At 38.6% G+C, this 115,343-nt stretch carries 101 protein-coding genes (1 of these 101 running past the window's edge); 48 read left to right on the forward strand and 53 right to left on the reverse strand.

The window, feature by feature from the left end; translation table 11 throughout:
- The coding region (locus H5160_RS11190; protein WP_182737466.1) for a transposase at positions 1 to 252 on the forward strand (252 nt) is incomplete at its 5' end.
- Positions 253 to 549: 297 nt separating this feature from the next.
- Here the strand turns inward: H5160_RS11190 and H5160_RS11195 are convergent.
- Together H5160_RS11195 and H5160_RS11200 are read right to left on the reverse strand one after the other, a co-directional pair.
- Positions 550 to 2,130 (reverse strand): sulfotransferase, encoded by a 1,581-nt coding sequence (locus H5160_RS11195; protein WP_182737468.1) that lies wholly within the window; start codon positions 2,128 to 2,130, stop codon positions 550 to 552.
- 85 nt (positions 2,131 to 2,215) lie between these two features.
- Complete coding sequence (locus H5160_RS11200) at positions 2,216 to 4,633, reverse strand: TonB-dependent receptor (RefSeq protein ID WP_182737469.1); 2,418 nt, start codon at positions 4,631 to 4,633, stop codon at positions 2,216 to 2,218.
- A 478-nt stretch (positions 4,634 to 5,111) separates the two neighbouring features.
- Here H5160_RS11200 and H5160_RS11205 point away from each other — a divergent pair, with 478 nt between their 5' ends.
- Both H5160_RS11205 and H5160_RS11210 read left to right on the forward strand, forming a co-directional pair.
- Positions 5,112 to 6,206, forward strand: coding sequence for an NADH:flavin oxidoreductase/NADH oxidase (locus H5160_RS11205; RefSeq protein WP_182716290.1), 1,095 nt, complete (start codon positions 5,112 to 5,114; stop codon positions 6,204 to 6,206).
- A gap of 74 nt (positions 6,207 to 6,280) precedes the next feature.
- Positions 6,281 to 7,477, forward strand: coding sequence for an MFS transporter (locus tag H5160_RS11210; protein ID WP_182716291.1), 1,197 nt, complete (start codon positions 6,281 to 6,283; stop codon positions 7,475 to 7,477).
- A gap of 81 nt (positions 7,478 to 7,558) precedes the next feature.
- On the opposite strand, the gene H5160_RS11215 is transcribed toward H5160_RS11210, so the two are convergent.
- The 4 genes from H5160_RS11215 to H5160_RS11230 form a co-directional block, all read right to left on the reverse strand.
- Positions 7,559 to 8,422, reverse strand: coding sequence for a DMT family transporter (locus H5160_RS11215; RefSeq protein WP_182681551.1), 864 nt, complete (start codon positions 8,420 to 8,422; stop codon positions 7,559 to 7,561).
- A 232-nt stretch (positions 8,423 to 8,654) separates the two neighbouring features.
- Entirely contained in the window at positions 8,655 to 9,398 is a 744-nt protein-coding gene (locus tag H5160_RS11220) for a FadR/GntR family transcriptional regulator (protein ID WP_002960591.1), read from the reverse strand.
- 427 nt (positions 9,399 to 9,825) lie between these two features.
- On the reverse strand, positions 9,826 to 10,812 hold the full coding sequence (locus H5160_RS11225; protein ID WP_182716292.1) for a Gfo/Idh/MocA family protein: 987 nt from the start codon (positions 10,810 to 10,812) through the stop codon (positions 9,826 to 9,828).
- A gap of 37 nt (positions 10,813 to 10,849) precedes the next feature.
- On the reverse strand, positions 10,850 to 11,860 hold the full coding sequence (locus tag H5160_RS11230; RefSeq protein ID WP_182716293.1) for an AraC family transcriptional regulator: 1,011 nt from the start codon (positions 11,858 to 11,860) through the stop codon (positions 10,850 to 10,852).
- A gap of 102 nt (positions 11,861 to 11,962) precedes the next feature.
- Between H5160_RS11230 and H5160_RS11235 the strand changes: the two genes are divergently transcribed.
- Positions 11,963 to 13,567 (forward strand): GMC family oxidoreductase, encoded by a 1,605-nt coding sequence (locus H5160_RS11235; protein WP_182716294.1) that lies wholly within the window; start codon positions 11,963 to 11,965, stop codon positions 13,565 to 13,567.
- A gap of 27 nt (positions 13,568 to 13,594) precedes the next feature.
- Here H5160_RS11235 and H5160_RS11240 read toward each other — a convergent pair whose 3' ends face one another.
- The 3 genes from H5160_RS11240 to H5160_RS11250 form a co-directional block, all read right to left on the reverse strand.
- Entirely contained in the window at positions 13,595 to 14,410 is an 816-nt protein-coding gene (locus tag H5160_RS11240; RefSeq protein ID WP_182671071.1) for a class I SAM-dependent methyltransferase, read from the reverse strand.
- A 3-nt stretch (positions 14,411 to 14,413) separates the two neighbouring features.
- Entirely contained in the window at positions 14,414 to 14,815 is a 402-nt protein-coding gene (locus tag H5160_RS11245; RefSeq protein ID WP_002960599.1) for a hypothetical protein, read from the reverse strand.
- A 67-nt stretch (positions 14,816 to 14,882) separates the two neighbouring features.
- Positions 14,883 to 15,302 carry a DUF3429 domain-containing protein gene (locus H5160_RS11250; RefSeq protein WP_182716295.1) on the reverse strand — a complete coding sequence of 140 codons (420 nt, stop codon included), beginning with the start codon at positions 15,300 to 15,302 and terminating at the stop codon, positions 14,883 to 14,885.
- A 281-nt stretch (positions 15,303 to 15,583) separates the two neighbouring features.
- Here H5160_RS11250 and ahpC point away from each other — a divergent pair, with 281 nt between their 5' ends.
- Entirely contained in the window at positions 15,584 to 16,153 is a 570-nt protein-coding gene (gene ahpC, locus H5160_RS11255) for an alkyl hydroperoxide reductase subunit C (RefSeq protein ID WP_002960601.1), read from the forward strand.
- Between the two features lie 155 nt (positions 16,154 to 16,308).
- A complete protein-coding gene (gene ahpF / locus H5160_RS11260) occupies positions 16,309 to 17,883 on the forward strand; it encodes an alkyl hydroperoxide reductase subunit F (protein ID WP_182692532.1) in 1,575 nt (524 codons plus the stop codon).
- Between the two features lie 117 nt (positions 17,884 to 18,000).
- On the opposite strand, the gene H5160_RS11265 is transcribed toward ahpF, so the two are convergent.
- From H5160_RS11265 to H5160_RS11280, 4 genes are all read right to left on the reverse strand, one after another.
- A complete protein-coding gene (locus H5160_RS11265) occupies positions 18,001 to 18,258 on the reverse strand; it encodes a hypothetical protein (RefSeq protein WP_182692531.1) in 258 nt (85 codons plus the stop codon).
- A gap of 58 nt (positions 18,259 to 18,316) precedes the next feature.
- Positions 18,317 to 20,335, reverse strand: coding sequence for an ATP-binding protein (locus H5160_RS11270; protein WP_182711688.1), 2,019 nt, complete (start codon positions 20,333 to 20,335; stop codon positions 18,317 to 18,319).
- 172 nt (positions 20,336 to 20,507) lie between these two features.
- Positions 20,508 to 20,729 carry a hypothetical protein gene (locus H5160_RS11275; RefSeq protein WP_002960604.1) on the reverse strand — a complete coding sequence of 74 codons (222 nt, stop codon included), beginning with the start codon at positions 20,727 to 20,729 and terminating at the stop codon, positions 20,508 to 20,510.
- Positions 20,730 to 20,934: 205 nt separating this feature from the next.
- Positions 20,935 to 21,708, reverse strand: a complete 774-nt coding sequence (locus H5160_RS11280) for an undecaprenyl-diphosphate phosphatase (RefSeq protein WP_182692529.1) — start codon at positions 21,706 to 21,708, stop codon at positions 20,935 to 20,937.
- A gap of 236 nt (positions 21,709 to 21,944) precedes the next feature.
- Between H5160_RS11280 and H5160_RS11285 the strand changes: the two genes are divergently transcribed.
- Genes H5160_RS11285 through H5160_RS11295 form a run of 3 tightly spaced genes read left to right on the forward strand, consistent with a single transcriptional unit; the run spans position 21,945 to position 24,066 of the window.
- Complete coding sequence (locus H5160_RS11285; RefSeq protein WP_182692528.1) at positions 21,945 to 22,232, forward strand: hypothetical protein; 288 nt, start codon at positions 21,945 to 21,947, stop codon at positions 22,230 to 22,232.
- Positions 22,229 to 23,824 (forward strand): PepSY domain-containing protein, encoded by a 1,596-nt coding sequence (locus H5160_RS11290; protein WP_182737471.1) that lies wholly within the window; start codon positions 22,229 to 22,231, stop codon positions 23,822 to 23,824. The genes H5160_RS11285 and H5160_RS11290 overlap by 4 nt, the downstream gene beginning before the upstream one ends.
- Entirely contained in the window at positions 23,821 to 24,066 is a 246-nt protein-coding gene (locus H5160_RS11295; protein WP_182737473.1) for a hypothetical protein, read from the forward strand. The genes H5160_RS11290 and H5160_RS11295 overlap by 4 nt, the downstream gene beginning before the upstream one ends.
- A 9-nt stretch (positions 24,067 to 24,075) precedes the next feature.
- On the opposite strand, the gene H5160_RS11300 is transcribed toward H5160_RS11295, so the two are convergent.
- Positions 24,076 to 24,912 (reverse strand): patatin family protein, encoded by an 837-nt coding sequence (locus H5160_RS11300; RefSeq protein WP_182737474.1) that lies wholly within the window; start codon positions 24,910 to 24,912, stop codon positions 24,076 to 24,078.
- 167 nt (positions 24,913 to 25,079) lie between these two features.
- Here H5160_RS11300 and H5160_RS11305 point away from each other — a divergent pair, with 167 nt between their 5' ends.
- A complete protein-coding gene (locus H5160_RS11305) occupies positions 25,080 to 25,952 on the forward strand; it encodes an SMP-30/gluconolactonase/LRE family protein (RefSeq protein WP_182693668.1) in 873 nt (290 codons plus the stop codon).
- Between the two features lie 239 nt (positions 25,953 to 26,191).
- Here H5160_RS11305 and H5160_RS11310 read toward each other — a convergent pair whose 3' ends face one another.
- Positions 26,192 to 27,631 (reverse strand): diguanylate cyclase domain-containing protein, encoded by a 1,440-nt coding sequence (locus H5160_RS11310; protein WP_182724046.1) that lies wholly within the window; start codon positions 27,629 to 27,631, stop codon positions 26,192 to 26,194.
- A gap of 198 nt (positions 27,632 to 27,829) precedes the next feature.
- On the opposite strand from H5160_RS11310, the gene H5160_RS11315 reads away from it, so the two are divergent.
- A complete protein-coding gene (locus tag H5160_RS11315) occupies positions 27,830 to 28,723 on the forward strand; it encodes a cation diffusion facilitator family transporter (protein ID WP_002960617.1) in 894 nt (297 codons plus the stop codon).
- Between the two features lie 59 nt (positions 28,724 to 28,782).
- Here the strand turns inward: H5160_RS11315 and H5160_RS11320 are convergent, their stop codons facing one another.
- Positions 28,783 to 33,282, reverse strand: coding sequence for an EAL domain-containing protein (locus tag H5160_RS11320; protein ID WP_182737475.1), 4,500 nt, complete (start codon positions 33,280 to 33,282; stop codon positions 28,783 to 28,785).
- Between the two features lie 166 nt (positions 33,283 to 33,448).
- On the opposite strand from H5160_RS11320, the gene H5160_RS11325 reads away from it, so the two are divergent.
- The 3 genes from H5160_RS11325 to H5160_RS11335 all read left to right on the forward strand — a co-directional run bounded on the left by H5160_RS11325 (position 33,449) and on the right by H5160_RS11335 (position 36,121).
- Entirely contained in the window at positions 33,449 to 34,000 is a 552-nt protein-coding gene (locus H5160_RS11325; protein ID WP_182695210.1) for an isochorismatase family protein, read from the forward strand.
- 146 nt (positions 34,001 to 34,146) lie between these two features.
- Positions 34,147 to 35,613 (forward strand): methyl-accepting chemotaxis protein, encoded by a 1,467-nt coding sequence (locus H5160_RS11330; protein WP_165723367.1) that lies wholly within the window; start codon positions 34,147 to 34,149, stop codon positions 35,611 to 35,613.
- A complete protein-coding gene (locus H5160_RS11335) occupies positions 35,597 to 36,121 on the forward strand; it encodes a DUF6436 domain-containing protein (protein ID WP_024608847.1) in 525 nt (174 codons plus the stop codon). Before H5160_RS11330 ends, H5160_RS11335 begins: the two co-directional genes overlap by 17 nt.
- Positions 36,122 to 36,182: 61 nt before the next feature.
- On the opposite strand, the gene H5160_RS11340 is transcribed toward H5160_RS11335, so the two are convergent.
- Entirely contained in the window at positions 36,183 to 36,740 is a 558-nt protein-coding gene (locus H5160_RS11340) for a TMEM165/GDT1 family protein (protein ID WP_182737476.1), read from the reverse strand.
- 342 nt (positions 36,741 to 37,082) lie between these two features.
- Here H5160_RS11340 and H5160_RS11345 point away from each other — a divergent pair, with 342 nt between their 5' ends.
- Positions 37,083 to 37,277, forward strand: coding sequence for a (2Fe-2S)-binding protein (locus H5160_RS11345; RefSeq protein WP_002960627.1), 195 nt, complete (start codon positions 37,083 to 37,085; stop codon positions 37,275 to 37,277).
- A 65-nt stretch (positions 37,278 to 37,342) separates the two neighbouring features.
- On the opposite strand, the gene bfr (H5160_RS11350) is transcribed toward H5160_RS11345, so the two are convergent.
- From bfr (H5160_RS11350) to H5160_RS11370, 5 genes are all read right to left on the reverse strand, one after another.
- On the reverse strand, positions 37,343 to 37,807 hold the full coding sequence (gene bfr, locus H5160_RS11350) for a bacterioferritin (protein ID WP_002958984.1): 465 nt from the start codon (positions 37,805 to 37,807) through the stop codon (positions 37,343 to 37,345).
- Between the two features lie 12 nt (positions 37,808 to 37,819).
- Positions 37,820 to 38,290 (reverse strand): bacterioferritin, encoded by a 471-nt coding sequence (gene bfr, locus H5160_RS11355; RefSeq protein WP_002958985.1) that lies wholly within the window; start codon positions 38,288 to 38,290, stop codon positions 37,820 to 37,822.
- A gap of 272 nt (positions 38,291 to 38,562) precedes the next feature.
- Positions 38,563 to 40,698: a TonB-dependent receptor gene (locus H5160_RS11360; protein ID WP_182712362.1), complete on the reverse strand. Its 2,136-nt coding sequence runs from the start codon at positions 40,696 to 40,698 to the stop codon at positions 38,563 to 38,565.
- 72 nt (positions 40,699 to 40,770) lie between these two features.
- Positions 40,771 to 41,841 carry a PepSY domain-containing protein gene (locus tag H5160_RS11365; RefSeq protein ID WP_182737477.1) on the reverse strand — a complete coding sequence of 357 codons (1,071 nt, stop codon included), beginning with the start codon at positions 41,839 to 41,841 and terminating at the stop codon, positions 40,771 to 40,773.
- 114 nt (positions 41,842 to 41,955) lie between these two features.
- The gene (locus tag H5160_RS11370; RefSeq protein ID WP_182695204.1) at positions 41,956 to 42,822 is read right to left on the reverse strand and encodes a cation diffusion facilitator family transporter; all 867 of its coding nucleotides are present in this window, start codon (positions 42,820 to 42,822) and stop codon (positions 41,956 to 41,958) included.
- A 251-nt stretch (positions 42,823 to 43,073) separates the two neighbouring features.
- Here H5160_RS11370 and H5160_RS11375 point away from each other — a divergent pair, with 251 nt between their 5' ends.
- The 8 genes from H5160_RS11375 (at position 43,074) to H5160_RS11410 (ending at position 52,994) form a co-directional block, all read left to right on the forward strand.
- A complete protein-coding gene (locus tag H5160_RS11375) occupies positions 43,074 to 47,837 on the forward strand; it encodes a PAS domain-containing protein (protein ID WP_182695203.1) in 4,764 nt (1,587 codons plus the stop codon).
- Positions 47,838 to 47,849: 12 nt separating this feature from the next.
- Positions 47,850 to 48,332: a GNAT family N-acetyltransferase gene (locus tag H5160_RS11380; RefSeq protein WP_002958990.1), complete on the forward strand. Its 483-nt coding sequence runs from the start codon at positions 47,850 to 47,852 to the stop codon at positions 48,330 to 48,332.
- A gap of 79 nt (positions 48,333 to 48,411) precedes the next feature.
- The gene (locus H5160_RS11385; RefSeq protein WP_182737478.1) at positions 48,412 to 48,918 is read left to right on the forward strand and encodes a hypothetical protein; all 507 of its coding nucleotides are present in this window, start codon (positions 48,412 to 48,414) and stop codon (positions 48,916 to 48,918) included.
- Between the two features lie 22 nt (positions 48,919 to 48,940).
- The gene (locus H5160_RS11390; RefSeq protein WP_154902934.1) at positions 48,941 to 49,552 is read left to right on the forward strand and encodes a superoxide dismutase; all 612 of its coding nucleotides are present in this window, start codon (positions 48,941 to 48,943) and stop codon (positions 49,550 to 49,552) included.
- Between the two features lie 74 nt (positions 49,553 to 49,626).
- Positions 49,627 to 50,979 carry a DNA-3-methyladenine glycosylase 2 family protein gene (locus H5160_RS11395; protein ID WP_154902933.1) on the forward strand — a complete coding sequence of 451 codons (1,353 nt, stop codon included), beginning with the start codon at positions 49,627 to 49,629 and terminating at the stop codon, positions 50,977 to 50,979.
- Entirely contained in the window at positions 50,979 to 51,449 is a 471-nt protein-coding gene (locus tag H5160_RS11400) for a methylated-DNA--[protein]-cysteine S-methyltransferase (RefSeq protein WP_182737479.1), read from the forward strand. The genes H5160_RS11395 and H5160_RS11400 overlap by 1 nt, the downstream gene beginning before the upstream one ends.
- A gap of 72 nt (positions 51,450 to 51,521) precedes the next feature.
- On the forward strand, positions 51,522 to 52,316 hold the full coding sequence (locus H5160_RS11405) for an amino acid ABC transporter substrate-binding protein (protein ID WP_182737480.1): 795 nt from the start codon (positions 51,522 to 51,524) through the stop codon (positions 52,314 to 52,316).
- Positions 52,317 to 52,409: 93 nt separating this feature from the next.
- Positions 52,410 to 52,994, forward strand: coding sequence for a thymidine kinase (locus tag H5160_RS11410; protein WP_154902930.1), 585 nt, complete (start codon positions 52,410 to 52,412; stop codon positions 52,992 to 52,994).
- Here H5160_RS11410 and ltaE read toward each other — a convergent pair.
- Both ltaE and rlmF read right to left on the reverse strand, forming a co-directional pair.
- Entirely contained in the window at positions 52,977 to 53,981 is a 1,005-nt protein-coding gene (gene ltaE / locus H5160_RS11415; protein ID WP_182737481.1) for a low-specificity L-threonine aldolase, read from the reverse strand. The two genes, H5160_RS11410 and ltaE, sit on opposite strands and share 18 nt — an antisense overlap.
- 40 nt (positions 53,982 to 54,021) lie before the next feature.
- Complete coding sequence (rlmF, locus tag H5160_RS11420) at positions 54,022 to 54,954, reverse strand: 23S rRNA (adenine(1618)-N(6))-methyltransferase RlmF (protein ID WP_182737482.1); 933 nt, start codon at positions 54,952 to 54,954, stop codon at positions 54,022 to 54,024.
- Between the two features lie 128 nt (positions 54,955 to 55,082).
- On the opposite strand from rlmF, the gene H5160_RS11425 reads away from it, so the two are divergent.
- Positions 55,083 to 55,985: an alpha/beta fold hydrolase gene (locus tag H5160_RS11425; protein ID WP_182737483.1), complete on the forward strand. Its 903-nt coding sequence runs from the start codon at positions 55,083 to 55,085 to the stop codon at positions 55,983 to 55,985.
- 315 nt (positions 55,986 to 56,300) lie between these two features.
- Here H5160_RS11425 and H5160_RS11430 read toward each other — a convergent pair whose 3' ends face one another.
- The 3 genes from H5160_RS11430 to H5160_RS11440 all read right to left on the reverse strand — a co-directional run bounded on the left by H5160_RS11430 (position 56,301) and on the right by H5160_RS11440 (position 61,057).
- Positions 56,301 to 57,734 carry a sulfotransferase gene (locus tag H5160_RS11430; RefSeq protein ID WP_182737485.1) on the reverse strand — a complete coding sequence of 478 codons (1,434 nt, stop codon included), beginning with the start codon at positions 57,732 to 57,734 and terminating at the stop codon, positions 56,301 to 56,303.
- Positions 57,735 to 57,983: 249 nt separating this feature from the next.
- Positions 57,984 to 60,566, reverse strand: coding sequence for a TonB-dependent siderophore receptor (locus H5160_RS11435; RefSeq protein WP_182737486.1), 2,583 nt, complete (start codon positions 60,564 to 60,566; stop codon positions 57,984 to 57,986).
- Between the two features lie 317 nt (positions 60,567 to 60,883).
- The gene (locus H5160_RS11440) at positions 60,884 to 61,057 is read right to left on the reverse strand and encodes an oxidoreductase-like domain-containing protein (protein WP_154902924.1); all 174 of its coding nucleotides are present in this window, start codon (positions 61,055 to 61,057) and stop codon (positions 60,884 to 60,886) included.
- Between the two features lie 103 nt (positions 61,058 to 61,160).
- On the opposite strand from H5160_RS11440, the gene H5160_RS11445 reads away from it, so the two are divergent.
- Together H5160_RS11445 and H5160_RS11450 are read left to right on the forward strand one after the other, a co-directional pair.
- On the forward strand, positions 61,161 to 61,583 hold the full coding sequence (locus tag H5160_RS11445) for a hypothetical protein (RefSeq protein ID WP_002959004.1): 423 nt from the start codon (positions 61,161 to 61,163) through the stop codon (positions 61,581 to 61,583).
- Between the two features lie 87 nt (positions 61,584 to 61,670).
- Positions 61,671 to 63,035, forward strand: coding sequence for a M17 family metallopeptidase (locus H5160_RS11450; protein WP_182737488.1), 1,365 nt, complete (start codon positions 61,671 to 61,673; stop codon positions 63,033 to 63,035).
- A gap of 34 nt (positions 63,036 to 63,069) precedes the next feature.
- Here H5160_RS11450 and H5160_RS11455 read toward each other — a convergent pair whose 3' ends face one another.
- Together H5160_RS11455 and H5160_RS11460 are read right to left on the reverse strand one after the other, a co-directional pair.
- Entirely contained in the window at positions 63,070 to 63,456 is a 387-nt protein-coding gene (locus tag H5160_RS11455) for a VOC family protein (RefSeq protein ID WP_182733309.1), read from the reverse strand.
- Between the two features lie 70 nt (positions 63,457 to 63,526).
- Positions 63,527 to 64,606, reverse strand: coding sequence for a ketoacyl-ACP synthase III (locus tag H5160_RS11460; protein ID WP_154902922.1), 1,080 nt, complete (start codon positions 64,604 to 64,606; stop codon positions 63,527 to 63,529).
- 153 nt (positions 64,607 to 64,759) lie between these two features.
- Between H5160_RS11460 and H5160_RS11465 the strand changes: the two genes are divergently transcribed.
- The 6 genes from H5160_RS11465 (at position 64,760) to H5160_RS11490 (ending at position 69,123) form a co-directional block, all read left to right on the forward strand.
- On the forward strand, positions 64,760 to 66,067 hold the full coding sequence (locus H5160_RS11465) for an amidohydrolase family protein (protein ID WP_182737490.1): 1,308 nt from the start codon (positions 64,760 to 64,762) through the stop codon (positions 66,065 to 66,067).
- A gap of 8 nt (positions 66,068 to 66,075) precedes the next feature.
- Positions 66,076 to 66,480, forward strand: a complete 405-nt coding sequence (locus H5160_RS11470) for a DUF4440 domain-containing protein (protein ID WP_024595765.1) — start codon at positions 66,076 to 66,078, stop codon at positions 66,478 to 66,480.
- A gap of 61 nt (positions 66,481 to 66,541) precedes the next feature.
- Positions 66,542 to 67,783, forward strand: a complete 1,242-nt coding sequence (locus H5160_RS11475; protein WP_182737492.1) for a sensor histidine kinase — start codon at positions 66,542 to 66,544, stop codon at positions 67,781 to 67,783.
- Positions 67,780 to 68,307 carry a response regulator transcription factor gene (locus H5160_RS11480; RefSeq protein WP_182733306.1) on the forward strand — a complete coding sequence of 176 codons (528 nt, stop codon included), beginning with the start codon at positions 67,780 to 67,782 and terminating at the stop codon, positions 68,305 to 68,307. The genes H5160_RS11475 and H5160_RS11480 overlap by 4 nt, the downstream gene beginning before the upstream one ends.
- A gap of 27 nt (positions 68,308 to 68,334) precedes the next feature.
- Positions 68,335 to 68,757: a thiol-disulfide oxidoreductase DCC family protein gene (locus H5160_RS11485; protein WP_182737494.1), complete on the forward strand. Its 423-nt coding sequence runs from the start codon at positions 68,335 to 68,337 to the stop codon at positions 68,755 to 68,757.
- Positions 68,758 to 68,844: 87 nt separating this feature from the next.
- The gene (locus tag H5160_RS11490) at positions 68,845 to 69,123 is read left to right on the forward strand and encodes a peptidylprolyl isomerase (protein ID WP_004588770.1); all 279 of its coding nucleotides are present in this window, start codon (positions 68,845 to 68,847) and stop codon (positions 69,121 to 69,123) included.
- 67 nt (positions 69,124 to 69,190) lie between these two features.
- On the opposite strand, the gene H5160_RS11495 is transcribed toward H5160_RS11490, so the two are convergent.
- From H5160_RS11495 to H5160_RS11525, 7 genes are all read right to left on the reverse strand, one after another.
- A complete protein-coding gene (locus tag H5160_RS11495) occupies positions 69,191 to 69,535 on the reverse strand; it encodes a TonB family protein (RefSeq protein ID WP_165742555.1) in 345 nt (114 codons plus the stop codon).
- Between the two features lie 107 nt (positions 69,536 to 69,642).
- Positions 69,643 to 70,374, reverse strand: a complete 732-nt coding sequence (locus H5160_RS11500) for a MauE/DoxX family redox-associated membrane protein (protein WP_182737496.1) — start codon at positions 70,372 to 70,374, stop codon at positions 69,643 to 69,645.
- 341 nt (positions 70,375 to 70,715) lie between these two features.
- The gene (locus tag H5160_RS11505; RefSeq protein ID WP_182724032.1) at positions 70,716 to 71,375 is read right to left on the reverse strand and encodes a DsbA family oxidoreductase; all 660 of its coding nucleotides are present in this window, start codon (positions 71,373 to 71,375) and stop codon (positions 70,716 to 70,718) included.
- A 114-nt stretch (positions 71,376 to 71,489) separates the two neighbouring features.
- Positions 71,490 to 72,710, reverse strand: coding sequence for a Xaa-Pro peptidase family protein (locus H5160_RS11510; protein WP_182737498.1), 1,221 nt, complete (start codon positions 72,708 to 72,710; stop codon positions 71,490 to 71,492).
- 101 nt (positions 72,711 to 72,811) lie between these two features.
- Entirely contained in the window at positions 72,812 to 73,420 is a 609-nt protein-coding gene (locus tag H5160_RS11515; RefSeq protein WP_182716331.1) for a flavin reductase family protein, read from the reverse strand.
- A 9-nt stretch (positions 73,421 to 73,429) separates the two neighbouring features.
- Complete coding sequence (locus H5160_RS11520) at positions 73,430 to 74,152, reverse strand: SDR family NAD(P)-dependent oxidoreductase (RefSeq protein WP_154902913.1); 723 nt, start codon at positions 74,150 to 74,152, stop codon at positions 73,430 to 73,432.
- On the reverse strand, positions 74,149 to 74,547 hold the full coding sequence (locus H5160_RS11525) for a thiol-disulfide oxidoreductase DCC family protein (RefSeq protein ID WP_154902912.1): 399 nt from the start codon (positions 74,545 to 74,547) through the stop codon (positions 74,149 to 74,151). The genes H5160_RS11520 and H5160_RS11525 overlap by 4 nt, the downstream gene beginning before the upstream one ends.
- Positions 74,548 to 74,667: 120 nt before the next feature.
- On the opposite strand from H5160_RS11525, the gene ppc reads away from it, so the two are divergent.
- Both ppc and cdd read left to right on the forward strand, forming a co-directional pair.
- Positions 74,668 to 77,313, forward strand: coding sequence for a phosphoenolpyruvate carboxylase (ppc, locus tag H5160_RS11530; protein ID WP_002959021.1), 2,646 nt, complete (start codon positions 74,668 to 74,670; stop codon positions 77,311 to 77,313).
- 136 nt (positions 77,314 to 77,449) lie between these two features.
- Positions 77,450 to 78,376 (forward strand): cytidine deaminase, encoded by a 927-nt coding sequence (cdd, locus tag H5160_RS11535; protein ID WP_182737500.1) that lies wholly within the window; start codon positions 77,450 to 77,452, stop codon positions 78,374 to 78,376.
- Between the two features lie 94 nt (positions 78,377 to 78,470).
- Here cdd and udp read toward each other — a convergent pair whose 3' ends face one another.
- Complete coding sequence (gene udp / locus H5160_RS11540; protein ID WP_182737501.1) at positions 78,471 to 79,226, reverse strand: uridine phosphorylase; 756 nt, start codon at positions 79,224 to 79,226, stop codon at positions 78,471 to 78,473.
- A 454-nt stretch (positions 79,227 to 79,680) separates the two neighbouring features.
- Here udp and H5160_RS11545 point away from each other — a divergent pair, with 454 nt between their 5' ends.
- The 7 genes from H5160_RS11545 to H5160_RS11575 all read left to right on the forward strand — a co-directional run bounded on the left by H5160_RS11545 (position 79,681) and on the right by H5160_RS11575 (position 89,798).
- Positions 79,681 to 80,790: an arginase family protein gene (locus H5160_RS11545; RefSeq protein WP_024605708.1), complete on the forward strand. Its 1,110-nt coding sequence runs from the start codon at positions 79,681 to 79,683 to the stop codon at positions 80,788 to 80,790.
- Between the two features lie 129 nt (positions 80,791 to 80,919).
- Positions 80,920 to 81,609, forward strand: coding sequence for a transporter substrate-binding domain-containing protein (locus H5160_RS11550; protein ID WP_002959026.1), 690 nt, complete (start codon positions 80,920 to 80,922; stop codon positions 81,607 to 81,609).
- Between the two features lie 147 nt (positions 81,610 to 81,756).
- Entirely contained in the window at positions 81,757 to 83,058 is a 1,302-nt protein-coding gene (locus tag H5160_RS11555; protein WP_002959027.1) for a hemolysin family protein, read from the forward strand.
- Between the two features lie 285 nt (positions 83,059 to 83,343).
- On the forward strand, positions 83,344 to 84,513 hold the full coding sequence (locus tag H5160_RS11560) for an efflux RND transporter periplasmic adaptor subunit (protein WP_182737503.1): 1,170 nt from the start codon (positions 83,344 to 83,346) through the stop codon (positions 84,511 to 84,513).
- 12 nt (positions 84,514 to 84,525) lie between these two features.
- On the forward strand, positions 84,526 to 87,660 hold the full coding sequence (locus tag H5160_RS11565; RefSeq protein ID WP_182720160.1) for an efflux RND transporter permease subunit: 3,135 nt from the start codon (positions 84,526 to 84,528) through the stop codon (positions 87,658 to 87,660).
- Positions 87,657 to 89,075, forward strand: a complete 1,419-nt coding sequence (locus H5160_RS11570) for an efflux transporter outer membrane subunit (RefSeq protein WP_182720161.1) — start codon at positions 87,657 to 87,659, stop codon at positions 89,073 to 89,075. The genes H5160_RS11565 and H5160_RS11570 overlap by 4 nt, the downstream gene beginning before the upstream one ends.
- 96 nt (positions 89,076 to 89,171) lie before the next feature.
- Positions 89,172 to 89,798 (forward strand): TetR/AcrR family transcriptional regulator, encoded by a 627-nt coding sequence (locus H5160_RS11575; RefSeq protein ID WP_182737504.1) that lies wholly within the window; start codon positions 89,172 to 89,174, stop codon positions 89,796 to 89,798.
- Between the two features lie 66 nt (positions 89,799 to 89,864).
- On the opposite strand, the gene H5160_RS11580 is transcribed toward H5160_RS11575, so the two are convergent.
- From H5160_RS11580 to H5160_RS11605, 6 genes are all read right to left on the reverse strand, one after another.
- A complete protein-coding gene (locus tag H5160_RS11580; protein ID WP_182737505.1) occupies positions 89,865 to 90,977 on the reverse strand; it encodes a HupE/UreJ family protein in 1,113 nt (370 codons plus the stop codon).
- Positions 90,974 to 91,999, reverse strand: a complete 1,026-nt coding sequence (locus tag H5160_RS11585) for a hypothetical protein (RefSeq protein WP_182720163.1) — start codon at positions 91,997 to 91,999, stop codon at positions 90,974 to 90,976. Before H5160_RS11585 ends, H5160_RS11580 begins: the two co-directional genes overlap by 4 nt.
- 54 nt (positions 92,000 to 92,053) lie before the next feature.
- Positions 92,054 to 92,563, reverse strand: a complete 510-nt coding sequence (locus tag H5160_RS11590; RefSeq protein WP_024600513.1) for an Ig-like domain-containing protein — start codon at positions 92,561 to 92,563, stop codon at positions 92,054 to 92,056.
- Between the two features lie 11 nt (positions 92,564 to 92,574).
- A complete protein-coding gene (locus tag H5160_RS11595; protein ID WP_182737506.1) occupies positions 92,575 to 94,167 on the reverse strand; it encodes a DUF4331 domain-containing protein in 1,593 nt (530 codons plus the stop codon).
- Positions 94,168 to 94,325: 158 nt separating this feature from the next.
- Positions 94,326 to 95,009: an anti-sigma factor domain-containing protein gene (locus tag H5160_RS11600; RefSeq protein ID WP_182737507.1), complete on the reverse strand. Its 684-nt coding sequence runs from the start codon at positions 95,007 to 95,009 to the stop codon at positions 94,326 to 94,328.
- Positions 95,006 to 95,542 carry a sigma-70 family RNA polymerase sigma factor gene (locus tag H5160_RS11605; RefSeq protein ID WP_182716341.1) on the reverse strand — a complete coding sequence of 179 codons (537 nt, stop codon included), beginning with the start codon at positions 95,540 to 95,542 and terminating at the stop codon, positions 95,006 to 95,008. Before H5160_RS11605 ends, H5160_RS11600 begins: the two co-directional genes overlap by 4 nt.
- Before the next feature lie 350 nt (positions 95,543 to 95,892).
- Here H5160_RS11605 and H5160_RS11610 point away from each other — a divergent pair, with 350 nt between their 5' ends.
- Positions 95,893 to 97,512, forward strand: a complete 1,620-nt coding sequence (locus tag H5160_RS11610; protein ID WP_024591821.1) for a diacylglycerol kinase family protein — start codon at positions 95,893 to 95,895, stop codon at positions 97,510 to 97,512.
- Positions 97,513 to 97,562: 50 nt separating this feature from the next.
- Here H5160_RS11610 and H5160_RS11615 read toward each other — a convergent pair whose 3' ends face one another.
- Together H5160_RS11615 and H5160_RS11620 are read right to left on the reverse strand one after the other, a co-directional pair.
- Complete coding sequence (locus H5160_RS11615; RefSeq protein ID WP_024591820.1) at positions 97,563 to 97,871, reverse strand: VF530 family DNA-binding protein; 309 nt, start codon at positions 97,869 to 97,871, stop codon at positions 97,563 to 97,565.
- Positions 97,872 to 97,925: 54 nt separating this feature from the next.
- On the reverse strand, positions 97,926 to 98,228 hold the full coding sequence (locus tag H5160_RS11620; protein WP_182737508.1) for a DUF1496 domain-containing protein: 303 nt from the start codon (positions 98,226 to 98,228) through the stop codon (positions 97,926 to 97,928).
- A 126-nt stretch (positions 98,229 to 98,354) separates the two neighbouring features.
- Between H5160_RS11620 and H5160_RS11625 the strand changes: the two genes are divergently transcribed.
- The gene (locus H5160_RS11625; protein WP_007375551.1) at positions 98,355 to 98,588 is read left to right on the forward strand and encodes a TIGR02647 family protein; all 234 of its coding nucleotides are present in this window, start codon (positions 98,355 to 98,357) and stop codon (positions 98,586 to 98,588) included.
- 11 nt (positions 98,589 to 98,599) lie between these two features.
- Here H5160_RS11625 and maiA read toward each other — a convergent pair whose 3' ends face one another.
- Positions 98,600 to 99,229, reverse strand: coding sequence for a maleylacetoacetate isomerase (gene maiA / locus H5160_RS11630; RefSeq protein WP_182724024.1), 630 nt, complete (start codon positions 99,227 to 99,229; stop codon positions 98,600 to 98,602).
- A gap of 2 nt (positions 99,230 to 99,231) precedes the next feature.
- Complete coding sequence (hmgA, locus tag H5160_RS11635) at positions 99,232 to 100,533, reverse strand: homogentisate 1,2-dioxygenase (RefSeq protein ID WP_039488481.1); 1,302 nt, start codon at positions 100,531 to 100,533, stop codon at positions 99,232 to 99,234.
- A 151-nt stretch (positions 100,534 to 100,684) separates the two neighbouring features.
- Here hmgA and H5160_RS11640 point away from each other — a divergent pair, with 151 nt between their 5' ends.
- Positions 100,685 to 101,116, forward strand: coding sequence for a MarR family winged helix-turn-helix transcriptional regulator (locus H5160_RS11640; RefSeq protein ID WP_182737509.1), 432 nt, complete (start codon positions 100,685 to 100,687; stop codon positions 101,114 to 101,116).
- Between the two features lie 52 nt (positions 101,117 to 101,168).
- Here H5160_RS11640 and H5160_RS11645 read toward each other — a convergent pair whose 3' ends face one another.
- From H5160_RS11645 to H5160_RS11655, 3 genes are all read right to left on the reverse strand, one after another.
- The gene (locus H5160_RS11645) at positions 101,169 to 104,288 is read right to left on the reverse strand and encodes a TonB-dependent receptor (protein WP_182737510.1); all 3,120 of its coding nucleotides are present in this window, start codon (positions 104,286 to 104,288) and stop codon (positions 101,169 to 101,171) included.
- 336 nt (positions 104,289 to 104,624) lie between these two features.
- Entirely contained in the window at positions 104,625 to 107,807 is a 3,183-nt protein-coding gene (locus tag H5160_RS11650) for a TonB-dependent receptor (protein WP_182197301.1), read from the reverse strand.
- A 43-nt stretch (positions 107,808 to 107,850) separates the two neighbouring features.
- Positions 107,851 to 108,705 carry a S1/P1 nuclease gene (locus H5160_RS11655; RefSeq protein ID WP_182671135.1) on the reverse strand — a complete coding sequence of 285 codons (855 nt, stop codon included), beginning with the start codon at positions 108,703 to 108,705 and terminating at the stop codon, positions 107,851 to 107,853.
- Positions 108,706 to 108,956: 251 nt separating this feature from the next.
- Here H5160_RS11655 and H5160_RS11660 point away from each other — a divergent pair, with 251 nt between their 5' ends.
- Complete coding sequence (locus tag H5160_RS11660) at positions 108,957 to 109,823, forward strand: hypothetical protein (RefSeq protein ID WP_084324632.1); 867 nt, start codon at positions 108,957 to 108,959, stop codon at positions 109,821 to 109,823.
- Complete coding sequence (locus tag H5160_RS11665) at positions 109,816 to 110,760, forward strand: hypothetical protein (protein WP_182737511.1); 945 nt, start codon at positions 109,816 to 109,818, stop codon at positions 110,758 to 110,760. Before H5160_RS11660 ends, H5160_RS11665 begins: the two co-directional genes overlap by 8 nt.
- 29 nt (positions 110,761 to 110,789) lie before the next feature.
- Here H5160_RS11665 and ushA read toward each other — a convergent pair whose 3' ends face one another.
- Positions 110,790 to 112,421, reverse strand: coding sequence for a bifunctional UDP-sugar hydrolase/5'-nucleotidase UshA (gene ushA / locus H5160_RS11670; protein WP_182737512.1), 1,632 nt, complete (start codon positions 112,419 to 112,421; stop codon positions 110,790 to 110,792).
- Positions 112,422 to 112,508: 87 nt separating this feature from the next.
- Positions 112,509 to 112,694 (reverse strand): hypothetical protein, encoded by a 186-nt coding sequence (locus H5160_RS11675; protein ID WP_024594581.1) that lies wholly within the window; start codon positions 112,692 to 112,694, stop codon positions 112,509 to 112,511.
- 250 nt (positions 112,695 to 112,944) lie between these two features.
- Between H5160_RS11675 and H5160_RS11680 the strand changes: the two genes are divergently transcribed.
- Positions 112,945 to 113,685 carry a peptidylprolyl isomerase gene (locus H5160_RS11680; protein ID WP_182712331.1) on the forward strand — a complete coding sequence of 247 codons (741 nt, stop codon included), beginning with the start codon at positions 112,945 to 112,947 and terminating at the stop codon, positions 113,683 to 113,685.
- A 67-nt stretch (positions 113,686 to 113,752) separates the two neighbouring features.
- Here the strand turns inward: H5160_RS11680 and H5160_RS11685 are convergent, their stop codons facing one another.
- Positions 113,753 to 114,169 carry an MAPEG family protein gene (locus H5160_RS11685; RefSeq protein ID WP_149603619.1) on the reverse strand — a complete coding sequence of 139 codons (417 nt, stop codon included), beginning with the start codon at positions 114,167 to 114,169 and terminating at the stop codon, positions 113,753 to 113,755.
- A 236-nt stretch (positions 114,170 to 114,405) separates the two neighbouring features.
- On the opposite strand from H5160_RS11685, the gene H5160_RS11690 reads away from it, so the two are divergent.
- Positions 114,406 to 115,343, forward strand: partial view of an insulinase family protein gene (locus H5160_RS11690; protein WP_182737513.1) — the 5' portion only. 1,945 nt of this gene lie beyond the right edge of the window; 938 of the gene's 2,883 nt are visible here — the first part of the coding sequence; it begins with the start codon at positions 114,406 to 114,408; its stop codon lies off the right edge, out of view.

Genomic DNA, 115,343 nt, shown 5'->3' on the forward strand with positions numbered 1-115,343 from the left:
TTTAATCGAGAAAGTGGTGCTTATCAGGGTAAACGGATGATACGAGGTGGACGGCCAAAAATTAGAACCGCAATGTATATGGCAATGATGTCAGCTATCCAATGTAACCCTAAATTTAAAGCTATATATCATCGGCTAGTCGCGGCAGGGAAACCTAAAAAAGTTGCTATTATTGCCTGTATAAGAAAGCTTATAGTAATCATAAATTCTATGGTGAGGGATGGTGTCATGTGGGATCCTAAAATGGTTTGAAATTAGGAATTGACACCATAGTCACTTGTTATATTTACTAAGTTTAGTTCTTTAAATATTAACATTTTAATCCTTTAATTTTTATCCTTTAGTAACTATACCACTCACTATGTGGCCCCTTCAAGGGAACATTAGCTGAATTTTATTCCATTTATATTATTCCTTTTCTATCAATATTTGTCAGTAAGCATTGGCAACTGTGTAAGTTTGATCGTCACAGTGCTTATATTTATTTTAAAAAGTAATTACCTGACTATAAATTAATTAAGCGAATTTATATAAAATAGAAGTGATATTTCATCCTATAATATCTTGTTGTTTTAAGTAGGTCTCAGCCTCATTAGTATGGGGCTTAAATGCTTTCCAACGGCCAATTGCTTTATTGTTGAGTGGTTGGCGTACTTGCACCTTGCTTGCGGTAGAAACCGGAGCGGTATTTAAGTGAAAATCTATACATTGTTCTTGCCACTCTAAGTTACAAAAGCTGACTAACTCTTTTATTTGTTGCTCGGGCTGTGCGACTAACTCTTCGTATTTTACTAATTTTATATTGTTGTGTTGCATGCTGAAGTGCTGCATTAGCTTGTAAAAACGGCTGTAAAATTTTGCAGTGTCGAGTAAATCGAGCGAGTACGCGTAGTAGGGGTTATTAATGGTAAATAACTGGCGATAGTTACCAATACACGTGTCCATAGGGTTGCGCAGCATGCAAATAATCTTAGCGTTTGGTAGTGCTTTGGTTATTAAGTCGATATAAAAAAAGTTAAACGGGAGCTTATCAATAAAGTGCTTATGGCTGCCTGTTATTACGCGTGTTGCGTTTAAATAGGTTGACCCAAGCTGATTAAAATCAAGCTCGTAGGCTTTACTGAGTGTTTGAGTGTCGAGTACATGCGGTGTTTGCGTTTGGCTTAGCTTTTTAACACTTAGGCCAAAGTCTTGTAATTCACCGGCTGATTGCACGTCGCTGTGGCTCGATAAAATACGCTCAACCAATGTGGTGCCAGAGCGGGGCATGCCTAATACAAAAATAGGCTCTGCCGTTGGGTTACCTTGTACTCGCGCTTGTGTGTGCTGTTCACTTAAGAGTTTAATATGTTCAAATAACTCAGTTGAGCTTTTATGATCAAACGGCTGTACAGCACGTTTTGCTACTTTACCTTGCTCTAACGCGGTAAAAGCGTCTGAAAACTCACCAATATCTTGATACTCTTTAGCTAAAGCATGGCCAATATGCAGTTTTGCATCGGGGTGTGTTACTTGCTCAAACACGTTTTTTAAGCGTTCAATATGATTGTTTTGTGTACTTACTTTAGTTAAATCACTTAATGCAAAATGACTTTGATGGTGCAGCTGGTTAAGCGCTATGGCATTTTCAAAAGCGTGTTGGGCTTTATCAAATAGCCCTAAAAACTTAGCACTTACACCGTAGTTATAATAAAACGGTGGTTGAGCTTTGTTAGCTGCTGTAGACAGTGTAATAGCGCGCTCAAAGTAGTTAAGTGCTTGCTCGTGAATACCTGCTTGAGTAAGTGCAACGCCGAGTGTGTCGGCATCAAGTGCTTTAGTTATTTGCTTTAATGGCACCGATAGTGCGGTGTTTTTTGCTTTTTGTAATTCGCCAGTAAGTGCGTAACATTTAGCAAGTTGCGCGGTATATTCAATACTTTTGCTAAGGGTGAGGGCTTTTTCGATGAGCTTTATTGCTTTGTGTATTTGCCCAACAGTTAAATTAACCATGGCCAGCAAAAAATACCCATCAGCAAAGTCTGGTTTGAGTGTAACTAACTCCACTAGGGCTTTGTGTGCTTGCTCTATTTTACCTTGGTTTAGGGAGTGTATTGCGCTTTGATGAAGTTGCTTTAAATTTGGCTGCATGGTTTTTGGTAATTATTTTGTGAAAGAAAATAAAAAGGCTCAAATAAATTTGAGCCTTAAAACATTGTTTAAAAATTACTATAAATTATATTTCAAATTTGTAGTTAAATTTAACACCTACCGTAAGCGGGCGATTAATGTAATGGCCGTAGTTACGTTGTATGTCGGCACCATTTGCTGATGTTATATCGGCATCTGAACGACGAACGGATGTAACCGCGTATTTGTTGAATAGGTTATCAACATATAGGGTAGTTGACCATGCATCAGCTGTTAATTTAGCTGATATATTACTTAAGCTGTAACCTGGTAGTGTTTCGCCGTTATCACGAAGCCCTACTCTTGAAAGCACGTCGCTTTGCGCAGTTAAACCGTAGTTAATATCAAGCGTTTTGTCGTTAAACACGTCTGTTTGATAGTTTACACCCATCGAAAATTGATTTTCAGGTGAGCCTGGTAAACGGTCGCCGTCTTCTGCGCCATCGGTACCATCGGCATTAAACAAAAATGGTGCGTCTGATGTTAGCTCTGCTTTTGTGTAGGCATAAGTTGCGTAAACTGAAAACGAGTCAGATAAAATGGCACGGGTCGAAATTTCTACCCCTTTTGCATTAGCGCTGCCTGCGTTTGAAAGGTACGTTAATTGACCTATATCTGTAGCGCCAGTGATTTGCGCATCATCCCAATCTACGTTAAATAACGCGGCGTTAAAGTGTAGCTGGCTTCTAAACCATGTACTTTTAAAGCCTAGCTCGTAGTTTGTTGTGGTGTCGGCTTCATATAATAATTCGTCAGGTTTACCACAACCTGTTTGTTGATCCTCAACAATTGGATCAGGACAAGACACTAAACCGTTTGAACCACCAATTCTAAAGCCTTCACTTACTGTTACATAACCCATTACTGAATCAGTAAATTGATATTTAGCATTAAATTTAAATAAGTTACCGTTATCGCCAGCGTCATCTTTTTCGTATGCAACGGTGATGTCGTCAGGACCCGCACCACCGTACAATGTATTGGCTAGTGGGAAGTCAAAAGCTGCTTGCGACTCTACATCGTATTCGTAAAAACGGGCACCAATGGTAATATCTAATTTGTCGGTTACTTGATAACCAACTTCACCAAATAGTGCAGACTCAGTGACTTTACTTTTTGTAAGCTCTAAGTATTCTAATGAGTCAGGTCTTAGCTGCTCGCCACCAAAGTTATCAATAGCGAATTGGTCAAACCCAGGGGTAAACTCTCGGCTTGACGCTTCGGTTTCTGTTTTGTTGTAAAAGCCACCCACAATCCAGTTAAAGTCGCTGTCGCCTTGCGACACTAAGCGAATTTCTTGAGTGAAGGTATCTTCTTCGTCTATTTCACGGGTAAACGTTGAAAACGAAGGGAATTCTTCATAGCCGTAATCAAGACGAATAAGTAAGTCTGTTTGATCGCGTTGACCGTCGGCATCAAAGCTCGAAATACCGGTTGCCGATACTAGCTCTGCAAAACCTAAATCGGCTTTTAGTTCAAGGCTTAGTAATTGATCTTTTTTCTCGCGCGGCTCTTCAAAGCGATAAGCTGACTCGTATTTACCTATTACGTCGCTTAAACCGTTGTTTGCATTAAGGCTATTGTAATGAACAATCGAGCGGCCTTCACTGTCTTGGTTTTGATAAAAGTAGTTAAGCGTACCTTCAAACGATTCATTTGGTTTAAAGCGAACAGAAATACGACCTGTAGTGGTGGTTTCGCCGTTGGCGTCTTTTACATTTTTAAGGTTGTTATTAACTGCTGAGCTATCGCTCCAATCTGGATCTGGCAGTGATACGCCAGATTCACGCACTACATAACCGTAATCGATAAAACCGGGGTCTTCATATACGTTTAAGCTGGCGCGTACTGCTAATTTATCTTCAATAATAGGAAGGTTAAATATAAAACCGCCTTCGCCACCTAAAGAGTCACTTTCTTTTGTTTGAAACAGGTCGCCGTAAACTTCAAGAGATGTAAAATCAAGCTCAGGCTGTTTAAGCATGTAGCGAATTGCACCGCCTAATGTGCCTGCACCATAAAGGGTGCCTTGTGGCCCAATTAATACTTCAACACGCTCAATATCTACTAGGCGCATATCTACCGAAACAGGAATTTCGTTAATGTAAGTAGATACTGTGCCGCCATCTGATGATGGACCAGACGAGTTTGTATTTAAACCACGAACAATAATAGGCGAGCCTGAGCGCCCACCTTGATCGGTAATTGTTAAACCAGGTACCCAGCGCGCTACATCCGCAAGCTCACTGATATTTTGATCTTTCATTATATCAGCATCAAGGGCTGTAATATTTAGCGGTGCATTTTGCACCGAGCCGCTGCGCCTTGTTGCTGTAACTTCAATTACTTCGAGTGATTTGTTTTTAGCTGCAACTTCTTCTTGAGCAAGTGCGGCATTAGGCAATAAAAATACGCTAGAAACAGCGCTCGAAATAGCCAAGGTTAACAAGCTTGGTTTAAACATAAAAAGTGATCCCCAGTTCAAATGTTTTACATTAGTAAATTAAGTTAAGCAGTTTATCAGGGAGTGAAGTAGCTGGGAATATTTAAATTGAATTTTAATTCACTTTTATAGAATAAATATAGCTTGTTTTCGGGGTTTTTATTTGGTTAATAGGCAATACAAGCAATAGCTTAGTGGAATTAGGTACAGTTAGATTAAAAATTAAACCCTTGTTTAAAGGTAAATAGTCATTCGTATTTTAAAGGTGGTGTTATGACGTGCTCGTTAAACAAATTATTACATTAAAATTAATATTTCATAATGTCATTACTTATACTTTTATTAGCACTATTAAAGTGTATTTTGATCCCCATTAAGGATGTTAAGTCGCCATTATTAGTGACAGTTTAAGTTATTGAGTGAGCGTGTTTGATTGCCGCTTCGTATTCTCTTTTTTATTTTGTCCGCACTTTTTTGTGCGTGTTTTTAAGGATTAACAATGAGCCAACTATTTTCGCCTTTATCACTTGGGCAAGTAACGTTAGATAACCGTATTATTATTGCACCCATGTGCCAGTATTCAGCAAACAATGGCGCTGCTAGCGATTGGCATACTATTCATTTAGGCCAATTGAGTTTAAGCGGTGCTGGGTTACTTATTTTAGAAGCAACAGCAGTAAACCCTGAAGGGCGTATTAGCTACGGCGATTTGGGGCTTTGGAATAACGAAACCCAACAAGCACTAGGCAAAAGCCTAAAAGCAGTAAGGCAATACAGCCCTATGCCTATTGGTATTCAGTTAGCGCATGCTGGACGCAAAGCATCAACTGAAAAACCATGGGACGGTGGCGATGCCATTGCACCTGATGATGTAAATGGCTGGCAAACGCTCGCACCTTCGGCAATTGCGTACGACGCTAACAGCCCAGTGCCAAAAGCAATGAGCCAATCTGACATAGATTCACTAATTAAAGATTTTGTAAGTGCAGCTAAACGCGCTGATGAACTCGGCCTTGATTTAATCGAGCTTCATGGTGCGCACGGTTACCTGTTACACCAGTTTTTGTCGCCACTTTCAAACAAGCGAGATGACAACTACGGTGGCAGCCTAGAAAACAGAATGCGCTTATTACTTGATGTGTTTAAAGCGGTAAGAGCGGTATTCCCCAGTAATAAAGCAGTGGGTGTGCGTATTTCGGCAACCGATTGGGTTGAAGGTGGCTGGGATTTAGATCAATCGATAGTGCTTAGTAAAGCGCTTGATGAACTAGGTTGTGATTTTATTCATGTAAGTACGGCGGGCCTAAGCCCAGAGCAACAAATACCAGTTAAACCTAATTTCCAGGTACCGTTTGCAACAGCCATAAAAGAAGCGGTTAAAATGCCTGTTATAGCGGTGGGTTTAATTACACAGGCGCAACAAGCCGAAGATATTATTAGTGAGCAGCAAGCCGATGGCGTAGCACTTGCGCGTGGCATTTTATATAACCCGCACTGGCCGTGGCATGCAGCTGCAGAGCTTGGCGCTACAGTAACTGCACCTAAACAGTATTTACGCTCAAGCCCACATGGGCAGCCATCACCAATAAAATAAAGTTTAGTTTTTTGTAGAAACCCAACCCGCGTTTGCGGGTTGGGTTTTATTATTTTTATAAAGTAGAGACACACATGACCCAAACAGGCGTTTCAGCGCAACCTCTTAGCAATACACTCGTTACTATTATTGCTTTGTGTTGCGGTCTTATTGTTGCCAATATTTATTACGCTCAACCTATTATTGAGTTACTTGCCCCAGAAGTTGGATTAAGTGCGCACAGTGCTAGCCTTATCGTATCGCTTACACAAATAGGCTACGCTTTGGGGTTGTTTTTTTTAGTACCACTAGCTGATTTAGTTGAAAATAAAAAGCTTATGTTGGTCACTCTTGGTGTGTCGTTTTTGAGTTTAGTGGGTACGGCACTTGCTAATTCACCTAATGTAATGCTTATTTTGTGTTTGATGATAGGTATAAGTTCGGTTTCTGTTCAGGTGCTTATTCCACTTGCTGCGCATTTATCGTCTGACGAAAAACGCGGACAAGTTCTTGGTAATATTATGGCGGGTTTGTTGTTAGGTATTTTGCTAGCAAGACCTATATCGAGCTTAATAGCCGATCACTTTGGTTGGCGCGCTGTATTTTACTTTGCAGCAGGGTGTATGGTGTTTATTGCTGGTGTAATTTATTTTGCTATTCCAAGTAGGCAACCAACCCATAAAACAACGTATTTTAAGTTATTAAAATCGCTGAAACAATTAATGATAAGCCAGCCAGTGCTGCGCCAACGTTCACTTTTTCAAGCGTTAATGTTTGCATCGTTCAGCTTATTTTGGACGAGCGTACCGGTTGTGCTTGCCCGTGAGTATGGTTTATCCCAATCAGAAATAGCATTGTTTGCACTAGTGGGCGCCGCAGGTGCTGTAGCAGCTCCTATTGTTGGGCGTTTGGCTGATAAGGGCTATACGCATCAGTTATCGTTACTGGCCAAACTCATTGCAGCACTGTGCTTTTTACCAAGCTTATTTGAGTTACCTTACGGCATTATAGTATTGGCATTAACCGGTGTGTTTATTGATTTTTCTGTGCAGGCCAATATGGTATTGGGTCAACGTGCAGTGTACGCACTAGAACCACAAAGCCGTGCGCGTTTAAACGCTATTTATATGACTAGCATATTTGTAGGTGGCGCAGTAGGCTCGCTTATTGCCAGCCCATTATATGAAGTGGGTGGTTGGACTGGTATTGCACTGGTGGCTACGGGTATGCCGCTTATTTCGTTGATTGGTTATTTGGTTACAACTAAAAAGCAAAGTAAGGCTGTGAGTTAAAAAATTACCGGATACAACACAATAAAGTCACCATGTTGTATGGTGATTTTATTGTGTTGTTTAGGTTAGTTTGGTAGTTAACTAAGTAGCCTGTTTTTTTGCGTTTGAAAACGAGCTACCAACAGATGCAATAATTACAAGCAAAATAGCGAGCCACTGCCATAAAGTAAGCAATTCACCCAGTATAATAAACCCTGCGAGCGAAGCTATTGCAGGCTCTAAACTCATCATTACGCTAAACCCTTGTGAAGGCATGTTACGCAGTGCAACCATTTCAAGTGTGTAAGGCAGTGCGCTTGATAAAATAGCAATACCAATACCCAGTGGGATAATTTCCCATGTAAACGCGGGGCTTTGCATAATGCCACCGTAAGGCACTAGCACTATAGCGGCAACAGTCATGCCCAATGCGACAGTGGCTCCACCAGAGCTTTGTGTGCCGGTTTTTTTACCAAATAATATATAACCTGCCCAACATGCACCGGCACCAAGCGCAAGCGCTACACCTAATGGATCAAGGCTATCTTGCCCGCTCATATCAGGAAGCAGAAGCAAAATACCAGCAATAGCACAGGCAACCCAAAATAAATCACGTTTGCGGCGTGATGAAAATAAGGCAACAGCAAGCGGGCCTGTAAATTCAAGTGCTACACCAATGCCTAGTGGAATGCGTTCAATAGCGTAATAAAACAAAATGTTCATGCCGCCTAAACTTAAACCATACACAATTATAGGAATACGATTACCCGTAGTGGGTAAGTGTTTCCAAGGTTTAAACACTAAGCAAAGTATAAAGGCAGAAAAACCAAGCCTAAGGGCCGTCGTACCCTCAGGGCCAACAATTGGAAAAAGCTGTTTTGCAAACGACGCGCCCGTTTGAATGGTCATCATGGCAAGCAATACACACACGATAGCCAGTAAATAACTTTTTGAAGATGCTTGCATTTTTATCCTTGAGTTGAGTAACTCTATCAATTAGTTATGTAATGCAGGGAGTATAAAAGCTAAACCCACCCGATATTAATGGCGGCATAGTATCTTTTTTTAAATTTATAGGTAAGTGTTTGCGACCAAAAATAACGTAATAAAAAGTATATTAAATAGGGAAGGTAAATAAAGTAAGAGGTAAAGTTAGCAAACAGGCGTTTGCTAACTTTAATCAGTTGATTAAAAGGCCTTAGTGGGCACTTTTATTAACTAAGCCATCAAGCGAGTAGAGGCCTCGTTTTTCATCATTTTTGCGTTTAATTTCTTCAAGTGCACGCGATTCTACAGCGTCAAATAAAGCATTAATTAAGCGGTTAAAATGTTTGTGCATTGCACTGCGCGCTGCATTTGCATCATGCGACTTTAGGGCTGTATAAATAGCGGTGTGTTCATCCATAACGCACTCGTTATTGTTTTTACACACACTGCCATAGTCAGCAACAATTTGTGGATTTGTTAAACGTAAATCCCACAAGTTAGACACTGCAAATTCAAGTGCTTTATTACGCGTTGCTCTAGCTATAATTTCGTGGAACTCACGATCGGCTTGCTCAACATACAGGCCTTTTTCCATAGCAATTAATGTTTTATTTAGTTGCTCTAGTTCTTCTTCTGTAATGCTTTGAGCAGCTAGAGCGGCAATTTCGCCTTCAATTAATGCGCGAGCTTGAGTAAGTTCAAATGCACTGATCTCTTTTGATTTTATAGATGCATTTTTTTGTTCTACTACGTAAACACCAGAGCCAGTTTTAACTTCAACTCGGCCACGTACTTCTAATGCGATAATAGCTTCTCTAATGGTAGGGCGGCTTACATCAAACATTTCTGCAAGTTCACGTTCAGGTGGTAAACGACTCCCAGCAGAAAATTCGCCTTGATTTATTAAAGACTCAATTTTATCAACTATGCGCCAAAATAAGCGACGATTACCCATACTTTACCTTCATTACCTTAAGGAATAATGGCCTCTGGGGCCTATAAGTCAAAACCAACTGTTAATATCAGAGGTTACCTTAAAATTCACTATTATGTCAAAATTCTAACGCGATGTTAGGGTTAAAAACCACTATACACCAACGGTTGCATTCTTGTATTACCAATTTAGTTTAAAATAATGTAATTGGCCAGCTTGATTGGTAATGTTTTTATGTGTTAGGTTAGATTTAAGGTTATTGAGTAATAAATATTGGTAATAAACCGAGTTGGGTTGTCAGTGTTAAGTTTGTTGTAGAAGTATTTGATTGCCCATGGATGGGGATCGCTATTTTAAAGTGTTTTGTAAAATGTGTCGTTGTACGAGAGCTATTTAAGCTTTCTTCTGGGCGTTAGCTGTCGTTGGTTAACGCCCATATTTTATTTAATTAGTCGTTAGGGTACACAACCCCAAGCTGTTTGCGCGCTTCATCAAGAACGCTCATTACGTTACTGGCTAAAATGTGCGTATTAACAGGTGACTCAAGGATATTTTGCTTCACTAATGACATGAAATGCTCAACTTCGTATTTCATAAAGTGCTCATCAAACGGCTGGGATATAATCTCTACATCACCATTATTAGCAATAAATTCCACTTTTTTAAGTTGCGATACGGCTTCTATACGTATGCGCCCAAGCTCGCCTTGTATTTCGGTTATGTTGTCGCCTTGCGATATTTTGGAGTAACTAATAACGGCTTGTTTATCTGCATAGTTTAGTAATACATCGCCCGCACCATCTACACCAGTATCGAGCAATACGCCACTGGCACTCACGCTTTTTGGTGCCCCCCAAAGTGCAATTAATAAATACAGCGGGTAAATCCCTAAATCAACTAAAGCACCATTTGCAAACTCGGGTAAAAATGTGTTTGGGCGTTCTCCATTTTTATACTTATCGTAACGCGATGAGTATTGACTGTACTGGCCAATATATTTACGTGGTGTGCCAATTTTTACCATTGCCTGTTGTAGCTGTTCATAGTTAGGCAAGTGAGAGGTCATCATGGCTTCCATGTAAAGGCGCTGATGCTTTTTTGCTGTAGCTATAATGCTTGCAAGCTCTTTAGAATTGGCAGCTGATGGTTTTTCGCCAAGGACATGTTTACCCGCTTCTAGACACATAACGGCATATTGTTTGTGTAAGCTATTAGGGGCGGCTATGTAGACAGCATCGACATTTTGATCTTGGCAAACTTGCTCGATTGAGGTGAAAATTTTTGCTTGTGCATTTTGTGGGTGTTTGGCTAAAAATGCTTCGCCGCTAGATACTGCGCGCGAGCACACCCCATATAAATTAAAATCGTTTAACGTATTTGCAGCGGCTAACAATGTGTCGCTAATAAAATTGGTGCCAACAATAACAAAGTTCATGCTCACTCCTTAGCTTAAATAAAAATAATAAGAGTATTTAGTTTAACATTTTTTTAGTTCTATATGCTCGAGGAGAACATCCAAACCAGCGTTTAACATTAACACTTAGTGTTGCTTGTTCCTGATATCCTAAAAGCTCAGATATGGTTGAGATTGTAAATTGGTTTTGCGCTAAATAGTGTGCAGCTAAAGCGCGGCGAGTGGCATCTTTTAGTTTTACAAAACTCGTATTATGTTTGATAAGTTCTCGATGCAGAGTACGCGGGTGCATACCCAGCGCAGCTGAAATAGTTTGGTTACTACATTGATAAATAGGAAGCATAGGCCTAATTAGCGCACTAACTTGGTTGGGCAACGGTTGTGTGTGTTCTTTGTTTTTTGCCAAGAAGTTTAGCGCTGCTTGTACTTTATTTAGTTTAGGGTGATCAAGCTCAAGAGTTAAATCACTTTTTGAGATTACAATGCCAGCGCTGTTGCGATGCTCTATAACGTTACAACCAAAGTAAGTGTTATAGGCACGAGTATTAGTACTTAACTTTTTTGGCAAAAATATATTAATTGGTTTACAGCGGTTATTACTCAGCTTTTTAATAACAGCTAATGCTAAACCAATGGTTAGCTCAATGACTTGGTTTATGTGCGGTAATGGTTTTAAATTAATTTCGAATGATAAAAACAAGCTTTTATCATTCTCTAAAGGGTGCGAGTTTAAGCTAAGTGCAGGGCTGTGTAAGTGAAGGTATTTAATAACCCAATTAAGTGCATCACCTAAATTAGTACTACTTTTGGCAGCTATTGCAATATGTCCTAAAATATCAAAATTTTGTCTACTTGCGAGCTTAAGGCCAAAACTAGAGCAATTGAACTTACAAGCACAGTACTCTAAAAGCTCAGCGTAATCTCGATAAGATAAATATTGGTTATCGAGATTTTTAAAGTCAACGTTATTAATATTACAGCTTTGCATTATTTCATGCGGATCGCCGCCAAATTCGCTAATTAGCGTGTCTATACCTTGTAATGACGTGGCTCTGATTAGGCTGCTCATGGTTAACCCCAAATAAGTGATGTCTAAAAATATCAAGTTTTATTGGGTTTTTCTATGCACTATTACTGTTAAGGCCATTTAAAACTTTTATGAAGGTACACCATGAACAATATAACATTTGATTACATTGTGATTGGCGCAGGCAGTGGCGGCTGCGTTATGGCATCGCGATTGTCTGAGGATAAAAATGTCAGTGTGTGTTTAATTGAAGCTGGCGGCAGCGATAAAAATGCATTTGTGCAAATGCCAGCTGGCATAGCAGCGAGTGTGCCTTATGGCATAAATAGCTGGCATTACAATACGGTGCCACAAAAAGAGCTTAATAACCGCTGTGGTTTTGTGCCGCGCGGCAAAGTATTGGGTGGGTCAAGCTCTACCAATGCAATGGTTTATATTCGCGGTAACAAATACGATTACGATAATTGGGCACAGCTTGGTAATGAAGGCTGGGATTTTAAGAGTTTACTCCCGTACTTTATTAAATCTGAGAACAATAAAGCGTTTATAAATAATGAGCTGCACGGAACAAAAGGTCCGCTACATGTACAAGAGCTAAGTAACCCAAGCAATGTAAACCAATATTTTTTAAATGCCTGTGCTGAGCAGAGCGTTAATTTAAGCGACGATATAAATGGCAAAGAGCAAAGCGGCGCGCGTTTATCGCAGGTAACTCAGCACAATGGCGAGCGTTGTAGTGCAGCAAAAGCATATTTAACACCGTATTTAAACCGCCCGAATTTAACGGTATTAACCCATAGCCACGTTAATAAAATAAATGTAACCAATAAGATAGCGCAAGGTGTGCAAATAGAGCGCAATAAAGAGGCTATTAATTTACGTGCTAAAAAAGAGGTAATACTCAGTGCTGGCGCTATTAATTCGCCGCAAATATTAATGCTTTCGGGTATTGGCCCAAAAGAGCAGTTAAGTGCACATAACATTAAGGTTCAGCACGTACTTGAAGGTGTTGGCGCTAATTTACAAGATCACTTAACGGTAGTGCCACTTTATAAATCAAAAACAAGTAAAGGCACATTTGGTATAAGCCCGCATGGCATTGCCAGCATTTTAAAAGGATGCGTTAACTGGTTTAGTAAACGAGAAGGGCGATTAACCAGTAATTTTGCAGAGTCGCACGCGTTTATTAAATTATTTGAAGGCTCGCCAGCGCCCGATGTGCAGCTAGAATTTGTAATTGGGCTGGTGGACGATCATAGTCGTAAATTACACACTGGGCATGGTTACAGTATACACAGCAGTATTATGCGCCCTAAAAGCCGAGGCACGATTACATTAGCAGATAACAACCCGCGTAGTGCACCACTTATTGACCCTAATTACTTAAGCCACCCAGATGATTTAACTGTAATGCTTGCAGGCCTTAAAAAAACACTCGCTATTATGCAAAGCAACGCTTTTGATAACATACGCGGTAAAATGCTCTACCCGCTTGATATAAATAATGATGAGCAGCTAATTGAGTTTATACGCCAAACTGCAGATACCGAATATCACCCGGTCGGGACATGTAAAATGGGGCAAGACTCAATGGCAGTGGTAGATACTAATTTACGAGTACACGGGGTAAGTAACTTACGCGTAGTTGATGCGTCGATTATGCCTACTATTATTACCGGCAACACAAATGCGCCGGTAATTGCGATTGCTGAAAAAGCGGCTGATTTAATTAAACACGAAAACGTATAATTGAATTAACAATAGCAGGGCTATTAATTAGCGATAAAACTCATTTAGCCATTGTTGCCAATCGCTTTCAAGATGTAGCATTTGCTGATGCTTTTTAGCGTTTAGATGCTTGGCTTCGTCCTCGCTTGCCACATAAGGCCCAACGCGGCATAGGGGGCAATGGTTAGATGTTAAGTATGCAGGCTTTGTAAGGCGTGAGCTTAATTCGCTAGTATGTTTATCGAGACTTTTTGGGCTGAAAACGTAAGTTATGCCGCTTGTGTCTTTAACGTGTTTATCGCGGTCAACATTACGAATTTTATAACCTTCAAAATGGCTAATATCAAATGGGATTTGGCCTAAGTAATCTGCGGTTAAACCGTTATTTAAACTCCCCTCTATATTCCATTCTCGATAAGGTTTTACATCCTTTGAGGTGATGTAACAAAGCATTGGCCCATTTTTATCAAGCGCGTATTCGTTAGCGTATTTAATAAATTGGTGCAGTAAAGCGCGGTTTAATACGTTCATACTGGTTTGGCGCGTGTTGTTTTCAAACGCTTCTCGGCCAACAAATGCAGGTATAAGCGGAAACTGAAAAATAACCACATCAAAGCTGTGCTGGTTTTCACTTAGAGCTTGCCAACATGCATGGTTTGTTACATCAAAACTATTAAGTACCTCAACGTTATGCGCTTTTAAGTTGCTAAGTGCATTGTGCTGGTATTTTTGCTCAATAGTAGTTTGGTCATCGTAAGTGGATGCAACCAAAGCTTTTGGCGATAGATGAGTGTAAATAGCGTTCGAAAACGATAAATCGCCATCGCCTACGGTGAGTATTCGCCATTGAGGATTTAAATACATATTTTATTTAGCGTTTATGTTTGTAGCAGTATTATTTATATCGCTATTTGTTTGTGAGTCTTTTGCTAGTAAACGATGAAACGCAAGTCTGGTTTTTAACCCTTCAATAGCGATTTGTTTAATAATAAGATTAAAGGTAATTAAAATGGCAAAGGCAATATGAATAGGGCCGTGAGTAAATCCTGCATCTGTATCGTACAGTGTTAAACCGAATAGCAAAAATAAGACGACTAAAAATATTTCGAGTAATTGACTTGAATAAAAGCTTAAACGACCTTCGCTTTTATGATCTTTTTTAATGCGAATAGCACAAAAAAATGGGATCACTTTGATTTTAAATGCAGCGTTTTTTTCTACGTAGTTTTCGCCAAGTTCGTCGAGTTGTTGGCGTAGTTGGTCAATCATGGTGTGTCCTCAAATAGCAGTGCGCGGATATTACCTTATTACCACGCAATATTTAAGTTTACAGCTGTTATTTAGGGTAAATACTCATACCAATAGTAAGGATATGACACACAAACACAACAGAGGTAAGTACAAAGCGCATTTTTTGATAATCTTTATGATAGGTTTGCCATTGCGGCGTGGCTTTTTCAAATAAAAGTACTAACCAAAAACTAGCACCTAACCAAGCGAGTGCCCACTCAACAGGTAAAAATGATAAAAATGGTATAGGTATTACAGGCGCAACAGCTTTTATCGCATTGTTATAAGTTTGCTCTCCGGCGCGCCATAAGTTACCCGCCATAAATGCTAAAATGGCGATACTGTAAAAAGTAAAAAACTCCAAGTTAAGACTATTACTGCCAAACATGAGAGGCCAACCTACACACCCTAAAAACGGGATTAAGCCTAGGTAACCTAGCTGTATATGGTTAACAAATTTTTCCATTACGGTGTGCCTTATATTTAATAACTTATTTGAAGCGCGGCTATTGTAGCAGTATTGCGATTAGCGGTCTTAATAATTCGCCAGCGTTTACAATTCACATAATGCATACGATAACAATGATTACATAGTTCAATCCAAAAAACCGATTGTTTTAATCTAAACAATCAATTTTATTTAATTTCCCATTGACCTTATTGTATTAACCAAGCCAACGCAGAAGGTCGTTTAAAACGAAAGCGTTGATTACTTTTAAAATACATAAACACAGATGAGGAAATACCATGAGCACTTCATTAATCAATACAAAATTACAACCATTCAATGCAACCGCTTACCACAACGGTGACTTTGTAGAATTGTCTGAAAAAGATGTTCTAGGTAAATGGTCTATCTTCTTCTTTTACCCAGCAGACTTTACATTTGTATGTCCTACCGAATTAGGTGACCTTGCAGATTACTATGCACAACTTCAAGAAATGGGCGTAGAAGTTTACTCAGTATCTACTGACACTCATTTTACTCACAAAGCATGGCATGACACGTCAGACACTATCGGTAAAATTACTTACCCAATGATTGGCGACCCAACAGGGCGTATTACACGTAGCTTTGGTGTAATGATTGAAGAAGAAGGTTTAGCACTTCGCGGTACATTTGTAATGAACCCAGAAGGCGAAATTAAAGTAATCGAAACTCACGATTTAGGAATTGGCCGAAGCGCTAAAGAACTAGTTCGTAAAGTACAAGCTGCACAATACATTGCAACTCACGATGGTGAAGTTTGCCCTGCATCTTGGCAGCCAGGTGAAGACACACTTGCACCTTCACTAGATTTAGTTGGTAAAATCTAAATATAGGTTTACCCACTTTTATAAGGGCAGGTAACTGCCCTTAAATCAACGAACATTCGTTTGTTGGTGCCTCCTATATCAATATACTTGTTTAAGCACATGCATTATTTGGCATGGGAGGCTTGCTGTTTAAATTTTCCTAAAAGGGTTAAGCCATGTTAGATAACAACATAAAAAATCAATTAAAAAGCCATTTCGAATCGCTTACTCAACCTGTTGAGCTGCTTATTGCCTTGGATGACAGCAAAAAATCAGCAGAAGTAGAAAGCTTAGCAAACGATTTAGCCTCACTAAGCGATAAATTTACTGTAATAAGCAATCCTGATACAAGCGCACGTCGCCCGTCAATGGTTGTACATTCGCCTATTAAAAAAACTCATGTTACGTTTGCAGGCGTACCTATGGGTCATGAATTCACAAGTTTAGTGTTAGCACTTTTGCATACTGGCGGACACGCAAGTAAAGCTAAAAGCGAAGACATTGAGCAAATACAATCGCTTACTCAAGAGCTGAACTTTGAAGTATACATAAGTTTAAGTTGCCAAACGTGCCCGCAAGTAGTGCAAGCACTTAACACTATGGCAGCGACAAACAGTAATATTAAAGCCACCATGATTGACGGTGCATTATTTCAAGATGAAGTAGAAGAACGAAATATTTTAGCTGTTCCGGCTGTATATTTAAATGGCGAACCATTTAGCCAAGGTGCACTAAGCCTTACTGACATACTTAATAAAGTAGATAGCAAAGGGGCTGCTAAACAAGCAGCAGCGCTAAGCGAAAAAGACGAGTTTGATGTACTGGTAGTTGGTGGCGGCCCAGCGGGCGCGTCGGCTGCAATTTACTCAGCACGAAAAGGGTTAAATACAGGCATTGTTGCTGATAGATTTGGTGGACAAGTTGCCGATACACTAGCAATAGAGAACTTTATTTCGATTAAAGCGACTGAAGGGCCTAAATTGGTTGCCCAGCTTGAAGAGCACGTTAAAGAATACGATGTAGATGTAATGCATAATCAGCGTGCAGCGGCACTTGGTTATAACAATGGTTACGAAATTACACTAGAAAATGGCGCAGTACTTAAAGCTAAGTCGCTCGTACTTGCAACTGGTGCACGCTGGCGCGAAATGAACGTACCAGGTGAGCAAGAGTATCGTGGCCACGGTGTGGCATATTGCCCACATTGCGACGGCCCTTTATTTAAAGGCAAACCTGTTGCTGTAATTGGTGGTGGTAATTCAGGTATAGAAGCGGCAATCGATTTAGCTAATATTGTGCAAAGCGTTACGGTACTTGAATTTGCAGACACACTACGAGCCGATGAAGTGCTTATTCGTAAAGCTAAAAGCATGGCTAATATTACTATTATAAAAAGTGCACAAACAACCGAAGTTCTTGGTGATGGTAAAAAAGTAACTGGCTTAATGTACACAGATAGAGTGTCGGGGGAGAGCAAAGAGCTTGAACTTGCCGGTATATTTGTACAAATAGGCTTAATACCAAATACCGAGTGGTTAAAAGACAGCGACCTTGAATTAAGCAAATTTGGTGAAATACTAATTGATGCTAAAGGCGCAACTTCATTACCAGGCATTTATGGCGCGGGGGATGCAACCAATACTCCGTTTAAACAAATTATTATTGCAATGGGCAGCGGTGCAACAGCAAGCTTAGGCGCATTTGATTATTTAATTCGTCACTCTGAAGAAGCTGATCAAAGCGCTGCTTAATGTAATTAGTAAAAACTCTCTTGATATAACAGCAAGGCTACACCCATAGCTGTTTGTTAACCCAAGCCGCCCTTCTCCAAAGGCGGCTTTTTTAATGCTTGAGAATTAGCACACGATTTAATCGCACCCACCACCAGAATCGCCGCCGCAATTTGTATAAGAATGTGATGAGTTACTGCTAGAGGAAGCTGTTGAGTCACTGCCAGTATAAGCAGATGATCCACGTGATGACTTAGCACTGATAAATGTAACTAACAGCAATACGCCTGATACGATAACTATTGTTATTGATGAGCTCCATTGCCCAGTGGAAACGCCTTTAAATACTGCAACAATAAGGACAGTTAGTAATATAGTTCTAATTATGTTTTTCATTGTTAATGCCTTATCTAACTATATTTAGCACGCGGTTAAGTGTGCAAAGCTAATATTTTTAAAGCTTTAGTAATTGCGCCGCTGACGCAATAGCGACTTCTAAAGAATGCATTTTAAACGGTTTTGAAATAAACATATCCATACCAGCTTGTTTGCACGCTAATTTATCTTGCGATGAAGTATTGGCTGTAAGGGCAACAATATAGGTTGAATCGTGCGGACAGATACTTTTTGATCGCAGTTGTTTTGTAGCCTCAAAACCATCGAGTATAGGCATAATACAATCCATAAAAATAAGATCGTAATGCTTTTGCTCGCATTTAAATATGGCATCTTGCCCATCTACTGCAAAGTCTGGCTTTATATTGAGTTTATTAAGCGACGCATCAAGAACTAGCCTGTTTATGTCGTTGTCATCCACCACTAAAACAGAAAGCTTAGAAGCGTTAATGTTTATTTTTGATAGCGGATTTAGCTCTACTTTTTGCTCTTTACCTAGCTCTATAGGGATACTTAGCGAAAAAGTAGTTCCCTGATTAACTTTACTACTGACCTTGATTGTTCCACCCATGTACTCAACAAGTTCTTTAACTATTGCGAGGCCAAGTCCTGTGCCTCCTTTACTGTTTTTAGCATCTACTTCTTGAGTAAAAGGGGAGAATAAAGATTCAAGAAATTGGCTAGTCATGCCTCTTCCCGTATCGGCGACTTTAATGTTTAGCGTTAATTTATTATTGTTATTAATCACAGACGTGTGCAGTTTTACACAACCACGCTCAGTAAATTTTAACGCATTACTTAATAAGTTGGAGGTAATTTGACTTAGGCGTGTGTTATCGCAATATGCCCAGCAGCTATCAGAAATTTCATTTTTTACTTCTAGTTCTACATTGCTGTTTTTAAATAACGGGGTGTACAAAGAAATGAGATCAGTAAATGTTGTATTTAATAAAACATCCGTGGGTTCTAGTTTTAACTCACCGTGGTTAATTTTAGAAAAATCGAGTACTTCGTTTATTATGCTCAAGAGTATATCTGCGCTACGCAGCGCGACTTTTATTTTTTCGGTTCTCTTTTGTTCGTTATGTTCATCTATTAACGTAGTAAGCATGCCCGTAATGCCATTTAGCGGTGTTCTAAGTTCGTGGCTTATTTTTGCAAAAAGCATGCTTCTATCTTCGAGTAATCGCTCGGCTTGTTCTTGTTTATTTTTAAGCTCTTCTCTTAAAGCCACTGCTTCGGTAATATTTTGAAAGGTACCAAACAAACGTACACAGGTATCACCGTCAAATTCGGCTTCACCAAATGTAGATACCCAAATGGTCTGATTTTTGGCTGTAATAATTTCAAGCTCTAGATGCCACTTTTCGCCGTGTTGTATAGCAAGCTCAACTGCTTTACTTATTTCGTCTCTGCTTGTACCTTCTTTATAAAAGTTAACTGCAGATTCAATTTCAGGCTGATAGTTTTCATCAACTTGATGGATTTGTTTAGTTTGCTGACTCCAATAAATTTTATTATTAGTAAGGTCAACTTCCCACGTGCCTATATTTGCTATGCTTTCTAGTTTTAATAAGCTATTGCTGTTTTTTATTAATTTTTCTTTAGTGATGCTGCGAGCTAGTTCTGCCCCTAACCACTGCGCAAATAGCTCAATATAGTCGTAGGCGGCATCTGTAAATACTGGAGATTGATTGGCAGAAGAAAAATTTACAGTTCCAAATATATCGGTACCTATTTTAATAGGTGCCCCAATATATGACTCAAGTTTAAAGTTTGCATAGCAAGGATGGTCAGCAATTGCGCTTTGTGAGACGTTATGAAATGCAAGTGCAGAACCCGCAGTAAGAGTGTGTACACAATAGGTGCCATCTAAATCAAATTGAGTACCTATTTCTAATGCATTATCTGGCGTAATGGCATGTAGCACGGTATAGCAGTTTTTCTCGACCTTACTAATAATAGCTAAATCAAGGTTAAACACTTTAAGTCCAAATGCTAGTAGCTGATGGGTTTTTTCATCAAAGTCTAAGCTTTGGTTAGATACTATGTCGTGAAATTGCCTAAGAAAATTCAATAGTAAATATCCTGTTGGTTTTAGAACTGAGTCTATAGCTTGATAAAGCACTAGTTTAACAAAAAAATTAAATATATTTAGTTAATTATTACTTTATATAAACTTTCTCTAATTAAGCACAACTGATTTAAACACAAACTGCGAGTAAGTTGCTCGCAGCTTATTGTGTATATTAGTAGGTTGAGTTTGGTGTGTACTCAGGGTTGATATCGCCGTCTACTTCCTCTGGGTCAACATCGTTAATAAGCAGTGTTTCACGTACAGCTTCAATGTGATCAAGTACGCTTTGGTAGCGCTCGCCATATTCATACTTTGTCACTTCAATCGCTTTAGGCATGTAAGTAAAAGCTATTTTTAGGGCGTGGAGTGCTTCTTCGTTTATTTTTTCGCTCATAATGTTCTCTTATGTGTAGGCTATAGCTAACCTGAGTTCTGAATAATAAATCTATCTCAAGCAGCTTTTTTAGTGCTAACTGCGTTGAATTTCCTTGCAATAGACCAGCTATTGACGCGTAAATTTGCCTTGTTTTCACCAAAAATTTCTAGCTAGAGAGAGACAGACTTAAATATCGTTATTATTTACAGTGTTTTTAAATCTCTTAACCAGAATTTAGGTTAGTTAGTAAAATAACACCAAATACGATTCGGTAAAGACCAAAACTAACAAAAGTGAAATTTTCTAGAAAGCGTATGAATAGTTTAATAGTAAAATAAGCAACTATAAAAGACGTTAAAAAACCTACAGCAAGGGCAGTTAGGTCATCTAAGCTAAACAGTTGGTAATGTTTAAGTAAGTCGTACCCTGAGGCTGCTGCAAGTACAGGTAAACCAAGTAAAAATGAAAATTCAGCGCTGGTTTTTCGGTTTAAACCACACAACATGGCACCAACAATAGAGCTCCCAGCACGACTAGTCCCCGGAATTAACGCAAATACTTGTGCTACGCCAATCCAAAGTGCTTGTTTATAAGTAACTTGGGTTACATCGGTAGTTGTGCAGTGAGCCTCTTTATAACTGCGCTCTAATAGTAAAAAGATCACACCGCCTACAATAAACATAACACCTACTACTGGTACGCTAAACAGTGTTTTTATTACATCACTAAATATAAAACCAATAATACCCAAAGGAATAAATGCAATGGCAACTTTCACCCATAAATTGAAATATTTAGGGCTAAACTTGTCTTTATAGTTGGCTAGTACCGCCAAAATGGCGGCAAGTTGGATAATGACTTCGAAGGCGAGGTTAGTGTCTGTTGATTCAATGCCTAACCACTTTGACGCTACAATTAAGTGCCCAGTTGATGATATGGGTAAAAATTCTGTTATACCTTCAATAATACCTAAAATAATCGCGTTAATTATATCCACGGTTTACTGCTTCCTGAAAAATTAAAAAGCCCGAACTCGGCTTAACTGAAATGACGCATTACTGCGTACCTAAATTGCGAGGCGTAGCATAAAAGCTCTTAAAGCAAACCAACAGTATTTTTAGACTTAATGTGTTTAATAAATTGCATTAAGTGATAAATGCACAATATAATAACAATTGTTATCATTTGCATATGATGTTTTGTATGTGTTTGGGCAAATTTAATGAGCGAAAAATGAATAATAAAAAAACGTTTACAGCTACACGGCGAAGGCACCTAATTGCATGTGTGCTAGCGCTAATTACTGCGGTAATAATGATTCCGGGTATGACAACTTATTTACCGTTTCAAATGAATGAACAAATATTACTGCCTATTTTACTCTTTCCTGTTATTTGGACTGCGTTGTTTATTTATGCGTATTTGGCGCAAAAGGTATGGCAACCGTTTGTTGTAATGTTTGCACTGTGTGTATTACATGGTTTATTGAGTTTTTGGGCGTTAACGCAGGGGCAGGGATGAAGTCGATTACTTTAAAAAAGCTATTTTTATTACATAGCTGGGTAGGAATTATTACTGCTGTACTGCTATTTATTGTTGCATTTAGTGGGGCGTTAGCAGTGCTGTCGCGACCTGAGTTAAAAATATGGGCAAATCCAGAGCTACAATCTAGCCAACACGTTGCCAGCGCGCAAATTAATCGACTAGTAAACGAATACCATAAACAGGTGCCTAGTGAATTTGGCGAAAACATTCATGTGTTTTTACCAAGTGGACATAACTTTCATTTATTAACGTTGGTATTTGAATCCCACCATGGCGATGAAAACTATGACCAAGAGGTGGCCAGGGTATTTCAATTTCATCCCAATACATTGGCGCTGGAAAATACTTACTATGGGCCTAGTAAAGAATTTTACGCTAATAAAAAAACAGATGCGCCAACCTACATAGGTGAGTTTCATGCAGATTTGCATTTAGGGCGACCAATTGGGTTAATTCTCACTGGTTTTTTAGGTTTAACACTTTTAGTAAGTGCAGTTACAGGCTTGTTTATTCATCGTAAATTGATAAAAAAGCTCTTTACGTTTAGGCGAGATAAAGGATTAGATATTGCAGTCAGCGATGCTCATAAGGTCATAGGTATTTGGGGCAGTGTATTTAATATTGTAATTGGTTTTACAGGATCATTTTTAGGGCTTGCGACCGTTATTTTATTACCAGCAGCTGCGTTTGTGAGCTTTGGTGGCGATCAAGATAAGTTAATAGAAACGTTTACCGCTATTCCTGAGCCGGTAGTTAGCCACATTAAGCAACCTGCAAAAATAGACACTATTTTAGACAATGCTCATAGTCGTTACCCTGAAGCAATAATTAGGGATGTCACAATAATGGCGCATAACGATGCGAATGCGCAGGTGTATTTGCGTTTGTTAGGTGGCGAGGCTGTTGCTTCTCAATTACTGCATTATAAAGGCAATGGTGAGTTTGTGCAGTCGATGAGTAGTTTTGGTGATATTTCAGGTGTTTCGATAAAAGTAATTGAGTTGATGTTTCCGCTGCACTTTGGGAACTTTGCAGGGGTGTTTGTAAAATTACTTTGGGTATTGCTTGGCTTAAGTACTGCGCTTTTACCTATTTCGGGCATGATGATGTGGCTAGCAAAGCGTACACGTGGCAGTAGCCCGTCGCTGAGTGTGCAGGCATATGCACGCTGGAATCGTTTTATTATTGGTAGTTGTGGAGGCTTGGTATTAGCAAGCTTTGTGTTATTTCCTTTGCAAGTTGTACTTAATTATACCGTTATTGGTGTGGCGCAAAATAGCTTTTTTGGACCCGTGTTTTTTTATACGTGGTTGGCATGGTTACTCTTAAGTGTATTGCCTATAGGTTATAAAAACTATTTTAAGCTGACTCTTTTGCTATGCGGCGCTTCGCTTGCTTTGGTGCTGCCGCTCAATATTATATTTGGCGTGAGCAATGTTATTAACCTTAATAGCTCGCTTGTCGCGATAGTAGATATAAGTTTTATGGTGGTGGGTATCGCGTGTATTTTTGGTGCCTTAAAAATAAAAAACACACAAAAATTACAAGCAGAGGTACAACCCGCATGAACGAACTACTAATTATAGTTGCCATGGTAAGTCTATTATTAATGATGCTTAATATACGCAAAAACACACTCACAATACCCACTAAAGCTTTTTTAAGTACACTGCTATTTAGTTTAGCGCTGATATGCTTTATGAGTGTTTATGGTATTTTAGGCGGTGCAATATGCACCGTTGTAGGAGCTATGTTAGCAGGGTTACTAACTGCAGTTATTGCGGGTAAAGCGCCGCAATTATTAGGGTAAATAATGCATTTATTTAGCTAAAAAGGCCTTAGCAGTATCAACTCCCATATTGTAACCACTATTAAGTACTTCAAACTTTTTAGTGGTTCGGCCAACTTTAAAATTAGCTGGTGGAGCAATAATATTGATTTTGCAGTCATTTGGTGGATTCATAATAAAATCGATAGACTTATTATAAAAATCAGCCCTATCTAAGGTCGCTTGAACTAATGCAGGATAGTTTTTATACATTTTTTTAGTAAGCCAAGGTGCCTTACTTGGTTTTTTACGATAGCCTAAACATTGAGACAAAATAACGGTGATTTCGCGTGCACCCATTTCGTAAGCTTTTATAACCGGAATTGAATCAGCAACACCGCCATCGGTCATCGCTATGTCATTAATAATAGGGTAGTCACGATATGCAATGGGTATAGCGCATGATGCTTTTAATTGATGCACCATATCGGCGCTGGTGGCTTTTAAATAGTGTGCTTTGCCTGATTCGATTGCCGTAGATACAATATAAAACTCTTGTGGAGTTTGTTCGAATACCTCTGTATGAAGGCGTATTTCGCGAATTGTTTCTTGCCATAACCAATCTAAATCAAATAAATGACCACCTTTAATAAAGCGCGCTAAATTAATAAATTCAGGACGGCATGAATAGTCGGTAATCACTTTATAATTTCGCATTGGTTGTTTGCATAAAAATGCGGCTATATTAGTTGCTCCGGCTGAAACACCAAAATAGCGTTCAAATGGCTGGTATTGCTGTTTTAAAAACTCATCAAGCACACCAGCGGCAAATATACCGCGCATTGCACCGCCTTCAACGACGAGTGTGTTTTTATTATTGTTGTTCATGGCCAATCCTTTTTATGAAATTTGATGTTATCAACTCAGTCTAAAAAATGCGATAGAGATTACTGAAGATGATAAAAAATTAAAGCAGGGTACACATCGCGGAACTCACTGCTTTCTGGTAAGGTTTAGTATTACAAGGCTTTGTTAATAATAAAGAATAACTACTTATGTTTGATCCTAGCGTAACCATTTTTGAAAGCACACAGAGTCAGCTTGCAGAAAGTCCTCTTTGGCATCCTATGCTGAACACTTTTTTTTGGGTCGATATAAATAAAAAATTACTTTTAAGCAAAAATATACACAGCGAAAGCCAACTAAAAACCGTGAATATGCCCGATACGCTCAGTGCAATAGCGTGGATTGATGAGCAGCACTTATTGCTAGGGACAAGTACTGGTATATACAAATACCATATTAATTCAAGCACTCGCCATCTTATCCTTAGTATTGAAAATACACAGCTAAATCGACGTTCAAACGACGGCCGTGCTGATCCATGGGGTGGCTTTTGGTTAAGTACAATGGATGTAAATGCTAAAAAAGGGGATGGTAAAATATACCGTTATTATAAAAACCAGCTTAAAGCCGTTGTAAGTGGTTTGAGTATCCCAAATGGATTGTGTTTTGATAAGTCCCGTTTACGCGGTTATTACTGCGACTCTTTAACGAGTTGCATTTATGTATTAGATTTGGATGAGAAAACTGGTGAGCCTTGCGCTGAGCCACGTGTTTTTTATCAATTTAATAATACTGATGTTGACCCCGATGGCTGCGTAACCGATAAATTAGGTAATTTGTGGCTAGCTGTTTGGGGAATGGGATGTGTTATGTGTTTATCCCCAAGCGGTGAGCTAATTAAAACAATAGAGCTTTGTGCATTAAAACCGACGTGCACCGCCTTCGGTGGTGAAAATGCTGAGTTACTACTTGTGACATCGGCATTTGATGAAGCGATTAATAATACTGTTGGTGAACAAGGCGCTGTATTTCAGATCTCCGGTATAAAAAACGGGCAGTTTGAGCCGCCCGTTTTACTGTAACTTGTAATTTTCAGTGATGATTAGCTTTTAGGCGTAACCCACATAACACCCACTTCTTTTTTAGTTACTAAAACCTCAGTACCGGCGATAATTGGTTGCTCACTTTCAACGCCTTACTTAACTTACTACGCGTAAATCACTGAGTAGTTGTATTGTTTATAATTTCAGGTGTATGGACTATCACTACAGCAAACTTTAAAGCACTAAAACTCACTGCAGTGCGGCTCCTTAGTCGGTTTTTAAAAACTAGCTATTTTATTTCTACCTGTTTCTTTTGCGTTATAAAGGGCTATGTCGGCGTTAGTTATAACCTCTTTGGGTTTTGTTTTGTGATTGGGTATGAAACTATAAAACCCAATGCTTAAAGTGAGGTATTTACTGACAGTTGAAAAGTTATGTTCAATTGCGAGTTCTGCGATTTTTTCCTGAATAAGAACAGCAAACCTTTGACAGTGTTCTGTGTCGACTGCAGGTAAAACTATCGCAAATTCTTCACCCCCGAAACGAGCTGCTAGATCACCTTCGCGTTTACAAATATAGTGTAGCGCTTTGGCCACTCGCTTTAGCACTTCATCGCCAAGCTGATGCCCATAGTTATCGTTATAACGCTTAAAAAAATCAATATCACACATAATTAAACTGATAGATTCTTTATTACGTGCACAACGCTTAATTTCGCATTTTAAAGTCTGATCAAAACAACGTCTATTAGCAATGTTTGTAAGGCCATCCGTATTGACTTGTTTATTGAGTTTTTGGTTGGCGTTAATGAGTTGCTGCTGAGTTTGTTGAAGTTCTTGCTTATAATTTAAATTTTTGAAAGCATTAGCAAGCATTTCACCTACTAACCTTAGGCGAATAAGGTCTAAATCTGTCCAGTCTTGCTTTTGAATTACACAATCACAGCCAATAAAGCCAACCAGTTCTTTGTCATAGCGTAAACCAATGCAAAGTACCGATTTTATTTCTTGTCGCTGGAAAATCGTTTTTTCGCTCATTGCTTGAATGGGGAGCAAAGATACATCATTCACTCTGAATAAATGGGTACGGGCCATCGAACTAAAAAAATACGGGAGGTCGCTTTTTAAAAGGTTTTGTAAGTCGTCTTTAAAAGCTTTGATACCATCATTGACCCATTCGTGAGTGTTATTAATAGTTTTACCATCTTCGGCAAACTTAAAAAGATAACTCCTATCGGCATTGCAAACCGTACCGACTGCTTTTAATGCATAGTTAATATGCTTATCAACATCGTCATTTTGAATATCAATTAAGTCAGTTGAGATGTTCGATATAATATTATCAAAATCATATTGTTCATCCACGTTGTTATTTAATATATCGATAATAATAATGGAGTTTGAATTAGGTAAATTTGCAAATTTTACGTTGAGTAGCAATTTGGATGATTGTTTCGATAAAATAAACTGGCATTGGTTATTTGCCGTAAAATAATCAAAGAATAGCTCCTCGATCAACAGATTTTTTTTACTGTGATGATTGGTTAAAGTGATGTGTGAAAAATCAGTTTTATAAAAATGTGATTGGTCTTTTAAGTCAAACAAGTCCTGTGCCTGGCTGTTAACTTTAAATATATCTTCATTGGCATCATAAAGTAATACGCAAAACGGCAATAACTCCAAGTTTTGCCATGCTTCTTCTGATAGGTTATTACTCACTCAACTCTCCATGTGTCCAAGCCATAATTAAATTCTTTTTCTTTACTAACTATTAGCACATTTTTTTTTGATTTACTAAGTTTTTAGTGCGTTTGCGGGCAGTACGTATTATAATTGATACTGTATATCATTACCCATTTCTACTCTAAGCCATCTTTGGCTTATTTGCACTTTAAGTATAGGTTATTCAAGCATTTCATGACAGAAATCACTACACACCAAGCTTCTCGTCGTCGGTTACTCATTGCGCTAGCAATTACGTGTTCGTTTATGGTAATTCAGGTTATAGGTGCTTATTATTCTAATTCGCTTGCTGTTCTTGCTGATGCGGGGCATTTGTTTGTTCACAATAGCTCGTTATTCATCGCACTGATAGCATCAAGTCTCGCTATTCATTTTGCCAAAACCTATAACGATGGCCATCAACGAGCAGAGCTTTTTGGTGGCCTAGTGAACGGGTTTTTATACCTAGCAATCAGTTTAATTATTTTGTATGAAGGTGGTGAGCGCTATATACACCAACATGAAGGAAATGAGCTGGCTATCAATAGTTATTTAATGTCGGTTATTGCTGCTATTGGTTTTTTATTTCATGGGGCTGCTGCATGGGTTTTATATAAAGGCCGCAAAGCGAGTATTAATGTGTACGCGGTATTTTTACATTCATTCTTTGATCTGATTTCTACCGTATCGACATTTGTTGCCGGTATTCTTATATATTTTACAGGCTGGGTTGTAATCGATATTTTATCGAGTATGTTAATTGCTTCTTTCGTATTATTCACCGGTATTAAGGTCATAATTAGTTGTATAAAAGGTTTACGCCTAAATAAAGCGAAACTTCCTAAAGTTACTGATATTGAAAGTAAAATTACAGATATGGAACATGTTCATAATGTCCATAATGTCACTGTAACGCGCAAATATAATGGTATTGTAGTAGGCGCACACGTTGTCCTTAAACAACATTGTACGATTGAAAAACATGATGAAGCGTGTCGTATGAAAGTAGAGCAATTATTAGCCGAAAAATTTAATGTACGTAATAGTGTATTACAAATTGAAAGCCATGAATGCCATCATATCCATTAATAGCATCTAATTAATATAAAAGCGTGTAATAATGATTAGCACGCTTTTAATGTTTCAAATCAAATCAAATCAATGATATTGCTAAAACAATCGCTTTTACGTAAGTCTTTAGCATTCATTGGTTTTGCAAAGTAATAACCCTGTAATACATGGCAGCCAACCTCGGCTAAAAAGAGCATCTGTTCGCGCGTTTCTACTCCTTCTGCAATGCAGTATAGATCTAAGTTTTCTGCCAATGAAAAAATAGTTTTAATAATTGATTCATCTCCCTTATCTATACCAATACTATTTACAAAGCTTTGATCTATCTTAATAACATTAATAGGGAATTGGCTTAAGTAGGTGAGTGATGAGTATCCTGTACCAAAATCGTCAAGCAGTAATTTAAACCCAGCAGCTTTTAGGTTTTGCAGCTGTTTGGCTGCTTTAAGCTTATCTTCTAATAAAATACTCTCTGTTATTTCGAGCCTTAATTGTCTTGGATGAACTTGAGAGTCCGCTAATATAGCCATTAACCGCTGTGTTATGTTTGTTTTTAAAATGTGTTTAGGCGATAAGTTTAAAGATATATAAAACAACGGGTTTTCGCTGAGTATAGGCGCAAGTTCAATTAGTGAACGGTGCAAGGCTTGCTCAGTAAGAAGTTCTATTAAACCGGTTTCCTCAGCTACAGGAATAAAAAGAGCTGGAGATATTAACTGGCCTTCATTTTTCCAGCGCATGAGTAACTCCACGCCATTTATTGTTTTTTCTTCTATGTCGATAATAGGCTGGTAGTGATTAAAAAATCGGTTGTCCTTTACTGCATCTTTTAAATCATTTTCAAGCAGTAACTTTTGTTTTATTAGCTCATTCATTTCATCGCTAAAAAACTTAAAGTCGTTTCTCCCGCCTTGCTTAGCGTGCATCATTGCAACATCGGCATTACGGATGAGTATATCTGTGGTTACAGCATCGAATGGGTATAGAGCTACGCCAATACTTGCTGAAATATTAATAGAAAAGTCTTCAATAATTACTTTATTAGCTAATTCATTACTAATTTTTCTTACGGTATCGCGAAGAGATTGGAGTGATTTTATATTTTGAATCAGCACTAAAAATTCATCACCACTTTGGCGGCCAAGTATAGCGTCTTCGCTAAGCATGCCGCTTACTCTTTGGGTAATATTACATAAAAGCTTGTCACCTACTGCATGACCAAAAGAGTCATTAACAGGTTTGAACTTATCTAAATCAATAAATAATAATGCGCATTGGGTATTGTTTTTATCGGCATATTTAATCGCCTTTTCAATGTTTTGATACATTAAACTACGATTAGGTAGATGTGTTAGAGGGTCAAAATTAGCCAAATAGCGCAGTTCGTTTTCAGCACGTTTTTGTTCAGTTAAATCTGTAATAACAATCACATAGTAACTTGCAGTGTCTTTTGTTACAGCTGTGGCACTTATATGTATTGGGTGTTCATTATTTCTTGCTGTTTTTATATAAACATCACTTTGCCAGTTTTCAGTTGGTTTTAATTTTTTTAAAATACTAGCAAACTCTCTGCACTTATCTTTACCAATTGCTTTAATAAACAATTTAGGGCTAATTTTGGTGGCCGTTTGCTCGTTTGAAAATGTTTCAATAAAACTATTGTTCGCAGAAAATGGCATTAAACGCTTATCGAGTATAAGTAACCAATCGTTTATTTGGCTAAACGCTTCACCTAAAATTTTTGCTTGTTGCTCATTAGCTCGTTGCTCGGTGATATTGGTATATATGCCAGAAACATATAGAGGCTCATTTGTTTGAGGATCGTATATAACTTGCCCTGTATCTTGATACCAGAGCCAATGGCCATTTTTATGCTGTAAACGGTAAGTTGCTTGCCAGTTTTGTTGTTTTTTGTACTTGAAGTAGTTTTCCCATTGGTTTTCAAAACGACGTCGATCGTCAGGGTGTATCAACGCTAAAAATTGATCTATATGCACGCGTTCTGGTAAGTCTGTATAGCCCAATTCACTTCCTCTGAGCGTATTTACGGAAGCGTCTTTAAAGTTATAATCCCATACGCCGCTTTTATTATTTTTAAGCGCGAGTTCTGTTTGCTTTTGCGAATGAATAGTCGCTCTATGGGCTTGTTCAATTGCTACTCGGCGGCTGCGATACTGCCAAAAAATAAAAAATAACACCCCAAGAATTAAAATAATGTAGGCGGCTATAGCAATGGGCGATCTCCAAGGAGCATACGCCACGTTGATATTAAGTGTTGTAGGCTCGCTTGTAATAATACCATCACGATTATGTGCTGATATTTTTAGTGAGTAATTACCAGGTTGAAGCTTTGTGAAAAACACTTGATTAGATTGTAAATCTTCATATGTTAGAGACGTAGGCCCTAAAAGGATTACTTTATAATATGCTTTATCAATATTAGGGTAAGAGAAGTTAGAAAAGCTAACCGTCAATCCCATGTCTTCATAATTTAATTCAAGTGGTTTGCTAAGGTATTTATGAGGATTGTAATTGAGTTCCCTAGTAAGGAGGCTAATATCAGTAATGGCTAGATTACTTTTTTGTAGTTGTTCTTTTTCATTAAAGTCTAACGGATTAAAAAGTAAGGCTCCAGCATTACTGCCGAACATAAGCCTGCCATCGCTTAGTGTTGCTGCCGCTATTGGTGTAAATTGGTTTATATTCAAACCGTCTTTTACTGAAAAACTCACTACATTGAGTGTATCTAGGTCTATTTGATACAGACCATTGTCGGTACTTGCCCATAAAAAGCCGTTTTCATCAGGAAGTAGTGAATAGATAGAATCAGTATTAAACGAATTTTTTAATCCTATATAGTGCTTTCTTTCATAAGTAACGGGGTCAACGCCGAGCAAACCTTCGTGAGTGGTTGCTAACCATAAAATGTTTCGTTTTGAGTCTAAGTAAAAGTTTTCTACAGTGTAAAAAATATCTTCTTTAGGATTAAAAGACTGAAATATAGTCGTTAAAGTTTTCGTTTTTTCGTTGTACCTAAGGAAGCTTTTTGATGTGCCAAGTACAAACTCTTCAGGATGTGTGTCGAGGTGTTTATAAAAAGCGTAAGAAAATAAAGGATCGGCTTGCTCTTTGAGCCCCTTAATAATTCTTGTTTTTCCTGTTGTTTCATTAAAAACATAAAAATTATCATCCGACATAAATGCATATGTGTCTGCAGATAACTGGGCAAAGCCAAATAAGTTGGATTGGTTAATTACATCTTTTTCTGTGTCTTTATTTTCAATAATTTTACCCGTTTGTTTATCAAACAGTTTAAAACCATCGAAAGTAACAAGCCAAAGGAATTGATTATCACCAATTGAAGACGCAAAAATATCATAAACGGCAGATGCCCCGTATATTGCTTTTGAGTCGGTTGAGCTCAGATATACATCACTTTTATTTGTTGCTTTGTCGTACCGTGCAATTCCATCTTCTGTTCCTAACCAAATAATATTATTTTTGTCTTGGTAGGTGGCATGAACAGTATTGTTACCGGGTAAAGTAATGTGTTTAAACCGTCGGGTTTTAATTGGCCATGTAAACACGCCCTGGGTCCTAGATGCGAGCCAAAGTACGCCGGACTTATCAACCATTAAATCGTTTATTGAGTTTTCATTAATATTAAACTTACTTTTTTCATAATTTAATACGAATTCTAGTTCTTTGGTTTCGCGGTGATAACTGAACAATCCACTTTCGGTTGCTACAAACTCCCCGTAAACAGTATTGGCATAATCCCATATATTATAATCAGGGATTAAAGTTGTAATATTTGCTGCAGATATATTTTTTTTATTATCAAATGCTAATTGATACATGCCTTCAACAGTACCAACAAGTAATCCTAATTCATTATCAACACTTAAGAATTTGACGTTTACATTATCTATCGTATTTTTTTCAGGGGGATGAAGAGGTATTTTTCCAAGTTCTGAATTATCTATATTTGCAGTGTATAAACCATCATTTGTACCAATATATAAAGTGTTTTTATATATTGTTAATGACCGAATGTAGTCACCTTTATTTGGCAGGATTAGCTTAAATGTGAAGCGTTTACTCGTCTCATCAAATGTATATATTTGGGCATCTATGGCGAAGTAAAAAGTACCTTGTTGCTGAGTCATTGCAGAGATCGGAGAGAACATTTTTTGTTCTTTATCTATTTGACCAGAATAGATTTTTTCGGTTTTTAAAGTGAGGGGATCTATTATATAGGCACCAGAAAGATCTGTTGAGACAATGATTTTTCCGTCTTCGGCTTTAAATAATGCATAAATATAGTGTTTATCCAGGCCAAAGCCGCCACTAAAAGTTTTTACATTATATCCATCAAAACGGTTTAAACCCTGTTGGGTTGCTATCCAAATATAACCAATATCATCCTCTTGAGTCTGCAAAACGTAACTTTGTGATAGGCCTTCGTCAGTAGAAATTCGTTGTAATTGCTGAGCATAGTTTTGTGATGCAAAAGTGCTTTGGATGCATAGTAAAAAAGTAATGGTGATATGAAAAAAAAATTTGCTCAAACGCACTTATAAACACTCTCAGTGGAAGATAGGATGATGCTTAGCTAGATAGTAAATATAGCATAAGTTTTTATTTTTTAATTACAAATAATATACATAACGCTAAAAGTTCTATTTTTAAATAGTGAGCTACTCTATACAGATAATAGTAAATGCTTATAAGGAGAGTATAGTGCTTTTCTCTAATATTGATGCAAAAAACAGCGTGTTATTAGTTATAGACTTACAAGAGTTGCTTGCTCCTGCAATTAAAGATTTTCCGAATATTTTAAAAAGCACATTGCAGTTAGCTCAAGCGGGTATTATTCATGGCGTTCCATGTTTAGTAACGGAGCAATATGTGAAAGGTTTGGGCGAGACTAATCAGCAAATTAAAAATACGTTACCTAATGCCACGTATTTTCATAAAACGTACTTTAGTGCGTGTGCAGAGCCTGGTTTTGTTGATACGTTAAAAAGCCATGGTAAAAAGCAAGTTGTTGTTGTGGGAACTGAAGCACATGTGTGTGTTTTACAAACATGCTTAGATTTAATAGAAAATGACTTTGAAGTTATTATTGTTTACGACGGAGTTGGTTCGAGAAACCCACAACATAAAAATTTGGCGATTGAGCAGCTACGTCAAGCTGGAGCTGTAATTTCATGCGCTGAAATAGTAATTTTTCAATGGACAAAAAAAGCTGCTACGCCTACGTTTAAGAAAATACTGCCTATAATTAAGTAGACCGCATGCATGTAATGTAAATAAAATGTATTGCTTTGATGTGTCGTTAGTTAATTATTGTGTTAAGTAAACTGAAACTCGTTTATATACGTATATTGCAGACTGCTTTATAAAACAACAATGCAAACAACAATTTTAAGGTTCTTATGTCTAGTATTGGCCGGTTATTTACAATTATTTTCAGTCTTTTGTTTGTCGAGTCTATTGCTATAGGCTTGTATTTCGACACATTAGCGCAGGCTTTTATGATAGGTTTGCCATTGTGTTTATTACCTATATGGCTTTTAAAAACACAAGGTGATAGCCCTATTATCCCCCATGTGGTAGCTGCCGCCATAATGATGTTTTCTTTTTTGCACATACAACAAACTTTTGGGCTGATTGAAGTCCATTTTGAAATATTTATTTTAATGCCCATGTTAATTGTTTTTGTACAGTGGCGAGTGTTTATTACCGCTATTATTTTTGTAGCGGTACATCATTTATCTTTTTATTATTTACAAACTCAAAATACGGGTTTTTACGTATTTGACCCTGATAGACTCGCTTTTACTACGGTGCTAATTCATGCTGGATACGCAATAGTTGAAGTATTAGTTGCAGGCTATATTGCAAAAACGCTGCAACGGGAACGTCGTGCGGGCTTATCTTTAAGTTATGCGACAGAACAAATAATGAAAGATCCTGAAAACATTAAACTCTCTCTTCGCGCGGATGACACTAAAAGCGAAGCTGTAGCAGGATTTAACACATTACTAGATTACTTATCTGATGTTATTAAACAGGTACAAACACAATCAGAATCATTGCAAAAAAACTCACAAGAGCTTATTGATGTACACGATCAGTTAGCGAGTGGTGCGGTTCAACGCACACAACAAACCGATGATATTGCTAATTCTGGCGCTCAAGTTGCCAATGGCTTTAAACTTGTAGAAGAAGAAAGTGAGGTGCTTAAGCGCCAAGTTGACCATATTACACAATCTGCAGGTGATGCATTAAAAGAAGTGCTTCAAACAGACGCTAAAAGTAGAGAGTTGTTAACACTGCTTAATCATACCGAAGAAAAAATAAATCACTTAGTGGCAGCTGGCGATGTTATTTCAGGGCTTCTTAATGAAATATCAGGCATTGCTGAGCAAACAAACCTACTTGCTTTAAATGCAGCTATTGAAGCTGCCCGCGCAGGCGAACACGGTCGAGGTTTTGCTGTTGTTGCTGATGAGGTAAGATCTTTGGCTAACCACAGTAAAGCAACAACAGATAAAATTAGTCTTACATTAAAAGATCTTGTTAATAATAGTAAAACGTCAACGCAATCAATGAGTCAGTGTGTGAGTTTTGTAGTTGATTTAACAAGTATTAGTGCTGCAATGAAAGAAAATATTTCAGCAATGAGCGAGCAAATAGCCGCAGTATCTTCAAGCTCTGACTCAGTTGCACAAGTGGTAGCGGAGCAGGCAGGTAATACCGAGTTAATAGCAAGCAGTACTGATACTATGCGCCAAAATCAGTACCAAGATACGCAAATAGTGCAGCAGTTAACCGCTAAGGTGCAGTTAATCGATGTAAGTATTGATGTATTAGAGCAAAGCATTGCCAAGTTTAAATAAATCTAACTCTTTTGTATTTTCGCTTATAGCTATATGGCTTGTTTGTGTTGTTGCAGGGTTAGTTTATTTTCAGTTAGAGCAACTTAAACCGTTTGATAGCTCAAAAGTTTTATTGCAAAAGCACTGGTTTAATAACTTTAAAAAGCAATTGGACTGGGTTGACACTAATGAAGCGTCGTTAGTGCTTATAACTGAAAAAAATTGCGGGTGCACCATACAGGCTAAACCACATATTTCATCGTTAAGCTCTTTTGCTGCCAATAAAGCTATGAAGGTTGTACAAGTTGAATTAACACCAAAGCTTAAACACGTTATTCCGGCAACGCCTGCCGCCGTTATTATTAATAAAAACGGTGAGTTTGTTTATGCCGGTCCGCTCTCTGAAGGATTAGCGTGTGCCCAAGGAAGTGGCTTTGTTGAAACTGCGGTCACTAATTTAGCTGCAGGTTTTAATTCCAACCTTTTAATTACGCAAACCAAGGGGTGTTACTGTGTAAACAATGCATAAATAACGTGCAGAAAAAATTAAAGCTCGCACTTAAATTAATAGGTTCGAGCTTTAACATTGATTAAATTGTAACTAAGCCATAAATACCTAATGACACAAACACACAAGCAGCAATAGCACGTACGGTGTTTAGAGATATTCTTTTTAGTAATGCATTACCAGCATATATAACAGGCACGTTAGCAATTAGCATACCTAACGTGGTTCCTACCGTTACCCAAAACACAGACTGATATTGTGCGCCTAGCAACACTGTCGCTATTTGTGTTTTATCACCAATTTCTGCAATAAAAAATAATACAAAAGCGACTAAAAAAGCCCCGTAGCTATCGTATTTATTACTTACATCTTCGTCTTTGTCTGGAACTAATAGCCAAAGGCCAACAATAATAAAGCTGATGTTTACAAGCCAAGGTAAATATTCAGAAGAAAAACTATTACTTAACCACTGCCCAAACCACGCTGATAGGCCATGATTGAGTAAAGTTGCGGCTAAAATACCAAGAAAAAGTGCGCTTTTATTACGAAAACGGGCAGCTAACAGGAGTGATAAAAGCTGGGTTTTATCGCCAATTTCGGCAAGTGTAACAGTGACGGTTGAGGTTAAAAAAACTTCCATTATTGATTCTTACAGGCGGGAATACTAAACCAAGGCAAACAACTATCTCCCGCCATGAGGATAGTGTCTACCTAGGTCTCGCCGATAACGCTTGCTACAACATTACAAACTTACCATGCACATGAGGTGCAATTATGTTGATAAGTTTACTCATTACTGAGCGGGCTACTCCCCTAAGAGGCGGCCATTATTCCATAACTTTACTTTTAGGTAAATATAGTTAAGAGAACAAATACCATATTCTAATAAATAATTTATATTTATTAGTGAGGAAGCTATTGATAACAATTGTCGTTTAGATTAGTATGCACCTATTGAATGTAATTAACACGGTTTGTATTGATGTATATTTGTCTTTGTCACGGTGTGACTGATAAAAAAATTGAGCAAACAATTGACGATGGTGCAACGACCATGCGTGAATTAACCAAAGAGCTTAAAGTAGGCAGCCAATGCGGTAAGTGTTGTGGTTGTACTAAAAAGATCCTTAATCGCAGACTTATTCAAATTGCGGATGTAACGGATCAAGTTGCTTAATTACATATAAAATTTAGATATAAAAAAAGCAGCTTTTTAGCTGCTTTTTTTATGCTTGTTACTATTTACAGTTGAGACTGTAAGTAGTTTTTGATACCCGTATTTTTAATAAGTAATTGTTGGGTTTCTAACCAATCAATTTGCTCTTCTTGTTCATTTAAAATGTGATCAAGGGCTTCACGGGTAATGTAATCTTTTTTACTTTCAGCCAGTTTAACGGCGCTTCGTAACTCGTCAATAGTATCGAGTTCAAAACTCATGTTAGCAGCAATCATTTCTTCGCTGTTTTCACCAATACGTAATCGGCCTAGGTCTTGAAGATTTGGTAAGCCTTCTAAAAACAAAATACGTTCAATTAAACGATCAGCGTTTTTCATTTTTTGAATTGATACTTTGTAGTCTGCTTTATCAAGCTGTGTAAAGCCAAAATCTTTAAACATACGTGCATGTAAAAAGTATTGGTTAATACCAACAAGCTCATTAGCGAGTACTTTATTAAGCGCTGCAATAACGTCTTTATCGCCTTTCATAATATGCTCCTACTAAGCCATTTGTGCTTGATGATAATTTTCAGAACCAATTTTATCAATTAGACCAAGTTGTTGCTCTAACCAGTAAACATGATCTTCTTCGGTATCAAATAACAGCTTTTCTAAAATGCTACGAGATTGATAATCTTGTTGTTCTTCACATATTGCGATTACGTCTTTAACACACGCAACTACTTCAAGCTCTAGTGTTAAATCGTTTTGCATCATGCTTTTTACATCGTTACCGATAAGTAAATCACGGCGCTTAGTCATATTTGGTACACCTTCTAAAAACAAGATGCGCTTAATAAGCCAGTCTGCGTGATCTTTTTCTTCTTCCATTTCGTGGTTAAGGCGCTCGTATAGTTTGTTTAAACCCCAGTCGTCATACATGCGCGAGTGTATAAAATACTGATCGATTGCTGCTAATTCGTTAGCTAACAATGTATTAAACGCATCGATTACTTTTTGATTACCTTTCATGATAAATCGCCTCAACTATTTCAATTGTATGCAGTGTAGTACATATAGCCTATATTGCAAGTTTTCTCTATAAAAATCATTGCGTTACTATTGGTTTTGATTCTTATTTAAGTTTGCGTTACTGCTTGGTTTATGGACAGTTTTTTATTTGTATTAGTATCTGAGAATGATTACTAGAGGTATTTATAAACAATAAGTAGAGATACTGCTTTTCATATTATCTTTTTAAATAAATAGGCATGCTGATGCCTATTTATTGAGTCTATCACTAATTAAAACTGGTATTTAGCACCCAGCGTTGCGGTTGTGCCTAATCCTTTAATATTATATCCACCGTAGGTGTAAGCCTGTGCGCGGGCAGGGTAGTAATCGCTATTAAATAGGTTTTCTATTCCAAAATACCCACTCCACCTGGCGTTAACATTGTATTGGCCACTTAAGTTGAATGTGTTGTAGCTACTAACAGGGCCCTGATCGCCAGAGTATTGGCCCTGTGCATTTTTATCAAAGCGCTTTCTGTCGCCTACATATAAAAAGCTCATTGCAAGCGATAGCTCGTCATTTGTTTGCCACGTTACATTCGCCGTTGCTTTGGGTGGGCTAATTTGGCTTGCGCCTAGGTAATCATCAGCTTCGGTGTTTTTACCTTCTACGTAACTGTATGTGGCGCTTAATTTAAGGTCTTGGTTAATAGTATAATTAACTAACCCTTCGTAACCCCATATTTCTTGTGGTGCACGTACGGGTTCGTAAACACCCGTTACTTCATTATACTCATTACTTGTACCAAGCTCTGAGGTACTTCTGTAAAGAGCAAATTCAAAACGTACGTTTTCAAACTGTGAGGTAAAACCAATTTCGTAATTGTCGATTATTGAGGCTTGTGTTTGAACAAGTGCAATATCGTCAACAGTTGCAGCGCGAAGTAGGCGACCAATATCAGAAATATCAGAGCCCTGTGAATAACTAAAAAATGGGCTGAATGCATCTGTTAAATTGTATTTTATGCCTGCATTATACGTTGTAGCGTCATAGTTTATGGTATCACCACGCACATTTAATGGTACTGAACATTGAGATACGGTTTTGCAAAGTTTTAGCGTTTGGTAGTCACTTACACTCAAATCAATGCTTTCGTTTCTTACACCCGCTTTTACAATAATATCGTCGTTTATTACCCATTTGGTTTGTAAAAAGCCAGCCACACTTTTCATGTCCATTTCTGGCACCCACACACGGCCATCTACTAAAGGTTGCGATGTTTTATCGTTTAAGGCATCAATACCGTAGATTAGAGTGGCTGTTAGGTTTTCAAAATCAAACTGGCTATTAAATGTAGCTCTTGCACCTTGCTTGTCTGATTTAATAACCGATTGACCACCGCTATAACCTTCATCAAGATTGGCTAAAGCGGTTGAGAAAAAGAATACGTTTTCTATATTTTGTTTATACAGATCGAGGGTCATTTGTGTGTTTTCAAACAACGCGTAATCAACATATTTTAGGGTTATATTTTCGTTGCCTTCTGGGCCTTGCGGTTTACCTTGTTTTTGAAGCGCTAATGGGACGTGTATAGCGTATGTTTTTTCCCCTATATTGCCATCGCCAGTAACATCGCCTAAATCAGTTTTTTGCTGTGAGCTGTAAAAGTTATAGCTGAACTGCAGTTGCTTTTCGTCGTCAAAATCATAAGTTAGTTTGGTAAAATAGTTTTGAGTTTCAGAGTCTGATAAACCATATTGCAAGCCTAAAATATCGCCCTGTGCATCGCGTTGTACGCCGTTTTCTTCATAGCTTGCCGTTAACAGGTAGCTTAGTTGGTCGAGCTTACCGTTTACTGCGGCTGATACTCTACCGCCACCACTTTCTGCTAATTTAACAGCGCTAAAGCGGCTTGAAATACTTATTTCGCCTTCCGGTTTACCATCACTACGCGCTTGTTTTGTTATGTAGTTAATAATGCCACCTGATGCACCATTACCATAAATAGACGTTGCGCCTTTTATGACTTCAATGCGCGCTATTGCGCTGGCGTCTAACGTTTTTACGCCTAAAGAACCATTACGAAGAGGGGTTGATTGCGGTACGCCATCAATCATTATTAATGGCGCACGGCCGCGTAGTGTTTGTCCTGAATTACTTGAACTACCAGTATCTGGGGCAAGGCCAGGAACCATTTGCGCGAGTAAACTTCCCAATTCTGAGCTTACTTTTAAATGCTGTTGTATTTGTTGCTGATTAATAACGGTGATCGAGGCTGGTACTTCGTCAATGCTTTCTGATATACGGCTGCCTGAAACAATGACATGCTCAAATTGATCAGAATTGTATTCATTTTTATTATTTTCATTTGCTAACGTGTTAGTACTTATTGCAACAGCAATAAGGCAAAGCGAAGTTTTTAACATGGGGTGTCTTAGTTGATAATAATTTACGTAATGGTAATTATTATCAACTAATGGCACAAGTGTTAATGAGATTTATTTCCATTTATGGCGTTTTAACCAGAAATACACACCGCTTACAATAAAAAATGCGAGTGAAAGGGCTATTAATAACCATAAAAACTGCACGATAGGACCTGCAAAATCACCAATGTGAAACTTATATTTGAAGTTCCATGCTTGTGTTGTGAAGTTTGTTTTACTGGCGTCAAATGAGTTTAATACTTTACCCGTAAATGGGTTAGTCCAAACCCAGCTGTAAGCGTGACTTTCGCCAGGGTTTTGCATTCTCAGTGCAATTGCTTCGTTATCCTTTTTAGGTAAGTAAATTCTATATAATTTACCGTCTGGAAATACGTTCTCTGCATTTTTAATTGCTTCATTGTAGTTTAAAGTAGCTTGAGAAGGGGTTATTACTTTTGGTGCTTTAGGTCTTTGTTCTACCTTGTTTAAGGTCACAAATTCTAATACCGATTGAGTTTGTGTTTTCCAGTTAAATGCCATACCAGTAAAGGCAATCAGCATAAGCGGTATAAAAAAGTAAACACCAAGCACTGTATGTAATTGATACATGAGCACTCTAAATTTGGCTTTTGGTTTTATAGCTAAACGTTTAACTCTGTTTTTGGGCTTTACCCATAAATAAAAGCCCAGTAATACATTTATTAAAAGTAGCAATGCACACACCGACATCCAATTTCGAAAGGTTTTTTCACCTTTACTGTTTTCAAACAACAGCCAACGATGTAATCCCATAGCAAACCCATAAATCGTATCGGTTGATTCATAGATGTTTAGTACACTCCCTGAGTAGGGGTTAACACTGGCGTAGTGTTTATTGGCTAACCGAAATTGCCATGCTGCGTTTGGCGCTTGTTCGGGCATAAAAAAGGTGATTTTTTGCTTAGTTTGAGCTTGTACATTTTGTATAAGTTCATCGTAATGCATTAAGTTTTTTTGGGGTGTTACTTGCCATTTCTCAGGCTCTATTAGGTGCTGTATGTCTTTTGCATAAATCATAACAGCACCGGTTAGGCTCACTATTAATAAAAATAGTCCGCTAATTAGGGCAAGGCCTAAATGAATTCTACGTAACCAAAGTTTCAAAAACGGTATCTCATTATGAGTTAATGACAATATTGTAAATGATAATACGAGCTGTTTTCAATTAAATAGTTATGTATTTGGTTTAGCTTGTTATTAAGAGCATTAAATTGGGCTTTAATTTGCGATTGGTCGGATTTCTATTATGCAATTTTCAATATTAAAATTGTCATGTAAAAAGCTTTTTACTGCTGGCAAATTAATTAAGTGCTGAGTGCCAATAATAAGCTCACAATAATTTTCTTTATCATCTAGTTGCCAAAGCTTAATGCTAACTACCGATTCGATATTAAATTCATTACTAATAGCATGTGATATTGCGTGTATATCAATATTGCTAGGCGCTGCTTGCATTAAAATTTTGCAGCTTTGCTTTAATAGTAAAATGCCATGATAAATTACATAAAGAGAAATAAGCACAGTGGCAATTAAGTCAACGATATACCACTGGTATAAAATAATTAAGGTGCCCGCAATAATAACAACAATAGATGCCATTGCATCTGATACGTTATGAATAAAGGCCGCTTTTATATTTATACTGTGATTTGCGCCAGCTCGGTAGGTTAAATATGCGGTTGCTAAATCAATAATCAATGCTATTGCTGCCACCCACACAACTATCCAACCATTAATTGGTTGAGGGTTTAAATAGCTCGAAATGGCTTCAAAAATTAAATACACACCAATTAATATCAATGTACTGCTATTAAAAAGTGTGGCAAGTATTTCAGCGCGTTTATAGCCAAAATGATGAGTGGTGTCAGCAGGTTTATTACCAATTTTACGTGCAACGAGCGCGATAAATATAGCGGCAGCATCACTTAAATTATGAAGTGCATCGGCTATAAGTGACAAACTGCCCGAAAATACCCCGCCAATAACTTGGGCTACGGTTAGCAATACATTAATAACCACAGCGACGGTTAGCTGTTTATCGCTCTGGTTTTCGTCTACATGACTATGTGAGTGATCGTGCGCCATAATGACCTCAAATGTATTAATTGAATATTGCTTATATCATGGCTGGTTTAAAACCGCTACAGATGTGGTAGCGTCAATAAATCTAATTATAAGTTAGTAATAAAGGCGTATATTTTAAAAAGTGTGAATTTAATATTGTAACGCTAAACACCCATTTTTTAAGGAGTTTACCGCTCAAAACTTGCGTCTTTATATATTTAGTGCATTAATGTAAGTAATATTAAATGATTATAAGTTGCTGGATATTAAGCATGCACAAAGGTTTAAACTTTGATGAATTAACAGGTAAAGGACAGTCTGTTCGAAGTAAGTTAATTATAACCTTTATAATTATAGCCTTAGGGCCACTATGTATACTTACTTGGTTTAGCCTTGGACATGTAAATAGTACGCTTAAGCAAAATGCAGACGCTGAACTAAACGAGCTTAATAATATAGGTAAGCAATTTGCTGATATTTGGTTTGCAGAGCATGTTAAGGATCTATATTTGCTTAGGGCGCAGTTTGATATTAGCCCGACTAAAAAACAACAATTAATAGCGCAATTTGTTGAGCAGTACGACTTTGTTAATAATGTAGAACTTATTGATGTAAACCTCGTTAAATCACTACCTTCCTCACCCTTTTTTAATATTATTAAAGATCAACGTTTTAATAACATACTCTCTGGTATTAAAAATACAGGTAAAATCCAATTTCAGTCAATGACAGTCTCAGGGCGTGAGTATCATATTATTGGCTTACCGTTAGTAAATACCGAAAATAAGCTACAAGCCATATTGCTCGCAGATATAAATTTAAACGGCTTATTAAATAATCTAAGTAAAATACACGCTGCAAATAAAGACATAACATTTTATGTTATGCATAATAATAAAATTCAAAAAAATAATAATTCAGAAGATTCTCAACCACTATTTTTCTCTCAAAACGGCTCCCCAACGCAACGTGTTTTTTCTTACAGTAATAAAAATGAAGAGACTTTATACGGGTATATTGATTCTCTAGAGTTTTTAAATGAATCTGGATGGCAATTACTTGTAACAAAACCAAAAGAAGTTGCACTACAAGGTGCTAATTTTTATAAACAGCTTGCTTTATTAACAAATGCGGGGGCATTGCTGCTTATATTAACGTCATCGTGGTGGTTTGGGCGTCGACTTTCTAGACCTTTAATTAACTTAGCTAAAATTGTTGAAAGTATTACAAAAGGAGATAAGGTAAAAGTCCCTGTAATAAACGACAGTATTGAGTTTAACCAGCTTTCATTGGGTTTACGTAATTTAGTAGCCGTAAAAGAAGAGCAACACAGTATATTACAAAAGCAACGCTCTGCACTTCAAATTGCATTAAAACAATTAGCCGAGCAAAAAAGTGCATTAGATGAACACGCTATTGTTGCTGTAACTGATTTGCATGGCACCATCACTTTTGTAAATAAGAAATTTTGTGAGATTAGTGGCTACGATGAACACGAATTAATAGGTCAAAACCATCGCCTTTTAAATTCAGGAAAACACGAAAAAGCATTTTTTAAAAATATGTATAAAACGCTTAAACGTGGTGATATATGGAACGGGCAAATATGCAATAAAGCTAAGCATGGTGGCATATATTGGGTAGATACGACGATTGCACCATTTTTAGATGAAAATGGAAAACCGCAAAACTATATTGCTATTCGTAATGACATTACAGCCCTGAAAGTACAAGAGCTAGAGCTTGAGCAACACAAAACACAGTTACAGTTAGTGATAGACTCAACAGCCGTGGGTATTTGGGATTGGTATATTGATACGAATAAAGTGACGTTTAATAACCGCTGGGCCGAGATAATAGGTTACAAACTCAGTGAGATTGAGCCTTGTACTATAGATACTTGGTATACATATGCTCACCCAGACGACTTAGTGATATCAAATAAAAAACTTCAAGAGCACTTTGCCGGTGAGACTGACTATTTTGTTAGTGAAGCCCGCATGAAGCATAAAAATGGACATTGGATTTGGGTACTCGATACTGCAAAAGTAGTTGAGTGGAATACCGATGGCTCTCCAAAACGTATGATAGGTACGCATTTAGATATATCAGAACGAAAATCTACAGAGCTTGAGCTACAAGGAAGCCGCGATAGGTTTGCATCTTTGGTATCAAATATCCCTGGCATTATTTATCGATGTAAGTTTGATAATAAATTAAGCATGCTTTATATGAGCGAGCAAGCGAGTGGAATAACAGGTTATTCACCTGATGAGTTGATACATGATGAACCCCCCAGCTTTTTTGATTTGATATGCGAAGACGATTCTAAAAAAATAAAAGATGAAATTCTACGTTGTGTTAGCGCTAAGCAGTCATGGTCTGTTGAGTATAGGATTACAGCCCGCGATGGCTCCTTACATTGGGTAAATGAAAAAGGCCAAGCCATTTACGCAGATGATGGCAGCATATTGTATTTAGATGGATTTATTTTTGATATTACAGAGCGTTACAATACACAGTTAAAAATAAATCGTCAGCAAAGCCTACTTGAATCAATGAGTAAGCAAGGGCAGATTGGCGCATGGGAGATGGACTTAGATGCGCATACACTTTATTGGTCTGATGAAGTTAAAGTTATTCACGAAGTACCAGAGGACTTTGAACCGAGCATAGATACCGCTATTAACTTTTATAAACCAGGCATACACCGAGATACTATAAGTACCTTATTTGAGTGCGCAGTGACTTTAGGTGAAAGCTGGAGTGTAGAGCTTATTATTTTGACCTATTCTGGGCAAGAGCGTTGGGTTAAATCGATGGGCCAAGCTGAGCTTAAAGACGGTAAATGTGTACGTGTGTTTGGTTCATTTCAAAGTATTGATGCACATAAACGACTTGAACTTGAGAGCGAAAAAGCAAATCGTTATAACAAAAATTTAGCCGCGCTTACAGTCGCACCTGAGGTGCAAAATAGTGATGTAGAACAGGTTAAAAAGCTAGCCGTTAAATCTATGTGTGAAGTGCTAAATGTTACACGAGCTTCGATATGGATCTTTAACGAAAAACGAGATGTGATGACGTGTCATTGCTTATATATAAATGGTCAAGGGTTTGTAGATACCGACGCTATTTTAACTGCTAAAGACTACCCAGCTTATTTTAATGCTATTTATAAACATAATTTAGTGGCTATTGATGATGTTTATACTCACTCAGCAACTGTTGATTTTATTGAAGCATATGTAACACCACTAAATATTAAATCGATGCTTGATGCTGTAATTGCAACAGGCGATGGTAATTTAGGTATTTTGTGCGCTGAAACAGTAGGCGAGCATCACAACTGGACGCAAAGTGAAGAAACGTATCTTCGCTCATTAGCTACTTTAGTGGGAAGCACTTTAGTTTCTCAAAAACGAAAAGTAATTAGTGAGGAGCTAAAAGTAGCACTCGTGAAAGCTGAAGATGCAGCCATTGCTAAGAGCCAATTTTTAGCAACCATGAGCCATGAAATTAGAACGCCGATGAATGGCGTACTCGGTATGCTAGAGCTTGTTCAATTAGAGTCGCTATCTAAACCAATAGAAACAAAAGTAGATATAGCCAAAAAAAGTGCACATTCTTTATTGGGTGTAATTAATGATATTTTAGATTTCTCTAAAGCTGAAGCAGGTAAAATCGAGCTTGAAGAAATTAACTTTAATGGACGTGATTTAATTGGTGAAGTTGCTGCCGCACAAGCATTTACAGCTCAAGACAAAGGTATTGAAATTATTTTGGATCTGGTAGCGCTAGAGCCTTCGCAGTTATGCGGCGATCCAGGGCGCATTCGCCAAGTTATTACTAATTTATTGAGCAACGCCGTTAAGTTTACGAGTCAAGGCGAGGTTGTTGTAAGCGCGAAAATTAATAAAGTAGCTCAAGGTTTAGAGTTTGTTGTAAGTATAAAGGACTCAGGCATAGGAATAAGTTTAGAAAAACAAGAGCAATTATTTACCCCTTTCTCTCAAGTCGATGCATCAACAACGCGTGAATATGGAGGCAGTGGCTTAGGGCTGGCTATTTGTAAGCAGCTTTGTGAACTAATGGGGGGGGCTATCTCTCTCACTAGCGAAGCCGGTAAAGGGAGTACTTTTACTGCCACTATAATGCTGACTCCGGGAGATCAAAAAGAACGTTATATTCCTAATATTAATATGGAAGAGCTAACCGTTTTGGTTGTTGATGATAACGAGACAAATCGAATTGTAATTTCACAGCAGCTTGAGCACTGGGGAGCTAAGGTTGCGCTTGCATGTGACGCACGCGAAGCTCTTGATATGTGCGCGCAGCAGTATAAAAGTAACAATTGCATGTATGACATTGCAGTGCTTGATATGCAAATGCCAGGAATGGATGGTATAGAGCTGTGTAAAGCACTAAAAGCACATGAACATTATAAATCAATGCCACTTGTAATGATGACCAGTATTGCTGGTATGGAAGGTGCGCAGCGCTATTCTAATGCAGGCTTTCAGGCATATTTCCCCAAACCTGTAACCACTGCCGATTTAATTTCTGCACTGTCAGTCATAACAAGTAATGATTCAGATGAGACACTCCCACTTGTTACTTCAGGCTATATTTCCTCTCTTAAAAAAGAAAAGGTGCAGGAACCTACCCAAATATTACTTGTAGAAGATAATCCAATTAATCGACAAGTGGCTACATTAATGCTCAAAAAGCTTAATTGTGACGTTACAATTGCCGAAAATGGTCAATTAGCGATAGATATATTAGAGTCTCACGATTCTGGTTTCTTTAAGCTCGTTCTTATGGATTGCCAGATGCCTGTTATGGATGGCTTTGCTACAACTGCAGCTATACGTAAAGGTATGGCAGGTATACAACACAAAAACATTAGGATCATTGCTATTACGGCTAACGCAATGGACTCTGATAAAGAGCGTTGTATAACCGCTGGAATGGATGACTACTTGAGCAAACCGATTCAATTAGATATTTTAAAAGATAAATTAGAGCAGTATATTTAAGGTAAAAATACAATGAGCCAACCCGTTATAATACGTGATGCAAAACCAAGTGATGCGAAAACAATTTTGCACTTTATTACCGAACTTGCCATATATGAAAAAGAACCGGATGCAGTTAAAACAGACGAACAGGCTATTTTAGATACGCTGTTTAGCGACGGTGCTACTGCGCACAGCATAATTTGTTTAGAAGGTGATGAGCCAATTGGTTTTGCGGTCTATTTTTATAATTACTCTACATGGTTAGGTAAAAATGGCCTATACCTTGAAGATTTATACGTAAGCCCAGATAGCCGTGGCAATGGTGCAGGTAAAGCCATTATGAAGCACTTAGCTAATAAGGCGATTAGTAATGACTGTGGTCGTTTTGAATGGGTAGTGCTTGATTGGAATAAACCCGCTATCGATTTTTACAATAGCATTGGTGCAAAGCCTCAAAACGAATGGATTATATATCGCTTAACAGGGCAGGAATTACTAGACTTTGCTAAATAGTTAATGAAAATCATTTGCATTTAGGTTTATGGGTGTGTAAGTTAACTACACGCCCATAAATAAACGTGCAGATGATTATATGATCTCAAACCAAAAACAATCCCACTCAGATTTACTTTGTCTTGATCAAGCATTAAGCCCTTGGCAGTCGAATATAATGCAAGGTAATTATGCATTTGAACAAGGTGCACTTCTCGAAGCCCGCGATAAATACTTATTAGCTAAAACACTTGCAGATCATCTTCTTCAGCAGTTTTTATATGCTCAGATTAATAACAATGTCATCCATGCTATTGAGCATTGCATACCCGCACTTGTTGTTGCGTCGCATAATTTAGCTGATACCTATATAGCTATGCAACAGCCTGAAAATGCATGCAAATGGCTATGCGAAGTACACTTAACACTCCGTTCGCTAATTAAGCATACTCATTACGATATACAAAAAGTGAGTAAGCATCATTACACTAAAACGTCCTCTGAACTTGTATCATTTGCAAGACGCTATCATTTTTTACCTGAGCTAATAGAGCAAGTGAATTTTTGCTTATGCTCAGAGAGCACTACAAACAATCAACTGCACTAATTTAAAAGAAAAAGGAGTATTTATGGCTTTTACTTTGCCTGCACTTAACTATGAGTACGATGCGCTTGAGCCTCATATTGATGGTAAAACAATGCATATTCACCACACATTGCATCATCAAACGTATATCAATAAAGCCAATGCTGCTTTAGCAGATACTGTTTATGCAACCGCAAATGCTGAAAAATTACTTAAGGGAATAAACAGCCTGCCTAGTAATTTACAAAAAGCAGTACAAGAGCATGTAGGAGGGCATTTTAATCACAGCTTATTTTGGCAAGTAATGAGCCCAGAAGGAGGAGGGGAACCTGAAGGTAGTGTAGCTCAGGCAATAAATGAACAGTTTGGCAGTTTTGATAAGTTTAAAGATCAATTTACTGCTGCTGCAATTAGTCAATTTGGCAGTGGTTGGGCGTGGCTATGTGTGACCCCAGATAAAAAGTTGATTGTAGAAAATAGTGCTAATCAAGATTGCCCTTTAATGCAGGGAAATACCCCTATTTTGGGACTTGATGTATGGGAGCATGCCTACTATTTGAAGTATCAAAATAAGCGTCCTGACTATATTGCTGCTTTTTATAATGTAATTAATTGGACTGAAGTTGAAAAACGCTACCTAGCCGCAATAAGTTGAGTGCCGAATATGGCTAGTAATACAGTTTATTTTCTATAAGCTAGGCTCTATTAGATTAATTTATAGAGCCGTTTATGTACACTTCACATTGGCAAAAAGCACGTCAGAGTCGCGATCCTCGTTTTGACGGGCTTTTTTACGTAGCGGTAAAAAGTACCGGTATTTATTGCAGACCAATTTGCCCTGCACCAACGGCTCACGAAAAAAACGTTGCTTATTATCAGTTTGCCCATAACGCGGCGCAAGATGGTTTTAGGCCCTGTATTCGTTGCAGGCCCGATAGTGCCCCAGGCAGCGCAGCATGGCAGGGTACAAAAACGACGGCACTTAGAGCAAAACAGTTAATAGATCAAAATGACGAGCACGACTGCGAAAAATTAGCAGCTCGTTTAGGCGTAAGTAGTCGTTATTTAAGGCAGTTGTTTAAGCAGTATTTTGGCGTGTCGATTACGCAATATCGATTATTTAACCAATGCCACTTTGCTAAAAAACTGATTCAAGAAACACATTTACCCCTTACCGAAATAGCGTTTTCCGCAGGCTTTAAAAGCATTAGGCGCTTTAATGATGCATTTTTACAGCAGTTAAATATAGCTCCCTCGAAGCTGCGCAGTGGCGATAAAAAGCCAACGTCAACACTCATTTTAACCCTGCCATTTAGGCCGCCTTATAATTGGCCTGCTTTGCAGGGCTTTTTACAAAGGCGCTTGATAAAACCAATGGAGTGGATAACACAAACGAGCTACGGGCGTACTTTTGCAAGTGATAAATATAAAGGAAGTTTTACCGCAGAATTTATAGCGAGTAAAAACCACTTTAGTGTATCTATCAATATAGACAATACGGCGTACTTACAACCTGTTATAAATAATATACGCCGTGTGCTTGATTTAGATGCCGATATTAATTTAATTCAAATGCATTTAAGCGCCAATATAAACAATGCGTTTACAGTGTGCGAAGGGCTCAGACTTCCGGGGATTTGGTCAAGTTTTGAAGCCGGTATAAGAGCGGTACTTGGGCAACAAGTGAGTGTTACTGCAGCGCATAATTTAGTAACAAAGTTAGTTGATGAATTAGGCGAAAAAGAGGGCGATGCCGTTTATTTTCCTACGGCTAAAATTGTTGCTAATAGTGATTTTGCATTTTTTAAAATGCCACAAGCACGCAAAAATGCGCTACACAACTTAGCCCAGTTTTGTGCGCTAAATCCTGAAAATGACGATTTAGACGAATGGCTTAGTTTAAAAGGAATTGGCCCTTGGACAGTAAATTATGCAAAGCTGCGAGGACAAAGCCAACCCGATATATTACTTGATGGTGATTTAGGTGTTAAAAAAGCACAAGCAGCGGCAAATCCGTTTGAGCCTGCTAATTGCGCTCCTTTTCGCTCTTACTTAACGTTTCAACTTTGGCAGCAATTATAATGATCATTCAAACATCAATTTCGAGCCCTATAGACGACATAATTATTCAAGCGACTGATAAAGGTGTGAGTTACGTTGGTTTTTATCCTCCAGTTGAGCACCCTCATACGCCATTTGAGCAAGTTACTAACAAGGCGGTGCTTATTTGCGCTGCGCAGTTAAATGAGTACTTTGCAAAAAAACGCACTATGTTTGATGTACCACTTGATACAACCGGTACGGTATTTCAGCAAAGTGTATGGCAAGCACTATTAACAGTACCTTTTGGACAATCGCAAACATACGGCTATATTGCTAACCAACTCAATAACCCAAAAGCAGTGAGGGCAGTAGGCGCTGCTAATGGTAAAAATCCGATTAGTATTATTGTACCGTGCCACCGCATTATTGGCGCAAATGCAAAGTTAACGGGCTATGCTGGTGGGCTTGAAAGGAAACTGTGGTTGCTGAAACACGAAGGATTAATGTAAATTAATTGATAAAATATAGCCAGTCTGCTTAACTAAACCTATAATTTAAATAATCAACTAATAAAAATTATTATGCGTATTAATAGCTTAGTTTACTTTTTTATTGCCAGTTTAATGTTTACCGCTACTGTGTTTAGCAAGCCGCAAAGTCTCGTGTTTTGTTACGAAGACAAAAATATAGCTCCTATGTTTTTAGGTGATGGCCAAAATATACCAACAGATAAACCTGGTGCATCAATCGAAATACTTCAACAACTTGATTTAGCATTGCCCAATGTAGCAATATCATTTGTTAGAAAGCCATGGCGTAGATGCTTAAACGATTTAGAATTTAATCGAGTTAATGCTGTTATTGCAAGTTACCGCAAAGGGCGAGAAAACGTTGCTGTTTACCCTGTTGATGAGCAAGGTAAGTTACAAGATGACTACGCAGTAAGTGAATTTGGCAGCTGCCTTATAGGGCGCTATAAATTTCATAAGGAATGGGAGACTCGTGAAGTATTTCAAAATAAAGCATTTACGATAGCTATTCCTAATGGTTATGGGCTAAATAGCGCGTTAAAAGAAGAACCATTTTTTATTCATAATACGTTTTCTAAAAGCAAAGCTTTTGAGTTGCTAGATAAGGGGGTAGTGCAGGCGAGCGTTGATCTATGCCAAGTAGACGGCTTAAAAGTGTCGAGTTATCCGTATGAGGGTAATAATGTTAAACCTATTTATCCCCCTTACGAAACCAGCCATGGTTACCTTGTATTTTCAAAAAAATTCTATGAAGAAAATAATGCTCTAAGCTTGCAAATGTGGCAGTGGTTATCAAAATTTGAAAGTGCACCTGTGTATATTAAATACTTACAAACACTCAAATAAACAGGCCCCGACAAAATAAAATTCGCGTTTGTAAATTGGTATTAATTTAATATTAAGGTAGCATAAGCGCACTTTTTATAAAATGGCACCGCAATGGCTCAATTATACTTTTACTACTCTGCAATGAATGCAGGTAAATCAACCACGTTATTACAATCTGCATTTAATTATAAAGAACGTGGCATGGAACCTGTGATCCTGACTGCTGCCATTGATGATAGACAAGGCGTGGGTAAAGTATCGTCTCGTATTGGTTTGCAAGCTGATGCGCATGTATTTGATGCTAGTAAAGATGTTTTTGATCTTATTCAATCACTCAATAATGATAAAAAGCGCCATTGTGTGTTAGTTGACGAGTGCCAATTTTTATCAAAAGAACAAGTAATGCAATTAACCGATGTGGTTGATGAACTCGGTATACCGGTATTGTGTTATGGCTTGCGTAACGACTTTAGAGGCGAGCTATTTATAGGGTCGCAATATTTGCTTGCGTGGGCTGATAAGTTAGTTGAGCTTAAAACTGTTTGCCACTGCGGGCGTAAAGCTAACCATGTACTGCGTACCGATGAAAATGGCGAAGCAATAGCCGATGGTAACCAAGTAGAAATTGGCGGCAATGACCGATATGTTTCGGTATGCCGCAAACATTATAAAGCCGCGTTAAATATGGGCCGATAAAGCATTTAAAAATGTATCAATATCTTCGCGGGTTATATCTAAATGCGTAACTAGCCTAAGCTGCTTGCTTGGGCTAAATAATATGCCTTGTTGTTTAAGCGCTTCAGCAATATCTTCAATATTTATACTGCTACTGTATGTTGCGTAAACCATATTAGTGGTGTTAGTCATATCGACAGTAAAGCCACTGATTTCACTTAATTGTTGAGCCAAATAACGTGCATTTTCATGATCGTATTTTAAGCGCTCTACATTGTGCTCAAGTGCAAACTGCCCGGCAGCTGCAAGCATTCCGGCTTGGCGCATACCACCACCAAGTACTTTTCTCCATCGTCTTGCTTTATTAATAAGTGCTGGTGAGCCTAATAATAAAGAGCCTACAGGCGCACCTAAACCTTTAGATAAACAAATAGAAACTGAGTCAAAGTGTTTTGTAATTTCAGTGATATCAATATTTAGCTCAACAGCGGCATTAAAAGCACGTGCGCCGTCTAAGTGCAGCGCTAAACTATGCGTATTAACAAAGTCACGTGCTTGGGCTAAGTACTCAAGCGGGAGTACTTTTCCGCCAATGGTATTTTCTAAGCTGAGCAATCGCGTTTTTGCAAAATGGCAATCGTCTGGTTTTATAGCCGCCGCTATTTTACTAAAAGGGATGCTGCCATCAGCATCGTTTTCAATAGGCTGTGGCTGAACAGATCCTAAAACAGCTGCGCCGCCACCCTCAAACTTATAATTGTGAGCATTTTGGCCACAAATGTATTCGTCACCTCGCTCACAGTGCGCCATTAACGCAAGTAAGTTGGCTTGTGTGCCTGAGCTACAATAAAGTGCGGCTTCAAAATTAAAACGCTTACACGCATAGGCTTCTAGTTGGTTAACGCTTTCATCATCACCATATACATCGTCACCAACCGGTGCGTTGTACATAATATCGCGCATTTCTTTTGTTGGTTTTGTAACTGTATCAGAGCGAAAATCTATCATGATTGCCTTATCCTTTTTATTATTTTTAATAAAATTGGTATTAATCAAGCTCGCTACAAATTTGCTCACGAGTGTCTTTATCAAAGTAGGTCCATGCAATAAAGCGGCTAATTTTTTGACCTTGTGCCATATCAACAATTTTATACTGTGCTATTGGGTGAGCTTTTAATACTTCTTCAAGGGCTGCAATATTATCTTTTTTAGAGACTAACGACGTAAACCACAGTACTTGCTCTGCAAAGTCTTCGCTTTCTTTAATCATATTAGAGATAAACTGTACTTCACCGCCTTCACACCACAATTCATTATTATGACCACCAAAATTAAGCGTGCTACTGGGTGTTTTTCCTAAGTTTTTCCACTTACGTTCACTGCCTTTACTTGCCTCTTCTTCACTTGCATGAAACGGAGGGTTACAGAGCGTTAAATGGTATAGATCTTTTTGGTTTATAACGCCTTTAAAAATTTGTGATGCGTTTTTTTGATGTTTTAGGGTGATTTTTAAACGATTAAACTGAGCAATTTGCTTTGCTATTTTTACTGAGGCTGTATCAATATCAGTTCCAGTAAAATGCCACTTATATTCACTTGTACCAGTAAGCGGATAAACTAAGTTAGCGCCAGTGCCAATATCAAGCACTTTAATTTGCTTACCTAAAGGTATTTGTTGTTGATTATCATCACTTAATAGGTCGGCTAAGTAATGAATGTAGTCAACACGCCCAGGTATAGGTGGGCATAAGTTGTGCTCGGGAATATCCCAAAAATCAATATTATAATGTGCTTTTAAAAGAGCTTGATTAAGTGTTTTAACAGCTTTGTTATCACTAAAATCAATGCTTTTAGTCCCTGCAGGTGTGGTTATAACAAAGGGCAGTAGAGCAGGATGCTCTGTTGTTAATAAATCGAAGTTGTACCCATTTTTATGTAGGTTACGAGGGTGTAATTTTGAACGTGCTTTATTTTCTTTCATGGCTTCATTTTAACAACAGATATGATGTGGTGATTGTAACAAATGCTGATGAGTAAAGTGCACACATTTCCTTTGGTATATTTAATATTACTGGTAGGATGAGTTGAAAATAATAAAAAGGAATAACTGTGGCAATTTCTCAGCAATCAATAATTATTAATGTAGCTGATCAGCAAACACTTCATTTACGCCGTATTAGCGATGAAGATCAGCAAGGGCCTATCGTATTTTTTATGCATGGAGCAATAGAAAACGGTAAGATTTTTTACACGCCCTCTAATAAAGGACTTGCCCCTTTTTTAGCTGAGCATGGGTATAGATGTTATGTGGCTGATTTACGTGGCCGAGGTGATAGCAAGCCAATCATTTCGAGCGAGTCCGAATATGGACAAACTGAGTCTATCCTAGAAGACATCCCTGCCTTTATTAAGCAAATAGAGTTGATTGAAGGCAAAAAGCCAGACTACTGGGTTGCTCACTCTTGGGGCGGGGTGTTGATGAACAGCGCGTTTGCACGTTTTCCAGAATATATTAACGACGTTAAAGCATGTGTGTATTTTGGCTCTAAGCGTTCTTTATTTAATAATCACCCTCAAAAATTATTACAAGCCAATTTAATTTGGTATTTTATGGCGCCTTTACTTGCTAAAAAACATGGCTATTTAAACGCTAAAGGTTATAAGTGGGGCAGCGATAACGAAACTCAAAAGTCGCATTATCAAAGTATGCAATGGGCTAAAAAGAAGCCATGGATAGATTCTGATGATAATTTTGATTATGCAAAAGCGCTAAACAACCTGCATTTACCGCCAACGCTTCATATTGCTGCGGTAAAAGATAAAGCATTAGCGCAACCAATCGATATTCAAAAATTTATGGACGAATCGGGGCTAGGCATTCAACAAATGCAAATTTACGGTCGTAAACACGGGCATAATTTTGATTACGATCATATTAATATGCTTACCCACCCAAGTGCGCGTGATGATCAATTTAAAGATTTACTTAATTGGTTTAAAGCACATCCGTAAGGGCCTGTTGACCTTTCAGGATTAAAATTTGTTCAATCCAAGGAAGTTTTAATCACGGCGCGAAGTTTGTAACCTAGTGGGCTCGGTAACTGCTCCTGCGTTACCCTACTGGCTTACATCCATGTAAGAATAAGTAAAAACCGAGCAACAAAGAGTTAATCGTCCCTAGAGAGAACCCAAAGGGCAGTGGATGTTTGGTCTTTATGCTGCGTTATCGCCTATTTATGGGGAACAACCACACTACATAGGCTCTGCCTTGCCTAAATACCAAACAGCCTACTGCAAATTTAACCTCGAAAGATAAACAGGCCCTAATTAATTCTCATCAAGTAACTTTAGAAGAGGTGTTTTGTAACGCTCCCACTTAGCGATTGCGGCATTATTAATAGGTTGGCGAATAGCATGTTTACTCAAGGTCGTTACCGGTGTTTTTTGTTTATAAAACGCTAAGCAGCGCTCTTCAAAACTACAGTTTAAAAAACCAAGTAACTGCGTTAGCTGCTCTTTTGGGTTATTCACTAAATCTTCGTAACTGACATCATAAATTGGCATCTCTTTAAAAGAGTGCCAATGGCTCATCAGTTTTTTATACAACTTATGATAAAGCTTAAACTCAGGTAGTGAGCAAAAGTAAGGCTCGTTTTCAGCAAAGTAATTAGTGAAGATAGAAAATGCAGTGGCATTAAAATCACGACTTAAATTTATAAATTTAGCATTTGGAAATAGAATATATATAATTCCGAGCGACTGATAATTACTCGGCAGTTTATTTATTATAAAAGGTCTGATGGGCGATGCTGTTTTTAATGTTGTGATATACAGCTCGCGGGCTTTTTTGATTAAATCCGGCGTTAAATGTGCTAAACATTGCGGGTAAGTCACTCCCGTTTTTTGTTCGATAAAAGCAACTGCGTTATTACTAATACTCGTGCTCTCTCCTAGGCTCGAAAACTGACTATGGCTTGCCAACATTTGCTCCACAAGGGTAGAGCCACTACGAGGCATGCCAATAATAAATACAGGCGTGATATTACCCGTAAATTTTTTATCGGCAGAGGCTATAAACTCCTCGGTGTTGTATTTTATTATTTCATCGTAAAAAGGGATTAAATCTCTAGTGTTAAATTCACTTAATTTTTTTTGTAATTTATTCGCCAATATAAAATAATTAAATGCTTGCTCGGTATCCTCAAGTGCATCGTAACTGTTTGCTAATGCGTAGTAACACACCATTTTTAAACGTAAATTACTAGTTTGAGTTAATAAGTGGTGCAAATTACTTACATAATTATGTTCTTTATCAAAGCGACCTAATTGTACAAGTTCAAATAAAATATAGGCTGTTACAGGGTATACACCAATGCTGAGTGCATGAGCAAAAGTTGTATGAGCTTTATCTAACTCGCCATGTGTTAAATAGTGCTGTGCTAAGTAATAATGAGGTTCTGGATTATGACTTGCTAATTTTTTTGCGTATTCAAGCACCGTTAGCGCATCGTTTGGCGAATGAACACCGTTAAAAGCATCAGCAAGGGCATGTAATGGTTCAAGCATATGAGGCAAGCGCTCACAGGCTTTTTGGAGTAGGTATACAGCAGCGTCGTAACGTTCTAGTCGTAAGGCAATTCTGCCTAAGCCAAATAAAGCCTCACCATTTTCAGGGTTACTATTTAAAATTGCTTTAAAATGGAACTCGGCTTCTTTGAGTTTATTTTGTTGCAGTAGTTGGTTGGCTTTTTCAAGTAGCATAGTTATACCAATTTTATTAAAAAATAATCATTCTATCGCATTAAATAGCGTACTCACTGCGTTAAAAATTATTCATATAGAGCAACTATATATCATAGTTTTCGCCTTGTTATTACGCTATTTTCTGAGCGCTATAATAGAACACTTATTCAATGCAATTGGTATTGTTCATTATTATTTTTATTAACTATAAAATTAAAAAGGCGAAATGTCTTTAACATTTCGCCTTTGGTTCTTCATGAAAATAGTTTAAAAAGTATATGTTGCTTTAGCGTAGTAAAAGCCACCGTTAATACCAAACGGAGATGTTTCGTAGAACTGACCACCCCAGTTGTTATTAGGGATGCCCGTTGCATCTGCAAAATCAAGTTTTTCAGCATCTTGGTCGAATAAGTTTTGAGCACCTACTGAGAAGCTAACTGATTCATTTAAGAAGTAAGTTACTTCAGCATCAATAGTGACTGCAGCATCTGCTGTTTTAGCTGTTGCATCATAATCAACGTGAACACCTTGGTATTCGCCGTAGTAGTTTGCACGAGCAAATGCAGAAACTGATTCCCATTGTTGAGACAATGTGAACGTTGCACGATGATTAGGTAAATCTTCTTCTAAACGCTTAACTTTAAACGCACCTGTAATTTCACTAAATTTAGTTACTTCAGTATCATTCCAGTTATATGCAAGGCTAAATGTAGAGCTACCGCCCATTAATTCGGCTGTATAGTTTGCAACTAAATCGATACCTTGTGTTGTTGTGTCAAAGTCGTTTGTAAAAAAGCTTACTTGAGCAAGACCTTGTACATTAGGTACTCCTGCTGCTGCAAGGGTATCTTTGTCTGCTTGGCTTAAGTTGATTTTATCTGATTGGCTAATACGGTCATCTACTTGGATGTTGTAGTAATCAAGCGTTAAAAATAATTCGCCAATTGTGTATACAGCACCAAGCGTATAACTTTGTGATTCTTCCGGCTCAAGCTCTGTACCACCTAATTGCACTGCAATTGGGTTTGTTGGTGGAAGAAGCGCTGAATCTTGTAATACACCGCCATCTAAACTTGTTTGTACATTACTTACGTTAGCTTGACCAACCGTTGGTGCACGGAAACCACTGCTTACAGAACCACGCACGTTTAAGTCTTCAGTTAAATGGTATTGAGCCATTACTTTGTAGTTAGTGGTAGTGCCAAAGCTGTCGTAGTCTTCAAATCGAAGTGCTACGCCCATTAAAAAGTCTTCAGTAAACGGTGCTTCAACATCAACATATGCTGCATAGTTACGGCGAGAAAATTCACCCGCTTGTGATGGTTTAAAACCAGGAAAGCCGTTAGAGCCAATACCAAAGCCTTGTTCTGTTAAAGGGCCTGCTGTGTAAGATGCTTCATCACCAGAGACGATAGTAAATGTTTCTTCATGCCACTCAAAACCACCGGCAATGTTTACATCATAAGCTAAACCAAAGTCGATACCTTTTGATAAATCAAAGTTAAAGTTCTTCTCTAGCTGTTCGTATTTACCCGGGCTGAAGTCTCGTGGTGTATCTGCACCTAAAGAGGCATTAACCGTGTCGTAAATAAAGTAACGTGATTCATTTAAGCCAACAGTACCGCTTAAGTCATAGTAAGTATCTTTTAAGAAGCCACCAGTGAATCGACCTTTAGTACCAATAGTTAAAGAAGTATCAGTAATGTTGCCGCCAAAGTTAGGTGTAAAGCCACCTGGAAGCATCTCATTAAAGGCAAAACAATCTGGGTTGTTTGCTACACCATTTATGTAAGCAGGATCATCTAGTACATTGCCGTCTGTTATTGTGATAGTTGGACAGTTTGCACTCATATCAGGTGTTGTGTCGGCAACAAGTAATGTTTCGCCACCATCATTTGAGTAAACACCAGAACGTGTTTGCGGATTACGGTAATAAAAACCGCCACGTACATCACGTTCAGAGTAGTTACCAAACATGTAAAATTCAGAGTCGTTTGTTAGCTCTAAACCCACATTACCAAAAATAGTAATATCGTCATCTACTTCTGGTGCACCCCATACTTGTGCAAGAGAAGATACTTCAGGCACACCGGCAGCTGAAAGTGCTGCAGCATCGGCACGTTGAACTGAACGGCTTGTTGCATCAGCTGTTTTATATTGAAAGCTTAAATTAGCAAAACCATTGTCGGTAAACGGTAAACCTACGTTACCCGACACTTGTGTTGTATCGCCATCACCTTCATAAAATTGACCATGGCGGATTTCTAATTTACCACCTTCTGAAGCGTCTTTTAGTTGGAAATTCATTACACCGGCGATTGCATCAGAACCATACTGCGCAGCCGCGCCATCGCGAAGTACTTCTACTTGTTTAATCGCAATGCTTGGAATAACTGAAATATCTGCGCCTTGCGCGCCATCGTTAATACCACCGCCTAAAAATGCGATTACAGAAGCACGGTGACGACGTTTGCCGTTTAAAAGAACCAATGTGCTGTCTGACGGTAAACCACGTAAGTTAGCTGGACGAACAAGAGAAGCCGCATCACTGATAGGGTTTTGGTGTACGTTAAACGATGGTACTGCACCTTTTAAAAGTTCAAGCATGTCAGTGTTACCTGACTTTTCAAGCTCTTCGCCGCCAATAATGTCGATTGGAACCGGTGAGTCACCTATTGAACGAGGAGCTGAACGCGTACCTACTACGGCAATTTTCTCAACGTTTTTATTTACTTTAGTTTGTTCCTGCTCGTCTGCCGCAATAGCAGATCCAGAAATAAATAACCCTGCAGTGGTTGTAGCTAAAGCAAATTTGATTGCTTGGTTTAGCGCATTACTTTTTAATTTCATTCTAATTTTCCCCAGTTAGAATAATTCTTATTTTTGATGTGAATTTCACATCATTTGTTTTTAACTTAATTTTTTGTTTCACATAAGTTTGAGGTTTTAGCTCAAAAGCCTAATCAATTAAGCTTACTTTTTGTGAAGTCCTATCTACAGACTATAGATAAAAAACAGGAAGGGCAATTACTAATTAACCGTTTGATAACAAAAAGATTCAATTTAAGAAAAAATGCAACAGTGGTGCAAAGTAAAACTAAAATGAACTAAATAAGTGCAAATAAGGCTGTTGAGGGGAATATTAATGTGCTAACTGCATTTAAATGTTATTTATTTGTATCTTTTTTTGTGGGGTTTTCAATGTTTTGTGCGTACCGCCAAGCTGCTAATTTTTCTTTGTATTCATCCCATACGCAGGGACAGCAACTGCCACCACCGCAACATTCATCCGATTTTGGTTTTTCAGGTTTTTGCGGTAATTGATTTGTTATATTCTGCATTGTTGTATGTATTTAATACTAATTTGGTGCAAAGGGTAAGTTAAAGGGTGTTGAAAGTAAATTATTCTTTGTGAACCTGTGCTGCTGTGTGAAAATAAAAGTTATGCGATTATATAAAGTTATTCACCGTGCACCTTGGCGGGTAGTTAAAATTAGTAAAAAACGCCAACAGCTGCGTTTTCGCCGTGCTATGGTGGCGCTTAAAATCGCACTCGCCCAAGAAAAACAAGAAACTAAAGAAATGCTCTCTATTTATAGGCGTTACACTCAAGGCCACACAAGTAAAGAAGAGTTAAAACGCGCAAATGAGCAATTTGTTGATATTTTAAAAGGGTTAGGGCTCGGTGTATTTGCTGTATTACCTTTTGCTCCGCTTACAATTCCTTTAGTTGTTAAATTAGGGAGTTTGGTGGGAGTTGATGTACTGCCAAGTTCGTTTAATATGAACAAATCTATTAAAGAACTAGATGCTAAAATAGATCAAGAAAATCAAAAGCAAGAATCTAAAAATAGCTTAAAAAAGTAGCTAAAATCCCTTCAAATTAGCGATACCTTTTAGGTGCGCTTATTGATATGCTCTTAAGTACCATTTTTATATTATATGAGCTTTTTAATGAGTGCATTACTACGTCATACATCTTCTGGTATTCCTTTATCTTTTATTCTTAAAAACGAATTATCTGACTGGCAAGCACAGCAGCCTGCATTTATACAAAATTGGTTAACTAATACAGGTTTTGAAAAGCAAGGTGTTGCTTTAATTCCTGATGCTAAAACGGGCGAGTTAAGCCAGGTATTTTGTTTAATGCAAAGCAGCGATGATTTTTGGGCTGCGGGTAATTTAGCAAATACACTTCCTACAGGTACTTATCAAATTCAAGGCGACAGCGCTTTTGTAGAGCAGGTTGCTTTAGGGTTTGTACTTGGTGGTTACGAATTTAGTGAATACAAAGAAAAACCAACAGCAAAGGCGCAATTAGCCATTAGCGATAAAGCGTTATATGAACGCATTAGCCAACAAGCTGATGCCATTACACTTGCACGTGATTTAGTTAATACTCCAGCGGTAGATATGATGCCGCAACATTTATCGCAAGTTATGGAAGATTTAGCTGCAACTTACAATGGCGAATTTTCACAGTGGGTTGGCGATGAGTTACTAGAGCAAAACTACCCGACTATTCATATGGTGGGTCGTGCAAGCGAAAATAAACCGCGTTTACTTGATTTAAAATGGGGCGCGACAGAAGCTCCATTAATTACGCTAGTCGGTAAGGGCGTATGTTTTGACTCAGGCGGACTTGATTTAAAACCAAGCTCTGGCATGCGTAACATGAAAAAAGACATGGGCGGCGCGGCGCACGTAATTGCACTAGCGCAGCTTATTATGGCAGCTAACTTACCAATTAGATTACGTGTACTTGTACCAGCGGTTGAAAATGCAGTATCGCGCAATGCATTTCGCCCAGGCGATGTTATTAAAACGCGCAAAGGTATCATGGTCGAAATTGATAATACCGACGCTGAAGGTCGCTTAGTATTATGTGATGCATTAAGCGAAGCGCAAAACGATAATCCTGAGCTAATTATTGATTTTGCTACTCTCACGGGTGCATGCCGTGTTGCACTGGGCACGGAGCTTCCGGGCTTTTTCTCAACAGAGCGCGATGTAGCAAATGGGATTATTGACGCCGGTTTAAGTGTACATGACCCTGTTTGGCAACTTCCGTTGTTTGAGCAATACAAAAGCTTACTAAAAAGTGATGTAGCCGATATGGCAAATTGCGCAAGCACACCGTTTGGTGGTGCTATTACCGCAGCGCTTTACTTAAAAGAATTTGTTGAACCAACAACACCGTGGGTACACTTTGATGTAATGGCGTGGAACTTACGTGCATTACCAGGTCGTCCAACGGGTGGTGAAGCGTTAGGTATTCGTGCGGTGTTTAATTACCTACAAAATCGTTTTAATAAGTAAGTTATTGATTTAATAGTAAGAAATAACTTGAGTTTTAAACCTCATAAAGCTCAAGTGGCAAGTTATCTGGATCGGCAAAAAAGGTAAACTTTTTGCCGGTTATTTCATCCACTCTAATATCCTCAACTTTTACGTCGCACGATTCTAAATACGTTTTTGCAATCTGTACATCCGCTACCTTAAAAGCTAAATGTCTTAAGCCTTGTGCTTCGGGATAGCTGGGTCTTTCGGGCGAACCATCAAACGAAAATAGCTCTATTTGGCTACCATCGGGCATGGCTAAATCTAATTTATATGAATTACGATCAGTTCTAAAGTGCTCATTAATAACGTTAAGTTTAAGTACATTGCTATAAAAGTGTTTAGAACGTGCATAGTCACTACAAATTATAGCAGCGTGATGAATACCTAAAAGTTTCAAATTTAATTCCTTAAAAAGCAAAAACGCACTTAAATAAGTGCATTTTATATGTGGCTTACTACATGTTGTGTTAGCTAGGCTCGGCTTCTTTACATGCTTTAACGGCCGGTGCTACAAGCTCTAAACCAGTTTTATCACATGGTGGTAAAGCAGCATCGCTTACACTAATAGGCGTTACACGTTCGCCCCATTTTATGTAACTTGCAGCCCACGTAAGGCCTGCACCAAATGCTGCAGACATAATGTTTGAATGCGGTTTAATTAACCCTTGCTCAACCGCTTCACATAACGCAATAGCAATAGTCGCAGCAGAGGTATTACCATAGTCACCAATGTTAACCATTACTTTTTCGTCAGGTACTTTTAAGCGATGCTGAATAGCCTGAATAATACGTAAGTTAGCTTGGTGTGGAACGAGTACATTAATGTCGTCAAGGCTTAAGTTGGCCTGTTGCAGTACGTCGTCGCAGGCTTCACTCATACCTTTTACAGCACGTTTAAAAATTTCACGACCTTCAAATAATAAATCAGAAGGACCAATTGGCTCATACTTATTTAAATCGCTACCAAAGTTGGTGATGTGTAAAATATCGCGGTCTTCGCTGTCACAACCGGTTTTGGTACCAAGTAAACCCGCTGGCGTATCGGCAGCTTCAAGTATTACTGCACCTGCGCCATCGCCAAATAAAACAGCGCTGTCGCGACGTGCCCAGTTTACGTACCAGGTCATACGTTCAGAGGCAATAACGACTGCTTTTTTAATCATACCCGCTTGAATTTGTGCTGTAGCAGCTTGCAACGCATATAAAAAGCCCGAACATGCCGCGTTTGTATCCATTGCGGCAGCGCCTGTTGCACCAATATTTTTTTGCACTTGTGAGGCGGTATTTGCCACAACAGTAGAAGGTGTACAGGTTGCTAATATCACTAAATCAATATCTTTAGGATCAATGCCTGCGCACGCAATAGCATGCTTAGCTGCAACGGTTGCCAGCTCAGCGGTACTTACATGACTCACTCGGCGAGATTTAATGCCAGTACGCGTGGTTATCCACTCGTCGGTGGTATCAACTATTTCACTAATTTCATCGTTGCTAATGCTTGCTGGTGGAATGCATTTACCCCAACCAGTGATATGTGCGTAAGGCATAGTATGTTCTCTTAAGGTGGTCTGACATGTGTTACTAATGGGGGAGTTATACCAAAAAACGGCTTTCAAGACTAGTTTATAGCATGTTTTGTATCGTAAATATTCGCAATTACAGGTTATTTAAGGTAATGCTAGTATAAAAAAGGAGCAAGTATGAAAACAACACTAATAACAACATTCACTTCAATAACGCTGGCATTAATAACAAATGGGGCTTTTGCTCAGCAGCATATAATTATTTATGCGGGCAGTGTACTTGCATCCGAAGATCAAAAAGTAAAAACAGAGCAAACGTTAGTCATAACAGATAATACAATAACAGCCATTAAAAACGGCTACCTCACAAAAGCAGAACTTAACCTACCTGATGCCGATATTATCAATCTTAAAAATCAATTTGTAATGCCTGGTCTTATCGATATGCATGTTCACGTTACGTTTGAGCGAGATGCAAAAGCAAACCCTCACCGCTGGGCTACAGAATATGATGCCGATTATGCTTTGCGCTCAATTAAATATTTACAACGTACGCTCGATGCGGGTTTTACATCAGTGCGAGATTTAGGTAGCGATCACAAAGTAATATTTCCGCTAAAACGCGCTATTGAGCGAAATGATATTAACGGCCCTCGCATTTTTGCAGCGGGTAATACAATATCGCCTACCGGCGGACACGCAGATATGCACGGTTATCGAAAAGATATTACAGATGCGGTTACAGGCGGAATTGGTATTTGTAATGGCGCGGATGATTGTAGCCGTGCGGTACGCGAGGTAATTAAAAGTGGTGCTGATGTAATTAAAATTACTGCCACGGGTGGAGTACTAAGTAATACCGCTGCTGGGGTTAACCAACAACTTACAGATGCAGAGCTGATTGCAATTGTTGATACGGCCCACCACTTAGGGCGTAAAGTTGCAGCGCACGCACACGGTACACAAGGTATAAAAGCGGCCTTAAAAGCCGGTGTGGATTCTATTGAGCATGGCTCTTACTTAGATAAAGAGACAATAAAGTTATTTAAAAAAACGGGGGCTTATTTAGTACCGACGCTTTTAGCGGGTGCAACGGTAAGTGAAGAGGTGCTTACAAACCCAAATATGCCACCGGCAATAGCCGACAAAGTGCGTGAAGTAACTCCAAAAATGCAGGCTTCGTTTAAACTTGCACTGAAAAACAAGGTTAATATAGCTTTTGGAACAGACTCTGGGGTGTCGCGTCATGGGCTCAATGCTAACGAATTTAGTTTAATGGTAAACAATGGTATGAGCGAAGCCCTAGCTATTAAATCAGCAACCATACATGCAGCTAAACTGCTGGGGCAAAGCGCACTCATTGGCGACTTGAGTGTTGGTAAACAAGCAGATATTATCAGTGTGAATGGCTCACCGCTTAAAAATATCGACGTACTTAAAAACGTACAATTTGTTATGAAAGCTGGGCAAGTTTATAAACAATAGGGAAGGTTATGAGCAGCAAAATAAAAGTGTCGTTGTTTAATCATTTGATTGACGCTGAGCGCCAGTTACTAGACCCAGAAGTTCGCCAATCTGAGCGCGCATTAGATGCTTTACTCGATGATGAATTTATCGAAATTGCTGCCAATGGCACTACATTTAATAAATACCAAGTACTAACTCGTTTACCTACCGAGGTTGTGCCACAGTTTTATAATCAGCATTTTAAGGGCCGAATGCTGAGCGATGATGTAGTGCAACTTAGTTACCAAGCTGCTTTTAGGCGCTCTGCTCGCGCTGAGTTTAATTATTCATTGCGTATGTCGCTTTGGCGTAAAAGTAATGAACAATGGAAAATGGTGTTTCACCAAGGAACGCCTTGTGCGCCGTTTTCAATTTCGATGGATGATGATTAAAAATCATATAACCGTTAAAATAACCTTATTAAACATTTGATTGGGCAATAACCTGTTGTTAATGCGTACCGACCCCACCATTAGTCGATTATTAATGCTGCGAAGCGGCGCGATTGCCGTGCAATTAATTGCGGTACTTAGCGTTTATTTTTTACTAGAACATCAAATTGCATTACTGCCTTTACTTATTGTTATTGCCGTTGAGGCTGTGTTTCAGCTTATTAGCCTATTTGCTTATCGTAATGTAAGTCGCGCAAAACCTTTGGGTATGTTGATGCAGTTAACTGCAGACGTATTATTTTTAACGGTTTTACTATCGCTAAGCGGCGGTGCAACTAATGCATTTGTTTCGCTGTTATTGCTCCCGATAATGATCGCTGCTGTTACGCTGCGAGAAAAAGGATTAGCTTATATTGCGGTATTAGCCATTGCCGCATACAGTTTGCTACTTATAAAGATGCCCGATCACAGTATGCATCAAATGAATATGAGTAGTCATTTTATTGGCATGTGGGTTAATTTTGTTTTAAGTGCTAGCGTAATTGCACTTGTTATTGGCGCAATGAGCAGGGCACTTAAAGAGCGAGAGCGAATTATTGCAAACGTGCGTGAAAAACAATTGCGTAATGAACAGCTTGTTACCCTTGATGGGGCCGCTGCACAAATCACCCATCAACTAGCGACCCCAATTGCAAATTTACAGCTATTGTTTGAAGAGTTATTAGAAGAGCAACCAAACAACCCAATTGTTAAGCACATGCAAGCGCCGCTTACTCAGTGTAGTACGCAACTTAACGACTTTAGAAAACTCTCAGAGCAATTACGTCTTAAAAATTCACAAGAGCATACCACCGTAAAGCAACTGCAAACGCAAATTACAGATACGCTTTTACTGCAATACCCTGATCAGCACATTAAATGGATTACGCCACCTATTGCGGCAACGCTATTGAGTGATGCGATGTTATTGCCTGCTATTTTAAATTTATTGCAAAACGCCGCGCTCGCTAATCAAAAACAAGGTAAAACTCAATTAGAGCTGAGTTGGCAGCAAGATAACTTACATAGCGAATGCGTTTACTTGTTAATTCGTGATTTTGGCCCTGGCTTTTCATCATCGCAATTAGTAGAGCTTGGCGGGCAACTTATGCCAAGCGATCAGGGAATGGGGCTTGCTGTGCTTTTATCAAATGTTACTTTTGAGCGTTTAAATGGCTCACTTACCTTGTTTAACCATGCAGATGGCGGCGCTGTCGCCAAAGTTAAACTCGCTATTGTAAACATTGAGAATAACGCCTCATGAAGTTACTTATAATTGAAGACGACATTAATTTAGCCAGCACACTGGCAAGGCGCTTAACTAAACAAAGCTTTGCCTGCGAGGTGGCGCATAACCAAAGTGATGCGTTACTTGCTGCGCGTAAATTATTGCCCGACTTTGTTTTATTAGACATGAAACTAGGCGACGATAACGGACTTACACTCATAAAGCCGCTGCGTAGTTTGCTCCCCCAAGCTCATATTGTTTTACTAACCGGGTTTGCAAGTATAGCAACCGCAGTAGAGGCAATGCGTTTAGGCGCAAACGACTACCTTACTAAGCCGGTTGATATGGCAACATTATTAAAAGCGCTTAACACCGAGCCTGTGGCATTGGCATCGAATGTTATTGATGATGCGGTTATGTCGCCGGAGCGCTTAGAGTGGGAGCATATTCAACAAGTACTGCACAGCAATAATGGCAATGTGTCGGTTACCGCGCGGCAACTTAATATGCATAGGCGTACTTTGCAGCGCAAGTTACAAAAAAAACCGGTGCAGCAGTAATTTAGTACTTAATTTAAGGGAGGTGTTATGAGCGATGATGCAGCTATATTAATGCAAAATCAAAAAGTTATTTTATTTGATGCGCAATGTAAGCTGTGCAGCGCGTGGTATAATTTTATTATTGCTCACGATAAAAATACTATTTTTAAATTATGCAGCGTGCAATCTCTAAAAGGGGAATTGCTGTTAACGCATTTTGGTTTTTCAACAACTGAATATGCCTCAATGGTGCTTGTTGAAAATGGTAAAGCATTTACACAAAGCCATGCTTTTTTTAATGTTGTTAAGCAGCTAGGTTACCCATACAAACTAGCAAACGTATTTAGTATTTTGCCAAATAGGTTTAATAATTGGTTATACGATAGGGTTGCTTTAAATAGGTATTCGTTATTTGGCAAATATCAGTATTGCAGAATACCCAACCCAGAGGACGCAAAACATTATTTATAATTGGCTAAGTTAACTTAGCTATAAGTAGATGCTAGGTTTAGGAGGCTGTGCTAAAATCGCCGCGTTTTAAATTATCAGGGCTTTGAAATGGCAAGTACAGCGCACGCACTCCACATATTGGTTAAACACAAAGAAATAGCAGAAGACATTATTAAGCAATTAGGTAAAGGTGCCAAGTTTCAAACCTTAGCTAAAAAGTATTCGTCATGCCCATCGGGTAAAAAAGGCGGTGACTTAGGTGAGTTTAGACGCGGGCAAATGGTTCCACAGTTTGACAAAATAGCCTTTAATGGCGCAATTTTAGAGCCACATTTAGTTAAAACCAAATTTGGCTGGCATGTAATTAAAGTGCTTTATCGTACTTAATAAGCTCGCTGACAAATACTAAAAAGGCTGCACACTGCAGCCTTTAAGATATAATCTTATCCGATTATTAATTATCCAAATTAAACTCAATTGTCATTTCTAAGTTTTTATCAGGTACAGCAACACCATTAACAACTTTAGGTGAGTATTGCCATTTAGATAGGGCACGTTTGGCTTCGCTATTAAACACTTGATCAGGTTTAGCGTTAATAACTTTAATATTATTTGGGCGCCCATAACTATCTACATCAAAAGACATGGTAACAAAACCTTCTGTTTTGTTACGCACCTCTGCAACAGGGTATTTAGGGGGAACTGTTGATTTTACTGTTGCGGTAGGACTGTCTTGAAGTGGAGTTGTAGTACAGCCAGTAATGATTAGAGCGGCAATGATAGACAGTAAGTATTTCATTTTAATTCCTTTTATTATTTAGTTAGTAGCCTTTTTTTACACTAAATGACCAGTCATGTAAAATAACCTGGTTAGTTATCAAGCTCATTGTTTAACCTGAGTTAAGGTTATTTAATAAACATCCAGATACCCGCAGCAATCATAAACAGGTTTTCGGTTAGAGAGACAAACCCCAGCGGTACATTACTATCTCCGCCAACACAGGCACATTTAAGCTCTCGTTTGTCTATGTAAACAGCCTTAATCACCGACACGGCGCCAACACCCCCAATAAATAAAGAAATTGGTGCAACAATATAAGCTGAAAGCCCTGCAATCATGCCAATACTTACAAATGCTTCTAAAAATGGATACACATAAGCATATCTCACTACTTTCATCGCAAATAAATCATAGGTTATAAAAGAATTACTAAAGCTGTATAAGTCGCGTAATTTTTGAATAGCCAGTACGCCCATTGTTAACGCGATAAACAGCATAATTGTATGCATAGAAAAAAGTGCAAAGCCAGTCGAGTCGCTAAATGCAAAGGCAAGCAATAGGGTAACAGCAAAAATGGCCGTTACGGGAGTATAAGTAGTACCTTGTTGGCCAGGCTCCGATTTATTAAAGTAAGCGCGCAGGTCGTCATACCCGCCAATGCGTTCGTTATCGATAAATGTTTGTGGTGTGGTATCAACATTGTGCTTTTGTTGAAATGCATCGGTTTCTTCGCGCGAAGTCAGCGGCTTATCATCTACCTTATAGCCTTTTCGCTTAAGTAAATCTTTTGATTTGAGTCCAAATGGGCAAATATGCTCATTGGTTACCATTCTGTATAATGTTGCTGACTTAGCCATGCTTGCTCCTTATGCGTATTTAGTTACTAGTTAACCCTTAAGTAATAGTGAGAGTGAATAGCGGTATGAAAGAAGTTAATAGCACCTTGTAATATTTACGTGGCACTTGAAACAAAATAGCGCGCAGCACACTCTCTAAGGACACATAATAGACAATGCACGTTTAGTGCCAGCGCTTTTATAGTAGCGCAGGTGATAAGGTTTTATTGGAAGAGGTTTGTGATGAAAGCTTATAAAAAAATCGGCTTACATAGATAGTAAAGCGTGAATTTACGCTGGACCTTTAAATGAAATAAGGCTGCATTGGGCAGCCTTTCTTAATTTTAAACTTTATTTGTGTATTAAGCGTCTTGCTTGGCTTCTTCTTCACTAATTTGTTTTAGTGCTTGAATGAATGAGTCGCTTGGTTGTCCGCCAGTAAGTGCATACTTATCGTTTATGATAAACGTAGGTACTGACGTAATGCCCATTTGTTTAAAGTTGTCTTGCTCTTGGCGTACGTCTTGTACGTATTTATCTGAGTGTAAAATACTACGTGCCTCTTCTTTATCAAGGCCAACACTTGCTACTACATCAAGCAGAGCATCTTCTTGGTTTAAGTATTTTAAATCGGTGAAGTGCGCTTCAAAAAAGGCGAGTTTTAGCTTCGTTTGCTTACCTTCTTCACGTGCCCACATTAGTAAACGATGCAAATCAAAGCTGTTGATCATGATGCGTTTGCCATCAAAATTAAAGGTAAACCCAGCACGCTGACCGGCTTCGAACATGTTTTTACGATTTTCGTCGCCTTGCTCTTCAGTTAGGTTGTACTTTTGCATTAAGTGTTCGTTTAAGTCTTGACCTTCAATTGGCATATCTGGATTTAGTTCAAAAGGATGCCACGTAATATCTGCGCTCATTTCGTCTTTGAGTTGCTCTAGTGCAGTTTCTAGGTTTTTATAACCCACTACACACCAAGGGCACATTACGTCTGAAACGATATCAATTTTAAAGTTTTTCATATTTATCCTTTTGAGGATTGCTTTGGTATAACAGGGGATATTGGGATGAACTGCACTTTATCAATACCAAACTAAAAAGAGCAGCTAAGCAGCTGCTCTTGAAGGTATTCAGTTTTAAGCGTTAAGCCCGAATGGGTCGTCAATACTATAACTTGGTTGTGTAAACCAATGAGGGCCGTTGTCGGTCATGTAAAAATGATCTTCTAAGCGTACGCCAAATTCATCGGGTATAACTAACATTGGTTCGTTACTAAAGCACATGCCTGGGGCAAGTGGGGTTTTATCACCGCCAACTAAGTATGGCCATTCATGAATGTCTAGCCCAATGCCGTGGCCAGTTCGGTGTGGGCAACCCGGTGTTTGGTATTGCGGGCCTAGCCCTTGCGCCGCTAAATAGTTACGGGCGCCCGCGTCTACGTCTTCGCACGTAGCACCAATTTTAGCTGCATTAAATGCCGCCATTTGCGCTGCTTTTTCATGATCCCAAAACATACGTTGGCGTATTGTTGGTTCGCCAAATACATAGGTACGGGTTATATCTGATAGGTAATCGTGTACTTTACAGCCGGTATCAATTAGTACCATATCGCCTTTTTTAAGTATTTGGGCATCTTTAACACCGTGCGGGAAAGACGTTGCAACACCAAATAAAACAATACAAAAATAGTTACCTGGTGCACCTACTTTTTGGTGTGCTTGCTTAATAAAAGCTTCTACTTCGGTGGTGGTTATTCCCTCATAAAGCATGCTTGCTGTGGCTTGATGTACGGCTAAGGTCATGTCCATCGCGCGTTGCATTAAGCTAAGCTCATGAACTGACTTATGCATACGGCAATGCGCCGTTACAGGTTGGGCGTTTATGAGGTTTAAACCCGTTTGTGCTTTATTAATGCCGTTGAATATAAAAAATTGTGCGCTTTCATCAATGCCAATAGTTGCGTTTTCATTAATGTTTAACTTTTTTAATACTTCGACAAAAAGTGCATAAGGATTTTCGTGCTCTTGCCACCCATGAATAGGCCCATCTATTACTTTAAACCCGTTTAGTGAACCAATTTCGAAATAAGGCGCAATGTATTGTACTTCACCAAGGGCGGGTAATATCGCGCCAACCATACGTTCGCTCGCGTACCATTTCATGCCTGTAAAGTAGGTAAGGTTGGTGCCAGCGTTTAAATAAATTGCATCTATGTTGTTTGCTAGCATATACGCTTGAGCCTTGGCTATGCGCTCTAAATGTTCGTCAGCTGCGATAGGGGTCAGCGTTTGCGTCATGTTACTTAGGCTTGCCAGCGCTTGCTCGCTTGATTGTGTACCAATACCGATGGTGGTCATATTTTTCTCCTTGGATTTTTAGCTAGTGTGATTAATACCAAGGTAAAATTCAATGTTATGCGATAAGAGGCTATTAGTTTATAGCCTCTTAAAATGGCATATTATTTTTTAGCGTAAGGTAAACGCGTTAGTTTATTACTTGTGTGGTAGCTATCAAGCCCGGTTACTGCCACCGTTTCAATAGCCTGTAAATCTAAAAAGCCATCACTTTGAAGTGCTACTTCATCTAAATACACATCAGTGATTTCACCTATTACAAGCTCTGTGCCATTGATGGCTAAATGTTGGTTTTCTACAAATTTAACCGAGTACTTTAAGCGGCTTTCTTTAACAAAAGGCGCTGCAAAGTCATTTAAATATTCGGGCGTTAAACCTGTCGCCGCAAATTCCGACTCGCCTTTGTCGTAGCGGGCTGATGTTTGATGAGCTTGCTTATAAATAGCTTTATTAACCTGGTTAATGGTGTAACTACCGGTTTCGATTATGTTTTCGAACGTATGTCGAGGCACGCTATTTGGGCGCATTATCATGCCAACTAGCGGCGGGTGAGCCCCTAAATGAATAACAGAGCTAACAATGGCGAGATTAGTATTGCCTTGTGTGTCTTGCGTGCCAATTAAGTTGGCGCTTTTAAAACCCGAAAGCGAATTAATTAAATGAGTACGAGTGTGTTTTTCAAGTGCGTTTATGCGCTCTTTAGTAAAATGCATTAAAGGTCCTTACCACGGTATGGTTTCGCCTTGCCAATCTAAGTAGGCAGGCTCACCATTGAGTTCTAAATGAAGGTTATTAAAAGTAAGTGTAAATAGCTGCTTAGCTACAAATTCAGCTGTAAAGAGTTTTCCAGCGGGTACGTTTTTTTGAAATGGCTTTGAAAGCGCAGTATCAGTAGTCCCTGGGTGAAATAAAACGAGCTTTGTATTTTTAGCTCGGCGTGAAAGCTCAATCGCTGCGGTTTTAAATAGCATGTTAAGAGCAGCCTTAGAGGCGCGATACGTATACCAACCGCCTAATTTATTGTCGTTAATGCTGCCCACACGCGCACTGAGTGCTGTAATAGTACAGTGCGTTTTATGTGTTAAGAGCGGCAAAATACTCTGCAAGCAAAGTAGGGGAGTTAGGGTGTTTGAATTGAGAAGTTGGCTAAAATACTCAGCGTCTAAATCCTCCAGCTTTTTTTCGGGCATATGGGTTTCGTTGTGCAGTGTACCATTGAATATAATAACTTGTTGTATATCGGCACTTTGCTCTTTTAGGTAATTAGTAACGCGCGCTAAACTTTGTTTTGTGTAGTCAGTATGCAGGTGGACAACACTTGAGTCAGATTCAATACTTTTTGAACTAATACAAACTATCTGATGAGTAGGCGTGTTTATTTGTAGATGTTCTATATATGCATTTGCTATGGCACTGCTTGCGCCGAATAAAACAATGGTTTTCATTTATCACCTTTTGCTTTTAGTCCACATTCGCCGTTACTGCACTGAGTATTTGGCATTAAAAAGCGACTGATGGGGTGCCTATACTTAGCAAATAACAGGTATCCGCAGTCAGCGAAAAAGCGGATTATTGGCAAGCGAAAAATTTTCAACCAGCTATGTTTACCCACTATTTTCCATGCTTCGTACGTTACATCAAGCCCGTAAATCATTTCACCTGATTGCTTTTGGGCTTGCAGGTAGTTCATTGCTTTGTCTTTATCAATATACGGGTAGCGTTCACTAAAGTCGCTCGCGTTAAGATCTTCAAGCGTAATTAGATTTTTAGAGTCTGCGTGTTTTAGTTGCTGCATTTCGGTGCTGCAAAGAGGGCAGTTTCCATCGTAAAAAATGATCATGTAATCGCTTTGTGATTATTTTATATATACTTTTTTACGACAAGACATTGCAAATGGATCTATTAAATTTCTCTTCATGATGATATTAATAGTGTCCTACGAAACAAAGGAGAATGAGAAATGAGTGAACAATATGCCGCCTTGCGAGGTAATGTAAATTTACTTGGGCAATTACTAGGACAAACTATTAAGGATGCTCAAGGCCAAGCTATTTTAGATAAAGTAGAAGAAATTCGGGCTTTATCTAAATCATCTCGCAGTGGTAATGAAGACGACAGACAAGCGCTAATAGATGTTTTACATGCGCTTAGTGATGAAGAGCTTTTGCCGGTTGCCCGTTCATTTAATCATTTTTTAAACCTTGCTAATGTAGCAGAACAATTTCATACCGTTTCGCGTTTTAATGACGTTGGCCTTGGTCAACAAAACCCTCTCACTCAAACATTAAAAACGTTAGTTACAAAAGCAGAACAAGGCCAGCTAGATAGTAATCATTTGGCCGAAACACTCTCAAAACTCCACATAAACTTAGTATTAACCGCCCACCCAACCGAGGTGACGCGCCGTACTATTATTAACAAACATGTTGAACTAAGTGATTGCTTAGCGTCATTAGAGCGAAAAGATAACTTACCGCTAGAGCGAGATGCTATTTTAAATCGTATTGAACAGCTTATTAGCCAGGCTTGGCATACCGACGACATTCGCCGCTCTCGCCCAACGCCAGTTGATGAAGCTAAATGGGGTTATGCGGTAATCGAAAACAGTCTTTGGCACGCTGTTCCGCGCTTTTTACGTGAATTTTCAGCCAATGTGAAAGAGCAATTAAGTTTAGAGCTACCAAAAGATTACAGCCCGATTGAGTTCACATCTTGGATGGGTGGAGACCGTGATGGAAATCCATTTGTAACATCGCAGGTTACAGCTGAGGTGCTTGACCACGGTCGTTGGATGGCGCTTAACTTATATATTCAAGATTTAAAAACGTTATGCGCTGAATTATCTATGTCAGATGCCAGTGATGAGCTTATTGAGTTGGCAGGTCAAGACTTTGAACCATACAGAGCGGTGATCAAAAAGCTTAAAAACCAAGTTGCAGAGACCGTGGCTCACCTGGGCGCTAAAATTAAAAATAAGCGTAGCGATTCACAAGATTTAATTACTGACATTAATCAGCTTAAGCACCCTGTAGAGGTCTGCTACCGCTCGTTATTAAAGTGTAATATGAAAGTAGTTGCTGATGGCTTATTGCTTGATTTACTGTACCGTATTAATAGCTTTGGCTTGCGTTTAGCTAAACTCGATGTGCGCCAAGACTCGTCTCGTCACAGCGATGTTTTTTCTGAGTTGACTCGTTATTTAGGTTTAGGCGACTACAACCAATGGCAAGAGCAAGATAAACAAGCTTTTTTACTTACTGAACTTAACTCTCGCAGACCGCTTATTCCAAAACATTGGCAACCAAGCCCTGATGTTCAAGAAGTGCTAGACACCTTTGATGTTATTGCTAAGCAAGACGAACAAACATTTGGCTTGTATATTATTTCGATGGCGCGAACAGCATCAGACATTTTAGCAGTACAATTATTGCTAAAAGAAAGCGGCTGTAGCTTTGATTTACCAGTAGCACCCTTGTTTGAAACACTCGACGATTTAAACGCAGGCAGTGATGTAATTACTACATTACTTGATAATGTTTGGTATCGCGGGCACATTAAAAACACCCAAAATGTAATGATTGGTTACTCTGATTCTGCTAAAGATGCCGGCATGATGGCAGCAGGTTGGGCACAGTACGAAGCAATGGATAAACTAGTGCAGCTTGCTGATGAGCGTGGTATTGAACTTATTTTATTCCACGGACGTGGTGGCACAGTAGGGCGTGGTGGCGCACCTGCTGCACAAGCGCTGCATTCACAACCGCCAGGTTCGTTAAAAGGTGGTTTACGTGTAACCGAGCAAGGCGAGATGATCCGCTTTAAATTTGGTTTACCTGATGTAGCACTGCAAAGCTTAAATATTTACGCAGGTGCAGTACTACAAAGTAACTTATTACCGCCGCCGGAACCAAAACCGCAGTGGCGCGAAGTAATGAAGCTAATAAGTGAGGAGTCGTGTGAACATTACCGTAATGTAGTTCGCCACGATGAAAACTTTGTACCTTACTTTAGAATGGCAACGCCTGAGCTTGAGTTGTCTAAGTTGCCGCTTGGCTCGCGTCCTGCAAAACGTAATCCTAATGGTGGCGTTGAAAGCCTGCGTGCTATTCCATGGATTTTTGCGTGGAGCCAAAACCGTTTAATGCTTCCTGCATGGTTAGGTGCGTTAACTGGCTTAAAAGCTGCGCTTAATAAGTACGGCGCAGAAACACTCAACGAAATGAGCCTACAGTGGCCGTTCTTTAGATCGCGCCTAGAAATGCTAGAAATGGTATTTAGTAAAGCCGATTGCTGGTTGAGTGAGCATTACGATAATGCGCTGGTGGAAGATATGTACAAACCATTGGGTGTAACACTTCGTAAAGAGCTTCAAGAAGCGATTAGCTTGGTGCAATCACTTAGCCCACAAAAAAGCCTACTCGCCGAACAACCTTGGATTAAGGAGTCGATTAGTTTACGTAATCCGTACACCGATCCACTTAACCTATTACAGGTTGAGCTTTTACGCCGTGCTCGCTCAGAGGAAAAACGAAACGAAGGTGACATTGATAATGCGTTAATGATCACGATGACAGGTATAGCTGCAGGTATGCGTAATACCGGCTAACACTTTATTTTGTTAGGTATACCTATTAGTATTAAAAGGGAGCACGCGATGTGCTCCCTTTTTTTGCGTTAAATAGGCTGGTATTTAACACCCTAACCTTTTAAACTACTTAGCCATTGAATAATTAAAAAATATTATGGCTTCAGCAACTTTTACTGTACAGCAAGATACAGCACTTACAAATTCGCACTTCACATTAAGCGTAGCGCAAACAGCGTCATTACGTAGTCAATTAAAATCACAACGTGGCATATTAAATTCTAATAATATTAAAGCGTTATGCGCGCAACTCAATGTGTCTGATGATGTATTACTACAAGGTTTAGTGCCTTTAGCTTCTGAGTATGCCGTTGCGCCAGTGTCAGATTTTCATGTAGGCGCAATTGTTAAAGCGCTTGATAAAAAGGGTGAGGTAAACTTTTACTTTGGTGCGAATGTAGAGTTTGATCATCAAGCATTGAGTTTAGTGGTTCATGCAGAGCAATCGGCTATAAATAACGCATGGTTAAACGGCGCTAAAAAAATAGTTAAAATTGCGATTAGCGATGCGCCTTGTGGGTATTGTCGCCAGTTTATGAACGAACTCGCTGATGCGAAAGAGTTTGATATTTTACTTCCTGATCGGCAATTTAAACTTGCTGAATTACTGCCGCATTCATTTGGACCTACCGATTTAGGTAACGAATTTAGCTTGTTTAACCCAAAACCACAGCAAGGTAATTTTAGCTTTGATGGCCTTGATGAAACCCTTGCGCGTTTTGCACTTAATGCGTACGTGCCTTACAGCCAAAACTTTAGCGCCGTAAAAATAAGTACATTTAGTGATGGTGATTTTTACGGAAGTTACGCCGAAAATGCAGCTTACAGTCCAAGTTTATCGCCACTACAAAGTGCACTAAGTCAGTTCTTTTTAGCTGGGCTTAGCTTTAACGAAAGTACGGTGAAGGGAATAACATTGCTCGAAACAGCGGGTCGTGAAAACCAGTCGCAAGTGGCAAAAGCTGTACTTGCCAGTTTTACGCATTTACCAGCACTTAAAGTAATTAGCGCACCACTTAAATAGTGGCTTGCATACAATAAAGCACAGCCGGAGCTGTGCTTTATTAAAGCGAGCCATTCTATCGAATTAACTCACTCACTGACTGCTATAACCTGTATTAATCAAGTAATACTTTAGCTGCTTCTAATACTACTGCTACAGATTTACGCTCAATTTCACCGTGGTCTACATTTGGTATTTCTTGGCGAGTACGATTAACAAGTACGCCTGCTACACATGCTGCTTGTAATCCAAGGGCTGCACACATAGTAAATAATGTTGCCGATTCCATTTCGTAGTTCATCACGCCCAATTTTTGCCACTCTTCGCAGCTACCTTGTAGTGATTTAGGAACGTAACCAGAGTGCGTATCGTAACGCTCTTGCCCTGGGTAGAATGTATCGCTTGATGCAGTAATACCAATATGAAAATCGATATTTAGGTTTTTACATGCTTGTACCATAGCTTGTGTTGCATAAAAGTCAGATACAGCAGGGTAGCTAAGTGGTGCAAAATGTTGGCTTGCACCGTCTAAACGTACAGACGCTTGGCTAATTAAAATTTCGCCTTCGTTAATGTGTGGCTGAATTGCACCGGTTGTACCAATACGTAAAAATTTACGCACGCCAAGTTGTGCTAATTCTTCTACTGCAATCGACGTAGATGGACCACCAATACCTGTAGAACATACAACCACAGAGTGGCCGTTTAATTGACCTAAATAAACATGAAACTCGCGAGTTTGAGCAAGGCAGGTTGGGTTGTCTAGGAATTGTGAAATACGTGCTGCACGATCTGGATCGCCCGGTACAATCGCAAGTTTTGCACCTTTAAGATCGTTAATACATAGTCCTAAGTGAAATACCTTTTCCATAGCTAAGCCTTTTATAATAATTTGTTGTCAATCTAGCATGATTGCTAGAAACGTTTATCAAGTACAGGACGATTGTCCGTTTTATCTTAACTCTTCCAATAAAGCCTTAATAATTTTAAGGGCTAATTTGATTTATTCACCAACTATGAATATTCACTCAAGTACTTATATACGTAGCCTTGTTGCGCTGTTGACATGTTCAAGCAGACATAATAAGTATCACTCAAGCGCGTAACTACGATTAAATGAATGATTACAAATTTTCATTAATATCAAATAAATTCAATGATTTAATCTTGTAGTGAAGACGTAAAAACTAACGTGTTTACTTATATTAAGCACTGACTTATTTAGCAAAGTGGCATTTATTTGAAGTTTAGGCATTTTTAGTGATTTTGCATAACTAATCAAAAGTAATTAGCTACGTACAGAATAAAAACCGAAGGAGTTTATTATGAGCACACAATTTGAAGCATTTAAAAACAAAGTTGAGCACTGTTTGTGCGCACCGGGCGATGGCGTATACACAGTAAATACTGCAAAAGAGCGCAAAGCCGCGCTGCGTAATAAACTTTACGGACAAACTGAAAACGTTGATAATTTGTGGCGCGAGTCTTTAAACGAATTACCAAACTCACCACATAAAGCCGTTATGTTAGGTATTAGTTCAGACTGTGGCGGTGGGATATTACGCGGCGCAAACTGGGGGCCACTGTTTGTACGCTCAGCATTAATTGATCAGCAACCGCAGTGTCATTCTTTTGATTTGGGTGATGTACGTGTGATCCCACATTTACTTCATGACAAATACCTAAATGATGCAACCATTTCTAATTGCCAAAAAGCCTTATATGGTGATGAAGATAACGACTATTACGTAAGCCCGTTATCAATCACTGAAGATGTGTGCGACAGTTTTTACGCAACGTTTAAAGATAAAGGATTATTTGGTATTGGTGGCGATCACTCAATCAGTTACCCACTTACTAAAGCGTACTTAAAAGCAAAACGTGAGCAAGGTAAGCGCACGGCTATTATTCACTTTGACGCGCATACCGATTTACTTGTGGAGCGCTTAGGTATTGATTTATGTTTTGGCTCGTGGTGTACACATATATTAGAGTTTTTACCGGCGCCGCATCATTTAATACAATTTGGTATACGCTCAAGTGGCAAGCCTAAAGCGCATTGGGAAAATACTTTTGGTGTTAAACAGCACTGGGCACATGAAATCATTGAACGCGGCGCAGCAGCGGTTGCTGCCGACGCTATTGCACAGTTAAAAGCCGATAACGTTGATGAAATATACGTAAGCTTTGATATTGATGCGCTTGATGCTGAATTTGCATCTGCCACAGGTACACCAGAGCATCACGGTTTAACGCCTCAGCATGCGCTTGATATTTTATCAGCCATTGCGGATGAGTTTCCTATTACGGGTGCAGATATGATGGAGATAGCGCCATTTACCGACAGCTCTTTAGTTGGCCAATCAAGCTCAGAAACGACACTTAGAGAAGGCGCTAAAATTTCAGCCTTTTTAATTAGTGCAATGAACAAGTAAGCTGTAGAAGCTATAAATACTAGCACTATCAGCGTATAAGTGTGCATCACATGACTAAAAACTAGCAGTTCATAAAGCCTCAGCTATATTTATTAAATACATATAATGAGTTAGTTGAGGCCTCGCTAGATGAAATTGTTGATCTTTTTATTGTTCATTAGCTGTATTAAAGTTGATGCAGCTGAAATTACAATAGTAACGGAAGTATTTCCGGACTTTCAGTATATTAATGAAGATAACAAACTCGTTGGCCGCTCTGTCGAAAAAGTTCATAAAGCGCTAGAAGGTACAGGTATAAACTACACTATGTTGGCGCATAGTTGGGCCATATCCTACAATGCAGCGCTACGCGATAAAAACACCTGTATATTTTCGATTGTTCGATTACCTAATAGAGAAAGTAAGTTTAACTGGGTAGGCGAACTGGAAAGCTTTGACTCTGCCATTTATGGTCTAAAATCCAGAGGTATAAAGTTAAACACACTCAATGATGCTAAAAAATACAAAATAGCAGTACTGCGTGATAACTTTAGTCATCATTATTTGCTTGAAAGGGGCTTTAGTGAAAGCAAGCATTTATTACTCATCGATAGCCTAGATAAAATAGATAAACTCATAAGCACTCGTCACCATATACTTGATTTTGTTATCCTCAACAAAAAGCAATTTAACTATCGAGTTAAAACAGAGCCTAAGCTTGAGTTACTAGAACCATTACTTGATTTAAATACAACTCAGTCTCCGTTATTTTTTGCCTGTAATATAAATATGGATCCGGCTTTAGTTTCTCAATTAAAAGTCGCCTTTAATAAAATTTAAGTACTTTAAACTCACTGTTTTACCTCTTAAATAATTGAAAATTAATAGTTTAAATATATTTCGTAAATATAAATTGCTGCGTTTAAAAAACCGATTATAATCCAGCTGCTTTTTGTTTAAAAAAGCGCTAACTTATTGGAGCGTTAAATGGGTGATTTAATCGGGATTAGCTTATTGATCTTGATCAGTGCGTTGTTTGCTATGTCAGAAATAGCAATTGCAGCGTCGCGTAAAATAAAACTGCGGGTAATGGCAGATGAAGGAAATATAAAAGCAGCAGCGGTATTAAAGCTACAAGAAAATCCAGGGGCTTTTTTTGCCATGATCCAAATTGCACTCAACGCGATTGCGATTTTGGGTGGTATTGTGGGCGAGCAGGCTTTATCGCCTTATGTTGAAAGTGTTTTAGTGCTTTTTTATCAAGGTGCACACTTAGAAAAAATTAGCTTTTTATTCTCATTTTTTACTATTACATCTCTGTTTATCTTGTTCGCCGATTTAATGCCAAAACGTTTAGCGATGATCATGCCAGAAGCTGTCGCTGTTAGAGTCGTTACAATAATGCGCTGGGTAACCTTTGCCTTAACTCCGCTAGTGATGTTTTTTAATGGGGTAACTAACTTTGTGCTGCGCTTATTTAAAGTGCCCGCTGAGCGAGAAGACAACGTTACAACTGAGGACATTGTTGCCATGATGGAAGCGGGTGCTGCATATGGTAGTTTGCAAAAGCAAGAGTATGAACTCATTGGTAATGTGTTTGACCTAGAAGCGCGGTTTTTATCAAGCGTAATGACGCCACGCGACCAAATTGTCTATTTTGATTTAAACGAATCTAGCCATGATATTGCGACCAAAATTATTGACCACCCTCATAATCACTTTTTAGTAGTGTCAGGAAATTTAGATAAATTGCATGGCTCTGTTGAATCTAAAGATATTTTACGACAAGTACTAAAAGGCGAAGCCGCCAATATAAACGATGAGCTGATTGATAAAGATGTTTTTTACTTACCGGAAACATTAAGCCTATCAGAAGCCTTAAATGCGTTTAAAAGCGCAGCAAAGCCATTTGCTGTTGTCGTAAACGAATACGCGCTTTCGGTAGGTATTGTAACGGTAAAAGACTTAATGAAAGGGTTTATGGGGGATTTAATTACTCATCAAGGTGATGAATTAATTATAGAGCGCGATAAAAATTCATGGCTTGTAGATGGGTTAACTCCAATTACCGATTTAGCAAAGGTACTTGATATAGAAGAATTTCCAGATCAGATGCACTATGAAACTGTCGCTGGATTTTTAATTTACAGTATGAAGCGAATCCCTAAACGTGCAGAGCATTTAACTTTTTCAGGCTTTAAGTTTGAAGTTGTTGATGTAGAGGGAATTAGGGTAGAGCAGTTGTTAGTTTCAAGAGTTATTAATCCACAGAACGACAACCCCCTTTAAAAAAGTAAGATAGTCGTTTATATAAATAGCCAAGCTGTTTTTGCTTGGCTTTTTTGTGCCTATTTAAAAGTTCTGTGCTTAAAATGAGTGGTTATTTCAATCTGTTTAATTGCTTTATTTTCAAACAGCTTTGATTCTATTTTCATCAAATTAACATTAAATGCTACCTAAGGCGTATATTGTATTCAATAGTGTAAGTTTGTGTAAATTTCTCCTTATTAAGATTCATTATCAGCGCATTTTAATTTAGAATGATCGTTCACTCTAAACTAAAAGGTATTTAACATGCAGCGTTCCCGCATCGCTTTATTTGTATTATCAGCCCTCGTCGGTTCTGTTGCTTTAACTGGTTGTGATCAGGCTGCTGAGCAGTCACAAGCTTCAGCTCCTCAAGCTGTGCCAGTGGGTGTACTGACATTAAAAAGCCAAGCGCTTACTCTCAAAAAAGAACTTCCTGGGCGTATCAGTGCATTTCAAATTGCTGAAATTCGCCCACAAGTAAGTGGTATTGTGCAATCTCGTTTATTTGTCGAAGGTAAAGAGGTTAAGCAAGGCCAAGCACTGTATCAAATAGACCCAGCTACATTTGAAGCAGACCTTGCAGCAAGTGAAGCGAGCGTTGCACGCGCAGAGGCAAGCATCGCCAGCTCTAAATCAAAAGCATCACGTTACGGCGAACTCTTAAAAATCAAAGCAGTGAGCCAACAAGATTTTGACGAAGCGGATGCTGCGTACAAACAAGCAAATGCTGAATTATTAACGGCTAAAGCGCAGTTAAAATCAGCACAAATTAACCTTGATTACAGCCATGTGTCTTCCCCTATTAGTGGTCAAATTAGTAAATCAAGCGTAACAGTGGGTGCACTTGTAAGTGCCAATCAAAGTACAGCACTTGCTACAGTAACTCAGTTAGATCCAATTTATATCGATTTAACACAATCGAGCAATGAGTTGACGCAACTTAAAAAAGCGATTGCATCTGGCCGTTTAGGTATTGATGCAAACAGCCAAACAGATGTTGAATTAATAATGGAAGATGGCTCGGCGTATTCTCACAAAGGAACGTTGCAGTTCTCAGAAGTGACTGTTGACCCAAGTACCGGCTCTGTAACTTTGCGCGCTAAGTTCCCTAACCCTGAAAAGCTATTATTACCAGGCATGTATGCACGTGCATCTATTGTTGAAGGCGTTAAAGCGGATGCGATTTTAGTACCGCAACGTGGCGTTAGCCGTAATTCAAAAGGCGAACCAACAGCAATGGTTGTCAGTAAAGACAATACAGTAGAAAGCCGCGTATTAAAAGTAGATAGAACTATTGGTTCTGATTGGCTTGTTACTGATGGCTTAAGTGATGGCGATAAGTTAATAGTTGAAGGTTTACAAAAAATCCGCCCTGGTGCACCTGTGAACCCATCTGAAAATCAATCGTCTGCTAAAGCCGATCAAGCTCAATAACGGAGAGTTTTAATGTCACGATTTTTTATCGATAGACCGATATTTGCTTGGGTACTCGCTATTGTAGTGATGCTAGCAGGTATTTTGGCTATACAAAGCTTGCCAATTGCACAGTATCCGTCAATTGCACCGCCAGCAATTAGTATCACGGCAACGTACCCTGGTGCATCTGCACGTACGCTTGAAGATACGGTTACGCAAGTTATAGAGCAAAAAATGAAAGGGCTTGATGGCTTACTTTATATGTCATCAACGTCTGAGTCGAGCGGTTCAGCAACGCTTACTCTTTCGTTTAGCGCCGAAACAGACCCTGATATTGCACAAGTTCAAGTGCAAAATAAATTAGCGACAGCAACACCACTTTTACCTGAAGAAGTACAAAGGCAAGGTGTCGTTGTTGCAAAGTCTGCGCGTAACTTTTTGATGGTATTAGGTTTTGTGTCTAAAGATGGCAGTATGACCAACATCGATATTGGTGATTATGTATCATCAAACGTGCAAGATATTGTTTCACGTGTTGAAGGCATAGGTGAAGTGCAATTATTTGGCTCACAATACGCTATGCGAATTTGGTTAGACCCTGCAAAGTTACAAAATTATAAGCTTACACCTGCTGATATTAGTGCATCAATTAGTGCGCAAAATGCACAAGTATCTGCCGGTCAACTTGGCGGTATGCCTGCCGTTGATGGTCAGCAACTTAATGCAACGGTGACAGCGCAAAGTCGTTTACAAACGGTCGAGCAGTTTGAGAATATTTTAGTAAAAACAAATCCTGATGGCTCTTTTGTCCGCCTTGAGGATGTTGCACGTGTAGAGTTGGGTGGCGAAAGCTACCGTGTTGTAGCACGCTACGATGGACAACCTGCTTCGGGTTTAGGTATTAAATTGGCCAGTGGCGCGAATGCACTTGATGCAGCGGCAGGCGTTAAAGCCGCAATTGAAGAGTTAAAACCTTATTTTCCTGAAGGGTTAGATGTAGTTGTACCCTATGACACCACACCATTTGTATCTTTATCAATTGAAAAAGTAGTTCATACGCTTATTGAAGCGGTTATTTTAGTGTTTGTCGTCATGTATTTGTTTTTACAAAACTTCCGAGCAACGCTTATTCCGACCATTGCCGTGCCTGTGGTATTGCTTGGTACGTTTGGTATTTTGTACACCTTTGGTTATTCAATCAATACGTTAACCATGTTCGCGATGGTACTTGCCATAGGCTTACTTGTGGATGATGCGATTGTTGTAGTCGAAAACGTTGAGCGCTTAATGACCGAGGAAAAACTCTCGGCACTTGAAGCTACGCGTAAATCTATGGATGAAATTAAAGGCGCGTTGGTCGGTATTGCCATGGTACTTTCTGCGGTATTTATACCAATGGCATTCTTTAGTGGCTCTACCGGTATAATTTATCGTCAGTTTTCTATAACACTCGTATCGGCGATGGGGTTATCTGTTTTAGTGGCTCTTATTTTAACGCCAGCATTATGTGCAACGCTTTTAAAACCAAGCCATGTACATAACAATAACACGCTATTTGGCCGATTTTTTACAGGCTTTAACCGTGGTTTTGATAAAACAAACTCAGGTGCACAAAGTTTTGTGGGCCGTATGCTTACGCACTCTAAGCGCTATCTGCTTATTTATGGCGTGATTGTGGGCGGCATGGTTTATGTATTCTCAAGCTTACCAACGGCATTTTTGCCTGACGAAGACCAAGGTATTTTGTTTAACCAAGTGTCATTACCGGCAGGCTCCACAACACAACAAACACTTGAGGTTGTTAAAAAAGTAGAGAACCATTTCTTAAATGATCAATCCGAAGCAGTAAACGGTATTTTTACCGTGACTGGTTTTAGTTTTGCTGGTTCTGGCCAAAACTCAGCGATTGCGTTTGTTAACTTTAAGCATTGGGATGAGCGTCAGCGAGATGATTTATCTGTTAAAGCGGTTGCAGGTAAAGCAATGGGCTACTTTTCAACAATAAAAGAAGCCTTTGTTTTTGCCTTTCCGCCACCTGCAATTGTTGAGCTGGGTACGGCCAATGGCTTTACTCTCTTTTTACAAGACCGTGTTGGCCTTGGACATGATGATTTATTAGCGGCAAGAAACCAATTATTAGGTATGGCGAGCCAAAGCCCAATTTTAGCGGGCGTACGTCCAAATGGACAAGAAGACATGCCAGAACTTCAACTTGATGTAGATTTAGCAAAAGCTGAAGCACTTGGTGTTTCACAAGGCGATATAAACAGCACGCTTGCCACTGCTTGGGGGAGTAGTTATGTAAATGACTTTATAGACCGTGGTCGCGTGAAGAAAGTATACCTACAAGGTGATGCGCAATCGCGTATGGTGCCTGAGGATCTAAACAAGTGGTATGTGCGCAATGATAATGGCGACATGGTGCCGTTTTCAGCTTTTGCTAGCTCGTTTTGGACATACGGTTCACCACGCTTAGAGCGTTACAATGGTTTTTCAGCAATGGAAATTCAAGGTAGTGCAGCGCCAGGTTACAGTACAGGCCAAGCAATGGATGAAATGGAGCGTTTAGTTAAACAATTACCAAATGGTATTTCGTCTGAGTGGACCGGTATTTCATTCCAAGAGCGCTCTAGTAGCGGTCAAGCACCTCTACTATATGGCCTATCGCTGCTGTTTGTATTTTTATGTTTAGCCGCGCTTTATGAAAGTTGGTCGGTACCGTTTGCGGTAATGATGATTGTGCCACTGGGTATATTTGGTGCAATTATGGCAGCGCTTGGCGGTGGCTTATCTAACGATATTTACTTGCAGGTAGGTTTGTTGACCACCATTGGCTTGGCATCTAAAAATGCGATACTGATTGTAGAGTTTGCGATTCATAAAATGGAAGAAGGGCTTGGCTTAGTTGATGCGGCTATTGCAGCTGTTCGCCTACGTTTGCGTCCAATACTTATGACTTCGATGGCCTTTATTTGTGGTGTTTTACCGCTTGCAATTGCCTCAAGCGCGGGTTCTGGTGCGCAAAATGCGTTAGGTATTTCGATTATTGGCGGCACACTTGCATCATCAATATTAGTTGTTGTTTTTGTACCGTTATTCTTTGTGTTAGTGCGCCGTGTATTTCCTGGCAAAGCTAAAGAGACAACGAAGGAGAGCGCAGAATGAGCATTAAAACATTCAGCCTAAGTGCAATTGCTTTATTGGTGCTAAGTGGTTGCCAATTAGCGCCTGAGCAAAAAGACCTTGCTCTACCAGTATCTGATGCTTATGCATCAGATACTGGGCAAACCGCTGCGCAGCAATTAAATTGGCAGCAGTTTTTTAATGACGAAAAATTACAAACGTTAATTACGCAAAGCCTTGAGCATAATAAAGATATGCAAATTGCAGTGCTTAATGTGCAGCGTGTTCGTGGTTTGTATCAAATCGAAGATTCGGCTTTGTATCCGTCACTTGATTTAAATGCTTCTGGTACGCGCCAGCGTTTACCGGCTGACTTATCAGGTACTGGCGATGCAGCTATTAGCTCGCAGTACAGTGCAACAGTAGGTATTACCTCTTACGAGTTAGATATTTGGGGCAAAGTACGCAATCAATCAGCGCAAGCACTGCAAAACTTATACTCTACAGAGCTTAGCCAATACAGCACGCAGGTGTCTTTAATTTCAGAGTTGGCAAATGCGTGGCTAAATTATGCAACTGATTTGCAACTGCTAGAGCTTGCAAAAGAAACGCTTACCTCTCAGCAAGAGTCATTATCGCTTACGCAAAAAAGCTTTGATTTAGGTGCGACGTCTTCAATTACCCTTGAGCAGCTTAAAAGCACAGTTGCTACGGCAAAAGTAGACATAGCAACGTACAAACGTTTGTTAAAGCGTGATAAAAGTGCCTTAGATTTATTAGTAGGTAAATCTGTTTCAGCTGATTTACTGCCTAATAAAGACCTGACTAACTTGATCAGTATGCCAGAAGTACCAGTTGGTTTACCGTCTGATCTGCTATCACAGCGCCCTGATATTAAAGCCGCTGAGCATTTAATGCTTGCTGCTAATGCCAATATTGGTATTGCTCGAGCGGCGTTTTATCCAAGCATAAGCTTAACAGCCAACGCGGGGTCTGCTTCAAGTGACTTAAGTGGCTTGTTTGATTCAGGCTCTGGGACATGGAGTTTTGTGCCGACAATTAGCTTACCTATTTTTAATATGGGACGTAACCAAGCAAATCTTGATGTAGCAAAAGCAGATCAAGAAATTGCAGTGGCAACGTATCAGCAAAAAATTCAAAATGCGTTTCGCGAAGTTGCCGATGCACTTGCTGATAGAGAAGGTTACCAAGAGCAATTAAGTGCCCTTGATATGCTTATAAGTAGTCGACAAATCACGTTTGATTTATCAAAAATGCGTTACGAAAAAGGCGCAGATAGCTACTTGCAAGTACTTGATGCTCAGCGTACGTGGTACGGCGCGCAGCAGCAGTTAATTGCGGGTCAGCAAGCGTATCTTGCGAGTCAAATTAACTTGTACAAAGCGCTTGGTGGCGGATGGAATGTAGCCAGTGAAACAACTCAGGAAGAGAAATAATATTTGCGGCTTTTAAAGCCGCATTACATATTTATATGGCGAGACTATTTATAGCTCTTGCTTTACTGAGTTTATGACTTGGTAGTGGAGTTGAACATGAAGCCTAAAGCAAAAAGGCAAACAGATCCCGCGATAGCACTTGCTAGGCGTGAGCAAATTTTAACAGCTGCTGCAGAGTGTTTTCGCCGTAAAGGTTACCACGGTGCAGGTATGGCAGAAATATCTAAAACGGCAGGGATGAGTGCAGGGCATATTTATAATTACTTTCAAAGCAAAGAAGCGATTATAGAAAGCATTATTGAAAAAGACATGGAAGAAATGTTCTCTATCTTTCAAAAGTTTGAAGATCACCCTGGTGATGTTTTGGCGGCTCTTTTAGATGGCTTAAATATTGGCGTGCAAAGACACATGGATACAGGCTCGTGTGTTATTGATTTAGATATGATGGCAGAAGCGGGTCGTAATATTAAAGTTGCTACTCTTTTGCGTGAAACCGATATTCAAGCAAGAGGGCGCATGAGGCAGCTTTTAACAAGCGAGCGAAGTGCGCTCAAAGACATTGATGAGCGTGAACTTGAAAGCCGAATTAATGTTATTTTTTCGATGATGGCAGGGTTATTACTTAGAAAGTTACTTTACCCTGAGCTAACCGAAGAAACGGTACTCATAGCGCTTCGCCCTGCGATGAAAACATTACTGATGCCATTTGATAAAGCGCAGTAACGCTCAAAGTAAATAACTAAAAAGTAAGCTAGCCAATATTTTGGCTAGCTTTTTTATTTATACTATTTAAAAACGCTCGATTGACCACTGAAGTGCAACAATTGCGATAGCAACGGAGCCCATTGGCATTAACCATTTTTTATACCAAGTGTAGTGTCGTACATAAATGAGTATTGGTAAGGCTATCAGTAATATACTAAGTTGACCGATTTCGACGCCTAAATTAAACGCCAATATACTGAGCAGTTGATAGTCGCTCGACAGGCCAAGTTCGCCAAGTACGCTCGCAAATCCCATCCCATGTAGTAAACCAAAAGCAAAAGTAAGCCAACCTAAACGAAGTACCAACGGCCACACATTATTTAATGCTGCAAATAAAACCGATATAGCAATTCCAAGCTCTACCCAGCGACTATTTGGTGATACAAGGTTCATAGCGGTGGCGGTAAGCGTAATAGAGTGCGCAAGCGTAAACGCGGTTACTATCCATGCTGTGTGTTTAATAATGTGTTTTTTAGAGCTAATACCTTGCCATGCTTTATTGCTGCGTTTTAAAACACAGGTAAGTAACAAAGCGATTAAAAATAAAATATGATCAATACCAATCCAAATATGTAAAACACCTTGGTAAACGTATTGATTGAACGTGCTTAAATAATTTGTTTGTTCAAAGCTAAATGTTTGCTGAGCCTCGTTGATATTAAATACACGAGATACACCGTTTATATTTACGATAGATTTATGATTAGCATCGGTTTTAAAAAAAGCAGAATACGAAAGAGAGATTGTTTCACTATCATTGCAGCTAAACAGCAGCGGAATAACCAAATAAGGCTGGTTAAAATGGTTATCTAGCTGATAGATACCTTCACTTTTTAAAGGGCATGCTTGCGCGTTTTGCGTGATATTTAAACTTTCTGTAATGAAGTTATTAATTGAGCTGCGTTTTGCTTTTATTTCAGCCCACGAAATTTGCCCGTTTTTATCTAAATCTAGAGGCACTGCGTGCTCTAAGTCGGCGATATTAACTTGCCAGGTACCCGTGTATTGGCTTTTGTTGGTGTCGTTATCGTTCTTGCTATTTAGGGTTATATAACTTGTACTTAGTTGATGGGAAAAGCTGTAAGTTGAGAAAATACACAGCATTAAAGTGAGTATAAATAGATAAGGCGTTTTCATAGTGTATCTCGTTGCATCGCTTTTGCTTTAATAAGTAATTGCTCATCGGTGCTCATTTTAGCCTGTTGCCAATTAATATGAGCCCAGTAAAGTGCTTTTTCACGATTTGGTTGTACATCAAGGTAATATTTAGCTAAGTCACTCGCATGAAAAGAATCTTTACGAAGCTCTCTAAGTGTAACTCTTTTCGCCATTGTATTTTGCCATTTTTTATCGCGTTTATTTAGTTTTTTTTCTGCGATTGAAAGCCTTAGTAAAATAGCATCTTCTAAATTACTTTTATCTGGAAGCAGTACGCTTAATGTATTTAATACTTGTTGAGGTTGATTTAGCGCAATTTGAATATCGGCCCATAACACAATGAGGCTCACAGGAGCTTGAACTAAATCTACGCTTTGTAAGTGAGACAAAGCTTGCTTGTAGTTACTTAGACGGTAGCTCATTTCACTTAAAACATGGTTTGTAGCTAAACTAGTTTGATTATTATTTATAATTTTAACTAATGTTTGGTAGCTGTCTAAAACGCTTTCATGCTGGCTTTGTACGTCTAGTACACAAGTGCTAGCAGTAATGGTACTTACTTGACCAATCAAGGCAACACAGTGTTGTTTTGCCTTTGTAAATTCACCTTGGGTCATCAATATATTGGCCAGTAACAAATGGCTATTACTGTGCTTTGGCTCGGTAATCAAAACGTTGTTGGCAACGTTAATTGCTTCGTCAAAAAGGTGCTCTTTTTGTAAAACACGAGCATATAAGTAACCAATTTGAGATGAGGGTGTTTGTTTATATAGCTGGGCTAAACGGGTCTTAAGTAGCCCCTGTAAACGCTCTGTTTGGCCTACATATTGGCTGTTAGTGACTAATGTATTTATTTCCTCAACAGACAGAGAAGCACTAAGCGTTGAATTACTGTTAGCAATAACTGCGTCATCTTTTGGAGTATAAGGAGCCGCACTCACCGCGAAAGAGGTTAAGCAAATAGCAATAATAGTGAGGGGTTTAAGTACTGATAAATGCATTATAAATATCCTTTGAAAAAAAGCCATCCATGGCCTGTCAGCTTAATGACTTGGTTAGTTACCGCTTGTAGAAATTAATCCATCAACATCGGTATCAGTGTTTGTAAACACCCGACCATTAACAGTTAACGGCTCTGCATTTGGCGCTTGGTTAAATGCATCGGTTGCAAATTGAGCAAAGTCAACTTGCAGCGCCTCAATCGTAATACTTACTGTTGCAGTAACTTGCGAATTAACGCCATCACTTACACCAAACATAAAGCTATCTGAACCTGTTGCTTCTTTATTAGGTGTATAAGTAAAGTTACCATCACTGTCAACATTAACAGTACCGAGCATTGGCTCACTTGTTAACGAGTAAGTAAGTGAGTCGCCATCATTATCGCTTGCGTTAAGCATATCGGTAATGCTTACTTCAGTTTGTGTTGTTAGCATTGCATCGCTTGCTGTAGGTGCGGTGTTTACAACCGGTGTAGGTTGTTTTTTATCATCATCGCTACTACATGCTCCCAATGTTAATGCACTGAGGAGAACACAAATATGGGTAGTTTTTAAATTACGCATTATTTTACTCCTTATTTAGAGCCAGCAAGTGGTGTTGCAAGGTATGGGAATGTTGAGTCCATCATTGTTGCATCAATAGGTGCGCCGTCTGTAAATGGCACTGTGCCTGTATTAGCATCCTCTGGTGCACAAAGTCCTAAATCAGTGTCTTCACCATTTACAGGAATCGGATGACATAAACGACCCATCACAACACGAAGTGCAATATCAACCACATCATCACCCGGGCGACGACCATTTGGGAAGCCGGCTAAATCATTACCCGCTACACCAAATGCAGATTGATCAGCTTGCGCTGTTGCTGCAATGCCTGTATTTAAACGCAGCATTTCCGAAGGTGTTACAGTTGCTTGCTGATTAACGCCTGCAAAACCCGTTAAAAATGCAGTGATTAAATCAGTACGCGGGATGTTAGTGGGTGCCAGAGTTTCTAAGTTTGCGTCAAGGGTCGTATTAACAGCATCTTTAAACAAAATGTTTAATAACTCAGGTAGTGCTGGGTGAGATACATAATCTAAAAATTGTGCATCGTCTTTAGGGTGCGCAGTAGAAAATGTGTCTTTGTCTTTAATGCCAATTACAAGCTCATTTACAAGCGGGCTACCTAGGCGTGAAACCTGAGTTAATGCACCACCGTTTACCGCATTATTAGCAAATTTAGCATTGGGGTTTAATACACGTGCTTGAGGTAAGCTTGCTGTTGTCCACGAACCTATTACGCCGTTACCTTCACCGACAATACAGCTTTTAGGTATTTCGATAGCGATTGATGTTACGTTTTTATCTGCAAGGTCGTCATTATCAGCTGATTGCGTTATACCACCTGGAAAACCACCGCCGTCACCAGCACCAGGGGCGCTATCACCTTCTACAGGTACATAGTTTACTAAATCAAATGTTTTACCTAGGTTAACTACAAACGGGTCTTTACGCTGTCCTACAAAAACTTGTGCCATGCTCTCACAGTTAGGAATTGAAACCTGATACACAAATTGGTCAGCATAAGTTTGATAATCGCTCATTGAACCAAATGTTTTATTACCCACATAATCAAGCGGTTTAGAAAATGTGCTGGAGTTTGATGCAGTGTTATTTAATAGCGTTGTTTCGCCAGTACGCTGCGCGCCGCTTATCATACTTACTGTGTATGATTCGCTAAAATTTGCAGCGCTGTTATCTCCGGCAGATACACCGCCTACATTTTTAAGCGGTACAGACACGGTGCGTTGATTACCTTCAGGTCCAACAGTTAATTGCACACCTTGGTTATCATTAGGAAGCATGCTTTTAAAGTTAAACGCAAATGTAATATCTTCAACAGCATCGCCGTCGTTATCTATATGAATGCTGTAAGTAGCATCTGGGTCCATTGCAAAGTAATTAGGACCGCCGTATGCATCTTGCAGCGGGATGTAATTAGCAATTAATGTGACGTAATCATCACGACCTTGCTCGTAACTATTAAATACATAAAAATCGGTAGAATCTAAAGTCGGGAAACGGCTTATATTTGGCGCTTCTCTGTGGCTAGATGCTTCACTTGGTGCACTTATAAACGTACTGCATACTACTACTGCGAGTATTGATGGAGTTAAAGCTTTCATGACTTTGTCCTTTAGTTTTGATTGAAGTCGTAGTTAATAACGGGTGAGAGTTCAGTATGGATGCAAAAAAGTTAAAATGTTTTTATTTTTTGTTAAAAACTTTAAGGAAAGGTTAGCTGCTTAATGTAAGCAGCTAATAAAAGGCTATAAAAGTAGAGCTACAGGAGTATAAGTTCTGTAGTGTATAACACCTCGGTTGGTGATCCATTTGGTGAACCACCAATAGGTTCTAAACTCACTGCTAGTAATGCAATATCACTTGCGTTAAAACGGTTATCTTTTAATAATATCTTGCTACCTTGCTTGGGCAGTAAACCCAATGAAATAGGTGCATCTTGCCCTTTTAAAATCATCCACAGCTCGTAATCTTTATTGGTTTGGGCAACCAATTGGCTACTGGCTTTAATTGAAAGCCCTTGCTCGCTTACATCAATAAACCACAATGATTGCTTGTCTTGATTTTGAACCAAGGCAATTTGTTGTGTTTGAACAACATTAGTAGAAGGTTGAATAATCAAAAAGGCTAAAACAATACATGCAGCTGTTGCAACAAAAGACCATGTACGCCAAATAGAAGGCTTAGTATGTATCACCGTTTTGGTGGGTTGTATTTGGTTTTCAATACGCTGTAGTATATTTATCCATACATCGTCACGTGGCGTTTGTGGTGTAATAGCACTGGCCAAGTTATTTAGGTTTTGCTCCCACATAATTGTTGCTTCACGTGCTTGATTTGAGTTAAGTAACAGACGCTGAAAACGCTTACGGGCAAGCCCTCTAAGTGTGCCAAGCACGTACTGCCCAGCAAGCGCGTCTAATAGTTCGGGTTTATTATAATTCATAATGTTAAACACCTTTGTAGCTGCATAAGCCCACGCCTGATCCAGCTTTTAACTGTACCTAAAGGCGTTTCTATATGATCCACTAACTCGCTATGACTCAGCCCCTTATAATAAGCTAAGTGAATAGCTTGTTTTTGTTGCGGCTCAAGCTGTTCGATACAATTGACCAGTTTCGTTTCTTCATCGTAATTAACGTCAACACTTTCATTTTCATTTTCATTTTCATATTCGTCATCGCCTAACGACTGCTCTTTTCGTACTTTGTGATAGCGCAGTGAGTCAAGACTTCTATATCTGACTATACTTATCATCCAACTAATAACGGTGCCTTTAGAGGCGTTATATTCAGATGCGTTATGCCAAATTTTTATAAAAGCGTCTTGTAGTGCCTCTTCTGCATAAGCCCTGTTAGTGAGCATATTTAAGCTAATAGCAAAAAGTTTGCCGCTAGTTTGTTGATATAAACTTGAGAAAGCATTTTTGTCTCCTTGTGCTGTTGCGCACAAAAGAGGGAGTAAATCATCGTTATCCATAGGGGTCCTGTTTTTCTTATTATCATTGAGTAAACGGTTGAGGGTGTGATTTGGATGCAAAAAAATTTAATTGCCTTTTAGATTAGCTGCTTTATACGTAAGTACAAGCAATAATCGGTCAGTGTTTGAAATTTAGACGTGTAAGTATAATTTATTCACATGTTTGTAAAAAATGCACAAAGAGCGGTCTGTAGTAGATTTTAGTTTATTAATTACTATATATATCAATGGACTATTGTTCGCGTTTGAATTTTAAATGGCATTTATATGGCGTGATATTTGCAAAAGACTACTTAAAGCCGTTTATAATTAAGATTATAAATCGGCATTATTTTCACAAAGGAGAGACTATGTGGGCTGCAATTAGTTATTTACTATTAGCACTACTGCTTATTTTTATTGGTTGGGAAGTGAACTCTGTCTATTTTGCTATTGTTTTTTATTGGACTGCGCTGTCACTTTTATTAGTGAGTACCGCGTATATTTTTAATACAGCAAAAATATTTAGAAAGCGTGAAAATGGGGTGATCCCATTTTATATACGGTGGGCGTTTGTGCCATTTTTATTCGGTGTGCAAATTTATAATGCCTGGTCACGTAAGCGCGATAAAGTGCCGCCCATTCAACAAATAAACGAAAACCTATTTTTAGCTTGCCGATTATTTCCCTCAGATATAGACACATTAAAAGATAACGGGATTACGGCGATTTTAGATGTTACGTGTGAATTCGACGGACTCGAGTGGAGTTCAACACAAGAGAATATTAATTATTTAAACATTCCGGTGCTCGATCATAGTATTCCTACCCATTCTCAGTTAAATCAGGCTATTAATTGGATTCATCACCATATTAAAGAAGACCATCGCGTAGTCGTTCATTGTGCTTTAGGGCGTGGGCGCTCTGTTTTTGTCATGGCGGCTTATTTACTGAGCCAAAACAAAAATGCAGATGTGCATGAAGTACTTGCACAAATAAAAGAAACCCGCGAAACCGCAAATTTAAATAAGCATCAACTTCGCCATTTAGCTAAGCGGCATAAAAAAGGCGAATTACTGATTAAAAACAAAGCCGTTTTAATTGCAAACCCTGTATCTGGTACACGATTATGGGAAGAAAAAGAGCACTTAATTGTTGCGCGGCTATCGGATTATTACGATCTGAAAGTACTCACTACTACAAAAGAAGTTAACGGTATTGAGCTGGCTAAACAGGAAATTGCGCAAAATCCGGATATTATTATCGCATGCGGGGGAGATGGTACGGTGGCCGAAGTTGCAAGCGTACTTGTAAATACACAATGTAAACTAGGCATCATCCCTATGGGGACTGCAAACGCCCTTGCGCATGTATTGATGGGTATTACTTCTAAATTTATTCCTGTTGAACAGGCTTGTGACTTAATTATAGATGGTCAAACAAGCATAATAGATACTGCTTATTGTAATAATGAATTAGTACTACTGCTCGCGGGTATTGGTTTTGAGCAATCAATGATAGAAAAAGCAGATAGAGAGTCGAAAAATAAGTCGGGGCAACTTGCCTATTTAAATGGTTTTTTTGAAGCGTTTGGCGAGCAAAAATCGCAGTTACTTAAAGTAAAACTCGATGATAATGAGCCAAAAGAAATATGTACTAATAGTTTTATTGTGGCCAATGCTGCGCCTTTTACAACGTTATTGGCTCAAGGTGGCGGGCAACCTGATCATAGTGACGGGCTACTCGATATAAATTGGTTAACACCAAATAATGAAGATTCAACCACAGTACTAAGTATTGCAGAGCTGATGTTTAGTAGCTTAACGCAAACACATTTAGCTATAAACTCTCATCATACAAATGCCAAAAGAGTAGAGGTTACAGGCGAAGGAGAGCTTAAGTACGTACTAGATGGTGAAGTTAAAACCGCTCAAAAACTAGTTATCACTATTGAGCCGGCTTCATTAAATGTGATTTGCAAAGAGCAATAAATCGCGTTAGTTATAATCAAAAAAGGAGCTAAATTAGCTCCTTTTTTACATCACTTTTTAATTGATGGCCAAACAAACCCTGTTGTATCAGGCGCTTGAGAAGATGTTTCTCTTGGTGCACTTTTTGGTCTACGAATAGGCTTATTATTTATAGTGTGAATATAAAGTGCTTCCACTTTATCGCGAGCCCAAGGCGTTTTACGCAAAAACTTTAAACTCGATTTAATGCTGGGTTGATCAGTAAAACATTTAATTTTTACTTGCTCGCCAAGTGTTCTCCAGCCAAGTCGTTGTTCTAACTCAACAAGTATTTGTTCTAATGTTACCCCATGTAAAGGGTTTTTAGGTTGATTATTCATAGCCATACTACTTATTTAAACTGCATGCATTGTAGCTTAAATCAGCTTTTAGCGCTAATTCACAGTGATTGTTTTAGGAGCTGTTGGGTAAATAGCATTACCTTGCTTATCTATTTTAAGCCAAATGAGTTGGCTGGTACTGTGTTGGGGTGTTTTAGCACCACACAAAAGTGTAAAAGAGTGAACTTGTATTAATGCCCCTTCGCTATAGCGTTTGTTGTCGTACCAACAGTTAGCTTCTTCATTTACAAACTGGTTTGCATCAATAATTGAATGGGTTTTTAGCGTTGTTGCTTCACTAAGTATTGAATACGATAAGCTGCTAAAACAAAAGCATAGAATTAAAAAGTTACGCATTAGAGGCCTTTAAATAGGGAGGGTTAAAAATAATACATTAAGCTAAAAAACGTGCTAGTGTAAAGTACACAAAGTGATTTTAAGTATAAACTTAGTTATTCACAGAACAATAAAAAGGTGCACACAATGCAATTTAATCAAACAATGATCGAAGAATTCACACTATTAGCAAAGTTTCCTCGCGACAGTAAAATGCAGGGTATTAAATTACATTCAGACGCAGAGCCAAGCTTACTTAGCGCAGCGCAACGTTTATTTGAAAAAGGGATTATAGATAGCCCAGATGGCGGATATTTAACTGATCTGGGCTTAGATTTAATTGAGCACGTTACGGTTATTCATAGCGCGCTACAAAGTTAATCTAAATTAGCTTAATTTGCATCGGGTTGATTTTGCGGTGCAGCGTCATTAAATGCAGCTAATTTATTACAATGCTCGTAAATGGCTGCAATTTTTGGATAAGCGCTCATATCTACGTTAAAACGAATTGCATTAAATACTTGCGGCACTAAACAAATGTCAGCAAGTGTTGGTTGGTTACCAAAGCAGTAGTCATTATTTTCGTTTAGCATCAGTTCTATTTTTTCAAAACCCACTTCTATCCAATGTCGATACCATTTATTTTTAGCCTCGTTATCAACACCTAATTCGTTTGATAAATACTTCAGCACGCGTAAATTATTAACAGGATGAATATCGCAAGCAATGGCAAAGCTTAAGTTTCTTATTTGCGACTTTTGCCACGCAGTCCCTGTAATTAATGGCGATTGCGGATAAGTTTCATCAAGCCACTCAAGTATTGCAAGTGATTGTGCTAAAACACCATCATCGGTTTCAAGTGCAGGTAGTAAGCCTTGCGGATTAGTCGCTAAGTATTCCTTCCCAAGCTGCTCCGATTTTAAAAGGTTAACAATAGCAAGTTCATGATCGATTGCTTTTAAGTTAAGCGCTATACGCACTCTATAAGCCGCTGATGAGCGAAAGTAGCTGTATAATTTCATAATTAATCCTGTGAACCTGTAAATTGTTTTTTAATAGTACGCCAGCAATCGGTGTAATTTGGTTGGCGCTCTTTACCTTCTAATGCATATTTTGTCGGTGAAATTATATAGCGCGACTCAAACATAAAGGCCAATGTGTTTTCATATTTTTGTGGTGTAAGCTCAGCGTTTGAGGCTTTTTCAAATACGTCGGCTTCAGGTCCATGTGGCGACATACAATTGTGTAAACTTGCGCCACCAGGTACAAAACCATGCTCTTTTGCATCATACACACCTTCAATTAAGCCCATAAATTCACTCATAATATTGCGGTGATAATACGGCGGGCGAAACGTATTTTCGGCTACCATCCAACGCGGTGGAAATATCACAAAATCGACATTTGCCATACCCTCAGTAGCAGAAGGAGAGGTTAGTACAGTGAATATAGAAGGATCGGGGTGATCAAAGCTCACTGTATTCATTACATTGAAACGCGATAAGTCGTATTTATAGGGCGCACTATTACCCGTCCATGCAACCACATCAAAAGGAGAGTGCTTAATTTCACAGCTAAATAAATTACCGTTAAATTTAGAAACAAGCTCAAAGTCACCCTCTTTATCTTCAAAGGCCGCTACAGGGTATTGAAAGTCTCTGTCGTTGGCATAACCGTTTGCACCAACAGGTCCTCGCTCTGCAAGCTCTAACGCATGGCCATAATTTTCACAAATATAACCACGGGCTGTATTATCAATTAAGTCAACTGAGAACTTAATTCCTCTGGGAATTACAGCAATTTCACCTGGTTTAATGCTTAACTTACCGCACTCGGTGTGAATTAATAATTCACCATGCTGAGGGACAAACAACATTTCGCCATCAGCATTACAAAAGTAACGCCCTTGCATTGACTGATTAGCGACATATACATGAATGCCAATACCAGATTGCCCATTAGCACTGCCATTAGCAGCCATCGTTACTAACCCATCAATAAAATCAGTAGGCTGTGAAGGCATATCAATAGGATTCCAACGTAGCATTGTTGGTGGTGTTACGGCTTCAGTGATTGGGGCTGTTCTTATTAGGCCATTATCAATTGCTTGGTAATCACCTTGCACTACAGACGGACGAAGGCGGTAAAACCAAGTGCGACGATTTGAAGCGCGAGGAGCCGTAAATGCAGTCGAACTAAATTGCTCTGTGTATAAATCGTATTTAACTTTTTGTGGGCTAAATTGTCCTATTGGCAGTGCACCGGGTAGCGCTTGTGTTTCAAATTCATTACCAAAACCGGTCATATAACTTAATTGTGTCGCCATTACTGACTCCTGTGAGAGGGGGTTGGTTTAATATTATTTTTATTTCAGTTAAGATACTCTCAAGTGAGACTAATATCAAATGTGCAACTACGCATCCGTGTAAATATTAATGAACACTAAAGTAAGCCTTATAAAGCTGGGATAACTAAAAATGAAAATTGATTTAGCAACGTTCTTACCTTATCAATTAACGAATGTAGCAACACGTGTAAGTAACGACTTTGCAGAGGTTTATCAAACTAAATACGGTTTAAATATTCCTCAGTGGCGAATACTTGCTAATTTAGCGCAGTATGGGCAAAGCAACGCAAAGGATTTATGCACGCAAGCAAATATGGACAAGTCGACCGTGTCGCGTGCGGTAAAAGTTTTAATAGATAAAGGTTTAGTGAAAAGTGAGTTAAATGCACAAGATAAACGCGCGGCCTTACTTGTACTGAGCAAAGCAGGGCAAAACTTATATGAGCAAATAGCACCCGATGCACTGAATTGGGAAAAACAATTACTGAGCACTTTAACCAACGAAGAATACGAAGTATTAGTGAGTATTTTTGAAAAGTTAAATAACAAATTAAAGGCATAAAAAAGCCCACCAAAGTGGGCTTTTAAAAGATGTTTTAGGCTACAGTTCTAAATTAGAAAGTGTAACGAACACCTACACGCATTTGCCATACAGATGCATCAGTTTGTACTGATGTATTTGCATTATTCGCATTAAAGTCAGAGTAAACGTAACGACCCTGATCATCAAGTGATGTTGAAATCATGCTAGCGCCTACGAATGGACCTTTCTTAAGTACGCCCCAATCATCGTTTAACAGGTTAGTAAGGTTATCAATTACGAAGAATGCTTCACCTTTATGGCCTTCCATAAAGCCTGGAAGCTCTTGTGTAACTTTAAAGTTAAACTTAACAAACCAATCAGAGTTTTCTGCGTTACGGCTAGTCGTTTGACCACGTTCTAAACCATTTGATGCAATAAATTCATTGAATTCATTGATATCAGCAGCACTCATGTTGTAAACAACGTTTGGATCGTTTTCAAGTGGAACATACAATAGCTGGCGGTTACCATTCCAGTTGTTGTCACCAAAAGTACCATCACTTCCATCAAACGTGTAGCTGTATGGTAAGCCTTTATATGCTTCACCGAATAGATTAAAGCGAGTAGCAAAACCATCAACAAACTCATGAGTATAACCAAGAGTCATAGTGAAACGATGTGGAATTTCGTAATCAGATGAAGCAACACCTGGGTTACCTGGATCTGTTAGCGCAATGTTACCGTAGTTTGAACCAGCTACAGAGCTTGTCATTGGGTTAACATCATCAGAATCTGTGTAGGCATAACCAAAGTTAACGCTTACACCATTATCAAACATCTTGCTAACCGCTAATGAGATAACAGATGAATCACCGCTATCACCACTTACATTTGTTAGTAAGTATTCGTTTGAACGACCTTCAATTGATTCGTAAATAGGGCGGCCATCAAATGTAGTTTCGCCAGAATCTTGAAGCGCGATGTCACGCATTAACGCAGCATCTTTTTTCTTCGAGTATAAGTAATCAAGAGAGATTACGTACTCGTTTTCAGTTGTATACGTTGCACCAAGTGAGTATTTCCACTCTGATGGGATTTCAAAGTCTGGGTCAACAGCGTTTGCAACTGAATCGCCTGAGCCGATTACAGTGTCAGCTACTGCATCAAATTGAGACTGAGGTACTTCAAATCCTGGAGTACCATTATTTACATTAGGTGTTGCGAACAAGTCGATAGAACCAAACTGGTTTGCACTAATGTTAGTAATGCCGTCGTTTGAGTAAGAGTTAGATAACCAAACATTAGGGTTACCGCCTGAGAACAAGCCAACGCCTGCACGTACTTCAAGTGCATCTGTAGCGTACCATTGGAAGCCTACACGAGGTTGAATTAAATCGATACCATCAAATGTACTTTGGTTACTGTAGCCATAGCGGTCAGTAAAGTTTTGATTTAAGTTAGGTACATCATCACTTGTATATTTGTCATAACGTAGACCAAACGTGATGTTTGCATCTAAATCGGTGAATGAATACTCGTCTTGCACGTAAAATGTATGCTGAGCGTACGAAAAGCTTGCAGCTGCATCGTTAGGATCATTTGTACCAGCAGCATTGTTGTAGTAAATAGCACTTGCAATACCATTTTCAAAATCATCAACATTGTTGAAACGGTATTCACCTTCAGTATGCTGAACGAATAAGTTAAATACATCTAACTCTTCAAACTCGTAACCAGCAGTAATTGTATGTTGATCTAGGTAATAAGTACCTGCAACTTTAAATGTAGTTGTATCGTAGTCTAAGTCATTAGATTGACGTGAGTCATCTGGACCAATATAAACTGTACCACCATCTTCGGTACGAATTTGCATTTCACCAAAGCTGCTTGCTGCATCTAGTGATTGTACTGTTGCATCAAGCTCAGACTTACCAATACGAACTTCAGTAGAGAAGTCATCTGACCAATCAGAGTAAACAGATGCAATGATTGAAGTGAATTCTGCACTTTGGTCATAAAAGTGGTTAGATAGTGATACACGGCTAGAGCCAGTATCTGACTGTGAAACAGTATTACCATCGTTGTAGTTATAGATTAAGTTTGCACGGTGATCTTCGTTGATGTTCCAATCTAGTTTAACTAAGATTTTTTCATCTTCAACAGGCATACTTGAAGGCATTCCGCCTACATCGTAACCATATACAGTTTGAGCAATGCTAGTGATACGCGAGATATCATCAGCAGTTACACTGCCACTGCTTAAGCCATCGTAGTTAAACTGTTGAACACCTTCAAGTTTTTCATATGAAGTGAATAAAAATAGTTTATCTTCAATTAGTGGAAGACCTACGTTGAAGCCGTAACGTTTTTCAGTATAGTTACCGTTATCAACGTCATCACCTTCAATTTTATCACCCTTGAAAGAGTCGCTAGTGTAATCGTAGAAAACAGCGCCATGAACATCGTTGCCACCAGATTTGGTTACAGCGTTAATGTTACATGATGTAAAACCACCGTATTGAACGTCAAACGGTGCAAGCTCAGCTGAAACTTGTTCAATTGAATCAAAAGAGAAAGGGGCGCGAATAGTAGGGTAACCATTTGAGCTTAAGCCGAAGTTATCGTTCATACGAACGCCGTCTAGCGTTAAGCTATTGTAGCGAGGGTTACCACCACCACAGTTAATTGAACCACGGCTATCATCAATTGTGATACGTGGGTCGATACGGATAATGTCTTTTAAATCACGGTTAATAGCTGGTGTATTTTCAAGATCAGTTAGCGTAAATGTAGACGCCGGACCAGTACCACCAGACATAGCGCTAATTGGCGCGCCAGAAACTACAATTTGTTCCATGCTTGATTGTGACTCAAGAGAAACGTTTACTGGATAATCGTTACCAATATTAAGAATAATGTTATTGAATTCTTGGTCTGCATATACATCTGAATCAACAATTACTTTATAAGGACCGCCAACTCGCAGGCCTTTAGCTGTGAAATAACCTGCGTCATTTACTTCAGTTGTTTTTACTGATCCAGAAGGTACGTGTAAAATTGTTATTTTAGTGCCGGCTGCTGGGTTGCCGTTAGGCCCCATTACTTGACCTTTAATTGCAGAGGTCGTTTCGTTAGCCATTGCAGCGCCACTTACACCAACACATGCTGCAATAGCAAGTGAAAGAGCTGTTTTGCGTAATTGAGTTTTCATTTAATTTTCCCGTGTAGTTATTAATTAAATTTTTATATTTTTATTTTAAAATTTTTCAAAATAAACAGTTAAAGTTCATTTATTCAAAATCCGTTACTAGTGTACCTTATTTATTCGTTACAAATAAAATACAACTGCAATATATTTTTAATAAATAGTACTATTTTTGTCTATTTGAGTGTTTTTTTGAGCAATAACTCTATATCGGGGTATATATTACGTGGGCTTTATGACAAACATGTGAAATTGGGGTGTGAAAAATAAAAAACCCATTACAATTTTGCAATGGGTTTTGTTAACAAATAACTTAATGTGTTATTACTTACCTATTAAGACTTAAAACTTGTAGCTAATACCAACTTTAGCCTGCCAAGCTGATGACGATGAATTGATTTGTGAGTAATTACGCACATCTGCACCGCCAAAGCTGTTGTCTATTTTATATCTGCCTTGGTCATCAAGGCCACCAAAGTCATAAATAGTTTGGTTAGAGTAACCTAAGCGTTTTTCTACACCCCAGTCGCTGTTTAGAAGGTTTGCGAAATTATCAATCATTAGATAAACCTCACCAGTGTGACCTTCAGCAAAGCCTGGTATTTCTTGCTTAATGCTAACGTCCATCGTAGTAACCCAAGGTTGAGTTGCTGTATTTTTACCTAAAATACCACCACGCTGAGATATACCAGCACGCTCTAGTAATGGTTCTAACTCAGCCCAAGTCATACCTGATTCATCCCAGTTTACATTTGGATCATCAGCACCTGTAGGTATATATGGTAAGTAAGCACCATTACTGAAGAAACTACTCGTATCACCCAAATCACTGTCTTTATACATGTTCATTGTATAACTAAATGGACGACCTGAACGACGTTCAAAATACACGTTAAACTTAGTCGCATACCCTTCAAAAAACTCTGTGTTATATGCTAAGTTGATTTTAAAGCTGTGCTCAACTTCGTAAAAACCACGTGCTGCAATATCTTCATTACGATTTACTGTAATATTATGCTTGTAGTTGCCTTCCGCTTGAGAAGCTGAACCGGCTGATGACTCGGTAACATCCTGGTGTGCATAGCTTGCCGATACAAACAGGCCATTGTCCCATTGTTTAGCAATACCCGTTGAAATAATAATTGAACGACCATCATCCGATGAATTAGTCATTTCTATGTCAGCGTTATCAGCTAAAGAGCCACTATAAATAGTTTCATTTATAACGCGTTCACCATCAGCTGCAATACCGATTGGGTTAATAGATGTATTATGCCATACCGCCTCATTCTCTTTTTTATGATAAGCAATCTCTGCTTGCCATTTAAAGCCATCACCTAATAGTTCAGAATCAAACTCATATTCAAAACCTATTTGGGTGCGAATGCTTGAAGGCAATTTAAAATCAGGGTCGATATAAGCAACGCTACCAGCACCTTGTTCTAATGAATTTTGAATTTCACTAGGCACCTGAGTAATATCGGCAGTGTTATTTGCATAGTAGTCGTTAATTACATCGTTAGGAGCAGATACTAATGTAATACCATCGCTTTGGAATGAGTTGTTATACCAAACATTTGGAATACCACCTTGGAAACGACCAATACCACCGTTAATAGTAAGGGCTTCTGTTACGTAGTATTTAAAGCCAACGCGAGGAAGTATAATGTCTAGACCATCTAGATTTTCTTGGTTAGTAAAGCCATACGTATTCGCAAAATTTTCATTTAGAGTTGGTTTATCATCTGATGATAAACGCTCATAACGAACACCTGCTGTAACTTCTAAATCGTCACCTACATAAAAAGTGTCTTCAATGTAAAGTGCTAGTTGATTGCGTCTTACATCATATGCTGTATCAGCTGAATCATTAGTGTAAGCATTCTGATAAGAGAAATCATAAGAACCAATTTCACGGTTTTCAAAATTTTCTAAGCTATCAAACTTCCACGTGCCAAGAGAGTTTTCAGCAAATAAGTTATATAAACGAAGTGACTCATATTGAGCACCAAAGTTTATTTCATGCTCATCCATTAAATAGGTAGCATCGAGTGTAAAAGTTAAATTTTGCGTTTCAGAGCGGTTAGCATGACGATATTGATCTGTACCAAAGTTGTAAGAAGGGCCATTTCGACCATCTTCATCAACTGAAATACTACCTAGATTTGAGCGAGTTGCGCTATCAGAGGTAACATCTTTATACGACACACCAATTTCAGTAGAAAAATCTTCAGTCCAATCAGAGTAAAGCTTTGTTGAAAAGTTATTGAACTTTGTTACGTAGGCGTAGGTGTTCGATGTAAGTACAATATTATCGCCACCGGTGCTAGTGTTACGCTCATCTTGATCGTCTTGCCATTGGTAAGTAAAATCTAAACGATGGTCATCACTTGCGTTCCAGCTTAGCTTAACTAACAGGTTTTTATTTGTATCTTCTGGCGCACCTGCTAATGAATCAGTCAAGCCATATTCATTATTTAAAATAGAAATGAAACGGTTATAGTTAGCTTCAGAAGTATTAAATTCGTTGGCTGCACCAGAGCCGTCAAAGCCGTAATCAAGATCTAATTCGCTTGACCATTCTGAATAGTTAACGAAATAAAACAGTTCGTCTTTAACAATTGCGCCACCAACGTTAAAACCAAATCTTTCTTCAGTTTTAATCGGCTCTACTTTATTTGTAGAATAAGTTTTATGACCTAGCTCATCAAGGTCATCTTCTTGAACAATGCTATCGACATCGCCTGCAATCTCTGGAGTAGAGATTTCATAAAAGCCAGAGAACTTAAACTCATTTGTACCAGATTTTGTTACTGCATTAATAGTACCGCCACCAAAGTTACCTTTAGAAGCTGAGAAAGGAGATACATCAACAGAAACTTGTTCAATAGCATCAAGTGCTACAGGAGGCTGAGAAGTGGGGTAGCCACCAAAGTTCAAGCCAAAGTCATCATTTTGACCAATACCGTCAACTGTTAAACCGTTGGTACGAGGGTTACTACCTGCAAACGTTAGCTCGCCATTACCATTAATACTGGCAAGTGGGTTTAAGCGCGCAATATCTTTAATGTCGCGGTTAAAGCTTGGCATATTTTCAATAGTATCAGAACCAAATGAGCTGCTTGAGCCACCAGATTGCTGAACGATTTTATAACCAGACACTTCAATTTTTTCAATGTTTAGCGGAGCAAGCTGCGAACTTAAGCGGTATGTTTCACCCAGATTTAGATAGATATTTTCAACAGTTGTATCATTAAACTTATCAGAATCGATGATAACCATGTAAGGACCACCTACACGTAAGCCATTAGCGATAAACGTACCACTTTCGTTTGTAGTTAGCTCGCTAATAGTTCCCGTTGGTTGGTGAACTACTTTAATTTTAACGTTTGCAGCACTGCCACCTGAAGGCGTCGTAATTTTACCACGCATTGCAGATGAAGTATCAGCAGCCATTGCGCTTGTAGAAACACCTAGAGCTAAAATTACCGCTCCAGTTAATTTCGAAAGGCGAAGCTTAGTCATAATGTTGATTTCCCGTGTGTAGGTTATATAAATTTAATACTGTTTATTTGTCAGTCGTCATTTTTAGTGCCGTTTCTAACTCTTTTGCAGAAGGGTCAAATAAGGCGTTTAATAGTCCAGCTAGTCGAATACCCGCTTGTTGTAGGCGTGTTTTAACAATTGGAGTGTTGTTATAAATGTAGCTGTACCCAACTTCGTCGTTGGTGTACTTATAAATTTTTGTTGCTAAATTGTGTGATTCTTCAACCCAAGTTTTAGGTGAGCTTTGTAAATACTCAGCAATTAACTCGCTGTTATTTGTATCAATAAATTGAGCGTATTCAGTAAACGACAAGTTCTCGTTCTCAACTAACTTTGTATCCCAAAGGCTGTGAAGATTTGTTTCTTCGTTAAAAAATGAAACCTTAATACGGTTACCACCTCTGTCTTCACCTCGACCGGCATGAAATGGCTGATGGCTATCGCCTACTAAATGCACTAAAAAACGCAAACTGAACTGCTTAGCATCTAAGGTGCTATTTTTATCAGTGAGTGTTTGCATTGAATAGTGAATGCCTTCTAGGATATTACTTACAGATTCTTTGTTTTTAGTGTGATCGTGATTGAAGCTGAAAGATTTTCCTGGTGCTGCATTAATATAATGCCAACGAGATGATTGCTTTTGCCAAAAGTCGCCAGGAGCAGAGCGCATTTCATCAGGCCACGTTGATATTTGCGCAAGTGACTCACCATCTAAATAAGGTTTAATTGCTGCTTTAGTTGTTTCGCTTATATGAGATTGTGCAATCTGCCCTACAATACGGTGGCCATTTTGACCCCAAGCGTGTGAGTTAGTGCTTGTGAATATCGCACTAATCAAAAGCGCAGAAGATATCGAGTACTTTATATTGTTATGCATTAAAACTTCCTAAATGAATATTTCATGGGGTTGCTATAAGCTAATGCGGTCAATTGTCCTCATTTTTAATGTTGATAGGAAGGACTTATTAAAATTCATAATTTCTTATTAAATTACGTTTAAAATCAATCTCTTATATTTAATAGGTAAAATTACTTGTTGTAATAGGTAAGCGAAATTGTTCAAATACCCTATATCGTCTATTTTTGGGTGGCATTGCTTTGAATTATAAAAATATTGTGTTGCACAAAATGTTAATTGTTACATTTTTGTTTCTATTATTGGTCGTTACGTGGGTTTGCGGTCAAGTTAGTGTATACAATGATGATTTACATTTTCCGGTTATGATCGAAACCTCAACAGAGTGTCAAACAACTGCTACAAGTAATAAAGACCAATTAATTGTTTTTACACAATCAAAAAAAATAGCCAAGTTATTAACACAAAAGTTATGCTCTGATAACGTAGTAGCTAAGCAATATGGCTCGGTAAAAGGGTATTGGGGATATAGAACGGCAGATAGCTTTGAGTTTGTTGGTAAAGGAATTGCTGACCTAATTTTGGCTAAAAGCAATATTATGGCTGCATTTAAAGCGGAGTCGACCTATAACTACCAACCCGTAGTTGGTTTTTCTGACTACACGGCTTTCTTTATATCTTCTAAAGAAAAACCTCGAATTACTAAACAATATTTTTTAGATAAACGCATAGGTTTGCTTGATTATCCTACCAGCCGATCAGGGCATATTTTACCAAAGCAAATGTTTAAAGAACTGGATATAAATTTAGCTAATTTGAAAATCACTTATGCTAGTTCTCATAACGAATTACGCGATTTACTCGCCGACGGAAAAGTAGATATTATTGCTTCGTTTTGGAAAGAGAGTGACGAAAAACGTTTTTCAAAAAACTATATTACGCCTTTGAGTAATAATATTACTGGAACAAGATGGTATTTAAAAATGCAGCAAAATAATACTGATTTATTATGTGCAGTACAGGCAAATTTGCTTGATATGTCTAAAGATCAAAGTTTGCATTATTATCAAAATGCACAATCGTTTTGGAGTTGCGGTACTAGCTCAGTAAACTTAAAAGAGGAAGTTAGTGATGAGTAAATATAAACAACTACTTGTTTTACTATGCTTATTTTTAACTTTATCTTCTGTGTTTTATATTTCTGTAATTCAAAAAAGCCAGCAAGTAACTAAACAAAAAATAACGCAGATAGAAAGGCAAATAGCACTCGACTTACCATTACTTGATTTATCAAATGAGCTGCTAAAGCATTCGGGGAATAAAGATGCGGTTAATAGCTATATTAAAACCTTAAATAGCTACATTAATTCGAACGATCTTAAAGTTGTTGCTATTGCACCAAAAGGCGAAATGCTAGCACCTGTAAACTTACACCAAATAACACGTAGTTTGAGCACTAATAACGGACCTGTATTAGTTGTATTTAACGTTCAGCAAACCCACTTTACATTAAGCCATTTTATTTACTATTTTATATTTTTAGTATTAAGTGTGTTGATTAGTTTTTGGGTAAAATTTGCGTTTATTAAACAAAGTGATAAGCAGTTTAATAATGCGCAGCATCAGTCAATTACAGAGCCTACGCCGCTGATGCTTATAGTTGACCTTAACGATAAAACACTATCAAGTAGTTGTAGTGCAGAGCAAAAAGTGGGTTTAGCCAATAAGCCATTATGCTTTTATTTAGCACTTGTAGAGTATTGTACAAATAACGATGATGTAGCGCTTAGTCATAATAAAGATGTACCAGAGGAGCTTCTAGAGCTCGCTAACAAGTATTTTTATAGGTTGGTAGAGCTTGGTCATACGGTTAGAAAAAGGCCTAATTTTAATAATAGCCTAGAAAAAACCTTGAGTGAGATACGTGCGGCATTAGATGAAGTACTTAGCGAGTGTCCTGAAGAAAAAGAGTTATATTACCCACCTAAAGCCTATGGAGAAGGCTCTCGTTCTCGTTTGCATAGTTATGGGCTGGCAAATATTAAAAAAGGTAATATTGAAATAAGAGGAAAGTAACTAGATTACTTTCCTCTTATTCTTAGAGGTTATTTAGGGGTAAACTCAGCCGCTTTGAGAGGGCTATTTTTTGAAATAAAGTCTTGAAGTGCTTTAGCATCTGTTTCGTCTGTACTTACAAAGCCTTTTTTATTTGTAAGTGCAGGATAACCATCACCGCCTGATGCGTTATAGCTATTTAGACTCATTCTGTATGTTTTATTTTTATTAAGCGGTTCGCCATTGATCAAAACATTAACCAACTGATTATTTTTACGCTCAAACGATATTTTATGGTATTGCAAATAAGCACCAGCATCCGGTGGGAAGCTCGTTACTGTATTTAAGTAATCCCATAAATCACTGCCTTGCCAATCCATATAAGTAATGCGGTTTTTAAAAGGATGTACTTTTAAAATATCTTTATAGCTTACTTTACCAGCCTCTATTGAGCTGCGAATACCACCGCCACTTATTAATCCAAAGTCTGCATTTACTACATCCATTTGAGCTTGAATAATTACACGTGCAAGGTTTGTTTGTTGGTAACGAACTTTATTTCTGTCACCTTCTAAGCGAGCATCTACTTCACCAATGGTACCTTCAATTTGTTTAGCGCCTTTAGCTTGGTATACCGCTAAATAAGATTCAAGTTTAGGGTCTGGTTTAATGTACTCGTTTGCTAATACTGCTTTAGTAGAGCCATCAGCTTGAACTTTATCTACATACAAATTAACAGGCATGAGTTTGTAGTCTAGTAACGTTAATTTTCCGTTTTCAAGCTTAAACTCAGCTTTACCAACATACTTACCCCATTCATGGGCTTGCGTAATGTAAGTACCGTTTTGCTGGTCTGGCTTACAGGCAAGGCCAGGTTTAAAGTTGTCGTCATTTACATTTGTATCACTCATACACACAGGTTCTTGTGAGTGCCCGCCAATGATCATATCAAGTGTGTTTGCAGGAAGTGAGCGAGCAAGTGTTACATCACCTGGTGCATTAATGCCAAAGCTAGCATCAACATAATGACCCATATGAGTCAGCGCAATGGTAATGTCAGGGTTGTACTTAGCTTTTATTTCTTTAGCTAGCTCTGCGGTAACGTCAACAGGGTCTTTAAACTCTAAGTGGCCAATATACTGAGGATTACCAATTTTAGCTGTGTCTGTTGTTGTTAATCCAATAACAGCAATAGTTAAGCCATTTTTTTTGAATATTTTATAGCTATCAAACGCATGTTCGCCTGATTCTTTTTCAAATATATTGGCTGATAGAAAAGGAAAGTTCACCCATTTTTGCTGTTGCTTCAAAACATCAATAGGATTATCGAATTCGTGGTTGCCTAATGCCATTGCATCATAACCAATCAGCGACATACCTTTAAAGTCAGGTTCTGCTTTTTGTAAATCTGACTCAGGAATACCGGTATTAATGTCACCACCAGAGAGAAGTAAAACGGCATGACCTTGCTTTTGGGCGTCATTACGTAAAGAGTCAATTAACGTTTTGCGAGCGGCCATACCGTATTCGCCTTTTTCGTTTTGCCAAAAACGGCCGTGATTATCATTAGTATGAAGAACAGTTAAATATTCAGTAGGAGTACTGTTAGAGGTTGATTCAGGAGCAGGAGATGTACATCCAAGTACACTAAAAATAATCGAAAATAAAATAATTATACGCATAAAATACCTATGGATTAAGGTCTACTTAATTTATCAAGCGGGTAGTTTAAACTAGTTTTATGCTAAAAAAACGTACTTATTGACATTTTATTTAGAAGGTACAGTTAATCGATTTGTGGCGGCACTTTCGCGACGCTTTAACTCTGCATCCGCATATTCCCGCTTAGTATGGTTTATACCTACCATCCACGTTAAAAAGCTCGCCGGTAGTTTTGTGTATGGTTCACCTTTGTGTAAACCAAAGTCGCAAATTGTTTGTTTAGTGTGTGGCATTGTTAGGTCCTGTTGTTTGTGTTTTTTTAAGGTAACAAATAAGTGACCACACTTTTAAGATGATTTAATTTTAAATAGTTAGATTTATATAGCAAAAAAGAATATAAATAATGGCATATGTAATTAATTTGTTATCAACACGGTCTTAATTGTATCAACTCACACTTTAGAATCGATTTTAGTCGCCGATGGCATTAATGTGTTAACGCATTAACTAATTATTTAAAAAATATAACAACAGGAATAAAACATGAAAAAACTTTTACTTGGCTCAGCATTTGCTGCAGCAAGTTTTACAAGCACCGCTACTATAGTTGAAATGAACACGAGCCAAGGTGTCATAGAGATTAACTTGTTTGATCAACAAACCCCCAAAACAGTCGCAAATTTTTTAAGTTACGTTCAAGACGATTCATATAACGAAACAGTAATTCACCGCTCTGTTAGTAACTTTGTTATTCAAGGTGGTGGATTTACATTTTCTGATTCGCTAGATGCGATTACTACAAAGCCTGCTGTAGAAAATGAGCCCGTTTTTTCTAATGTTAAGGGCACCATTGCGATGGCTAAATTATCGGGTGATGCTAATAGCGCAACAAGTCAGTGGTTTTTTAATATTACAGACAATAGTGCAGCACTTGATACGCAAAATGGTGGCTTTACTGTGTTTGGACAAATTACTGCAGCAAGCCAATCAACGTTAGATAAAATTGCAGCGTTAGTACACTGTGGTGAAACACCCGTGGTTGATATTACTGCTGAGCAATGTGCAAGTACTGATGTAACAATTAGTAGTGCTAACTTAGTGACTATTCAAAATGTGGCGGTAATGGATGATGATCCTAATTCAGCAGCAGGCCTTACTGTTACTGAAAATACGTTAATTGATTCTGACACATCAACAGATCCTAGCAGCAGTTCTGGCGGCGGGTTAATTTGGCTTTTAGGTGCTTTTTTACTTGCGGTACCTCGTTTAAAACGTGCTAAATAATTAAAATTAACGTTAATGTGGATGGCCTAAACCAGCCGTCCACATTACTATTATTAAACTTTGCTATTTAAAATAGTACTCGCCAAACCATTGCTAGCCAAATTGAAAACACACAAACACAACCCAGTAAAAATACGTTAAAACGTGCGCGTACGTTGTTTTCACCTAAATGAATAACGCTATGCACAATACGTGTTGCTACAAATAAACAGGCCAGTATTGCCACAAGTGTACTGGCGCTATTTAGTTGCAGTGCAAGTAAACACCCCGCGTAAAAAAGCACTGGTATTTCAAACTGATTTGAAAAATTTCTATCTGCCACCCTAATAGTGTCGCCAGCCTTATCTAACTGCATTGTTTTAAAATCACTTAAATCTAGTTGTTTATTTTTAGCTGCGGCAAAGCGCCTTTTACCCATAATGAGCATGACAACCAGTGAAAGCGTAACTTGTGCAAACATGGCAAGTATGATGATTTTTTCCATTGTTTTTCCTTATTATTTAGAATTTGCGTATTTTTTGATATTGAATGATTTTTAGTCTCGCAAGGTTGGCAGACTTCCAACTAATATCCAATTATGAAGACATTTTTCACAATGTGTTACACAAAATAGCGTTATTTTGTAGAAAGTTATTAATTGAAAATGTTAGTTTAGCTTAACTATATTGCTTTGAATTGGCGCACGCTATTTTGCGCAATACTTTTTAATGGAAAACAAAAATGAAAAAGATTATTGGTTTTAGTGCCATCGCACTTGCAGTTTTAAGTGGTTGTTCAAATACGGCTTCGGTTTCAGTGGCGCCTCAGGCCTCTTTACTATCAGATACGTTAGTCGTAAGTCCTAACGATAACCGCGAATATAAAACACTTAAGCTGGCAAACGACATTGAAGTAATTTTAGTGTCAGATCCAGGTGCTGAAAAATCAGCAGCGGCACTAAGCGTTGGTGTTGGTTTACTGCACGACCCGATGTCGCAGCAAGGTATGGCGCATTATTTAGAGCACATGCTGTTTTTAGGCACAGATCGCTACCCAGACACAAAAGGGTATTCTGATTTTATGACCAAAAATGGTGGCGCGCACAATGCTTACACGTGGCTCGATATTACTAATTACATGTTTAAAATTAATAACGACGCGTTTGATGAAGGGCTAGACCGTTTTGCTGACTTTTTCAAAGCGCCTAAGTTATACCCAGAATACACAGATAAAGAAAAAAATGCAGTAAACGCAGAGTGGTCAATGCGCCGCGAAATGGACTTTTTTGGACAATTTAAACTCGCGCGTAAAATGATGGGCGATCACCCGGCTAATCGCTTTTTAATTGGTAACCTAGAAACCCTTGGCGATAAAGAAAACAGTTCACTTCATAAAGAAACGGTTGATTTTTATAATAAATACTACTCTTCAAATATTATGAAAGTTGCGCTTATTTCTAATTTACCTATTGCTGAAATGGAGCAAAAAGCGCAAAAATACTTTGCTGATATAAAAAATAAAAATATCGAAAAACCAACAGTGACTGCAAAACTTGATTTTGATAACGCTGGCGGAAAACGCGTGTTTTATGCACCAAATGAAGATGTAAAACAGCTGCAACTTGATTTCACCATTGCTAATAATAATAGCGAATTTGCACTTAAACCAAACCGATTTGT

It is taken from the genome of Pseudoalteromonas sp. SG43-4, assembly GCF_014164325.1.
Classification (GTDB): Bacteria; Pseudomonadota; Gammaproteobacteria; order Enterobacterales; family Alteromonadaceae; genus Pseudoalteromonas; species Pseudoalteromonas distincta.

Coding starts and splice junctions, on each gene's coding strand:
- ushA (WP_182737512.1), bottom strand. CDS start 112,421: ATGCGTATAATTATTTTATTTTCGATTATTTTTAGTGTACTTGGATGT.
- H5160_RS11520 (WP_154902913.1), bottom strand. CDS start 74,152: ATGAAAACCATTGTTTTATTCGGCGCAAGCAGTGCCATAGCAAATGCA.
- H5160_RS11585 (WP_182720163.1), bottom strand. CDS start 91,999: ATGCATTTATCAGTACTTAAACCCCTCACTATTATTGCTATTTGCTTA.
- H5160_RS11660 (WP_084324632.1), top strand. CDS start 108,957: ATGTTAATTGTTACATTTTTGTTTCTATTATTGGTCGTTACGTGGGTT.
- H5160_RS11625 (WP_007375551.1), top strand. CDS start 98,355: ATGCAATTTAATCAAACAATGATCGAAGAATTCACACTATTAGCAAAG.
- H5160_RS11390 (WP_154902934.1), top strand. CDS start 48,941: ATGGCTTTTACTTTGCCTGCACTTAACTATGAGTACGATGCGCTTGAG.
- H5160_RS11595 (WP_182737506.1), bottom strand. CDS start 94,167: ATGAAAGCTTTAACTCCATCAATACTCGCAGTAGTAGTATGCAGTACG.
- H5160_RS11330 (WP_165723367.1), top strand. CDS start 34,147: ATGTCTAGTATTGGCCGGTTATTTACAATTATTTTCAGTCTTTTGTTT.
- H5160_RS11215 (WP_182681551.1), bottom strand. CDS start 8,422: ATGCAAGCATCTTCAAAAAGTTATTTACTGGCTATCGTGTGTGTATTG.
- H5160_RS11435 (WP_182737486.1), bottom strand. CDS start 60,566: ATGAAATTAAAAAGTAATGCGCTAAACCAAGCAATCAAATTTGCTTTA.
- H5160_RS11610 (WP_024591821.1), top strand. CDS start 95,893: ATGTGGGCTGCAATTAGTTATTTACTATTAGCACTACTGCTTATTTTT.
- H5160_RS11550 (WP_002959026.1), top strand. CDS start 80,920: ATGAAATTGTTGATCTTTTTATTGTTCATTAGCTGTATTAAAGTTGAT.
- H5160_RS11505 (WP_182724032.1), bottom strand. CDS start 71,375: ATGAAAAACTTTAAAATTGATATCGTTTCAGACGTAATGTGCCCTTGG.
- H5160_RS11500 (WP_182737496.1), bottom strand. CDS start 70,374: ATGGCTAAGTCAGCAACATTATACAGAATGGTAACCAATGAGCATATT.
- H5160_RS11450 (WP_182737488.1), top strand. CDS start 61,671: ATGAGTGCATTACTACGTCATACATCTTCTGGTATTCCTTTATCTTTT.
- H5160_RS11375 (WP_182695203.1), top strand. CDS start 43,074: ATGCACAAAGGTTTAAACTTTGATGAATTAACAGGTAAAGGACAGTCT.
- H5160_RS11640 (WP_182737509.1), top strand. CDS start 100,685: ATGAAAATTGATTTAGCAACGTTCTTACCTTATCAATTAACGAATGTA.
- H5160_RS11525 (WP_154902912.1), bottom strand. CDS start 74,547: ATGATCATTTTTTACGATGGAAACTGCCCTCTTTGCAGCACCGAAATG.
- ppc (WP_002959021.1), top strand. CDS start 74,668: ATGAGTGAACAATATGCCGCCTTGCGAGGTAATGTAAATTTACTTGGG.
- H5160_RS11385 (WP_182737478.1), top strand. CDS start 48,412: ATGATCTCAAACCAAAAACAATCCCACTCAGATTTACTTTGTCTTGAT.
- H5160_RS11485 (WP_182737494.1), top strand. CDS start 68,335: ATGAGCGATGATGCAGCTATATTAATGCAAAATCAAAAAGTTATTTTA.
- ahpC (WP_002960601.1), top strand. CDS start 15,584: ATGAGCACTTCATTAATCAATACAAAATTACAACCATTCAATGCAACC.
- H5160_RS11460 (WP_154902922.1), bottom strand. CDS start 64,606: ATGCCTTACGCACATATCACTGGTTGGGGTAAATGCATTCCACCAGCA.
- H5160_RS11295 (WP_182737473.1), top strand. CDS start 23,821: ATGAACGAACTACTAATTATAGTTGCCATGGTAAGTCTATTATTAATG.
- H5160_RS11285 (WP_182692528.1), top strand. CDS start 21,945: ATGAATAATAAAAAAACGTTTACAGCTACACGGCGAAGGCACCTAATT.
- H5160_RS11645 (WP_182737510.1), bottom strand. CDS start 104,288: ATGAAAACTCAATTACGCAAAACAGCTCTTTCACTTGCTATTGCAGCA.
- H5160_RS11300 (WP_182737474.1), bottom strand. CDS start 24,912: ATGAACAACAATAATAAAAACACACTCGTCGTTGAAGGCGGTGCAATG.
- H5160_RS11575 (WP_182737504.1), top strand. CDS start 89,172: ATGAAGCCTAAAGCAAAAAGGCAAACAGATCCCGCGATAGCACTTGCT.
- H5160_RS11545 (WP_024605708.1), top strand. CDS start 79,681: ATGAGCACACAATTTGAAGCATTTAAAAACAAAGTTGAGCACTGTTTG.
- H5160_RS11245 (WP_002960599.1), bottom strand. CDS start 14,815: ATGATTGACCAACTACGCCAACAACTCGACGAACTTGGCGAAAACTAC.
- H5160_RS11685 (WP_149603619.1), bottom strand. CDS start 114,169: ATGGAAAAAATCATCATACTTGCCATGTTTGCACAAGTTACGCTTTCA.
- H5160_RS11400 (WP_182737479.1), top strand. CDS start 50,979: ATGATCATTCAAACATCAATTTCGAGCCCTATAGACGACATAATTATT.
- H5160_RS11490 (WP_004588770.1), top strand. CDS start 68,845: ATGGCAAGTACAGCGCACGCACTCCACATATTGGTTAAACACAAAGAA.
- H5160_RS11195 (WP_182737468.1), bottom strand. CDS start 2,130: ATGCAGCCAAATTTAAAGCAACTTCATCAAAGCGCAATACACTCCCTA.
- H5160_RS11430 (WP_182737485.1), bottom strand. CDS start 57,734: ATGCTACTTGAAAAAGCCAACCAACTACTGCAACAAAATAAACTCAAA.
- H5160_RS11360 (WP_182712362.1), bottom strand. CDS start 40,698: ATGTTAAAAACTTCGCTTTGCCTTATTGCTGTTGCAATAAGTACTAAC.
- H5160_RS11655 (WP_182671135.1), bottom strand. CDS start 108,705: ATGCATAACAATATAAAGTACTCGATATCTTCTGCGCTTTTGATTAGT.
- H5160_RS11445 (WP_002959004.1), top strand. CDS start 61,161: ATGCGATTATATAAAGTTATTCACCGTGCACCTTGGCGGGTAGTTAAA.
- H5160_RS11470 (WP_024595765.1), top strand. CDS start 66,076: ATGAGCAGCAAAATAAAAGTGTCGTTGTTTAATCATTTGATTGACGCT.
- H5160_RS11570 (WP_182720161.1), top strand. CDS start 87,657: ATGAGCATTAAAACATTCAGCCTAAGTGCAATTGCTTTATTGGTGCTA.
- bfr (WP_002958984.1), bottom strand. CDS start 37,807: ATGAAAGGCGATAAAGACGTTATTGCAGCGCTTAATAAAGTACTCGCT.
- H5160_RS11290 (WP_182737471.1), top strand. CDS start 22,229: ATGAAGTCGATTACTTTAAAAAAGCTATTTTTATTACATAGCTGGGTA.
- H5160_RS11345 (WP_002960627.1), top strand. CDS start 37,083: ATGTATATTTGTCTTTGTCACGGTGTGACTGATAAAAAAATTGAGCAA.
- H5160_RS11205 (WP_182716290.1), top strand. CDS start 5,112: ATGAGCCAACTATTTTCGCCTTTATCACTTGGGCAAGTAACGTTAGAT.
- H5160_RS11265 (WP_182692531.1), bottom strand. CDS start 18,258: ATGAAAAACATAATTAGAACTATATTACTAACTGTCCTTATTGTTGCA.
- H5160_RS11590 (WP_024600513.1), bottom strand. CDS start 92,563: ATGCGTAATTTAAAAACTACCCATATTTGTGTTCTCCTCAGTGCATTA.
- H5160_RS11600 (WP_182737507.1), bottom strand. CDS start 95,009: ATGAATTATAATAAACCCGAACTATTAGACGCGCTTGCTGGGCAGTAC.
- hmgA (WP_039488481.1), bottom strand. CDS start 100,533: ATGGCGACACAATTAAGTTATATGACCGGTTTTGGTAATGAATTTGAA.
- H5160_RS11405 (WP_182737480.1), top strand. CDS start 51,522: ATGCGTATTAATAGCTTAGTTTACTTTTTTATTGCCAGTTTAATGTTT.
- H5160_RS11675 (WP_024594581.1), bottom strand. CDS start 112,694: ATGCCACACACTAAACAAACAATTTGCGACTTTGGTTTACACAAAGGT.
- H5160_RS11650 (WP_182197301.1), bottom strand. CDS start 107,807: ATGACTAAGCTTCGCCTTTCGAAATTAACTGGAGCGGTAATTTTAGCT.
- H5160_RS11340 (WP_182737476.1), bottom strand. CDS start 36,740: ATGGAAGTTTTTTTAACCTCAACCGTCACTGTTACACTTGCCGAAATT.
- H5160_RS11475 (WP_182737492.1), top strand. CDS start 66,542: ATGCGTACCGACCCCACCATTAGTCGATTATTAATGCTGCGAAGCGGC.
- H5160_RS11225 (WP_182716292.1), bottom strand. CDS start 10,812: ATGAACTTTGTTATTGTTGGCACCAATTTTATTAGCGACACATTGTTA.
- H5160_RS11495 (WP_165742555.1), bottom strand. CDS start 69,535: ATGAAATACTTACTGTCTATCATTGCCGCTCTAATCATTACTGGCTGT.
- H5160_RS11565 (WP_182720160.1), top strand. CDS start 84,526: ATGTCACGATTTTTTATCGATAGACCGATATTTGCTTGGGTACTCGCT.
- H5160_RS11370 (WP_182695204.1), bottom strand. CDS start 42,822: ATGGCGCACGATCACTCACATAGTCATGTAGACGAAAACCAGAGCGAT.
- H5160_RS11615 (WP_024591820.1), bottom strand. CDS start 97,871: ATGAATAATCAACCTAAAAACCCTTTACATGGGGTAACATTAGAACAA.
- ltaE (WP_182737481.1), bottom strand. CDS start 53,981: ATGATAGATTTTCGCTCTGATACAGTTACAAAACCAACAAAAGAAATG.
- H5160_RS11580 (WP_182737505.1), bottom strand. CDS start 90,977: ATGAAAACGCCTTATCTATTTATACTCACTTTAATGCTGTGTATTTTC.
- H5160_RS11275 (WP_002960604.1), bottom strand. CDS start 20,729: ATGAGCGAAAAAATAAACGAAGAAGCACTCCACGCCCTAAAAATAGCT.
- H5160_RS11395 (WP_154902933.1), top strand. CDS start 49,627: ATGTACACTTCACATTGGCAAAAAGCACGTCAGAGTCGCGATCCTCGT.
- H5160_RS11480 (WP_182733306.1), top strand. CDS start 67,780: ATGAAGTTACTTATAATTGAAGACGACATTAATTTAGCCAGCACACTG.
- H5160_RS11250 (WP_182716295.1), bottom strand. CDS start 15,302: ATGGAAAAATTTGTTAACCATATACAGCTAGGTTACCTAGGCTTAATC.
- H5160_RS11560 (WP_182737503.1), top strand. CDS start 83,344: ATGCAGCGTTCCCGCATCGCTTTATTTGTATTATCAGCCCTCGTCGGT.
- H5160_RS11240 (WP_182671071.1), bottom strand. CDS start 14,410: ATGTATTTAAATCCTCAATGGCGAATACTCACCGTAGGCGATGGCGAT.
- H5160_RS11235 (WP_182716294.1), top strand. CDS start 11,963: ATGAACAATATAACATTTGATTACATTGTGATTGGCGCAGGCAGTGGC.
- H5160_RS11315 (WP_002960617.1), top strand. CDS start 27,830: ATGACAGAAATCACTACACACCAAGCTTCTCGTCGTCGGTTACTCATT.
- H5160_RS11555 (WP_002959027.1), top strand. CDS start 81,757: ATGGGTGATTTAATCGGGATTAGCTTATTGATCTTGATCAGTGCGTTG.
- H5160_RS11230 (WP_182716293.1), bottom strand. CDS start 11,860: ATGAGCAGCCTAATCAGAGCCACGTCATTACAAGGTATAGACACGCTA.
- H5160_RS11620 (WP_182737508.1), bottom strand. CDS start 98,228: ATGCGTAACTTTTTAATTCTATGCTTTTGTTTTAGCAGCTTATCGTAT.
- ahpF (WP_182692532.1), top strand. CDS start 16,309: ATGTTAGATAACAACATAAAAAATCAATTAAAAAGCCATTTCGAATCG.
- H5160_RS11515 (WP_182716331.1), bottom strand. CDS start 73,420: ATGCATTTTACTAAAGAGCGCATAAACGCACTTGAAAAACACACTCGT.
- H5160_RS11465 (WP_182737490.1), top strand. CDS start 64,760: ATGAAAACAACACTAATAACAACATTCACTTCAATAACGCTGGCATTA.
- rlmF (WP_182737482.1), bottom strand. CDS start 54,954: ATGAAAGAAAATAAAGCACGTTCAAAATTACACCCTCGTAACCTACAT.
- udp (WP_182737501.1), bottom strand. CDS start 79,226: ATGGAAAAGGTATTTCACTTAGGACTATGTATTAACGATCTTAAAGGT.
- H5160_RS11380 (WP_002958990.1), top strand. CDS start 47,850: ATGAGCCAACCCGTTATAATACGTGATGCAAAACCAAGTGATGCGAAA.
- cdd (WP_182737500.1), top strand. CDS start 77,450: ATGGCTTCAGCAACTTTTACTGTACAGCAAGATACAGCACTTACAAAT.
- H5160_RS11605 (WP_182716341.1), bottom strand. CDS start 95,542: ATGGATAACGATGATTTACTCCCTCTTTTGTGCGCAACAGCACAAGGA.
- H5160_RS11410 (WP_154902930.1), top strand. CDS start 52,410: ATGGCTCAATTATACTTTTACTACTCTGCAATGAATGCAGGTAAATCA.
- maiA (WP_182724024.1), bottom strand. CDS start 99,229: ATGAAATTATACAGCTACTTTCGCTCATCAGCGGCTTATAGAGTGCGT.
- bfr (WP_002958985.1), bottom strand. CDS start 38,290: ATGAAAGGTAATCAAAAAGTAATCGATGCGTTTAATACATTGTTAGCT.
- H5160_RS11440 (WP_154902924.1), bottom strand. CDS start 61,057: ATGCAGAATATAACAAATCAATTACCGCAAAAACCTGAAAAACCAAAA.
- H5160_RS11510 (WP_182737498.1), bottom strand. CDS start 72,710: ATGACCACCATCGGTATTGGTACACAATCAAGCGAGCAAGCGCTGGCA.
- H5160_RS11665 (WP_182737511.1), top strand. CDS start 109,816: ATGAGTAAATATAAACAACTACTTGTTTTACTATGCTTATTTTTAACT.
- H5160_RS11200 (WP_182737469.1), bottom strand. CDS start 4,633: ATGTTTAAACCAAGCTTGTTAACCTTGGCTATTTCGAGCGCTGTTTCT.
- H5160_RS11220 (WP_002960591.1), bottom strand. CDS start 9,398: ATGGGTAATCGTCGCTTATTTTGGCGCATAGTTGATAAAATTGAGTCT.
- H5160_RS11305 (WP_182693668.1), top strand. CDS start 25,080: ATGTTTGATCCTAGCGTAACCATTTTTGAAAGCACACAGAGTCAGCTT.
- H5160_RS11210 (WP_182716291.1), top strand. CDS start 6,281: ATGACCCAAACAGGCGTTTCAGCGCAACCTCTTAGCAATACACTCGTT.
- H5160_RS11680 (WP_182712331.1), top strand. CDS start 112,945: ATGAAAAAACTTTTACTTGGCTCAGCATTTGCTGCAGCAAGTTTTACA.